This is a genomic window from Pseudomonas sp. 25 R 14, from assembly GCF_900004755.1.
Classification (GTDB): Bacteria; Pseudomonadota; Gammaproteobacteria; order Pseudomonadales; family Pseudomonadaceae; genus Aquipseudomonas; species Aquipseudomonas brenneri.
This window is the reverse complement of record NZ_CVTS01000065.1, coordinates 171,790-287,132: the sequence shown is the minus strand read 5'-3', so window position 1 is coordinate 287,132 and position 115,343 is coordinate 171,790. Positions and strand designations below refer to the sequence as shown.

At 60.4% G+C, this 115,343-nt stretch carries 98 protein-coding genes, 1 other RNA gene and 1 riboswitch (2 of these 100 only partly in view); of the genes, 51 read left to right on the top strand and 48 right to left on the bottom strand.

Annotation, left to right across the window (positions count from 1 at the left end; translation table 11 throughout):
- Window positions 1–24 carry the 5' end (the start) of a 1-acyl-sn-glycerol-3-phosphate acyltransferase gene (locus BFQ03_RS24525; protein ID WP_174553292.1) on the bottom strand. It extends 1,140 nt beyond the left edge of the window, so only the first 24 of its 1,164 coding nucleotides appear in the window; it begins with the start codon at window positions 22–24; its stop codon lies off the left edge, out of view.
- 144 nt (window positions 25–168) lie between these two features.
- Here BFQ03_RS24525 and BFQ03_RS24520 point away from each other — a divergent pair, with 144 nt between their 5' ends.
- The 4 genes from BFQ03_RS24520 to BFQ03_RS24505 all read left to right on the top strand — a co-directional run bounded on the left by BFQ03_RS24520 (window position 169) and on the right by BFQ03_RS24505 (window position 2,338).
- Window positions 169–351 carry a CPXCG motif-containing cysteine-rich protein gene (locus BFQ03_RS24520; protein WP_065944201.1) on the top strand — a complete coding sequence of 61 codons (183 nt, stop codon included), beginning with the start codon at window positions 169–171 and terminating at the stop codon, window positions 349–351.
- Between the two features lie 11 nt (window positions 352–362).
- Window positions 363–623 carry a putative signal transducing protein gene (locus BFQ03_RS24515; protein WP_032860063.1) on the top strand — a complete coding sequence of 87 codons (261 nt, stop codon included), beginning with the start codon at window positions 363–365 and terminating at the stop codon, window positions 621–623.
- A gap of 36 nt (window positions 624–659) precedes the next feature.
- Window positions 660–1,280, top strand: a complete 621-nt coding sequence (locus tag BFQ03_RS24510; RefSeq protein WP_065944200.1) for an SOS response-associated peptidase — start codon at window positions 660–662, stop codon at window positions 1,278–1,280.
- Window positions 1,281–1,519: 239 nt separating this feature from the next.
- On the top strand, window positions 1,520–2,338 hold the full coding sequence (locus BFQ03_RS24505; RefSeq protein ID WP_032860061.1) for a M48 family metallopeptidase: 819 nt from the start codon (window positions 1,520–1,522) through the stop codon (window positions 2,336–2,338).
- Between the two features lie 127 nt (window positions 2,339–2,465).
- Here BFQ03_RS24505 and BFQ03_RS24500 read toward each other — a convergent pair whose 3' ends face one another.
- The 3 genes from BFQ03_RS24500 to BFQ03_RS24490 all read right to left on the bottom strand — a co-directional run bounded on the left by BFQ03_RS24500 (window position 2,466) and on the right by BFQ03_RS24490 (window position 5,306).
- Window positions 2,466–3,050: a TMEM165/GDT1 family protein gene (locus BFQ03_RS24500; RefSeq protein ID WP_032860060.1), complete on the bottom strand. Its 585-nt coding sequence runs from the start codon at window positions 3,048–3,050 to the stop codon at window positions 2,466–2,468.
- 89 nt (window positions 3,051–3,139) lie between these two features.
- Window positions 3,140–3,259: riboswitch (yybP-ykoY riboswitch) on the bottom strand.
- A gap of 51 nt (window positions 3,260–3,310) precedes the next feature.
- Complete coding sequence (locus BFQ03_RS24495; RefSeq protein WP_065944199.1) at window positions 3,311–4,309, bottom strand: class I SAM-dependent methyltransferase; 999 nt, start codon at window positions 4,307–4,309, stop codon at window positions 3,311–3,313.
- A 31-nt stretch (window positions 4,310–4,340) separates the two neighbouring features.
- The gene (locus tag BFQ03_RS24490) at window positions 4,341–5,306 is read right to left on the bottom strand and encodes a 2-hydroxyacid dehydrogenase (RefSeq protein WP_065944198.1); all 966 of its coding nucleotides are present in this window, start codon (window positions 5,304–5,306) and stop codon (window positions 4,341–4,343) included.
- Window positions 5,307–5,390: 84 nt separating this feature from the next.
- On the opposite strand from BFQ03_RS24490, the gene BFQ03_RS24485 reads away from it, so the two are divergent.
- The 8 genes from BFQ03_RS24485 to BFQ03_RS24450 all read left to right on the top strand — a co-directional run bounded on the left by BFQ03_RS24485 (window position 5,391) and on the right by BFQ03_RS24450 (window position 18,336).
- The gene (locus tag BFQ03_RS24485) at window positions 5,391–6,020 is read left to right on the top strand and encodes a LysE family translocator (protein ID WP_032860057.1); all 630 of its coding nucleotides are present in this window, start codon (window positions 5,391–5,393) and stop codon (window positions 6,018–6,020) included.
- 146 nt (window positions 6,021–6,166) lie between these two features.
- Window positions 6,167–7,849 (top strand): fatty acid--CoA ligase, encoded by a 1,683-nt coding sequence (locus BFQ03_RS24480; protein ID WP_032860056.1) that lies wholly within the window; start codon window positions 6,167–6,169, stop codon window positions 7,847–7,849.
- A 335-nt stretch (window positions 7,850–8,184) separates the two neighbouring features.
- A complete protein-coding gene (locus BFQ03_RS24475; RefSeq protein WP_032860055.1) occupies window positions 8,185–10,077 on the top strand; it encodes a DUF1302 domain-containing protein in 1,893 nt (630 codons plus the stop codon).
- A 28-nt stretch (window positions 10,078–10,105) separates the two neighbouring features.
- Window positions 10,106–11,470, top strand: coding sequence for a DUF1329 domain-containing protein (locus BFQ03_RS24470; RefSeq protein ID WP_029297800.1), 1,365 nt, complete (start codon window positions 10,106–10,108; stop codon window positions 11,468–11,470).
- 277 nt (window positions 11,471–11,747) lie between these two features.
- Window positions 11,748–14,486, top strand: coding sequence for a winged helix-turn-helix domain-containing protein (locus BFQ03_RS24465; RefSeq protein WP_032860054.1), 2,739 nt, complete (start codon window positions 11,748–11,750; stop codon window positions 14,484–14,486).
- A 72-nt stretch (window positions 14,487–14,558) separates the two neighbouring features.
- Window positions 14,559–16,748, top strand: coding sequence for an OsmC domain/YcaO domain-containing protein (locus BFQ03_RS24460; protein WP_065944197.1), 2,190 nt, complete (start codon window positions 14,559–14,561; stop codon window positions 16,746–16,748).
- Between the two features lie 12 nt (window positions 16,749–16,760).
- Window positions 16,761–17,405 (top strand): MBL fold metallo-hydrolase, encoded by a 645-nt coding sequence (locus BFQ03_RS24455; RefSeq protein ID WP_032860052.1) that lies wholly within the window; start codon window positions 16,761–16,763, stop codon window positions 17,403–17,405.
- Window positions 17,406–17,571: 166 nt separating this feature from the next.
- Window positions 17,572–18,336 carry a YiaD family glycine zipper/OmpA-like lipoprotein gene (locus BFQ03_RS24450; RefSeq protein ID WP_032860051.1) on the top strand — a complete coding sequence of 255 codons (765 nt, stop codon included), beginning with the start codon at window positions 17,572–17,574 and terminating at the stop codon, window positions 18,334–18,336.
- Window positions 18,337–18,404: 68 nt separating this feature from the next.
- Here BFQ03_RS24450 and BFQ03_RS24445 read toward each other — a convergent pair whose 3' ends face one another.
- The 4 genes from BFQ03_RS24445 to BFQ03_RS24430 form a co-directional block, all read right to left on the bottom strand.
- Window positions 18,405–18,986, bottom strand: coding sequence for a BON domain-containing protein (locus BFQ03_RS24445; protein ID WP_032860050.1), 582 nt, complete (start codon window positions 18,984–18,986; stop codon window positions 18,405–18,407).
- A complete protein-coding gene (locus tag BFQ03_RS24440; RefSeq protein ID WP_003171862.1) occupies window positions 18,983–19,576 on the bottom strand; it encodes a phosphoheptose isomerase in 594 nt (197 codons plus the stop codon). The genes BFQ03_RS24445 and BFQ03_RS24440 overlap by 4 nt, the downstream gene beginning before the upstream one ends.
- 104 nt (window positions 19,577–19,680) lie before the next feature.
- Complete coding sequence (locus BFQ03_RS24435) at window positions 19,681–20,052, bottom strand: YraN family protein (RefSeq protein WP_032860049.1); 372 nt, start codon at window positions 20,050–20,052, stop codon at window positions 19,681–19,683.
- On the bottom strand, window positions 20,052–21,863 hold the full coding sequence (locus tag BFQ03_RS24430; RefSeq protein ID WP_065944196.1) for a penicillin-binding protein activator: 1,812 nt from the start codon (window positions 21,861–21,863) through the stop codon (window positions 20,052–20,054). The genes BFQ03_RS24435 and BFQ03_RS24430 overlap by 1 nt, the downstream gene beginning before the upstream one ends.
- 219 nt (window positions 21,864–22,082) lie before the next feature.
- On the opposite strand from BFQ03_RS24430, the gene rsmI reads away from it, so the two are divergent.
- The 18 genes from rsmI to lpxC all read left to right on the top strand — a co-directional run bounded on the left by rsmI (window position 22,083) and on the right by lpxC (window position 41,553).
- Window positions 22,083–22,955, top strand: a complete 873-nt coding sequence (gene rsmI / locus BFQ03_RS24425) for a 16S rRNA (cytidine(1402)-2'-O)-methyltransferase (RefSeq protein WP_065944195.1) — start codon at window positions 22,083–22,085, stop codon at window positions 22,953–22,955.
- Window positions 22,956–23,049: 94 nt separating this feature from the next.
- Window positions 23,050–23,403, top strand: an RNA gene (gene rnpB, locus BFQ03_RS24420) — RNase P RNA component class A.
- A gap of 354 nt (window positions 23,404–23,757) precedes the next feature.
- Complete coding sequence (gene mraZ, locus BFQ03_RS24415) at window positions 23,758–24,213, top strand: division/cell wall cluster transcriptional repressor MraZ (RefSeq protein WP_003171868.1); 456 nt, start codon at window positions 23,758–23,760, stop codon at window positions 24,211–24,213.
- 2 nt (window positions 24,214–24,215) lie between these two features.
- A complete protein-coding gene (rsmH, locus tag BFQ03_RS24410) occupies window positions 24,216–25,157 on the top strand; it encodes a 16S rRNA (cytosine(1402)-N(4))-methyltransferase RsmH (protein ID WP_090293206.1) in 942 nt (313 codons plus the stop codon).
- Window positions 25,154–25,447 carry a cell division protein FtsL gene (gene ftsL, locus BFQ03_RS24405; RefSeq protein WP_029297818.1) on the top strand — a complete coding sequence of 98 codons (294 nt, stop codon included), beginning with the start codon at window positions 25,154–25,156 and terminating at the stop codon, window positions 25,445–25,447. Before rsmH ends, ftsL begins: the two co-directional genes overlap by 4 nt.
- Entirely contained in the window at window positions 25,447–27,189 is a 1,743-nt protein-coding gene (locus BFQ03_RS24400) for a peptidoglycan D,D-transpeptidase FtsI family protein (protein ID WP_167360833.1), read from the top strand. Before ftsL ends, BFQ03_RS24400 begins: the two co-directional genes overlap by 1 nt.
- Entirely contained in the window at window positions 27,189–28,652 is a 1,464-nt protein-coding gene (locus tag BFQ03_RS24395) for a UDP-N-acetylmuramoyl-L-alanyl-D-glutamate--2,6-diaminopimelate ligase (RefSeq protein ID WP_032860044.1), read from the top strand. Before BFQ03_RS24400 ends, BFQ03_RS24395 begins: the two co-directional genes overlap by 1 nt.
- Window positions 28,645–30,015, top strand: a complete 1,371-nt coding sequence (murF, locus tag BFQ03_RS24390) for a UDP-N-acetylmuramoyl-tripeptide--D-alanyl-D-alanine ligase (RefSeq protein ID WP_065944193.1) — start codon at window positions 28,645–28,647, stop codon at window positions 30,013–30,015. The genes BFQ03_RS24395 and murF overlap by 8 nt, the downstream gene beginning before the upstream one ends.
- Window positions 30,015–31,097, top strand: coding sequence for a phospho-N-acetylmuramoyl-pentapeptide-transferase (gene mraY / locus BFQ03_RS24385; RefSeq protein WP_032860042.1), 1,083 nt, complete (start codon window positions 30,015–30,017; stop codon window positions 31,095–31,097). Before murF ends, mraY begins: the two co-directional genes overlap by 1 nt.
- 6 nt (window positions 31,098–31,103) lie before the next feature.
- Window positions 31,104–32,450, top strand: a complete 1,347-nt coding sequence (gene murD, locus BFQ03_RS24380) for a UDP-N-acetylmuramoyl-L-alanine--D-glutamate ligase (protein WP_032860041.1) — start codon at window positions 31,104–31,106, stop codon at window positions 32,448–32,450.
- Window positions 32,451–32,458: 8 nt separating this feature from the next.
- Window positions 32,459–33,670: a putative lipid II flippase FtsW gene (ftsW, locus tag BFQ03_RS24375; RefSeq protein ID WP_162237642.1), complete on the top strand. Its 1,212-nt coding sequence runs from the start codon at window positions 32,459–32,461 to the stop codon at window positions 33,668–33,670.
- Window positions 33,660–34,730 carry an undecaprenyldiphospho-muramoylpentapeptide beta-N-acetylglucosaminyltransferase gene (murG, locus tag BFQ03_RS24370; protein ID WP_065944192.1) on the top strand — a complete coding sequence of 357 codons (1,071 nt, stop codon included), beginning with the start codon at window positions 33,660–33,662 and terminating at the stop codon, window positions 34,728–34,730. Before ftsW ends, murG begins: the two co-directional genes overlap by 11 nt.
- Window positions 34,723–36,168 carry a UDP-N-acetylmuramate--L-alanine ligase gene (gene murC / locus BFQ03_RS24365; RefSeq protein WP_032860039.1) on the top strand — a complete coding sequence of 482 codons (1,446 nt, stop codon included), beginning with the start codon at window positions 34,723–34,725 and terminating at the stop codon, window positions 36,166–36,168. The genes murG and murC overlap by 8 nt, the downstream gene beginning before the upstream one ends.
- Window positions 36,165–37,124 (top strand): D-alanine--D-alanine ligase, encoded by a 960-nt coding sequence (locus BFQ03_RS24360; RefSeq protein ID WP_032860038.1) that lies wholly within the window; start codon window positions 36,165–36,167, stop codon window positions 37,122–37,124. The genes murC and BFQ03_RS24360 overlap by 4 nt, the downstream gene beginning before the upstream one ends.
- 4 nt (window positions 37,125–37,128) lie before the next feature.
- Window positions 37,129–37,995 carry a cell division protein FtsQ/DivIB gene (locus tag BFQ03_RS24355; RefSeq protein WP_065944191.1) on the top strand — a complete coding sequence of 289 codons (867 nt, stop codon included), beginning with the start codon at window positions 37,129–37,131 and terminating at the stop codon, window positions 37,993–37,995.
- Between the two features lie 15 nt (window positions 37,996–38,010).
- Window positions 38,011–39,270, top strand: a complete 1,260-nt coding sequence (ftsA, locus tag BFQ03_RS24350; RefSeq protein WP_029297837.1) for a cell division protein FtsA — start codon at window positions 38,011–38,013, stop codon at window positions 39,268–39,270.
- Window positions 39,271–39,335: 65 nt separating this feature from the next.
- Window positions 39,336–40,529, top strand: a complete 1,194-nt coding sequence (gene ftsZ / locus BFQ03_RS24345; RefSeq protein WP_029297839.1) for a cell division protein FtsZ — start codon at window positions 39,336–39,338, stop codon at window positions 40,527–40,529.
- A 112-nt stretch (window positions 40,530–40,641) separates the two neighbouring features.
- A complete protein-coding gene (gene lpxC, locus BFQ03_RS24340) occupies window positions 40,642–41,553 on the top strand; it encodes a UDP-3-O-acyl-N-acetylglucosamine deacetylase (protein ID WP_029297841.1) in 912 nt (303 codons plus the stop codon).
- Between the two features lie 63 nt (window positions 41,554–41,616).
- On the opposite strand, the gene BFQ03_RS24335 is transcribed toward lpxC, so the two are convergent.
- From BFQ03_RS24335 to BFQ03_RS24310, 6 genes are all read right to left on the bottom strand, one after another.
- Entirely contained in the window at window positions 41,617–43,113 is a 1,497-nt protein-coding gene (locus tag BFQ03_RS24335; protein WP_032860037.1) for a diguanylate cyclase, read from the bottom strand.
- A 106-nt stretch (window positions 43,114–43,219) separates the two neighbouring features.
- Window positions 43,220–44,542: an OprD family porin gene (locus BFQ03_RS24330; protein WP_032860036.1), complete on the bottom strand. Its 1,323-nt coding sequence runs from the start codon at window positions 44,540–44,542 to the stop codon at window positions 43,220–43,222.
- Window positions 44,543–44,853: 311 nt separating this feature from the next.
- The gene (locus tag BFQ03_RS24325) at window positions 44,854–46,218 is read right to left on the bottom strand and encodes a heavy metal sensor histidine kinase (protein WP_032860035.1); all 1,365 of its coding nucleotides are present in this window, start codon (window positions 46,216–46,218) and stop codon (window positions 44,854–44,856) included.
- On the bottom strand, window positions 46,208–46,885 hold the full coding sequence (locus BFQ03_RS24320) for a heavy metal response regulator transcription factor (RefSeq protein WP_032860034.1): 678 nt from the start codon (window positions 46,883–46,885) through the stop codon (window positions 46,208–46,210). Before BFQ03_RS24320 ends, BFQ03_RS24325 begins: the two co-directional genes overlap by 11 nt.
- Window positions 46,886–46,894: 9 nt before the next feature.
- On the bottom strand, window positions 46,895–49,990 hold the full coding sequence (locus BFQ03_RS24315; RefSeq protein WP_032860033.1) for a multidrug efflux RND transporter permease subunit: 3,096 nt from the start codon (window positions 49,988–49,990) through the stop codon (window positions 46,895–46,897).
- Entirely contained in the window at window positions 49,987–51,153 is a 1,167-nt protein-coding gene (locus BFQ03_RS24310) for an efflux RND transporter periplasmic adaptor subunit (RefSeq protein ID WP_065944190.1), read from the bottom strand. The genes BFQ03_RS24315 and BFQ03_RS24310 overlap by 4 nt, the downstream gene beginning before the upstream one ends.
- 215 nt (window positions 51,154–51,368) lie before the next feature.
- On the opposite strand from BFQ03_RS24310, the gene BFQ03_RS24305 reads away from it, so the two are divergent.
- The 3 genes from BFQ03_RS24305 to BFQ03_RS24295 all read left to right on the top strand — a co-directional run bounded on the left by BFQ03_RS24305 (window position 51,369) and on the right by BFQ03_RS24295 (window position 54,640).
- On the top strand, window positions 51,369–51,611 hold the full coding sequence (locus tag BFQ03_RS24305) for a hypothetical protein (RefSeq protein WP_032860031.1): 243 nt from the start codon (window positions 51,369–51,371) through the stop codon (window positions 51,609–51,611).
- Window positions 51,612–51,757: 146 nt separating this feature from the next.
- Window positions 51,758–52,966 carry a transporter substrate-binding domain-containing protein gene (locus tag BFQ03_RS24300; protein WP_065944189.1) on the top strand — a complete coding sequence of 403 codons (1,209 nt, stop codon included), beginning with the start codon at window positions 51,758–51,760 and terminating at the stop codon, window positions 52,964–52,966.
- Window positions 52,967–53,065: 99 nt separating this feature from the next.
- Window positions 53,066–54,640: a methyl-accepting chemotaxis protein gene (locus tag BFQ03_RS24295; protein WP_065944188.1), complete on the top strand. Its 1,575-nt coding sequence runs from the start codon at window positions 53,066–53,068 to the stop codon at window positions 54,638–54,640.
- A 17-nt stretch (window positions 54,641–54,657) separates the two neighbouring features.
- Here the strand turns inward: BFQ03_RS24295 and BFQ03_RS24290 are convergent, their stop codons facing one another.
- The 5 genes from BFQ03_RS24290 to BFQ03_RS24270 form a co-directional block, all read right to left on the bottom strand.
- Complete coding sequence (locus BFQ03_RS24290; protein ID WP_065944187.1) at window positions 54,658–55,401, bottom strand: YkgJ family cysteine cluster protein; 744 nt, start codon at window positions 55,399–55,401, stop codon at window positions 54,658–54,660.
- A 108-nt stretch (window positions 55,402–55,509) separates the two neighbouring features.
- Window positions 55,510–55,992: a GNAT family N-acetyltransferase gene (locus tag BFQ03_RS24285; RefSeq protein ID WP_032860028.1), complete on the bottom strand. Its 483-nt coding sequence runs from the start codon at window positions 55,990–55,992 to the stop codon at window positions 55,510–55,512.
- Between the two features lie 3 nt (window positions 55,993–55,995).
- Window positions 55,996–56,898, bottom strand: a complete 903-nt coding sequence (locus tag BFQ03_RS24280; RefSeq protein WP_032860027.1) for a chemotaxis protein CheV — start codon at window positions 56,896–56,898, stop codon at window positions 55,996–55,998.
- 183 nt (window positions 56,899–57,081) lie between these two features.
- Window positions 57,082–58,056, bottom strand: coding sequence for a 2-hydroxyacid dehydrogenase (locus BFQ03_RS24275; RefSeq protein ID WP_032860026.1), 975 nt, complete (start codon window positions 58,054–58,056; stop codon window positions 57,082–57,084).
- A 91-nt stretch (window positions 58,057–58,147) separates the two neighbouring features.
- Entirely contained in the window at window positions 58,148–59,116 is a 969-nt protein-coding gene (locus BFQ03_RS24270; protein WP_032860025.1) for a LysR family transcriptional regulator, read from the bottom strand.
- 181 nt (window positions 59,117–59,297) lie between these two features.
- On the opposite strand from BFQ03_RS24270, the gene BFQ03_RS24265 reads away from it, so the two are divergent.
- From BFQ03_RS24265 to BFQ03_RS24250, 4 genes are read left to right on the top strand one after another with little or no spacing between them, the layout of a single operon-like run.
- Window positions 59,298–60,809 carry an efflux transporter outer membrane subunit gene (locus tag BFQ03_RS24265; protein ID WP_065944186.1) on the top strand — a complete coding sequence of 504 codons (1,512 nt, stop codon included), beginning with the start codon at window positions 59,298–59,300 and terminating at the stop codon, window positions 60,807–60,809.
- Window positions 60,810–60,820: 11 nt separating this feature from the next.
- On the top strand, window positions 60,821–63,004 hold the full coding sequence (locus BFQ03_RS24260; RefSeq protein ID WP_032860023.1) for an FUSC family protein: 2,184 nt from the start codon (window positions 60,821–60,823) through the stop codon (window positions 63,002–63,004).
- On the top strand, window positions 62,994–63,194 hold the full coding sequence (locus BFQ03_RS24255) for a DUF1656 domain-containing protein (protein ID WP_032860022.1): 201 nt from the start codon (window positions 62,994–62,996) through the stop codon (window positions 63,192–63,194). The genes BFQ03_RS24260 and BFQ03_RS24255 overlap by 11 nt, the downstream gene beginning before the upstream one ends.
- Window positions 63,195–63,204: 10 nt before the next feature.
- On the top strand, window positions 63,205–64,065 hold the full coding sequence (locus tag BFQ03_RS24250) for an efflux RND transporter periplasmic adaptor subunit (protein WP_065944185.1): 861 nt from the start codon (window positions 63,205–63,207) through the stop codon (window positions 64,063–64,065).
- Window positions 64,066–64,106: 41 nt separating this feature from the next.
- On the opposite strand, the gene BFQ03_RS24245 is transcribed toward BFQ03_RS24250, so the two are convergent.
- From BFQ03_RS24245 to BFQ03_RS24230, 4 genes are read right to left on the bottom strand one after another with little or no spacing between them, the layout of a single operon-like run.
- On the bottom strand, window positions 64,107–64,565 hold the full coding sequence (locus tag BFQ03_RS24245; RefSeq protein WP_229752308.1) for a hypothetical protein: 459 nt from the start codon (window positions 64,563–64,565) through the stop codon (window positions 64,107–64,109).
- Window positions 64,555–65,115 carry a hypothetical protein gene (locus BFQ03_RS24240; protein ID WP_239695281.1) on the bottom strand — a complete coding sequence of 187 codons (561 nt, stop codon included), beginning with the start codon at window positions 65,113–65,115 and terminating at the stop codon, window positions 64,555–64,557. Before BFQ03_RS24240 ends, BFQ03_RS24245 begins: the two co-directional genes overlap by 11 nt.
- A gap of 20 nt (window positions 65,116–65,135) precedes the next feature.
- On the bottom strand, window positions 65,136–65,540 hold the full coding sequence (locus BFQ03_RS24235; RefSeq protein WP_032860018.1) for a hypothetical protein: 405 nt from the start codon (window positions 65,538–65,540) through the stop codon (window positions 65,136–65,138).
- Entirely contained in the window at window positions 65,537–66,727 is a 1,191-nt protein-coding gene (locus tag BFQ03_RS24230) for an MFS transporter (protein WP_065944183.1), read from the bottom strand. Before BFQ03_RS24230 ends, BFQ03_RS24235 begins: the two co-directional genes overlap by 4 nt.
- A gap of 115 nt (window positions 66,728–66,842) precedes the next feature.
- Between BFQ03_RS24230 and BFQ03_RS24225 the strand changes: the two genes are divergently transcribed.
- A complete protein-coding gene (locus BFQ03_RS24225) occupies window positions 66,843–67,751 on the top strand; it encodes a LysR family transcriptional regulator (RefSeq protein WP_050593342.1) in 909 nt (302 codons plus the stop codon).
- A 77-nt stretch (window positions 67,752–67,828) separates the two neighbouring features.
- On the opposite strand, the gene BFQ03_RS24220 is transcribed toward BFQ03_RS24225, so the two are convergent.
- The 15 genes from BFQ03_RS24220 to yaaA all read right to left on the bottom strand — a co-directional run bounded on the left by BFQ03_RS24220 (window position 67,829) and on the right by yaaA (window position 87,525).
- Window positions 67,829–68,641, bottom strand: coding sequence for an SDR family oxidoreductase (locus tag BFQ03_RS24220; RefSeq protein WP_032860016.1), 813 nt, complete (start codon window positions 68,639–68,641; stop codon window positions 67,829–67,831).
- Between the two features lie 20 nt (window positions 68,642–68,661).
- Window positions 68,662–69,126, bottom strand: coding sequence for a hypothetical protein (locus tag BFQ03_RS24215; RefSeq protein WP_032860015.1), 465 nt, complete (start codon window positions 69,124–69,126; stop codon window positions 68,662–68,664).
- 273 nt (window positions 69,127–69,399) lie between these two features.
- Window positions 69,400–70,851 carry a mannose-1-phosphate guanylyltransferase/mannose-6-phosphate isomerase gene (locus BFQ03_RS24210; protein ID WP_032860014.1) on the bottom strand — a complete coding sequence of 484 codons (1,452 nt, stop codon included), beginning with the start codon at window positions 70,849–70,851 and terminating at the stop codon, window positions 69,400–69,402.
- Window positions 70,852–71,071: 220 nt separating this feature from the next.
- Window positions 71,072–71,725, bottom strand: a complete 654-nt coding sequence (locus BFQ03_RS24205) for an alginate O-acetyltransferase AlgF (protein WP_032860013.1) — start codon at window positions 71,723–71,725, stop codon at window positions 71,072–71,074.
- A gap of 16 nt (window positions 71,726–71,741) precedes the next feature.
- On the bottom strand, window positions 71,742–72,932 hold the full coding sequence (locus BFQ03_RS24200) for an alginate O-acetyltransferase (protein ID WP_065944182.1): 1,191 nt from the start codon (window positions 72,930–72,932) through the stop codon (window positions 71,742–71,744).
- 10 nt (window positions 72,933–72,942) lie between these two features.
- Entirely contained in the window at window positions 72,943–74,367 is a 1,425-nt protein-coding gene (locus BFQ03_RS24195; protein WP_032860011.1) for an MBOAT family O-acyltransferase, read from the bottom strand.
- A 218-nt stretch (window positions 74,368–74,585) separates the two neighbouring features.
- Window positions 74,586–75,686 (bottom strand): mannuronate-specific alginate lyase, encoded by a 1,101-nt coding sequence (locus tag BFQ03_RS24190; RefSeq protein WP_139115733.1) that lies wholly within the window; start codon window positions 75,684–75,686, stop codon window positions 74,586–74,588.
- Window positions 75,687–75,694: 8 nt separating this feature from the next.
- On the bottom strand, window positions 75,695–77,143 hold the full coding sequence (locus BFQ03_RS24185) for an alginate O-acetyltransferase (RefSeq protein WP_032860157.1): 1,449 nt from the start codon (window positions 77,141–77,143) through the stop codon (window positions 75,695–75,697).
- An 11-nt stretch (window positions 77,144–77,154) separates the two neighbouring features.
- Window positions 77,155–78,744 (bottom strand): mannuronan 5-epimerase AlgG, encoded by a 1,590-nt coding sequence (gene algG, locus BFQ03_RS24180; protein ID WP_065944180.1) that lies wholly within the window; start codon window positions 78,742–78,744, stop codon window positions 77,155–77,157.
- Window positions 78,744–80,231, bottom strand: coding sequence for an alginate export family protein (locus BFQ03_RS24175; RefSeq protein ID WP_032860008.1), 1,488 nt, complete (start codon window positions 80,229–80,231; stop codon window positions 78,744–78,746). The genes algG and BFQ03_RS24175 overlap by 1 nt, the downstream gene beginning before the upstream one ends.
- Window positions 80,228–81,673, bottom strand: a complete 1,446-nt coding sequence (gene algK, locus BFQ03_RS24170; protein ID WP_239695280.1) for an alginate biosynthesis TPR repeat lipoprotein AlgK — start codon at window positions 81,671–81,673, stop codon at window positions 80,228–80,230. The genes BFQ03_RS24175 and algK overlap by 4 nt, the downstream gene beginning before the upstream one ends.
- A gap of 98 nt (window positions 81,674–81,771) precedes the next feature.
- Complete coding sequence (locus tag BFQ03_RS24165) at window positions 81,772–82,941, bottom strand: alginate biosynthesis protein Alg44 (RefSeq protein WP_032860007.1); 1,170 nt, start codon at window positions 82,939–82,941, stop codon at window positions 81,772–81,774.
- 38 nt (window positions 82,942–82,979) lie between these two features.
- Window positions 82,980–84,461 carry a mannuronan synthase gene (alg8, locus tag BFQ03_RS24160; RefSeq protein WP_162237641.1) on the bottom strand — a complete coding sequence of 494 codons (1,482 nt, stop codon included), beginning with the start codon at window positions 84,459–84,461 and terminating at the stop codon, window positions 82,980–82,982.
- An 82-nt stretch (window positions 84,462–84,543) separates the two neighbouring features.
- Window positions 84,544–85,860: a nucleotide sugar dehydrogenase gene (locus BFQ03_RS24155; protein ID WP_032860005.1), complete on the bottom strand. Its 1,317-nt coding sequence runs from the start codon at window positions 85,858–85,860 to the stop codon at window positions 84,544–84,546.
- A gap of 885 nt (window positions 85,861–86,745) precedes the next feature.
- Window positions 86,746–87,525 carry a peroxide stress protein YaaA gene (yaaA, locus tag BFQ03_RS24150; protein WP_032860004.1) on the bottom strand — a complete coding sequence of 260 codons (780 nt, stop codon included), beginning with the start codon at window positions 87,523–87,525 and terminating at the stop codon, window positions 86,746–86,748.
- A 196-nt stretch (window positions 87,526–87,721) separates the two neighbouring features.
- Here yaaA and BFQ03_RS24145 point away from each other — a divergent pair, with 196 nt between their 5' ends.
- From BFQ03_RS24145 to BFQ03_RS24120, 7 genes are all read left to right on the top strand, one after another.
- On the top strand, window positions 87,722–88,846 hold the full coding sequence (locus tag BFQ03_RS24145; RefSeq protein ID WP_032860003.1) for a polysaccharide deacetylase family protein: 1,125 nt from the start codon (window positions 87,722–87,724) through the stop codon (window positions 88,844–88,846).
- Between the two features lie 323 nt (window positions 88,847–89,169).
- Window positions 89,170–90,564, top strand: coding sequence for a PhoH family protein (locus BFQ03_RS24140; RefSeq protein ID WP_032860002.1), 1,395 nt, complete (start codon window positions 89,170–89,172; stop codon window positions 90,562–90,564).
- 86 nt (window positions 90,565–90,650) lie between these two features.
- Window positions 90,651–91,124 carry a cyclic pyranopterin monophosphate synthase MoaC gene (gene moaC, locus BFQ03_RS24135; protein ID WP_032860001.1) on the top strand — a complete coding sequence of 158 codons (474 nt, stop codon included), beginning with the start codon at window positions 90,651–90,653 and terminating at the stop codon, window positions 91,122–91,124.
- A complete protein-coding gene (moaD, locus tag BFQ03_RS24130; protein WP_032860000.1) occupies window positions 91,121–91,363 on the top strand; it encodes a molybdopterin converting factor subunit 1 in 243 nt (80 codons plus the stop codon). The genes moaC and moaD overlap by 4 nt, the downstream gene beginning before the upstream one ends.
- A 2-nt stretch (window positions 91,364–91,365) precedes the next feature.
- Window positions 91,366–91,818, top strand: coding sequence for a molybdopterin synthase catalytic subunit MoaE (gene moaE, locus BFQ03_RS24125; RefSeq protein WP_032859999.1), 453 nt, complete (start codon window positions 91,366–91,368; stop codon window positions 91,816–91,818).
- 165 nt (window positions 91,819–91,983) lie between these two features.
- A complete protein-coding gene (locus tag BFQ03_RS30015; protein WP_139115732.1) occupies window positions 91,984–94,008 on the top strand; it encodes a hypothetical protein in 2,025 nt (674 codons plus the stop codon).
- Window positions 94,009–94,038: 30 nt separating this feature from the next.
- Window positions 94,039–98,850 (top strand): RHS repeat domain-containing protein, encoded by a 4,812-nt coding sequence (locus BFQ03_RS24120; protein WP_065944179.1) that lies wholly within the window; start codon window positions 94,039–94,041, stop codon window positions 98,848–98,850.
- A gap of 60 nt (window positions 98,851–98,910) precedes the next feature.
- On the opposite strand, the gene BFQ03_RS24115 is transcribed toward BFQ03_RS24120, so the two are convergent.
- The 3 genes from BFQ03_RS24115 to BFQ03_RS24105 form a co-directional block, all read right to left on the bottom strand.
- A complete protein-coding gene (locus tag BFQ03_RS24115; protein WP_032859997.1) occupies window positions 98,911–100,038 on the bottom strand; it encodes an NAD(P)/FAD-dependent oxidoreductase in 1,128 nt (375 codons plus the stop codon).
- Between the two features lie 152 nt (window positions 100,039–100,190).
- Window positions 100,191–101,645 carry an ATP-dependent RNA helicase RhlB gene (gene rhlB, locus BFQ03_RS24110; protein WP_032859996.1) on the bottom strand — a complete coding sequence of 485 codons (1,455 nt, stop codon included), beginning with the start codon at window positions 101,643–101,645 and terminating at the stop codon, window positions 100,191–100,193.
- Between the two features lie 96 nt (window positions 101,646–101,741).
- Complete coding sequence (locus tag BFQ03_RS24105; protein ID WP_065944178.1) at window positions 101,742–102,398, bottom strand: alpha/beta hydrolase; 657 nt, start codon at window positions 102,396–102,398, stop codon at window positions 101,742–101,744.
- Window positions 102,399–102,742: 344 nt separating this feature from the next.
- On the opposite strand from BFQ03_RS24105, the gene BFQ03_RS24100 reads away from it, so the two are divergent.
- The 4 genes from BFQ03_RS24100 (at window position 102,743) to BFQ03_RS24085 (ending at window position 106,912) form a co-directional block, all read left to right on the top strand.
- Window positions 102,743–103,774 (top strand): amino acid ABC transporter substrate-binding protein, encoded by a 1,032-nt coding sequence (locus tag BFQ03_RS24100; protein ID WP_032859994.1) that lies wholly within the window; start codon window positions 102,743–102,745, stop codon window positions 103,772–103,774.
- A 72-nt stretch (window positions 103,775–103,846) separates the two neighbouring features.
- Window positions 103,847–105,028: an amino acid ABC transporter permease gene (locus BFQ03_RS24095; RefSeq protein WP_032859993.1), complete on the top strand. Its 1,182-nt coding sequence runs from the start codon at window positions 103,847–103,849 to the stop codon at window positions 105,026–105,028.
- Window positions 105,029–105,038: 10 nt separating this feature from the next.
- Window positions 105,039–106,136: an amino acid ABC transporter permease gene (locus BFQ03_RS24090; RefSeq protein WP_032859992.1), complete on the top strand. Its 1,098-nt coding sequence runs from the start codon at window positions 105,039–105,041 to the stop codon at window positions 106,134–106,136.
- 11 nt (window positions 106,137–106,147) lie between these two features.
- A complete protein-coding gene (locus BFQ03_RS24085) occupies window positions 106,148–106,912 on the top strand; it encodes an amino acid ABC transporter ATP-binding protein (protein WP_032859991.1) in 765 nt (254 codons plus the stop codon).
- Window positions 106,913–106,963: 51 nt separating this feature from the next.
- On the opposite strand, the gene BFQ03_RS24080 is transcribed toward BFQ03_RS24085, so the two are convergent.
- Both BFQ03_RS24080 and BFQ03_RS24075 read right to left on the bottom strand, forming a co-directional pair.
- Window positions 106,964–107,458: a type II toxin-antitoxin system MqsA family antitoxin gene (locus BFQ03_RS24080; protein ID WP_032859990.1), complete on the bottom strand. Its 495-nt coding sequence runs from the start codon at window positions 107,456–107,458 to the stop codon at window positions 106,964–106,966.
- Window positions 107,455–107,766, bottom strand: coding sequence for a type II toxin-antitoxin system MqsR family toxin (locus BFQ03_RS24075; RefSeq protein ID WP_065944177.1), 312 nt, complete (start codon window positions 107,764–107,766; stop codon window positions 107,455–107,457). The genes BFQ03_RS24080 and BFQ03_RS24075 overlap by 4 nt, the downstream gene beginning before the upstream one ends.
- 159 nt (window positions 107,767–107,925) lie before the next feature.
- Here BFQ03_RS24075 and BFQ03_RS24070 point away from each other — a divergent pair, with 159 nt between their 5' ends.
- On the top strand, window positions 107,926–108,585 hold the full coding sequence (locus BFQ03_RS24070) for a FadR/GntR family transcriptional regulator (protein ID WP_032859988.1): 660 nt from the start codon (window positions 107,926–107,928) through the stop codon (window positions 108,583–108,585).
- Window positions 108,575–109,855: a CynX/NimT family MFS transporter gene (locus BFQ03_RS24065; RefSeq protein WP_032859987.1), complete on the top strand. Its 1,281-nt coding sequence runs from the start codon at window positions 108,575–108,577 to the stop codon at window positions 109,853–109,855. The genes BFQ03_RS24070 and BFQ03_RS24065 overlap by 11 nt, the downstream gene beginning before the upstream one ends.
- On the opposite strand, the gene BFQ03_RS24060 is transcribed toward BFQ03_RS24065, so the two are convergent.
- From BFQ03_RS24060 to BFQ03_RS24040, 5 genes are all read right to left on the bottom strand, one after another.
- Complete coding sequence (locus tag BFQ03_RS24060) at window positions 109,852–110,502, bottom strand: DUF1120 domain-containing protein (protein ID WP_065944176.1); 651 nt, start codon at window positions 110,500–110,502, stop codon at window positions 109,852–109,854. The genes BFQ03_RS24065 and BFQ03_RS24060 overlap by 4 nt on opposite strands.
- A 17-nt stretch (window positions 110,503–110,519) precedes the next feature.
- Window positions 110,520–111,662, bottom strand: coding sequence for a DUF1120 domain-containing protein (locus BFQ03_RS24055; RefSeq protein WP_082445570.1), 1,143 nt, complete (start codon window positions 111,660–111,662; stop codon window positions 110,520–110,522).
- Between the two features lie 11 nt (window positions 111,663–111,673).
- Window positions 111,674–114,106 carry a fimbria/pilus outer membrane usher protein gene (locus BFQ03_RS24050; RefSeq protein ID WP_175403918.1) on the bottom strand — a complete coding sequence of 811 codons (2,433 nt, stop codon included), beginning with the start codon at window positions 114,104–114,106 and terminating at the stop codon, window positions 111,674–111,676.
- A gap of 95 nt (window positions 114,107–114,201) precedes the next feature.
- Window positions 114,202–114,903: a fimbria/pilus chaperone family protein gene (locus BFQ03_RS24045; protein ID WP_032859984.1), complete on the bottom strand. Its 702-nt coding sequence runs from the start codon at window positions 114,901–114,903 to the stop codon at window positions 114,202–114,204.
- 33 nt (window positions 114,904–114,936) lie between these two features.
- Window positions 114,937–115,343 carry the 3' portion of a DUF1120 domain-containing protein gene (locus BFQ03_RS24040; protein WP_065944174.1) on the bottom strand. It continues 217 nt past the right edge of the window, so only the last 407 of its 624 coding nucleotides appear in the window; its start codon lies off the right edge, out of view — the gene reads right to left on this strand; the stop codon is at window positions 114,937–114,939.

Sequence of the window (115,343 nt, the reverse complement as noted above, 5' to 3'; positions counted from 1 at the left end):
TCGGATGGTATCGAATTCGCCCATCATGCTCTCTTGTTAGAAACGGCTAGGGTAAGTAAAGGTTTGGATCGATAAGTGACAGGGCCGGTCTGAACAAATGGCATCAAACGAAAAAGCCCTGCAAATAGACCGGCGATTATACGCACAAGTCACTTGGGAGAGACCGCGATGCTAGAACCTGCGCTGTACGATTGCCCTTATTGTGGTGAAGAGGTTGAGACAAGCGTGGATTTATCCGGCGGTGACCAGAACTATATAGAGGACTGCCAGGTGTGCTGCCGGCCGATCGTTTTCGACCTGCAGGTTCATGGTGATGAGTGGATGCTTGAAGTGCGCAGCGAGAACGAATAAAGGGGGCGACGATGCAACGAATCTACGAGCCGGAGAATCTGATGGAGGGCGAGTTGCTGCAACAAATGCTTGCCAGCGAAGGTATCGACGCCCATCTGGTCGGGCGCCATCTGCTCGGTGGCACGGGTGAGCTGCCGATCTTCGGCCTGCTGGGCCTTGAGGTAGAGAACGACCAGGCCCTTGTCGCCCGAGAGCTGATTAGCGCCTATATCGGCGCGCAACCCCTGCCTGGCGATGAACCCGACAGCTTCCCCGACGTGCTGGTCTGTTAGGCTGTCGACCGGTTTACCCAAGAGTCGTGTTGCCCCATGTGTGGACGTTATGCCCTGTTTCGCTGGAACCCCTCGTTTGCTGCCTTGCCGGGCTTCCCAGCGGATCAACAGGCCCAGTGGAATATTTCCCCCAATGATTCGGTACTGATCCAGCGCCTCAGCGACGGCCAGCGCAGCTTGGCGCGGGCGCGTTGGGGGCTGACGCCGCCGTGGTTGACCGACCTGTCCCGCACACCGGCCCACGCCCGCGCCGAAACCCTGGCTGAGCAACCGATGTTTCGCGAGGCCTTCCGCCTGCGCCGTTGCCTGCTGCCGGCCAATGGCTTTTATGAATGGCGCGGCACCCAGCGCAAGCGACCGTACTGGCTGACGCCGGGGGAGGGCTCGACGTTGTTCTTTGCGGCGATCTGGGAGGCCTACCCGGTGCAGGAGCAGGTGTGGTTGAGTACGGCGGTAGTGACCCAGGCGGCGCAGAGCCAGCGCCGGCCGTTGATTCTCGATGCGGCAGGGCAGGAGGCCTGGCTGGATCCCGAGACGCCGCTGCATGTGTTGCAGGGATTGCTGGCCAGCGAGCCTACGGCGTTGCGCGAGCGGGTGTTGGCTAATATGGTCAATGATCCGAAGCTCAATGGGCCGGAGTGCCTTACTCCGGGGTGAGACTGCCAGTGCTTTGTTGTTTTGGTTGGCCTCATTGCGAGTAAGCCCGCACACATGTTGATGTGTGAATACATTCAAAATGTGGGAGCGAGCCTCCCGCAAAAGAATCAGAAGTGTCATCAATAGAACGGTCGCAGGCGTGGGGCGTATCGGAAATTTAGCGGTTAAGCGTCAGGTGTATCTGGCGCCGATACATGGGAGGGCCTACGATACGCGCCATGTTTTCAGGGAGAATGTGCATGAAAAAATCATTGGTGGTCACGGCATTGAGCGCAGCCTTGCTGCTCGCCGGTTGCCAGTCCGTCAACACCACCAGCGGCGGTGCCGTGGGTGTGGAGCGCAAGCAGTACATGTTCAGCATGCTGTCGAGCCAGGAAGTCGACCAGATGTACGCGCAGTCGTACCAGCAGACCCTGGGTGAAGCCAGTGGCAAGGGGTTGGTGGACAAGACCAGCGCCAACGCCAAGCGCGTACAGGCCATCGCCAAGCGCCTGATCGCCCAGGCACCGACCTTCCGTCCGGATGCGGCGCAGTGGAAGTGGGAAGTGAACCTGATCAAAAGCGACGAGATGAACGCCAACTGCGGGCCTGGTGGCAAGATCTTCGTCTACAGCGGGTTGATCGAAAACCTCAAGTTGACCGACGACGAATTGGCCGCGGTCATGGGGCATGAAATCGCCCACGCCTTGCGCGAGCACGGCCGCGAAGCCATGTCCAAGGCCTACGGTATCGAAATGGCCAAGCAGGGCGCCGGTGCGTTGCTGGGGCTTGGGCAGGACAGCATGGCGCTGGCCGACACCGTGGCCAACTACGGCATGACCTTGCCCAACAGCCGCAGCAATGAGAACGAAGCCGACCTGATTGGCCTGGAACTGTCGGCCCGCGCCGGTTATGACCCGAACGCTGCGATCACGCTGTGGAACAAAATGGCCAAGGCTTCCGAAGGCGCACCGCCTGAGTTCATGAGCACTCACCCGGCCTCCAGCAGTCGGATTGCCTCGTTGCAGGCGGCGATTCCCAAGGTGATGCCGCTTTACCAGCAAGCCAAGAAGTCCTGATAACTCGGACCGTGTGAAGATCCAAATGTGGGAGCTGGCTTGCCTGCGATAGCGGTGTATCAGTTACATATTTATCAACTGAGCCACTGTTATCGCGGGCAAGCCCGCTCCCACACAAGCCCGCAGGTCAGATCCAGCCGCTGCTTTGCATGGCCTTGTACACCGCTACCAGCGCCAGGATGAAGAACGCCGAGGCCGCCAGGCGACGGATCAGGGTCAGAGGCAGTTTCTCAGCCGCGAAATTCCCCGCCAGAACCACCGGCACGTTGGCAATCAGCATGCCTAAGGTGGTGCCGATAATCACCAACCACAACTCCGGATATTGCGCCGCCAGCATCACTGTGGCGATCTGCGTCTTGTCGCCGATTTCAGCGATGAAGAATGCAATCAGGGTGGTCAGGAACGGCCCGAACTTGCGCGAAGTGCTGGCCTCGTCATCGTCGAGCTTGTCCGGCACCAGGGTCCACAGAGCCGTGGCGCAGAAGCTTGCGGCGAGGATCCAGTGCAGCACCGCCTCCGAGAAGAAACTGCCAAACCAGGCACCCACGGCGCCGGCGGCGGCGTGGTTGGCCAGGGTCGCGGCGATGATGCCGGCGATGATCGGCCAGGGTTTGCGAAAGCGGGCGGCGAGAATAAGCGCGAGCAGTTGTGTCTTGTCGCCAATTTCGGCCAAGGCAACGATTGCGGTAGGAACGAGAAGTGAATCCAGCATCAGGTAGGTTTCCAGGGGCGGGTCGACACGGCTATGACACGTACAGCCTTCCCGCCCCGGGTAAGGTGTGCGTGTCATAGGTCTTGTCAAACCCCGGTCCGTCTGTGCGGACTCCTGGGTCGCATACGCCATGGTCTGCTGACCAAGTATGTTGACGTATGCCGGACGAGCATGTTGCTCGTGGGAGACTACTCCCCTAGGACGGAGCGGATTCTGCCTTGGCAAAATCCATTCGGCAAGCCTTCTTTTTCAAACACTCGTCAGCCGCGCTTGGCCCGGTAGATACGAAACCCCTGGCCTTCGGCCTTGATTGCACACACGCCCAGGTGTTCTTCGATCAGTGGCTGGTACTTCAGGAAGCTATTGGCGACTAGCCGAAGTTCGCCGCCATTTTTCAGATGTTGGCGTGCTTTTCGCAGCAGGTTTTCCGTTGCGAAATAATCCGTATGCACCCCGACATGGAACGGCGGGTTGCTCAAGATCGCATCCAGCCCCATGGGCGCGGCGTCGATGCCATCACCGGTCAGCACTTCGCCTTCCAGGCCATTGGCCTCCAGGGTCAGGCGACTGCTGGCGGTGGCGAAGGCGTCCACATCAAGCAGGGTCACGGTGTTGTGCGGGTAGCGCCGCTTGACCGCCGCGCCCAGCACGCCGGCGCCACAGCCGAAGTCCAGCAGATGACCGCTGGGCAGTTTGTCCAGGTGCTCCAGCAACAGCGCGGTACCGCGATCCAGGCGGCCATGGCTGAACACGCCTGGCAGGCTGACGACCTTGAGCGGCCCGTCGGCCAGTGGCACCTCAAATACCTCGGCCAGGCTCGCAAGGTCTGGCGCCACCGGGGCGTTGGCCACGGTGGTCAGCCATAACTGGCAGTGTCGCGCGTTGTCGAGTTTGCGTGGCTTGCCAAAAGCGTTCAGTTGCTTGGCGGCGCTTTCAATGCCGCCGCGCTTTTCGCCGACCAGGTACAGCTCGGCGCCCGGCAGGCGCGCGGCCACGGCCTTGAGGATGTAGTCAGCCAGGTCCTTGGACTTGGGCAGGAACACCACCGCCGTGTCGAATGGACGCTGCGGCACATTCACCCCGAAATGGCTGCGCTCGGCAAACTGCGCATCCAGCGCTGCCTGATCGCCGGCATGCCAGCACCAGCCGTGGGCATTGGGCAGGCGGCCAAGCAGGTCATCGGCGGGCAGGCCAGCCAGCAACACGTTGCCTTGAAAAAGTTCGGCCTGACGAAGCAGTACTTCACTGCGCGGATCCATGGTCTGCTCCCTGAAAAAGGAGCGCAGTTTATCAACTGACGACGCGCTGCGGTGCGCCGCTGAAAAAGCCCCGGGCGTTTTCGGTCAATTGGCCGACGATCCGTTGCCGTGCTTCGCGGCTGCCCCAGGCACTGTGTGGCGTGATGATCAGCCGTGGGATGTCACCGGCCAGCAGCGGGTTGCCGGTAGTCGGCGGTTCGACGCTCAGCACATCGGTGGCCGCGCCACCCAGATGACCGCCGCGCAAGGCGTCTGCCAAGGCTTGTTCATCGATCAGGCCACCGCGTGCGGTGTTGATCACGAACGCGCCTGGCTTGAGCAGAGCCAACTCGCGGGCACCGATGAAGTGGCGCGTGTGCTCGTTGAGCGGGCAATGCAGGGTCAGGGCGTCGATCTGCGGCAGCAGTTCGTCCAATGGCACTCGGTCTGCACGCGCCGGGCGGCCGGGGATTGCGCCCAGCAGCACGCGCATGCCAAAGGCTTCGGCCAGGCGTGCGACGGCGCCGCCCAGTTCGCCATGGCCCAGCAGCCCGAGGGTTTTGCCTTGCAGTTCGACAATCGGGTAATCCAGCAGGCAGAACTGCTTGGCTTGCTGCCACAGGCCGGCGTCGACGTCTTTTTGATAGTCCTTCAGGCGTGTGGCGAGGTTGAGCAACAGCATGATCGTGTGCTGCGCCACCGACGGCGTGCCGTAGCCCTGGCAGTTACTGACGGTAATGCCTTGGGCGCGGGCAGCGGCCAGGTCGACGTTGTTGGTGCCGGTGGCGGCGATCAGGATCAGCTTCAGGTCGGGGCAGGCGGCCAGGGTCTGGGCGTTGAGCAGGATCTTGTTACTGATAGCTACCTGAGCGCCTTGCAGGCGCTCGACCACCTGATCCGCCGAGGTCTGCTCGCACAGCTGCAAGTCGCTGAAAACTTCCTGCAGCTCGCTGAGGTCAAGGTCCCTCTGGTCCAGTGAAGGGTGATCAAGGAAGACGGCGCGGCGATTGTTCGTCATCAACTGTACCTTTTGCGACAGGGTTCGAAGGCGTAATCTGCCGAGCCTACCAGATGAAATAATCAGTTACTTCTTGGAGTGTGCATGTACCTCACCGAGTTTTTGACCGTGGCGTTGATTCACCTGCTGGCCGTGGCCAGTCCCGGGCCGGACTTTGCCGTGGTGGTCCGCGAGAGCGTGACCCATGGCCGGCGCGCAGGCACCTGGACAGCACTGGGCGTTGGTTCGGCGATTTTCCTCCACGTCGGCTACTCGTTGCTCGGTATCGGCTTGATCGTGTCCCAGTCCATCGTGCTGTTCAACGCCCTGAAATGGGCGGCCGCGGCCTACCTGTTGTACATCGGCTTCAAGGCTCTGCGTGCGCAACCGGCCAAGCCTGCCAGTGAAGAAGACCTGCACCGCGAAGTGGGCGAGCGCAGTGCCCGCGGCGCTTTTACCTCGGGCTTTGTGACCAATGGCTTGAACCCCAAGGCCACGCTGTTCTTCCTGTCGCTGTTCACCGTGGTGATCAACCCCCACACGCCGCTGGCGATCCAGGCGGGTTATGGCGTGTACCTGGCCGTGGCCACCGCCCTGTGGTTTTGCATGGTGGCCATGCTGTTCAGCCAACAGCGCGTGCGCGCCGGCTTTGCGCGCATGGGCCATTGGTTTGATCGGAGCATGGGCGCGGTGCTGATTGCCATCGGTGTGAAAGTGGCTCTCACCGAGCGCTAGGCACGCCATTCGTGAATGAATGCTGGCGCAAAGCTAGCATTCATTGTGCGCTGCAAATCATTCCTTCGGCTGATTTGGCAGGCGCGCAAGGTCTCTACAGTGCAAATCCTTTAGCCAAGACCGTGCAGTCATAAAAAGGGATTCGTATGTTGCAGACTCGTGTTATCCCGCCCGCCGAAGGCGCCTACCAATACCCGCTGTTGATCAAGCGCCTGTTGATGTCGGGCGCCCGCTACGAGAAAACCCGGGAAATCGTCTACCGCGACAAGCTGCGCTACACCTACCCAACCCTGATCGAGCGCGTTGCCCGCCTGGCCAATGTGCTGACCGCAGCCGGGGTCAAGGCCGGTGATACCGTGGCCGTGATGGACTGGGATAGCCACCGTTACCTGGAGTGCATGTTCGCCATCCCGATGATTGGCGCGGTGATCCACACCATCAACGTGCGCCTGTCGCCGGAGCAGATCCTCTACACGATGAATCACGCCGAGGACCGCTTTGTGCTGGTCAACAGCGAGTTCGTCGGCCTGTACCAGGCCATTGCCGGGCAGTTGACCACGGTCGACAAGACCCTGCTGTTGACCGATGGCGACGAAAAAACCGCTGACCTGCCGAACCTGGTGGGTGAGTACGAAACCCTGTTGGCCGCCGCCAGTACTCAGTACACCTTCGAGGACTTCGATGAGCATTCGGTAGCCACTACCTTCTACACCACCGGCACCACCGGTAACCCCAAGGGTGTGTATTTCACCCACCGTCAACTGGTGCTGCACACCATCGGCGTGGCGACCATCATGGGCAGCATCGACAGCGTGCGCCTGCTCGGCACCAACGATGTGTACATGCCGATCACGCCGATGTTTCACGTGCACGCCTGGGGCTTGCCGTATGTGGCGACCATGCTCGGCCTGAAGCAGGTCTATCCCGGCCGTTACGACCCGGAATACCTGGTGGAGCTGTGGCGCAAGGAGAAGGTGACGTTCTCCCACTGCGTGCCGACCATCCTGCAGATGCTGCTTAACGCCAAGGCCGCCCAGGGCGTGGACTTTGGCGGCTGGAAGATCGTGATCGGCGGCAGCGCCCTCAACCGTTCGCTGTATGAAGCGGCCAAGGCCCGTGGTATCCAATTGACGGCAGCCTACGGCATGTCCGAGACCGGGCCGCTGGTGTCCTGTGCCCACCTCAATGAAGAACTGCTGGCCGGCAGCGAAGACGAGCGCACCACCTACCGGATCAAGGCCGGTGTGCCCGGGCCGTTGGTGGAAGCTGCGATTGTCGACGCTGACGGCAACTTCCTCCCGGCCGATGGCGAGTCCCAGGGCGAACTGGTGCTACGCGCACCGTGGCTCAGCGAGGGTTATTTCAACGAACCGCAGAAGGGCGCCGAACTCTGGGAAGGCGGTTGGATGCACACCGGCGACGTGGCCACCCTGGATGCCTTCGGCGTGATCGATATTCGCGACCGCATCAAGGATGTGATCAAGACCGGCGGTGAGTGGATCTCGTCCCTGGCCCTCGAAGACCTGGTCAGCCGTCACCCGGCGGTACGCGAAGTAGCGGTGGTCGGGATTGCCGACCCGCAGTGGGGCGAGCGTCCGTTTGCCCTGTTGGTGGTGCGCGAGGGCCACGGGATTGGCGCGCGTGAACTCAAGGAGCACCTCAAGCCGTATGTCGAGCAGGGCCACCTGAGCAAGTGGGCGATTCCAAGTCAGATTGCCATTGTTACGGAAATTCCCAAGACCAGTGTCGGCAAACTCGACAAGAAACGTATCCGTATCGACATCATTGAATGGCAGGCCAATAACAGCACCTTCCTCTCCACGCTTTGACTCCTTTCGCCGTGCCCGCCCGGGCACGGCAATGCTCTATTACAAGCCTTCGCCTTGTCATTTGGCAAATTTCAGCCATCCTCTTTCGCGTCAGCTCTCGCTGACATGGCGAAAGGGCTGTTGCAGACGGGTTGGTGATGCAAATCACACTTTAGAGGGATCAAGCGATACCCCCTGCTGGCTATAGTCCCTCCCAGAGTTTTTCAAGAATGTGGCGCTGCGGTCCTGGGTGGTCCGGCGGTTGTCTGGCATTGGAATCGTTGTATTCCGGCTGTTACAAGCATGTTTGAAAAGGCTCACTGCCATAACAATAAAATGCACATGGAGTAGCGTCGATGACCTCAGTAAATCAGTTCTGGCGCCGGGCGAGATTACCCCTGGCGGTCAGTCTTGCCTCGACCCTCGCCGGGCCCGCATTCGGCGTCAGTTTCAACATCGGTGAGGTCGAAGGCAGCTTCGACTCGTCCCTGTCGGTGGGGGCCAGCTGGAGTACGGCCAAGCCCGATCGCGACCTGATTGGTGTCAACAACGGTGGCAAGGGGTTGTCTCAGACCTCTGACGACGGTCACTTGAACTTCAAGCGTGGGGAAACGTTCTCGAAGATCTTCAAGGGTATCCATGACCTGGAACTGAAGTACGGCGATACCGGTGTGTTTGTACGTGGCAAGTATTGGTATGACTTTGAACTCAAGGATGAAAGCCGCGAGTTCAAGGACATCAGCGACCACAACCGCAAAGAGGGCGCCAAGTCTTCTGGCGGGCAGATCCTCGATGCGTTCATCTACCACAACTACTCCATTGCCGATGCGCCGGGTTCGGTGCGGTTCGGTAAGCAGGTTGTGAGCTGGGGTGAAAGTACGTTCATTGGCGGTGGTATCAACTCCGTCAACCCGATCGACGTGTCTGCGTTCCGTCGTCCGGGCGCCGAAATCAAGGAAGGCCTGATTCCGGTCAACATGTTCTACGTGTCTCAATCCTTGACCGATAACCTGTCGGCAGAAGCCTTCTACCAGTTGGAATGGGACCAGACGGTTACCGACAACTGCGGGACGTTCTTCTCCCAGCCGGATGTGGTGTCCGATGGCTGCAGCGACAACCTGCGCCTGCTGGCCAAGCGTTCGACCATTGCTGCAACGGCCCCAGGTCGTGGTGCATTGGCGGTATTTGATCGCATGGGCATGGACATTAACAATGAGGGCACACTGGTTCGCCGTGGCCCCGACCGGGATGCACGCGACAGCGGCCAATTCGGCGCGGCGATGCACTACAACTTCGAGCCGCTGGATACCGAGTTCGGCGCTTATTTCATGAACTACCACAGCCGGGCGCCGATCTTCAGCGCGACGGCTGCGCCAGCCTCAGCTTATGCAATGGCACCTAACTTTGGTCAGTTGGCGCCAGTGTTCATTGCGGGTAATTCCAAGTACTTCATCGAGTACCCGGAAGACATTCGTCTGTATGGCTTGAGCTTCTCCACGACGTTACCTACCGGCACCGCATGGAGCGGTGAAGTCAGCTATCGCCCGAATGCTCCGGTACAGCTCAATACCACCGATATCTTGTACTCCGCCGTTAAGCCTTTGAAGGGCCTTTACGATAATGCATCGCTGCTCAATGGCGTTCCTGGGCAGGACATGCATGGTTATCGCCGTAAGGAAATCACCCAGTTCCAGACCACACTGACCCATTTCTTCGATCAGGTGATGGGCGCCAGTCGTCTGACCGTGGTGGGTGAAGTCGGTGTGACTCACGTGGGCGGGCTTGAGAGCTCATCGAAGATTCGTTATGGCCGTGACCCGGTTTATGGTCCAGGCGCACTGCCTAATACCGGCTCTGCGAATACCTGTTCGCAAATCTTGAACACGGGCACCATCGGTGGCGCGGGTCCGGGAACAGACGCCAGTAATCTGTCCAAAAACTGCAACAACGACGGCTTCACCACCTCCACATCCTGGGGCTACCGTGGCCGCGCTATCTGGGAATACCCGGATGTGTTCGCCGGTGTAAACCTCAAGCCTAGTGTGGCCTGGTCCCATGACGTGAGCGGTTACTCGCCAGGTCCTGGCGGCAACTTCGAAGAAGGTCGCAAAGCGGTGAGCCTGGGGCTGGACGCGGAATACCAGAACACCTACACCGCGAGCCTGGCCTACACCAACTTCTTTGGTGGCGACTACAACACCTCGGTTGACCGCGATTTCGTGGCCCTGAGTTTCGGCGCGAACTTCTAAGCACACTGCATTTCAGGAAGACCAGAACATGAAAATAACCAAAAGTCTGTTGCACGTGGGTGTGCTGGGACTGTCGATCATGGCCAGCAGCGTCATGGCGGCCGTCTCGGCGGATGAAGCCGCCAAGCTGGGAACCACGCTGACCCCGATGGGCGCGGAAATGGCCGGCAACGCTGCCGGCACCATCCCCGCCTGGAAAGCCCTGCCAACCAACGCGGGCGCCGTGGATGCCAAGGGCTTCCTGGCCAACCCCTATGCCAGCGAGCAGCCGCAGTTCACCATCACCGCGCAGAACGTCGAGCAGTACAAAGACAAGTTGGCGCCGGGGCAGTACGCGATGTTCAAGCGCTACCCTGAAACCTTCAAGATGCCGGTGTACACCACCCATCGCGGCGCCACTGTGCCGGCCGAAGTGTTCGCCTCCATCAAGAAAAACGCCACCAGCACCAACCTGGTAGGTGGCGGTAACGGCCTGGAAAACTTCGAGACCGCGATTCCGTTCCCGATCCCGAAAAGTGGGGTCGAGGTGATCTGGAACCACATCACCCGTTATCGTGGTGGCAGCGTGACGCGCCTGGTGACCCAGGCCACGCCACAGGCCAACGGCTCGTACAGCCTGGTGTACTTCCAGGATCAGTTCGTGTTCCGCGACAAGATGAAGGACTACGATCCGGCCAATCCGGGCAACATCCTGTTCTACTTCAAGCAGCAAGTGACTGCACCGGCGCGCCTGGCCGGTGGTGTGCTGCTGGTACACGAGACCCTGGACCAGGTGAAGGAACCGCGCGCGGCGTGGGTCTACAACGCCGGTCAGCGCCGTGTGCGTCGGGCGCCGCAAGTGTCCTATGACGGGCCGGGTACTGCTGCCGATGGCCTGCGTACCTCCGATAACCTCGACATGTACAACGGCGCGCCGGATCGCTACGACTGGAAGCTGGAAGGCAAGAAGGAAATCTACATCGCGTCCAACAGCTATAAGCTCGACGATCCGAAGCTCAAGTACGCCGACATCATCAAGGCCGGCCACATCAACCAGGACCTGGCACGCTATGAACTGCGCCGCGTCTGGCACGTGGTCGCGACCCTGAAGGAAGGCCAGCGCCATATCTACGCCAAGCGTGACTTCTATATCGACGAAGACACCTGGCAAGCAGCCGTGATCGACCACTACGACGGTCGTGGCCAGCTGTGGCGTGTGGCTGAAGCCCATGGCGAGAACTACTACGACAAGCAAGTGCCGTGGTACGCCCTGGAAACCCTCTACGACCTGCAGTCCGGCCGCTACCTGGCACTGGGCATGAAGAACGAAGAGAAAAAGGCCTATGACTTCGGCTTCACCGCCACCACCAAAGACTTCACGCCAGCGGCCCTGCGCCAGGAAGGCGTGCGCTAACCAGCGGTAAACAAGTCCGCACCTGTGGGGGCGGGCTTGTGTGGGAGCGGGCTTGCTCGCGATAGCGGTGGTTCAGTCAATTCACCAGTGACTGACACACTGCTATCGCGAGCAAGCCCGCTCCCACATTTGTTTTCGGCTACCCGGAAAATGGTTGGTTATTTTTTGTTGTAGTCTTTTTCAGACAAATGTTGCAAAGATCTACAAAGCTGCCGCTTTTAACGCTAGTCTGCCGACATCTGCAATGCCGACCACAGCCTATTACAAGAGCCCGGCGATGACTGATCTGTCCCGAATCCAAGGGCCTGCCAGCACGGTAATCCCCACGCTGGAAGGGCGCTTCTATCGACCCCCGCTACCCGACGGCTATGTGCTGCGCCCGCGCCTGTGTGAGCGTATGAGCGCGGGCCTGGAGGGCCGTTTGCTGTTGGTCAGCGCGCCGGCCGGGTTTGGCAAGAGTTCGCTGGCGGTGGAGTTCTGCCAAAGCCTGCCTGACCACTGGCAAAGCCTGTGGTTGGGCCTCAGTTCGCGGGACAGTGATCCGGGGCGCTTCCTTGAGCGTTTGCTGGAGGGTTTGCAGCAGTACTTCCCGCAGGTCGGCAACCAGGCCCTGGGCTTGTTGAAAATGCGCCAGCGCCATCAGCCATTTGCCTTTGAAGAATGGCTCGATGGCTTGCTCGATGAATTGACTGTCCATCTGTCTACACGCACGCCGTTGTTACTGGTGCTGGATGACTACCATCTGGCCCAGGGTCCGGTGCTGGATCGCTGCCTGCAATTTTTTCTCAATCATCTGCCCGATGGCCTGTTGGTGCTGGTCACCAGCCGCCAGCGTCCCGACTGGCATTTGGCGCGGCTGCGCCTATCGCGGCATTTGCTGGAGTTGCATGAGCAGGACCTGCGCCTGACCAACGATGAATCCTTGGCCTTGCTCGACCGCCATAGCAGCTCGTTGCGCGGTGAAGCGCTGGACAACCTGATCCGCCGTAGCGAAGGCTGGGTGGCCGGCCTGCGTTTTTGGTTGTTGGCGGCCTCCGAAGCCGGCAGCGAGGCCGACCTGCCCCAAGGCCTGCATGGTGGGGAAGGGCTGATCCGTGACTATCTGCTGGAAGAGGTGATCGACTGCCTGCCGCCAGAGGTCCAGGCCTTCCTCTATGACACCGCTTCCCAGGAGCGTTTTTGCAGCGAGCTGTGCGACGCCGTGCGTGAGGCCCATGACAGCGCGGAAATCCTGCGCTACTTGCAAGCCCACCAAGTATTCCTGGTGCCGCTGGACGAGCAGGGCCACTGGTATCGCTATCACCACCTGTTTTCCGATTTGCTGCGCACCCGGCGTTCACCGAACGCGATGCTGCCGGCCGCCAGCCTGCACTTGCGCGCCTGTCGCTGGTTCAATGCCCAGGGTTTGCTTGATGAGGCGGTGGAGCAGGCCCTGCGCGCGGGGCATCTGGATGTGGCGGCGAACCTGGTGCAGAACCTGTCCGAAGAGCAACTGTTGGCCGAGCAGAACGTCGGCATGCTCCTGCGCTGGAAGATGGACCTGCCCGATAGCCTGTTGATCAGCACGCCACGCTTGATCGTGCTTTATAGCTGGGCGTTGGGGCTGGCCTGTCAGTTGGACGCAGCAGAGGAGTTGTCCAGCCACCTCAGTCGCTTCCTGCCGGCACCGTCGGCCACGGCGCAGAAGTCGATGCTGGCCCAGTGGCTGGCCCTCAGCGGCATCATTGCCCGTGGCCGCGGCAATCGCGAGTTGACCCAGCTGTATTGCAGCGAAGCCCTGGAAAGCCTGCCGCACAAGCGTTACGGCCAGCGCTTGATGTGCCTGTCGACCTTGTCGAACCTGGCCATCGTCGATGCCGACCTTTGGCGCGCGCGTGGCTTGAATCGTGAATCCCTGGAGCTGGCGCAACGTGTTGGCAACCCGCTGTTCGAGGCCCTGGCCCATTACGACCGGGCGCGCGTGCTGCAGGCGCGCGGGGAAATCCTGCGTTCCCTGGATGAGGTGCACGAGGGCCTGCAACGCTTGCAGGGCCTGGGGCCTCAACGCCTGTATGCGGTGCGCGCACGCCTGTCATTGTATGAAGGGTTCCTGCTGCTGATGCGTTGCCAGCCGGAAACCGGCCTGTTGCGTTTGCGTACGGGGTTGGCTGAAGCCCGTGCCTGCCGAGATATCAGCGTGTTGATCGGGCACTGTGTCATTGCCAACTTTGAAGGGCGCCGTGGCGACTTTCCCAAGGCTTTTGCCGAGCTGGCCGAAGCCGAGCGGCTGATGCACATCTGGGACGTGCCGCCGATCTACTACCTGGCCATGATTACCCTGATCAAATGCGAGTTGTGGCTGGCCCAGGGGCGTACCGACCTGGCCGATGCCTGGCTGGCCCGCCTGGGGCAAACCTATAACGGCGAGCAGGCAGCGGCCGCCCCGGAGTTTCACCCACATCTGCCGCAACATATCGAACTGCAACAGGCGGCCCTGGAGGCCATTCGTGGTCAGTCCGAAAGCGCCCTGCGTCGGCTCGATGCGCTCGCCCGGCAGGCTGAAGACAAGGGCCAGCAGATGATCGCGGTGATGGCCCTGAACCAACACGTCCTGTTGTTGCTGGATGACGGTCAGGCAGCGTCAGCCCGGCCGGTTTTTGCCCGGGCCCGGCAAATGGCGAGCGGCGGCGCGTTGCAACCCTTCCAGCGCCTGTTGGAGCGTTATCCCGACTGGGTGCGCGAGCAACTGGGCCAGGCGCCGAGTGACTTGCTGCGGCAAAGCCTGTGGGCCCTGCTGCCGGCGGTTGCCCCGCGCGAGCCGGTCGAAACCAGCCACTCCAGCGAAACCTTGAGCGCCCGTGAGTTGGCGGTGCTGCAGTTGATCGCCCAAGGCTGCTCCAACCAGGAAATCAGCAACCAGCTGTTTATCTCGCTGCACACCGTTAAGACCCACGCCAGTCATATCAACAGCAAACTGGGGGTCGAGCGCCGCACCCAGGCGGTCGCGCGGGCGCAAGAGATGGGGTTGTTAGGGTAAGGGGGAGACTTGCGCCGCAAAAGCCGGATAATGGCGGCCAATTCGTTTGCTCCGCTATTCTGGTAATCCCGCATGGAAATCAAGGTCAATTTTCTCGACAACCTCCGGCTTGAAGCCAAGTTCGATGACTTCACCGTGGTGGCCGACCAGCCGATTCGCTACAAGGGCGATGGCTCGGCCCCCGGTCCGTTCGACTACTTCCTGGCTTCGTCGGCGTTGTGTGCGGCTTACTTTGTGAAGTTGTATTGCAGCACGCGCAACATCCCCACGGATAATATCCGTCTGTCACAGAACAACATTGTCGACCCGGAAAACCGCTACAACCAGATCTTCAAGATCCAGGTCGAGTTGCCTGCGGATATTTCCGACAAGGATCGCCAAGGCATCCTGCGCTCCATCGACCGCTGTACGGTCAAGAAGGTCGTACAGGCCGGGCCTGAGTTTGTCATCGAAGAGGTGGAAAACCTCGACGCCGATGCCCAGGCGTTGCTGATGCCGGCTTCTGCTTCGGACGCGGGCACTTATATCGCGGGCAAGGACCTGCCGCTGGAGCAGACCATCGCCAACATGTCGGCGATTCTCGCGGGCCTGGGCATGAAGATTGAGATCGCCTCGTGGCGCAATATCGTGCCCAATGTCTGGTCGCTGCATATCCGCGATGCCCATTCGCCGATGTGCTTTACCAACGGCAAGGGCGCGACCAAGGAAGGCGCACTGGCGTCGGCCCTGGGCGAGTTTATCGAACGCCTGAACTGCAACTTCTTCTACAACGACCAGTTCTGGGGCGAAGACATCGCCAACGCGGCGTTTGTGCATTATCCGGACGAGCGCTGGTTCAAGCCGGGCCGTAAAGATGCGCTGCCGACTGAGATCCTCGACGAGTACTGCCTGAAGATCTACAACCGTGATGGCGAATTGCGTGGTTCGCACCTGATCGACACCAACTCTGGCAATGAAGAGCGCGGCATTGTTTCGCTTCCGTTTGTGCGCCAGTCGGATGGCGAGGTGGTGTATTTCCCCTCAAACCTGATCGAAAACCTGTACCTGAGCAACGGCATGAGTGCCGGTAACACCCTGGCGGAAGCCCAGGTGCAGTGCCTGTCGGAGATCTTCGAGCGCGCGGTGAAACGCGAAATCATCGAAGGCGAATTTGCCCTGCCGGATGTACCGGCCCACGTGCTGGCCAAATACCCAGGCATCCTCGCCGGTATCCAGGCCCTGGAAGAACAGGGGTTTCCGGTGCTGGTCAAGGACGCCTCCCTGGGCGGTGAATTCCCGGTAATGTGCGTGACCCTGATGAACCCGCGCACCGGTGGTGTGTTTGCCTCGTTCGGTGCCCACCCAAGCCTGGAAGTGGCGCTGGAGCGCAGCTTGACCGAGCTGCTCCAAGGCCGCAGTTTCGAAGGCCTGAACGACTTGCCGCAGCCGACCTTTGAAGGCCATGCGGTGACTGAACCGAATAACTTTGTCGAACACTTCATCGACTCCAGTGGCGTGGTGTCGTGGCGCTTCTTCAGTGCCAAGTCCGATTACGAATTCGTGGAATGGGACTTCTCCGGCCAGGGCGAAGACTCCAACGCCGAGGAAGCCGCGACCTTGTTCGGCATTCTCGAAGGCATGGGCAAGCAGGTCTACATGGCGGTCTACGAACATATCGGCGCCAAGGCCTGCCGCATCCTGGTGCCGGACTATTCGGAAATCTATCCGGTTGACGACCTGATCTGGGATAACACCAACAAGGCGTTGTTCTTCCGCGCCGATATCCTCAACCTGCACAGCCTGGATGAGGACGGCCTGCAAGCGCTGGTCGAGCGCCTGGTGGAAAGCGAACTGGATGACTACACCGATATCACCACCCTGATCGGTATCGAGTTCGACGACAACACCGCATGGGGGCAGTTGACCATCCTGGAGTTGAAGCTGCTGATCTATCTCGCCTTGCAGCAGTTTGAAGAGGCGAAAGAGGCGGTGGAGATGTTCCTGCAGTACAACGACAACACCGTCGAACGCGGCCTGTTCTACCAGGCGGTGAATGCGGTGCTGGAGATGCAACTGGACGAGGACCTGGAATTGGAAGACTACGAGGCTAACTTGCGTCGCATGTTTGGCAATGAGCGCATGGATGCCGCCATCGGTTCGGTGGATGGCCGCGTGCGGTTCCATGGCTTGACGCCGACCAGCATGAAGCTCGAAGGCCTGGACCGACACCTGCGGTTGATCGACAGCTATAAAAAGCTGCACGCCGCTCGGGCTAATAGTTAGGACGGACCTCTTATGCACGCTGCAAAGCTCCAACTGATTCGCGAGACATTTCCTGTCGGCCCTTTGCAGTGCAACTGCACGATCATCGGCGACCCGATCAGCAAGAAGGCCATCGTGGTCGATCCGGGTGGCAACCATGAATTGATCCTGGCGCGGCTCGACGCGCTGGGCTTGAAGGTGGTGAGCATCATTCATACCCATGCGCATCTGGATCACTTCCTGGCTTCCGGCCAATTGAAGGAGAAGACCGGTGCCACGCTGCACCTGCACAAGGAAGATCAGTTCCTGTGGGATAACCTGGAGATGCAATGCCAGATGTTCGGCGTGCCCTACACGCCGGTGCCGTCGCCGGATCGCTGGCTGGCCGATGATGAAGAGTTGGCGTGTGGCTGCGGGGTGGCCTTGCACACACCCGGGCATACACCGGGCTCCATGAGTTTCTGGTTTGCCGATGCCAAGCTGCTGATCGCCGGGGATACCTTGTTCCGGCGCGGGGTAGGGCGTACGGATTTGTGGGGCGGCGACCAGGCGACCATCGTTCGCTCGATCCAGCAGCGCCTGTATACCCTGGATGAGGACGCGACCGTGGTGACGGGGCATGGTCCGGATACGCGACTGGGGGATGAAATGCGCGAAAATCCGTTTGTCAGGGCCTGATATGGCGAGGCTCTGCTAGTGTTCAGGTAAGCGCACCGGTCTCCATCTTTTGTTACAGGGCAGAGGCCGGGCATGGAATTTTTGTCGTTTGTCGCGTTCCAAACTCGGCACAGGTCCATTGCCAATGTCCTCTGCATCACAGAATGCAAAAGTAGGAGCTTCCTTCATGTTCACTTCGCGTCGTCTGCTTGTTGTTGCTACAGCGGTAGCCCTGTTGTCGGGCTGTGCTTCCCCTAACCCTTACGATGGCAGCCAGGGGCAGGCGGACAGCGGTTCACAAGGCATGAGCAAAACCGCCAAGTATGGCGGCCTCGGCGCGCTGGCTGGCGCGTTGGCTGGTGCGGCCATTGGCCATGATAATCGTGGCAAGGGCGCGCTGATCGGCGCAGCGGTGGCCGGTATCGGTGCCGCAGGTTATGGCTATTACGCCGACCAGCAGGAAAAGAAATTGCGTGAAAGCATGGCCAATACCGGTGTCGAGGTGCAGCGCCAGGGTGACCAGATCAAGTTGATCATGCCGGGTAACATCACCTTCGCGACCAACTCCGATGCAATTGCCAGCAGCTTCTACTCCCCGCTGAATAACTTGGCCAACTCGCTCAAGCAGTTCAACCAGAACACCATTCAGATTGTCGGCTACACCGACAGCACCGGCAGTCGCCAGCTCAACATGGACCTGTCCCAGCGTCGTGCGCAAAGCGTGGCCAATTACCTGACATCCCAAGGTGTGAGTCCGACCAACCTGACCACCCGCGGTGCCGGCCCGGATAACCCGATTGCCAGCAACGCCGACGTCAACGGCCGCGCACAGAACCGTCGCGTCGAGGTCAACCTCGGCCCGATCCCTGGCCAGCAATATGGTCAGCCTGCACAGCAGCAACAGCAGCAGAACAACCAGTTCCAGGGCAATCCATACCAGCAGTACCAGTAACCGCCAGCCATTAAAAAGGGCGCCGTGCAGTCAATGCGCGGCGCCCTTTTTTGTGGCTGGTGATTACATCAGTCGATGTATTCGAACAGCTTGACGATTTTCTGTACGCCGGACACACCCTGCACCAGGTTGGTTGCGCGAGTGGCTTCCTGTTGAGTCAACAGTCCCATCAGGTAGACGATACCGTTATCAGTCACGACTTTGATCCGAGAGCCGGGAATCGCGCTGTCGGTCAACATCTGCGCCTTGATCTTGGTGGTCAGCACCGCATCGTTGCTGATTGCCAGCAGCGTGATCGGCTGCGTGACCTGCAATTCGTTGTGGACCTTCTTGACCCGTTGCACAGTTGCGGCGGCTTGTTCGGCCTGGGTCTTGAGGTCGGCGCGCGGGGTTTGCCCGGCGAGCAGCACGATGCCGTTGAAGCTGGTCACGACGATACGCGATGCGCCGTTGCCCAGGTCGGGTGCGGCCTTGGCGACGTTGACGCCGACCTTGGTTTCGATCAGCGAGTCATCGATCTTGCTACCAAAGGTGCGCGTGCCCCGGTCGTCCTGGATCGGTGTGTCGCGGGTCGCGGTGATGGCCGAGGTGCAGCCGCTGATACCGAGGCACAGCGTGATGGCCAAAAGGCTGAGGCGGTTAACGGTCATTCTTCACTCCCAAACAGTTGGCTGTCGATCAGATCGCACAGGCAGTGGATCGTCAGCAGATGGACTTCCTGAATACGTGCAGTGACATTGGCCGGGACGCGGATCTCCACGTCTTCGGGCAGCAGCAGCGAGGCCATGCCGCCACCGTCGCGGCCGGTCAATGCTACGACAATCATTTCGCGATCATGTGCGGCCTGGATCGCTTGAATAATGTTCGCCGAGTTGCCGCTGGTGGAAATAGCCAGCAGCACATCGCCCGGTTGGCCGAGGGCACGGATTTGTTTGGAAAAGATTTCGTTGTAGCTGTAGTCGTTGGCGATCGAGGTGATCGTCGACGAATCGGTGGTCAAGGCGATGGCCGGCAGGCTCGGCCGCTCGCGCTCAAAGCGGTTGAGCAGCTCGGAGGAAAAGTGCTGGGCGTCGCCGGCCGAACCACCGTTGCCACACGAAAGCATTTTGCCTTCGTTGAGCAGGGCGTTGACCATGACCTGGCTGGCTTGCTCGATGTGCGGTGCAAGTACGTCCATCGCCTGTTGCTTGGTATCGATACTGGCCTGGAAAAGCTGGCGAATTCGGGATTGCATGTCCATCTGTGTGACCTTAAGTAGCGCGGCTGTATGGCACACGAATGTGCAGCCCGCAAAGCAAAGAGCAAAAGTGTGCGGTGAAGATGTCCGATCCGTCCCGGTGGTGCTCAGCCGTCGAAGGCGTTGCGCAGCCAGTTCAGATCAGTGGTTCCGTGGGGCGTGCTTTCCATGGCAACCACATCGAAACGGCAGGGGGAGTCAGCCCAGCGACGTTCACTGAGCAGGAAAAACTGCGCGGCGAGTATCAGCTTTTGGCGTTTGCGCTCGTCGATACTGGCGAGTGCGCCACCCCATTGTGCGTATTTTCTGTAGCGGACTTCGACAAATACTACTGTATCGCCGTCAAGCATGACCAGATCAAGCTCGCCGCGTTTACACAACCAGTTCTGCGCCAGCAGGCGCAGACCCTGTTGTTGCAGGTGTTCAAGTGCTTGTTGTTCGGCATCCTTGCCGCTTTGTGCGCTGGAGCGTAGGGGCATCAGCGCGGGGTATCGGGCAGGCGTTCGACCTGGCCACTGACAAACTTGGCCCACGGCAGTTGGCGCTCGATCCGTTGGCTTTGGCTCATCCCCAGGTTGCCGGAAAGGCCATCGATGCGGGTATCCGGCAGCGCCTTGAGCTGGCCCAGGCGCGGTGCCAGGCGGTAGGCATCAACACCCATCGCGTACAGGCGGCCCAGGCTGCCATTGGCTTGTGGCCATTGTGCGGTGACCTGGTTGCGCAGTGGGTCGGTGGTGTTGAGCAGCCACGGCGTCTCGCAGAACATGATGGCGTTCATGTCGTTGTACTGGTTCTTGTCGCCGCTGGCGCTGTACACGTGGGAGGTGGCATACACCGGCACATCGCCCGCGTACTGGAAGTTCAGCGTTGGCTTGATCTGCTGGGCCTGCTGTGGCGTCACGGCGAGGAAGATGAACTCGATGTCCTGGCGGCGCGATGGCTGTGCGGCGACGTCAGCGCCGACCGTGCTTTGCAGGCTCTTGGCGCGGCCTTCGCTCTGGCGCAGCTTGAACAGGTCGGCGATCTGCTGGGCCAGGGCGACGGGCTGGTCGACATGCTCGACACCGATCAGGGTGCCGCCATTGGCTTCCCAGTCCTGGCGGAAGGCCTTGAGTACGCGGTCGCCCCATTCGCCTTTCGGCACCATGGCCGCAGCGCGGTGCAGGCCATCGGCGCGGGCACGACGTGATACTTCGCGGGCTTCGTCCTCGGCTGCCAGGCCGAACTGGAACAGTTGTGCAGGTGCTTGATCGCCTTCGCTGTAGTTCAGGGCCAGGGTGGTGATGGGCAACTGCGCACGGGTGCTGAGTTGCTTGACCAGCGGTTTTTCCAGCGGGCCGATCACCAGTTGCACGCCGTCAGCCTGGGCCTTTTTGTAGAACTCATCGAGGGAGCTGACCCGTGAGCTGTCATAGAACTCGATGGTCGGTGGTTTCTGCCCGGCCTGTTGCGCCTGGTAGTGCGCGGCCATGAAGCCTTCGCGCAAAGCCTTGGCCACGTTGGTCAACGGGCCTTGCTGCGGCAACAGCAGGGCGATTTTGTTCAGTGGCTGGCTTGCCAGCTCCTTGAGCTTGGTCAGCGGCAGGGGCAGTTGCACCGCCGCCGGGTGCGCAGGGTTCTGCGCACGCCAGGTGTCGATGGCGGCTTGTTGCTGCTCCAGGGTACCGGCGTTCTTGACGGCCTGGGCCAGGCTGATCCAGCCATCGAGTGTCGGGTTGCCGCTGGCCTGCAATTGTTCACCAGGCACAGCAGCAATCAGGCTCCAGATGGCCTCGTGATTGCTGGCGGCGGCATCTCCCGTCAGCAGCGGGGCGATGTCCACGCGTTCGCGGGCTGCGGCCAGGGTCTGGCCGTCGGCTTCATAGGCGCGGGCGTGTACGGTGCCGGTGCGGACCTGTTGCTCCGGCGGCAACTCCTTGAGGTTTTGCAGGCTCGGATGGCTCAACGCCGTCAGCGCCGCCTTGGGCTGGTTGCGGGTCATGGCCAGCTCTGCAGTCAGGGTGCTGGCAAAGACCTGGGCCGCCGGCTTGAGGCTGTCCAGTGGCACTTGCGCGAGAATCTGCGCCGAGCGGCCGGGATTGTTCTGGTGGAAGGCCATGTCAGCTGCGCTCAGGCGCAGCAGTGCAGCTTTTTCCGGAGTCTTGGCCGAAGTCGCCTGTTCGAGCAGTTGCTCGATCGTGGCATCCGGGGTCCGTGGGAGTTCGCCAAGGCTTGACGAGGGCGAGCTTGCGCAAGCCGCCAACAGGGCAGCCAGGCAAAGGGCAGAGAACAGCCGCAGGCAAGCGATCATGTAAGTGTTCCTGATACCGATCAAATTAGCGTGGAATTGTACCCAAGCACTGGCCGGGGCGCGATGTTACTGGCGTGAAACCGTCTATTTAGATCGTTTAAATGTTGCAGAGCGTCAGTAACCGCCGCAAACAGACCCGATGGACGCTACCCCGTTGGCGCATTTTCTTGACGTCTACGCGCTACAATATGGCTTTTGCCAATCTTCGAGGTGTGCGCTTTGACTGCTCCAGGTCCTTTGAATTCCACTGCTGGCTCGCTTTTTGTGGTGGCGACGCCGATTGGCAACCTGGACGACATCAGCGCGCGGGCGCTGAAGGTGTTGCGCGAAGCCAAGTTGATTGCGGCGGAAGACACTCGGCACTCGCTGCGCCTGATGCAGCACTTTGGTATTACCACGCCCTTGGCGGCTTGCCATGAACATAACGAGCGTGACGAGGGCAGCCGCTTTATTACCCGCCTGTTGGCGGGGGACGACGTGGCGTTGATTTCCGATGCCGGTACTCCACTGATCTCCGACCCTGGCTACCATCTCGTGCGTCAGGCTCGTGCCGCTGGTATCAATGTAGTCCCTGTTCCCGGGGCGTGCGCGTTGATTGCGGCTTTGTCGGCGGCGGGCTTGCCGTCTGACCGCTTTATCTTCGAAGGCTTCCTGCCTGCCAAGGCCGTGGGGCGTCGCGCGCGCCTGGAGTTGTTAAAAGAAGAGCCGCGCACCCTGATCTTCTACGAAGCACCGCACCGCATCCTTGAGTGCCTGCAGGACATGGAGCTGGTCTTTGGTGGCGAGCGCCTGGCCCTGCTGGCGCGGGAGTTGACCAAGACTTTTGAAACCCTCAAGGGCTTGCCGCTGGAAGAGCTGCGCGCCTTTGTCGAAGGTGACAGCAATCAGCAGCGCGGCGAGTGTGTGGTGCTGGTCGCAGGCTGGAGTGCGCCGGAAAGTGAAGATGCCGTGGGCCGCGAAGCCATGCGCGTGCTGGACCTGTTGCTCAAGGAAATGCCGCTCAAGCGTGCGGCGGCCCTGGCGGCGGAAATAACCGGGGTGCGCAAGAACGTGTTGTATCAGGCTGCGCTTGATAAGCAAAAGAGCGAATAGTTCCGGGTTTAACGTGCACGACGTCGGCACATGATGGCAATGCTGTCTTTTAATACTTGTTCTAAGGCCGCCGTGCCGTTAACCTTCGCGGCGGAGAGTCGATTGGACAGTCGCTGCCCTCTATGAAAATTAGGGGGGGGAGGAAAGTCCGGGCTCCATAGGGCGAAGTGCCAGGTAATGCCTGGGGGGCGTGAGCCTACGGAAAGTGCCACAGAAAATAACCGCCTAAGCACTTCGGTGCCGGTAAGGGTGAAAAGGTGCGGTAAGAGCGCACCGCACGACTGGCAACAGTTCGTGGCTAGGTAAACCCCACTTGGAGCAAGACCAAATAGGGTTCCAAGGCGTGGCCCGCGCTGGAACCGGGTAGGTTGCTAAAGATGTCCAGTGATGGCCATCGTAGACGAATGACTGTTCAAGACAGAACCCGGCTTATAGATCGACTCTCCACCTTTTTCCTTCTGCACGAGTCTCGGGCAGAAACCAGGTAGTAACGCAAGAATCCCTCCCTGCCAAATCATTGGCAGATGCGTCTTCGTAATACCGAAAAAATCTTACTCTTAATAAATTACTTTAACTTCAAGCTCTAGCTCTTTGAGCTGCTTGGGATTATCGAGTCAAAAACATCGCTGAACTCTCGTTTCTCCTCCTTTTACGCTCCTAAATCTCCGTTCTGTAAGGCTTTTCCTTTAATCCGCGCCTTGACGGTGTGGTGGGCGCATTCCTATAGTGTGCGCAAGTGGCGGAAAGTGGCACAAAGTGGGTTTTTTGAACGTAAAACGCTAATATTTGGAGAAACGCATCTGTGTTTCGCGGAGCTAACGCTATCAGTCTCGATGCAAAAGGCCGTCTCGCCATGCCGAGCCGGTATCGTGACGAGCTCATTTCGCGAAGTTCAGGCCAGTTAATCATCACGATTGATGCCGTTGATCCATGTTTGTGTGTTTACCCGCTCGATGAGTGGGAGTTGATTGAAACCAAGTTGCGCGCTCTGCCTTCGTTGCGTGAAGAGAACCGTCGCCTGCAACGCTTGCTGATTGGTAATGCCGTCGACCTCGAACTCGATGGCAGTGGTCGTTTCCTGGTTCCGCCGCGTCTGCGCGAATACGCCAAGCTCGACAAGCGCGCGATGCTGGTAGGCCAACTGAACAAGTTCCAATTGTGGGACGAAGATGCCTGGGATGCTGTTTCTGCAGCTGACCTGGCTGCTATTCAACAACCGGGCGCCATGCCTGATGAACTGCGTGATTTGATCCTGTGACTATTGATAGCGGCTTTAACCACATCACCGTGCTGCTTGACGAAGCCGTCGAGGCTCTCGCCGTGCGCCCTGATGGCTGCTATCTGGATGGCACATTCGGGCGCGGCGGGCACAGTCGCTTGATCCTCAGCCAGCTTGGCTCGGAGGGCAAACTCCTCGGGTTCGACAAGGATCCCCAGGCGATTGCCACCGGGCAAGCGCTAGCGGCCGAAGACGGCCGCTTTGTCGTTGTGCAGCGCAGCTTTGCCGAGCTGGGCGCGGAAGTCGCCGAGCGGGGCATGGCGGGCAAGGTGGCCGGGGTCTTGCTGGACCTGGGCGTGTCTTCGCCGCAGTTGGACGACCCTGAGCGCGGCTTCAGTTTCATGAATGATGGTCCGCTCGATATGCGCATGGACCCGAGCCGTGGCATCAGTGCTGCGCAGTTCATCGCCAGTGCGCCCCACGAAGAAATTACCCGCGTGTTCAAGGAATACGGCGAAGAGCGTTTCGCCGGCCGCATGGCGCGTGCCGTGGTCGAGCGCCGGGAAATCCAGCCGTTCGAACGCACTGCCGACCTGGCCGAAGTGCTGAAAGTCGCCAACCCTGCGTGGGAAAAGGGCAAAAACCCGGCGACCCGTGCCTTCCAGGGCCTGCGCATTCACGTCAACAACGAACTGGGTGACCTGGAGGCTGGCCTTGAGGCTGCCCTGGAGTCCCTGGAAGTGGGTGGTCGCCTGGTGGTGATCAGTTTCCACTCCCTGGAAGACCGCATCGTCAAACTGTTCATGCGTCGTCTGGTCAAGGGCGAAACCGACAACCTGCCGCGCAACCTGCCGGTACGTTTCGAAGCCTTTGTGCCGAAAATCAAAATCCATGGCAAAGCGCAGTTCGCTTCCGAAGCCGAACTCAAGGCCAACCCACGTTCCCGTAGCGCCGTCATGCGCGTCGCGGAGAAGCTGCGGTGAGCAAGCTTTTCGCCAAGCCCCTTCCGGGCGGCAGCTTCTTTATGATGCTGCTGTATGTCGGCGTGCTGGTGTCCGCGATTGCGGTGTCCTACAGCGCCCACTGGAACCGTCAGTTGCTCAATAGCCTGTACGGCGAATTGAGCGTGCGCGACAAGGCACAGGCGGAATGGGGTCGGCTGATTCTGGAGCAAAGCACCTGGACGGCCCACAGCCGGATCGAAGTGCTGGCTGCCGAGCAACTGAAGATGCACATTCCTGGCGCAGCAGAAGTACGCATGGTGGCGCCATGATGAAACTCGAAGGCGCACTCTACCCGTGGCGCTTCCGCGTCGTGCTGGGCTTGCTCGCATTGATGGTGGGCGCGATTGTCTGGCGCATCGTCGACTTGCAGGTGGTGGACCGCGACTTCCTGATCGGCCAGGGCGATGCCCGCAGCCTGCGGCATATCCCGATTCCTGCGCACCGCGGCCTGATCACCGACCGTAACGGCGAACCCCTGGCTGTCAGCACCCCGGTAACCACCCTGTGGGCCAACGCCAAGGAACTGCAAGTCGCCAAGGACAAGTGGACCGAGCTGGCCCACGCCCTCGGCCAGGACCCCAAGGCCCTCAAGGAACGTCTTGAGGCCCAGGCCAATAAAGAATTCATCTATCTGGTTCGCGGCCTCACCCCCGAGCAGGGTCAAGGCGTACTCGACCTGAAAATCCCCGGTGTCTATGGCATCGAGGAATTCCGTCGTTTCTACCCGGCCGGTGAAACCACTGCCCACATGGTCGGCTTCACCGACATTGATGATCATGGCCGCGAAGGGGTGGAACTTGCCTACGACGAGTGGCTGGCCGGGGTTCCCGGCAAGCGGCAGGTCATCAAGGATCGGCGCGGCAGACTGATCAAGGATGTCCAAGTCACCAAAAACGCCAAGGCCGGTAAGCCCTTGGCGTTGTCGATTGACCTGCGTTTGCAATACCTGGCCAACCGTGAACTGCGCAACGCGATCATCGAGAACGGCGCCAAGGCCGGCAGTCTGGTGATCATGGATGTGAAGACCGGCGAGATCCTGGCCATGGTCAACCAGCCGACCTATAACCCGAACAACCGTCGCAACCTGCAACCGGCGATGATGCGCAACCGCGCGATGATCGACGTGTTCGAGCCGGGCTCGACCATGAAAGCCATCTCCATGAGTGCGGCCCTGGAAAGCGGGCGCTGGAAGCCGACCGACAAGGTCGAGGTGTATCCAGGCACCCTGCAGTTGGGCAAATACACCATTCGCGACGTATCGCGCAGCGAAGGCCCGGTGCTGGACCTGACCGGCATCCTGATCAATTCCAGTAACGTGGGCATGAGTAAAGTCGCCTTTGATATCGGCGGCGAGACCATCTACCACCTGGCGCAGAAGATCGGCCTGGGCCAGCCCACCGGCCTGGACTTCCCGGGCGAGCGCGTCGGCAACCTGCCCAACTACCGTGAGTGGCGCAAGGCCGAGACTGCGACCCTGTCCTACGGCTATGGCCTGTCGGTGACGGCGATCCAGTTGGCCCATGCTTTTTCCGTGCTGGCCAACAATGGCCGCATGACGCCGTTGAGCCTGATCCACGTGGACGAAGCGCCGAAATCCGAACAGGTCATCCCGGAAAACGTCGCCAAAACCATGCAGACCATGCTGCAACAGGTGATCGAGGCGCCGCGTGGTGTGTTCCGTGCACAGGTCCCGGCCTATCACGTGGCCGGCAAGTCCGGTACCGCGCGTAAGACTTCGGTGGGCACTAAGGGGTACGCGGAAAACTCCTACCGTTCGCTGTTCGCAGGCTTCGGTCCCATGAGCGATCCGCGCTATGCCATCGTCGTGGTCATTGATGAGCCGAGCAAGGCCGGCTACTACGGTGGCCTGGTCTCGGCACCGGTATTCAGCAAAGTCATGTCCGGCACCCTGCGCTTGATGAACATCACGCCGGACAACCTGCCGCCGACCCAACAAGCCAACGCCGGACCACCGGCCGCAGCGGTAAAAGCCAATGGAGGGCGCGGCTGATGTCTCTTAGCCTGAACAAGATTTTCGCCCACGCTGGCCGCGATCTGTTGATTCGCGAACTGAGCCTGGACAGCCGCAATGTACGTGCCGGCGACCTGTTCCTGGCCGTGCCGGGTGGCAAACTCGATGGTCGTGCACACATTGCCGACGCCTTGCAGCGCGGTGCGGCAGCGGTGGCCTATGAAGTTGAAGGCGCCACCGTCCTGCCAATCACCGATGTGCCGCTGATCCCGGTCAAGGGCCTGGCGGCACAGCTGTCGGACATCGCCGGGCGCTTTTATGGCGACCCGAGCCGCCAGCTCAACCTGATTGGCGTTACCGGCACCAATGGCAAGACCAGCGTTACCCAGTTGGTGGCGCAGGCACTGGACCTGCTGGGTCAGCACTGCGGCATCGTCGGTACCCTGGGCACCGGTTTCTACGGCGCGCTGCAAAGCGGCCTGCACACCACGCCGAACCCGATTGCCGTGCAAGCGACCCTGGCCGACCTGAAAAAGGCCGGCGCCAAGGCGGTTGCCATGGAAGTTTCGTCCCATGGCCTGGATCAAGGCCGGGTGACCGCGCTGGCCTTCGACGTGGCGGTGATGACCAACCTGTCCCGCGACCACCTGGACTACCACGGCAACATGGAGGCCTACGCTGCGGCCAAGGCCAAGCTGTTCGGCTGGAATGACCTCAAGTGCCGGGTGGTCAACCTGGACGATGCATTCGGTCGCCAACTGGCCGCTGAAAAAAGTGAATCGCGCCTGATCAGCTACAGCCTGGAAGACTCCAGCGCCTACCTGTATTGCCGCGAAGCCCAGTTCAATGATGAAGGCGTGCTTGCAACGCTGGTCACGCCCCAGGGCGAGCATCACTTGCGCAGCACTTTGCTGGGCCGCTTCAACCTGAGCAATGTCCTTGCTGCCATCGGCGCTTTGCTGGGCCTGGATTACGCCCTGGATGAAATCCTGCGCGTACTGCCCAAACTCGAAGGCCCGGCTGGGCGCATGCAGCGCCTGGGGGGCGGGACGCAACCGCTGGTGGTGGTCGATTACGCCCACACCCCGGATGCCCTGGAAAAAGTACTCGAAGCCCTGCGCCCGCACGCCAAGGGCAAGTTGCTGTGCATGTTCGGCTGCGGCGGTGACCGTGATCGCGGCAAGCGCCCCTTGATGGCCGAGATTGTCGAACGCCTGGCAGATGGTGTGCTGGTGACTGATGACAACCCGCGCAGCGAAGCGCCGAGCCAGATTTTCGATGATATTCGTGCAGGCTTCAAAGACGCCTCCCAGGTGACCTTTGTTGCCGGTCGCGGTGCTGCCATTGCCCAATTGATCGCCAGCGCCAGCGCAGACGACGTGGTGGTCCTGGCCGGTAAAGGGCATGAGGACTATCAGGAAATCAACGGCGAGCGCCATGCCTTCTCCGATCTGGTCGAGGCTGATCACGCCTTGACCGCATGGGAGGTTGCCCATGCTTAAGGCCATGACATTCAGCGAACTGACCCAGGCCCTGGCAGCCCGCGTCCTGTCGAGCGATTGCAGTTTCGACGGCGTCAGCATCGACAGTCGTGCGATCAAACCGGGGCAATTGTTTGTTGCGCTGGCCGGACCGCGTTTCGACGGTCATGACTACCTGAACGAAGTGGCCGCCAAGGGCGCGGTCGGCGCTCTGGTGCAGCGCGAAGTGGCTGATTCGACCTTGCCGCAATTGCTGGTGGCCGATACGCGCCTGGCCCTTGGCCAGCTGGGGGCCCTTAACCGCGCAGCGTTTACCAACCCGGTGGCTGCGATCACCGGTTCCAGTGGCAAAACCACGGTCAAGGAATTGCTCGCCGGCATCCTGCGCACGCGCGGGCCGGTGCTGGCCACCCGTGGCAACCTCAATAACGATTTTGGCGCACCGCTGACCCTGCTCGAACTGGCCCCGGAACACACGGCGGCGGTGATCGAGTTGGGCGCGTCGCGCATTGGCGAAATTGCCTACACCGTGGCCATGACCCGGCCGCACGTCGCCATCATCAATAACGCGGGTACCGCCCATGTTGGCGAGTTTGGTGGCTCCGAGAAAATTGTCGAAGCCAAGGGCGAAATCCTTGAAGGCCTCGACGCTTCGGGCACCGCGGTACTGAACCTGGACGACAAGGCTTTCGAAACCTGGCGTGTACGTGCCGCCGGTCGCAAGGTCCTGACCTTTGCCGTGCATAACGCCGCCGCTGATTTCCACGCCTCGCGCATCACCGTCGATGCCCGTGGCTGCCCGGCCTTCACCCTGCACAGCCCGCAAGGTGACGAGCACGTCCAACTGAATCTGTTGGGTAACCATAACGTGGCCAATGCCCTGGCCGCAGCGGCTGCGGCTTATGCCCTGGGCGTGTCGCTGTTCGGGATTGCCACGGGTCTTGGCGCCGTGCAACCGGTCAAGGGCCGCACTGTTGCGCAGTTGACCAGCAGCGGCATTCGGGTGATCGACGATACCTACAACGCCAACCCGTCCTCGATCTGTGCCGCCGTCGACCTGTTGACAGGTTTTACCGGGCGCAAGGTGTTGGTGCTTGGCGATATTGGTGAGCTGGGCGAGTGGGCCGAGCAAGGCCATCGTGAAGTCGGCGCCTATGCCGCCGGCAAGGTCGACGCACTGTATGCCGTGGGCACGAATATGGCCCACGCCGTAGCTGCGTTTGGCTCCGCTGCCCGGCATTTCGCGACCCAGGCTGAATTGATCCAGGCGCTGGTCGGCGCCGAACAAGAAAAACACACAACCATTTTGATCAAGGGATCGCGCAGCGCGGTGATGGAAAACGTCGTCGCGGCCTTGTGTGGCTCAAGTACGGAGAAACATTAATGCTGCTGCTGCTGGCTGAGTATCTGCAACAGTTCCACAAAGGCTTCGCGGTCTTTCAGTACCTGACCCTGCGCGGGATCCTGGGTGTGCTGACCGCGCTGTCGTTGTCGCTGTTTCTGGGGCCATGGATGATCCGTACTCTGCAAAACCTGCAGATCGGCCAGTCCGTGCGCAATGACGGCCCGCAGTCGCATCTGTCCAAGTCTGGCACGCCGACCATGGGCGGGGCGTTGATCCTGTCGTCCATCGGTGTCAGCACCTTGCTCTGGGCCGACCTGGCCAACCGCTACGTGTGGGTGGTGTTGCTGGTGACCCTGTTCTTCGGTGCCATCGGCTGGGTCGATGACTACCGCAAAGTGATCGAGAAGAACTCCAAGGGCCTGCCAAGCCGCTGGAAGTACTTCTGGCAATCGGTATTCGGCCTGGGCGCGGCGATCTTCCTTTATATGACTGCGCCAAGTGCGGTGGAAACCACCCTGCTGATTCCGATGCTCAAGGATGTGAGTATCCCGTTGGGCGTCGGCTTCGTAGTGCTGACCTACTTTGTGATCGTCGGCTCCAGCAACGCGGTCAACCTGACTGATGGCCTCGATGGCCTGGCGATCATGCCGACGGTCATGGTGGGCGGCGCCCTGGGCATCTTCTGCTACCTGTCGGGTAACGTGAAATTCGCGGAGTACCTGCTGATCCCTTATGTACCGGGCGCAGGTGAGCTGATCGTATTCTGCGGCGCGCTGATCGGCGCCGGCCTGGGATTCCTGTGGTTCAACACCTACCCGGCGCAAGTGTTCATGGGCGACGTCGGCGCACTGGCGCTGGGCGCGGCCCTGGGCACCATTGCCGTGATCGTGCGCCAGGAAATCGTCCTGTTCATCATGGGCGGCGTGTTCGTGATGGAAACCCTGTCGGTAGTGATCCAGGTAGCGTCCTTCAAGTTGACCGGCCGCCGCGTGTTTCGTATGGCACCGATTCATCACCATTTTGAACTCAAGGGCTGGCCTGAGCCGCGTGTGATTGTCCGTTTCTGGATCATCACCGTGATTCTTGTGCTGGTTGGCCTTGCCACCCTGAAACTGAGGTAGAAACGAGTGTCCCTGATCGCTTCTGACCACTTCCGCATCGTTGTCGGCCTCGGCAAGAGCGGCATGTCCCTGGTTCGCTTCCTGGCGAACCGGGGCACGTCGTTTGCCGTGGCCGATACGCGGGAAAATCCACCGGAGCTGGTCACGCTGCGCCGTGACTACCCGCACGTGGAAGTGCGTTGTGGCGAGTTGGATGTCGAGTTTCTGTGCCGTGCCGACGAGCTCTACGTGAGCCCGGGCCTGGCCCTGGCTACACCGGCCCTGCAAGCTGCCGCAGCGCGTGGCGTGAAGTTGTCTGGCGATATCGAGTTGTTTGCCCGCAACGCCAAGGCGCCGATCGTGGCGATCAGCGGCTCCAACGCCAAGAGCACCGTCACTACCCTGGTCGGCGAGATGGCGGCTGCGGCCGGCAAGCGCGTGGCCGTGGGCGGTAACCTCGGTACGCCGGCGCTGGACCTGCTCAGCGACGATATCGAGCTGTACGTCATGGAGCTGTCTAGCTTTCAGCTGGAGACTACCGATCAACTCGGCGCCGAAGTGGCCACCGTGTTGAACGTCAGCGAAGACCATATGGACCGCTACAGCGGCCTGCCGGCTTATCACCTGGCCAAGCACCGGATCTTCCGTGGTGCGCGGCAAGTGGTGGTCAATCGCCAGGATGCCCTGAGTCGTCCGCTGATGGGCGAGGGTCTGCCGTGCTGGACCTTCGGCTTGAGCAAACCCGATTTCAAGGCCTTTGGTATCCGGGAAGAGAGTGGCGAGAAATACCTGGCCTTCGAATTCCAGAACCTGATGCCGGTGCGTGAACTGAAGATCCGTGGCGCCCATAACCAATCCAATGCCCTGGCGGCCTTGGCACTGGGGCACGCGGTCGGCTTGCCGTTCGATGCGATGTTGTCGAGCCTGCGCACCTTTGCCGGCCTCGAACACCGCTGCCAGTGGGTACGCGACCTCGATGGCGTGAGCTACTACAACGACTCCAAGGCCACCAACGTCGGTGCCGCACTGGCCGCCATTGAAGGCCTGGGCGCCGATATCGACGGCAAGCTGGTGCTGATCGCCGGTGGCGATGGCAAGGGTGCCGACTTCAAGGACCTCAAGAGCCCGGTGGCTGCCCATTGCCGTGCGGTGGTGCTGATGGGTCGTGACAGCGACTTGATCGCTGCTGCCCTGGGCGACGCTGTGCCGCAAGTGCGTGCCACCTCGCTGGACGACGCCATCGCCCAATGCCGCGGCCTGGCCCAGCCGGGCGATGCGGTGCTGCTGTCGCCAGCCTGCGCGAGTTTCGACATGTTCAAGAACTACGAAGAGCGCGGCCAGTTGTTCGCCCGCGCCGTGGAGGGCTTGGCATGAGTCTGGACCTGAAAAACATCATCAAGCCGTACCCGTCGCCAATCATTACCGGGCGCGGGATCGACCTCGACTTCCCGATGCTCGCCGGTTGCCTGGCGTTGCTGGGCCTGGGCCTGGTGATGATCACCTCGGCGTCCTCGGAAGTGGCCGCCGTGCAGTCGGGCAACACGCTGTACCACATGATCCGCCACCTGATTTACCTGGTGATCGGTCTTGGTGCCTGCATCGTCACCATGATGATTCCTATCGCCACCTGGCAGCGCCTGGGTTGGCTGATGCTGATCGGCGCCTTCGGCTTGCTGGTGATGGTGATCGTCCCCGGTATCGGCCGTGAAGTGAATGGTTCGATGCGCTGGATCGGCTTCGGTGCCTTCAACGTGCAGCCCTCGGAAATTGCCAAGGTATTCGTGGTGATTTACCTGGCCGGCTACCTCGTGCGCCGGCAGAAAGAAGTGCGCGAAAGCTGGATGGGCTTTTTCAAGCCGTTCATCGTGCTGCTGCCCATGGCCGGCCTGCTGTTGATGGAGCCGGACTTCGGCGCCACCGTGGTGATGATGGGCGCGGCTGCAGCGATGCTGTTCCTCGGTGGCGTGGGCCTGTTCCGCTTTGCCTTGATGGTCGGGCTGGCGGTTGCCGCCGTGACGATCCTGGTCCAGGCGCAACCCTATCGGATGGCGCGACTGATCACCTTTACCGACCCCTGGTCCGACCAGTTCGGTTCCGGCTACCAGTTGACCCAGGCACTGATCGCCTTCGGTCGCGGCGAGTGGTTGGGCGTGGGCCTGGGCAACAGTGTGCAGAAGCAGTTCTACCTGCCGGAAGCGCATACCGACTTCGTGTTCTCGGTCCTCGCCGAAGAGCTGGGCGTGGTTGGCTCCCTGGCCACCGTCGGGCTGTTCGTGTTCGTCTGCGTGCGGGCCATGTACATCGGCCTGTGGGCCGAGAAAGCCAAACAATTCTTTGCTGCCTATGTTGCGTACGGCCTGGCCTTCCTGTGGATCGGCCAGTTCCTGATCAACATCGGCGTGAACGTCGGCCTGCTGCCGACCAAGGGCTTGACCTTGCCGTTCCTCAGCTACGGCGGCAGCTCGTTGGTGATCTGCTGTGCCTGTCTCGGCTTGTTGCTGCGTATCGAATGGGAGAGTCGAACCCATTTGGGCAGCGAAGAGATGGAATTCAGCGAGAGCGACTTTGCCGAGGAGCCGACCCATGGGCGCTAACGTGCTGATCATGGCTGGCGGCACCGGCGGCCACGTGTTCCCGGCGCTGGCCTGTGCCCGTGAGTTCCAGGCCCGTGGCTACACCGTGCATTGGCTGGGCACACCGCGTGGCATTGAAAATGAGTTGGTCCCGGCTGCCGGTTTGTCCCTGCACCTGATCAACGTCAGCGGCCTGCGCGGCAAGAGCAAGTTGTCACTGCTCAAGGCGCCGTTCGTGTTGCTCAAGGCGGTGTGGCAGGCGCGCAAGGTCATCCGTGAATTGAAACCGGTTTGTGTGCTGGGTTTTGGTGGCTATGTCACCGGTCCCGGCGGTGTGGCTGCGCGCTTGTGTGGTGTGCCAGTGATCGTCCACGAACAGAATGCCGTGGCCGGTACGGCCAACCGTCTGTTGGCGCCATTGGCCGCGCGGGTGTGCGAGGCGTTCCCGAATACGTTTGCGGCCATGGACAAGCGACGCACCACCGGCAACCCGGTGCGTACCGAACTGTTCATGGACATTACCCGCCAGGCCCTGGTCGGGCGCAAGGCTCACCTGCTGATCCTGGGCGGAAGCCTGGGCGCCGAGCCGTTGAACAAATTGCTGCCAGAAGCGCTGGCGCAACTGCCTGTGGACCTGCGTCCCGAGATCTTCCACCAGGCTGGCAAGAACCACGATGAAGTGACCGCTGGCCGCTACCGCGAGGCCGGGGTCGAGGCAACGGTAGAGCCCTTTATCAAAGACATGGCCCATGCCTATGGCTGGGCCGACCTGGTGGTCTGTCGCGCAGGTGCGTTGACCGTCAGTGAACTGGCTGCCGCCGGTCTGCCGTCCTTGCTGGTGCCTTTGCCCCACGCGATTGACGATCACCAGACCCGCAACGCCGAATATTTGGCCGCAGAGGGCGCTGCCTTCCTGCTGCCGCAAAGAACGACTGGCGCCGCCGACCTGGCCGCTCGCCTGACTGAGGTTTTGATGCAACCCGAACGACTGAACAGCATGGCGAGCACCGCAAGCCGCCTGGCCAAACCCGACGCCACCCGCAGCGTGGTCGATATCTGCCTGGAGGTGGCCCATGGTTGAGAATCAAAAAGCCATGCCGCAACCGGAAATGCGCCGCATCCGTCGCATCCACTTCGTCGGTATCGGCGGCGTGGGCATGTGCGGGATCGCCGAGGTGTTGCTGAACCTGGGTTACCAGGTTTCCGGCTCCGATCTCAAGACCTCGCCGGTCACCGAGCGCCTGGAATCGTTCGGCGCGCAGATCTTTATCGGCCACCGTGCCGAGAACGCCGCGCAAGCCGATGTACTGGTGGTTTCCAGCGCCGTGAACACCTCCAACCCGGAAGTGGCCACTGCCCTTGAACGCCGTATTCCGGTAGTGCCACGCGCCGAGATGCTGGCCGAGCTGATGCGCTACCGCCACGGCATCGCCGTCGCCGGTACCCACGGCAAGACCACCACCACCAGCCTGATCGCCTCGGTGTTCGCTGCCGGCGGCCTGGACCCGACTTTCGTGATCGGTGGCCGGCTGAATGCAGCAGGTACCAATGCACAACTGGGTACCAGCCGCTATCTGATCGCCGAAGCCGATGAAAGCGATGCCAGCTTCCTGCACCTGCAACCTTTGGTCGCCGTGGTCACCAACATCGACGCCGACCATATGGCGACCTACGACGGTGACTTCAACAAACTGAAGAAAACCTTCGTCGAGTTCCTGCACAACCTGCCGTTCTACGGCTTGGCCGTGCTGTGCCTGGACGATCCGGTGGTGCGTGAAATCCTGCCATTGGTCAAGCGCCCGACCGTGACCTACGGCTTCAGCGAAGATGCTGACGTGCGCGCGATCAATGTTCGCCAGCAAGGCATGCAGACGTTCTTCACCGTGCTGCGCCCGGATCGCGAACCGTTGGACGTGTCGGTGAACATGCCGGGCAACCACAATGTGCTCAATTCCCTGGCAACCATCTGCATTGCCACCGATGAAGGCGTCAGTGATGAAGCCATCGTCGAAGGCCTGTCGGGTTTTGCCGGCGTGGGCCGGCGTTTCCAGGTCTACGGCCAGTTGCCGGTAGAGGGCGGGGAAGTGATGCTGGTGGACGACTACGGTCACCATCCGACCGAAGTTGCGGCCGTGATCAAGGCTGTGCGCGGTGGTTGGCCGGAGCGTCGCCTGGTGATGGTCTACCAGCCGCACCGCTACAGCCGCACCCGCGACCTGTACGACGACTTTGTAAATGTATTGGCCGATGCCAACGTGTTGCTGCTGATGGAAGTCTACCCGGCCGGTGAAGAACCGATTCCCGGCGCCGACAGCCGCAAGCTGTGCAACAGCATCCGCCAGCGCGGCCAGTTGGACCCGATCTACATCGAGCGGGGTGTCGACCTGGCGCCAATCGTCAAGCCGCTGCTGCGCGCCGGCGACATCCTGCTGTGCCAGGGTGCCGGTGATATCGGCGGCCTTGCCCCTAAATTGTTGGCGAGCCCGCTCTTCGCCGTGGCCAAGGGGAAGTCGAAATGATCACTGACTACGGCTCCCTGTTCTCCACCATCGCGCCTGCCGATTTCGGCCGTGTGGCGGTGCTGTTCGGCGGCAAGAGTGCTGAGCGCGAAGTGTCGCTCAAGTCCGGCAATGCCGTGCTTGAAGCCCTGCAAAGTGCAGGCGTGAATGCCTTTGGTATCGACGTGGGCGATGACTTCCTCGCCCGCCTGCAGGCCGAGAAGATCGACCGCGCCTTTATCATCCTGCACGGCCGTGGCGGTGAAGACGGCAGCATGCAAGGCTTGCTGGAGTGCGCCGGCATTCCCTATACCGGCAGCGGCATCCTCGCCTCGGCACTGGCCATGGACAAGTTGCGCACCAAGCAGGTGTGGCACAGCCTGGGGATTCCGACCCCGCGTCACAGTGTGCTGTGCAGCGAAGACGATTGTATTTCTGCAGCCAAGGAACTGGGCCTGCCTTTGATCGTCAAACCTGCCCATGAAGGCTCCAGTATCGGCATGGCCAAAGTGAACTCGGCCGCCGAATTGATCGACGCATGGAAAGCGGCAAGTACCTACGATTCGCAAGTGTTGGTGGAACAGTGGATCCAGGGTCCCGAGTACACCATCGCCACCCTGCGTGGCCAGGTATTGCCGCCCATCGCATTGGGCACGCCCCACACCTTTTACGACTACGACGCCAAGTATGTGGCTTCCGATACCCAGTACCGGATCCCATGCGGCCTCGATGCAACCAAAGAGCAGGAATTGATGGACCTCACGGCGAAAGCCTGTGAGGCGTTGGGTATCGCCGGTTGGGCGCGGGCAGACGTGATGCAGGATGACCAGGGGGATTTCTGGTTCCTTGAAGTCAACACTGCGCCGGGCATGACCGACCACAGCCTGGTCCCCATGGCTGCACGCGCAGCCGGCCTGGATTTCCAGCAGTTGGTGCTGGCAATTCTGGCGGCTAGCTATATAGAGGCACGAGGTTAAGACCATGCAAGGCGCATCGCTTCGTCATCAGCAACCCGCTCCCGGCCGCAAGCCGGTGCCGCGTGGTGCCAGTCGAATGGTGGCTAAAGAGCCGATGTCGGCGCGCCTGCCGAAAGCCAACTTTGGTTTTCTCAAGGCCTTGTTCTGGCCGGTGCTGCTGGTGGCGCTGGGCTTTGGTACCTATGAAGGTGCGCAGCGCCTGTTGCCGTATGCCGACCGCCCGATCACCAAGATCAGCGTGCAAGGCGACTTGAGCTACATCAGCCAGCAAGCGGTGCAGCAGCGGATCGCGCCTTTTGTCGCGGCGAGCTTCTTCACCATCGACCTGGCAGGCATGCGTGCCGAACTGGAACAGATGCCGTGGATTGCCCACGCCGAAGTACGGCGCGTGTGGCCGGATCAAGTGACGATCCGCCTGGAAGAGCAACTGCCCGTGGCCCGTTGGGGCGACGAAGCGCTGTTGAACAACCAGGGCCAGGCGTTCAACCCGCGTGAGCTGGCCAACTACGAGCATTTGCCGCAGTTGTTCGGACCGCAACGGGCACAGCAGCAAGTGATGCTGCAGTACCAGGCGTTGAGCCAGATGCTGCGGCCACTGGGCTTCTCCATTGCGCGCCTGGAATTGCGCGAGCGGGGCAGTTGGTTCCTGACCACCGGGGCAGGCAGTTCCGGCCCGGGCATCGAGTTGTTGCTGGGACGCGACCACTTGGTGGAGAAGATGCGCCGCTTTATCGCCATCTACGACAAAACCCTGAAAGAACAGATTACGAACATTGCGAGCATCGACCTGCGTTACGCCAACGGCCTGGCCGTTAGCTGGCGCGAACCGGCTGCGCCCACGGCAGCGCAACCCGCTGTCGCGAAGAATTAAGAAGAGGCAGGACCCATGGCAAACGTGCAAAGCGGCAAAATGATCGTCGGTCTCGATATCGGCACCTCCAAGGTGGTGGCGCTGGTAGGCGAGGTCGCGGACGACGGCACGCTGGAAATCGTCGGAATCGGCACGCATCCGTCCCGGGGCCTGAAGAAGGGCGTGGTGGTCAATATCGAATCCACCGTGCAGTCGATCCAGCGCGCTATCGAAGAAGCGCAGTTGATGGCTGGCTGCCGGATTCACTCGGCATTCGTCGGTGTGGCAGGCAATCACATCCGCAGCTTGAACTCCCACGGCATCGTGGCGATCCGCGACCGTGAAGTCAGCTCGGCTGACCTGGAGCGCGTATTGGACGCGGCCCAGGCCGTGGCTATCCCGGCTGACCAGCGCGTGTTGCACACCCTGCCGCAGGACTATGTGATCGACAACCAGGAAGGTGTTCGCGAGCCCCTGGGCATGTCGGGCGTACGTCTGGAAGCCAAGGTCCACGTGGTGACCTGCGCCGTGAATGCTGCACAGAACATTGAAAAATGCGTGCGCCGCTGCGGCCTGGAAATCGACGACATCATTCTTGAGCAACTGGCCTCGGCCTACTCGGTATTGACCGACGACGAAAAAGAACTGGGCGTATGCCTGGTGGACATCGGCGGCGGCACCACCGACATCGCGATCTTCACCGAAGGTGCGATCCGTCACACCGCAGTGATCCCGATTGCCGGCGACCAGGTGACCAACGACATCGCCATGGCGCTGCGTACACCGACCCAGTACGCCGAAGAAATCAAGATTCGCTACGCCTGCGCCCTGGCCAAGCTGGCCGGTGCCGGTGAAACCATCAAGGTGCCAAGCGTGGGCGACCGTCCACCGCGCGAACTATCGCGCCAGGCCCTGGCCGAAGTGGTCGAACCGCGCTACGACGAACTGTTCACCCTGATCCAGGCTGAACTGCGCCGCAGTGGCTACGAAGATCTGATCCCGGCCGGCATCGTGCTGACCGGCGGCACCTCGAAGATGGAAGGCGCGGTCGAACTGGCCGAGGAAATCTTCCACATGCCTGTGCGCCTGGGCGTGCCCCATGGCGTCAAGGGCCTGGGCGACGTGGTGCGCAACCCGATTTACTCCACCGGTGTGGGCTTGCTGTTGTACGGCCTGCAAAAGCAGACCGACGGCATTTCCCTGTCGGGCATTGGCAGCCGCGAAAGCTACAGCAGTGACGAGCCGAAAGCGCCGTTGCTGGAGCGCCTGCAAGCCTGGGTGAAGGGCAATTTCTAAAGATTTACCGCAACACCGTTTCAAGTAGTAGGCGAAAAAACTAGAGAAATGAAAGGAGAGGGAAAATGTTCGAACTCGTAGACAACATCCCCGCAAGCCCGGTTATCAAAGTAATCGGTGTCGGCGGTGGCGGCGGCAACGCTGTCAACCATATGGTCAAGAGCAACATTGAAGGCGTTGAATTCATCTGCGCCAACACTGATGCCCAGGCGCTCAAAAGCATCGGCGCGCGGACCATCCTGCAATTGGGCACCGCGGTGACCAAGGGCCTCGGCGCTGGTGCCAATCCGGAAGTCGGCCGTCAAGCCGCCCTGGAAGACCGCGAGCGTATTGCCGAAGTGCTGCAAGGCACCAACATGGTGTTCATCACCACTGGCATGGGCGGCGGTACCGGTACCGGTGCAGCACCGATCATTGCCGAAGTGGCCAAGGAAATGGGGATCCTGACGGTTGCAGTCGTGACCCGTCCGTTCCCGTTCGAAGGCCGCAAGCGCATGCAGATCGCCGACGAGGGTATCCGTCTGCTGTCTGAAAGCGTTGACTCGTTGATCACCATCCCCAACGAGAAACTGCTGACCATTCTCGGTAAAGACGCAAGCCTGCTGTCGGCTTTCGCCAAGGCCGATGACGTACTGGCCGGTGCCGTTCGCGGTATCTCCGACATCATCAAGCGTCCGGGCATGATCAACGTCGACTTTGCCGACGTACGTACCGTGATGAGCGAAATGGGCATGGCGATGATGGGCACTGGCTGCGCCAGCGGTCCGAACCGTGCACGTGAAGCCACCGAAGCGGCCATCCGCAACCCGTTGCTCGAAGACGTGAACCTGCAAGGTGCACGCGGCATCCTGGTGAACATCACCGCAGGTCCCGACCTGTCCCTGGGTGAGTACTCCGACGTGGGTAGCATCATCGAAGCCTTCGCTTCCGAGCACGCGATGGTCAAGGTCGGTACTGTTATCGATCCAGACATGCGCGACGAACTGCATGTGACCGTGGTTGCCACTGGCCTGGGCGCAAAAATCGAGAAGCCTGTGAAGGTCATCGACAATACCGTTCACACCAGCCAGGCGTCTTCGACTGCCGCTCCAGCGCCTGTGCGCCCGGAAATGCCGTCGGTGAACTACCGTGACCTGGATCGCCCGACCGTGATGCGCAACCAGGCTCAGGCCGGTGCTGCTGCGTCCCGTAGCCCGAATCCGCAAGATGATCTGGATTACCTGGACATCCCGGCTTTCCTGCGTCGTCAGGCCGATTAATGGAATGTATCAGGGCTATGAAGGTGATTGGTGTTCAGCAAAGGTCTGGTCTGTTATTATCGCCAGCCTTTGTTGATACCAGTTCGCAATTTGCGCTGAAGCGGTCCAAGCCATGATTAAACAACGCACCCTGAAGAATATTATCCGTGCCACAGGTGTAGGTCTGCACTCCGGGGAGAAGGTATACCTGACCCTCAAGCCCGCACCTGTCGACACCGGCATCGTGTTTGTTCGTGCCGACCTGGACCCTGTGGTGCAGATTCCTGCTCGCGCGGAAAACGTTGGCGAAACCACCATGTCGACCACATTGGTCAACGGTGACGTCAAAGTGGACACGGTGGAGCACTTGCTCTCGGCCATGGCTGGCCTGGGCATCGATAACGCCTACGTCGAGCTCTCCGCGTCTGAAGTCCCGATCATGGATGGTAGCGCTGGACCTTTCGTATTCCTGATTCAATCTGCCGGCCTGGAAGAACAGGACGCAGCCAAGAAGTTCATTCGCATTCTGCGGGAAGTGACAGTAGAAGACGGCGACAAGCGCGCCACCTTCGTCCCGTTCGAAGGCTTTAAAGTGAGCTTTGAGATCGATTTCGATCACCCGGTATTCCGTGACCGCACCCAAAGTGCAAGCGTGGATTTTTCCAGCACTTCGTTCGTAAAAGAAGTCAGCCGCGCCCGTACCTTTGGTTTCATGAGTGACATCGAGTACCTGCGCAAGCACAACCTCGCACTCGGCGGCAGCGTGGAAAACGCCATCGTGGTCGACGCGGATGGTGTACTGAACGAAGACGGCCTTCGCTATGAAGACGAATTCGTGAAGCACAAGATCCTCGATGCAATTGGTGACCTCTACCTGCTGGGCAATAGCCTGATAGGCGAGTTCAAAGGCTTCAAGTCGGGCCATGCACTGAACAACCAGCTCCTGCGCAAGTTGATTGAGCAGAAAGATGCTTGGGAAGTCGTCACCTTCGAAGATGCCAGCACCGCACCGATCTCTTACATGCGTCCCGTTGCGGCGGTGTAAGTAACAACTCTCTTTCTTTAGTTTTTAAAGGCTGCCTTCGGGTGGCCTTTTTTTATAGCGCAATCAACCTGCGGCATCAACGGTACGGTTGCGCCCGCCATCCTTGGCCTCATACAGCGCCCGGTCGGCACTGAGCAGCAGTTCTTCCAATGACGCATTGCTGCGTTTGTGCCAGCTACTAAGGCCGATGCTCACGGTGACTGGCTGTGTATCCCCGGCCACCCGTGGCAAGTGCTCGACGCTGCTGCGGATATGCTCGGCAATCACCTGGGCGCCCTGGCTGTCGGTATTGGGCAGGATCACCGCAAACTCCTCACCGCCATAACGGGCCGCGAGGTCGGCGGGCCTGCGGATATTGCTCTCGATCACCTGAGCCACACTGCGCAGTGCTTCGTCACCACCCTGATGGCCATGGCGGTCGTTGAAGGCCTTGAAGTGGTCGACATCAATCATCAACAGGGTCAAGGGTTCGCCGGAGCGCTGGGCGCGATCCCATTCCAGGTTCAGGCGCTGGTCCAGTGTGCGGCGGTTGGCCAGGCCAGTGAGCGGGTCGGTAGCTGCCAGTTCTGACAGCACCCCTTCGGCACGATAGCGACGGCGCAACTCCATGCACAACATCCAGGTCAGCCACAGCAAACCGATGCACAACACCCCGGTGGCAGCGCTGATCAGCAGGGCGGCACGTTTCCAGGGGGCGAAGATCTCGTCGTTGGACAAGGCCACCACCACAATCAACGGCAGGGCACCGACATTGGAGAAGGTGTACAGGCGTCGTTGACGGTCGACGCTGGAGACGCTGCTAAAGCTGCCGTCGCGCTCGCGCAGGATCCGGGCAACGTTGGGTCGGGCGCTCAGGTCCTTGTTGATAATGTCCGGCTCCAGCAACGGCTGTTGCGCCAGCAGGATGCCCTGGTGATTGAGCAGGTTGATGGTGCTGTTGTTGCCAATGTTCAGGCTATTGAACAGTTGGTCAAAGTACGACAAACGCATGGACGCGACTGCGACGCCCATAAAGCGCCCGTCGGCGGACGACACACGGCGGCTGAAGGCAATGCGCCAGTTATCCTCACACACGCAGTGAGTCTGGAAGGGGCGGCTGATAAACAGCCCGAGCTCCGGGTTTTGACGGTGCACCTGGAAGTAGTCGCGGTCGGCAAAGTTGCCGGGCTTGGGCTTTAGTAGCGAAGAGTCGGCGATGACCTCGCCGGTCCTGTCCAGCAACAGGATATCGCCCTTGTAGCGTGCGGCCGTCGAGCGGTCGAACAACACCAGGTGGCGGATGTTGGCCGACACACCCTCTAGATCGCTACGCTCGGTGGCGGCGATCAGGCCCTTGAGGGACAGGTCATACAGTTCGACGTTCCGCAGCACATCGGCGTCGATCAGTTGGGTGATGGTGCTCGCCGTACGCTTGGCTGCCTGCAGGGTGTTGGCGTGTTCACGAATCAGCAGCACGGTCACGACACTGACGATCATCAGCACGGTGAGGCCGCTGCCCAGGATCAACATAAACTCCGGGCGACGGGTCGGGCGGGGCGGGCGTGCTGGGCTTGAGCTCATCGGGCGTACTTCTGCGTCGAGGATGCCCTTAGCGTAGTAGCAAGCCCGCAAAAGAGTGCAGAACAAGATGTAGGGGCCGACAAGCCGGCTCCTACAGTGCTACGGGTTAGAACACGTTGATTGGATAGTCGACGATCATCCGGTACTCATCCACATCCCGGTCCACCGCCGAGTAGCCATTGCTGCCACGGTTGGTCGCCCATTGCAGGCGCACCGCCAGGTCCTTGGCCTTGCCGCCCTGCACCACGTACTTGAGGTCGATGTCCCGTTCCCAGTGCTTGGCGTTCTTGCCGTCGGCGTTGTACCAGGCCGAGTAGCCACGGCTGTTGGGGTCGACCTTGGTCAGGTCGGTCTTGCCACTGATATAGGACACCGCCGAGGTCAGGCCAGGCAGGCCCAGACCTGCGAAGTCATAGGCGTACTTGAGCTTCCACGAACGCTCGTTGGGGCCGTTGAAGTCCGAGTACTGCTGGGAGTTGTCCAGGTACACGCTGTCGCCCTGGGCGATGTAGTCGAACGGCGTGTTGCCGTTGACCCGCTGGTACGCGGCGGTGACGCTGTGATTGCCCACGCCGACGGTGAAATGCAGGCTGTAGGTGTTGTTGTCGATATCCCCCAGCAGCGCATGCCCGGTGTCCTGGGTATGGTAGAAGTGCAGGCCCGGGTTGAGGCTGACCAGGTCATTGAGCGCGTAGGTGTAGTCCAGGTCGTAGTAGTACTGGTTCCACACGTCCTTGAGCTCGGAGGCGTACAGGTTGCTGGTCAGTCCTGGCAGGCCGCTCCAGGCCATGCCGGCCCAGTTCATGTGTTGGCTGCTTTCACCTTTGGGCAGCGCGCCATAGCTGGTGCCGATACGCCCATGGCCACTCTGGTTGTAGAGCTTGGCAAAGCTGGCCTGTCCACCTTCGAACATCCAGCCGTCCAGGCTGTGGTTGGTCAGGCTGACGCCACGAAAGGTCTCGGGCAGCATGCGAGTCATGCCACCGGCAATCACCGGGTTGTTGAGGAACAGGTCACCGGCTTTCAGCTCGGTATCGAAGGCGCGCATCTTGAGGGTGCCGCCACCGGTGGAAAACGACCCGGGCGCTTTGCCGCTGCCGCTGCCGTACGGCAGGATGCTGGAGCCATCGGTGCCGCCACCGCCGTCGAGTTTCAGGCCGAGCATGGCGTGGGCATCCAGGCCAAAACCCACGGTGCCTTGGGTGTAGCCGGATTCGAAGATACCGAGAAAACCCTGGCCCCATTCTTTGCTGTCATCGATATGAATGTCGCGGCGGTCGCGGTTCATGTAGTAGTTGCGGGTGTTGATGTTGAGCGTTGAGCCTTCGACGAAACCGTCGGCAGGTGGAGCGTCTGCCGCATGGGCGAGCGGGGAGATAGTTGCTGCAATCGCGAGGAATAACGGGGTGAATGTCAGCGCGGTTTTCACCGGGGAGCTCCTTTGGGTCAGTCTGAACGGCCAATGTCGTGGGGTGTTCCTGGCCTTTTTTACGGCAAAAAAAAGCCGCTGAAGTCAGCGGCTTTAAAACAGATTCCCAGTGTAGAGCCCTGGAAATAAGTCGAGGGAAATGGCAGGGCGGGTCGGCTGTCTTTGCCGTCTCGCTCGTCGGTGCGACATATTGGCGCAGGCGAGCGGTACGGTACAGAGTGTAACAAGATAATGACTGTTGCCCAAACCGCAACAGTCCAGACGATGAAGATCAACCTGTGGGAATGGGTTTATGTGGGAGGTTTGAAAATTCAAATCGGCAGGGTGATACCAAAGGTGTTGCCACCGTGCTCGCTGCGCACAAACACATCCCCGCCATGCATCAACGCAATCGCCTTGACGATGGCCAGGCCCAAGCCATGATTGGCCCCGCTGTTACTGCGCGAGGCGTCAACGCGGTAGAAACGTTCGAACAAACGGGGCAAGTGCTCGCTGGCAATCAGCTCGCCAGGGTTGGTCACCCCGATCACCACCTGCTGCTCCCGGGCTTCAATCCGCACCTCGATCACCTGCCCCGGTGACGTGTGCTGCACCGCATTGCTCAACAAGTTGATCAGTGCTCGCCGTAAATGGGCCTTTTCGATTTTCACCAAGGCATCGCCAACCACCGAGACCTGCACCTGGGCGTCCTCCAGGATGAAGTCCAGGTAGTCGAGGGTGGTCGCCACCTCATCGGCCAGGGAACTTTCAATCAGCTTGGTCGCCTTGCTGCCCTGGTCGGCGCTGGCCAGGAACAGCATGTCGTTGATGATCGAACGCAGGCGCTCCAACTCTTCCAGGTTCGATTGCAGCACTTCGAAGTAGTGTTCGGCGGAGCGGCCACGGGTCAGCGCCACCTGGGTCTGGCCGATCAGGTTGGTCAACGGCGAGCGCAGTTCATGGGCCACATCGGCGTTGAACGATTCCAGGCGCGAGTAGGCGGTTTCCACACGTTCCAGGGTGGAGTTGAAGGAATTGACGAACTGCTTGAGTTCCGGCGGCAGCGGCGACAGTTGCAGGCGCCCGGAGAGTTTCGGCGGTGCCAGTTTTTGCGCTTCATCCGACAACTTGATCAGCGGCTTGAGGCCGATACGCGCGACCCAGAAGCCCAGCAGGGAAGCCAGTACCACGCCGACAAACGCCAGGCTGATCAGCGCCATCAGCAAATGATGCTGGGTGGTGCGGAAGTTGGCGGTGTCGATGGCGATCATAAAACGCAGGGGCGGGCGCTGGTCTTTGGCGGGGAACTGACTGACCAGTACTTTGAACGGGTAGGCTTGCCCCGGCAGGTGCAGGTCGCGTTTGCCCGTCGGCCCTGTGGCAAATTCGCGGATGCGCGCATCCGGGTTGCCGTATTCATAGGTTGGGTCGCTGCTGACCACCCAGAAACGAATGCGCTTGTCCTCTTCCCCCAACAACTTGAGCTTGTTGGCCATCTTGCCCCAGTGATCCTGTGTACCGAAGCGGGTGATCGACGACTCCAGCACGCTGTAGCGCGCATCCAGTTCGGCTCCCGGCAACAGGCCCAGGCCGCGGTCCACCTGCTGGTACAGCGCACCGCCAATCAGCAGGAAAATCACCAGCGCCACCAGGCTGAACATGCCGCTCAGGCGCAGGGCAATGGAGTTACTCGACACTGCGGTTCTCCAGCACGTAGCCCATGCCGCGAATAGTGTGCAGCAGCTTGTGTTCGAACGGCCCGTCGAGCTTGGCCCGCAGCCGCTTGATTGCCACCTCGACCACATTGGCGTCGCTGTCGAAGTTGATATCCCAGACCATTTCCGCAATCGCCGTCTTCGACAGGATTTCGCCCTGGCGCCGGGCCAGGACACTGAGCAACGAGAACTCCTTGGCCGTCAGGTCCAGGCGCAGGCCGGCGCGGCTGGCCTTGCGGCTGATCAGGTCGATCCACAGGTCGGCGATGGTCACCTGCACCGGTTCATGCCCACCGCTGCGCCGGGTCAGGGCTTGCAGGCGCGCTACCAGTTCGAGGAAGGAAAACGGCTTGCCCAGGTAATCGTCGGCGCCTTCGCGCAGGCCGCGAATGCGATCTTCCACGCGCTCGCGGGCGGTCAGCATGATCACCGGGGTTTGCTTGCGCGCCCGCAGGGCACGCAGTACGCCAAAACCGTCGAGGCCGGGCAGCATCACATCCAGCACGATCACCGCGTAGTCGCTTTCCAGGGCCAGGTGCAGGCCCTCGACGCCATCGTGGGCGACGTCCACCGTATAGCCTTGCTCCGTCAGCCCGCGATGCAGGTAGTCGGCAGTTTTTTCTTCGTCTTCAATAATCAGGACACGCATGACCCCGCCTCAATGTGTGGTCGCCAGCCCGAGCGCCGGTTTGGGTCTGTGGAAAAGTTTCTCAAGGTACAAGTATATGACCGGTGTGGTGAACAGCGTCAGCGCCTGGCTCACCAGCAACCCACCGACCACCGCGATGCCCAGTGGCTGGCGCAGCTCCGCGCCGGGGCCTGCGCCGAGCATCAGCGGTACGGCGCCCAGCAGGGCGGCGAGGGTGGTCATGATGATCGGCCTAAAACGCGTGACACAGGCTTCGTAAATCGCATCGCCAGGTGCCAGCCCACGTACGCGCTGGGCTTCCAGGGCAAAGTCGATCATCAGGATGCCGTTTTTCTTGACGATGCCGATCAACAGCACCAGGCCGATCAAGGCCATGATCGAAAAGTCCTGGCCCAACAGCCACAGCATGATCAATGCGCCGAGGCCGGCGGAGGGCAGGGTCGAGATGATCGTCAGCGGATGCACGAAGCTTTCGTATAACACGCCAAGGATGATGTAGACCGCCACCAGCGCCGCGAGGATCAGCCATGGCTGGCTGGCCAACGAGCTCTGGAATGCCTGGGCCGCGCCCTGGAAGTTGCCGATGATGGTGCTCGGCATGCCGATCTCGTTCTTCGCCTGGTCGAGCATGATCACCGCGTCGCCCAGGGCCACCCCCGGCGCCAGGTTGAACGACAGGTTGGCCGCCGGGAACATACCGTCATGGCTGATGGACAACGGTCCGACGGTTGGCGGATCAACCTTGGCCAGCGCCGAAAGCGGCACCATCTCGCCACTGAGCGGCGAGCGCAGATAGAAATAATTCAGGCTCTCGGCCTTGCCCCGTTGTTGGCTGTCCAGCTCCAGCACCACCTGGTACTGGTTGGTCTCGGTCTGGAACTCATTGACCTGACGCTGGCCGAACGCGTCGTACAGCGCCTGGTCGACATCGGTGGCCGTCAGCCCAAACCGCGCGGCCGCCTGGCGGTCGATGCTGATGTGGGTGATGCTGCCGCCCAGTTGCAGGTCGTTGGACAGATCGCGAAAGGCCGGGTTGGCGCGCAGTTTTTCGGTCAGGCGCTGGGTCCAGGTATTCAGGGTTGCGCCATCGTTGCTCTTGAGCACGTATTGGTACTGGCTGCGGCTGGGCCCGGAGCTGAGGTTGATGTCCTGGCCGGCGCGCAGGTACAGCACGATCCCCGGTACCTGGGCCAGTTTGGCGCGAATCCGGTCGATGAACTGGCTGGCGGACACGTCGCGATCGCCGCGATCCTTCAAGGCAATCCAGAAGCGGCCGTTGGCAATGGTCTGGTTGCTGCCGGTCACGCCCACCGAGTGTGAGAAATTTTCCACCGCCGGGTCGGCCTTGATGATCTCGGCCAGGGCCTGGTGCTTGGCCACCATATCGGGGTAGGACACATCGGCGGCCGCCTCGCTGGTGCCGAGGATAAAGCCGGTGTCTTGTACCGGGAAAAACCCCTTGGGAATAAACACGTAGCCGGCCACGGCCAGGCCCAGGGTCACGGTGAAGATAGCGAGCATCGTGCGCGGATGGGCCAGTGCCCGTCGCAGGTTCCGGGCATAGCTGGCCAGCAGGCGCTCGCCAAAGCCCGGCTTGTCGTGGGGAGGGTGGGTGGGCGCGCGCATGAACTGCCCGGCCAGCATCGGCGCCAGGGTCAGGGACACCACCACCGAAATCAGGATGGTCGAGGTCGCGGTCAGGGCAAACTCCTTGAACAGGCGCCCGACCACGCCACCCATGAACAGCAGTGGGATAAACGCGGCCACCAGCGAGAAGCTGATGGACACCACGGTAAAACCGATTTCGCCGGCCCCCTTGATCGCTGCCTCGCGCTTGTCCAGGCCCGCCTCAAGGTGACGATGGATGTTCTCCACCACCACAATCGCATCGTCCACCACAAAGCCCACGGCGATGACGATGGCCACCAGCGTCAGGTTATTCAGGCTGAACCCCATCACGTACATCAAGGCGAAAGTGGCCACCAGCGATACCCCCAGCACGCTGGAGACAATCAGGGTTGCCGACCACTGGCGCAGGAACAGCGCCATCACCGCCACCACCAGCAACACGGCGATCAACAGGGTGATTTCCACTTCATGCAGCGAGGCGCGAATGGTCTTGGTGCGATCCGACAACGAGCTGACATCCACCGACGCCGGCAGCATCGCCTGCAGGCGCGGCAGCTCGGCCTGGATGCGGTCCACGGTGTCGACGATGTTGGCCCCCGGCTGGCGGAAAATCACCAGGTTGACCCCTGGCGTGTCGCCAGACCAGGCCTGCACGTAGGCGTTCTCCGAGCCATTGATCACCCGCGCCACATCGCGCAGTTGCACGGGCGCGCCGTCTTTGTAGGAAACAATCAGCTCGCCATATTCCTCGGGATGAAACAGTTGGTCGTTGGTCGACAGCGTCGACACGCTGTCGCGCCCATACAGCGCGCCCTTGGCCAGGTTCAGGCTCGATTGCTGGAGCACCAGGCGGATGTCGGCCAGGGTCAGGCCAATGGCGGCGAGCTTGTCCGGCGAGGCTTGCACGCGAATGGCCGGGCGCTGCTGGCCGGTGATGCTGATCTGGCCCACCCCGTCGATCTGGCTGATCTGCCGGGCCAGGAGGGTTTCCACATAGTCGCTCAGTTCGGTGCCAGGCATGTTGTTGGAACTGATGCTGAGGATCAGCACCGGGCTGTCCGCCGGGTTGACCTTGCGCCAGGTCGGCAGGTTGGGCATGTCGCTGGGCAACTTGCCGGCCGCGGTATTGATCGCCGCCTGCACTTCCTGGGCGGCGGTATCGATGCTCTTGTCGAGGGTAAATTGCAGGGTCAGCAGCGTGGAGCCCAGGGCGCTGCTGGAGGTCATCTGGGTCATGCCGGGGATGGCACTGAATTGCACTTCCAGGGGCGTGGCCACCGAGGACGCCATGGTGTCGGGGCTGGCGCCGGGCAGTTGGGCGGTGACCTGGATGGTCGGGAACTCCGCCTCTGGCAGCGGCGCGACCGGCAGGCGCGGGAAGGCAATCAAGCCCAGCAGCACCAGGGCAAAGGTCAGCAGCAGGGTGGCGACCGGATGGTCGACGCACCAGGCCGATACCGAACCATGGCCTTTCATGGCCGGGCCTGCGCTTGGGCCGTCTGGATCACTTGCGGCGGCTCCTTGAGCACCTCCACCTGGGCGCCGGCCTTGAGGCGTGACTGGCCGTCGCTGACCAGCACATCGCCGGACTGCACCCCGGTGACAATCGTCAGGTCACTGTTCTGGTAGGTCACGTGTACGGGGACCACGTCCACCTTGTCGCCATTGAGGCGGTACACGAAGTGCGAGTCCATGCCGCGCTGGACCACGGTCGGCGGCACCACCAGGGCCGCCTTGTCGAGGGCGGTCTGGATCTTCACCGTGACCAGTTGCCCTGGCCATAGTGTTTGCGTGGCATTGCTGAATTCGGCCTTGGCGCGGATGGTGCCGGTGGTAGCGCTGATCTGGTTATCGATCAGGCTCAGGCGGCCTTCGCCAAGCAGGACCGCCGCCGGGCTATCGGTGTCGGCGCCGAGGAACGCATCGACACTGGCCGGGTGCTGCGCGGCGATCAGGCCTTGCAGGGTCGGCAACATCTGTTGTGGCAGGGAGAACTCCACCGCGATCGGGTCGATCTGCGTCACCGAGAACAGGCCTTGGGTATCGCTGGTGCGCAGGAAGTTGCCTTCATCCACATTGCGAATCCCCACCCGGCCGCTGACGGGGGAGCGAATCTGCGTGTAGGAAAGTTGTACCTGGGCCGCATCAATCGCCGCCTGGTTGCCCTGTGCCGTGGCCTTGAGCTGGTTGACCAGGGCTTGTTGCTGGTCATACGTCTGCTTCGACACACCGTCGTCGATGCTCAGCTCCTTGTAACGCTTGAGATTGACCTGCGCCACCTGCAACTGCGCCTGGCTTTCGCCCAACTGGGCCTTGGCCTGGTCGAGGCTGGCGCGGATCGCCCGGTCATCGATGCTCGCCAGCAGGTCGCCGGCCTTGACCAGTTGCCCTTCCTTGACCTGCAATTGGGTGAGAATGCCATCGACCTGGGGGCGAATCACCACACTGTGCAGCGACAGCACCGAGCCGATCCCGCTGACAAAACGCGGGATATCCTGTTGCGCGACACTGACCACCCGCACCGGAATCGCACTGGAGGCGGACAGCTTGGTCTTGGTTGGCCGGATCGAGAGCCAGGCCACAGTCGCCAGGGCCACGCAGACGAGCACAATCAAGGTGGTTTTTCGTTGAATGTGCATGGGCGAGCGGCGTCCGGACAGAGAGTTGGAAGGCTGGATGCTCTTTATAGCCTGCAAACCCGGTCAGCAAAGTGACCGTTAACTGACAGCGCTGTCAGCAAAGGTCGACCATTCGTACGAGCAGTGGTTAAAGAACTAGGGCGCGCAGGTATACTGCGCGCCAGTGTGGCCTGCAAGGCGGGCCCGCGTCATTTTTTGCACGTTCCGGAGCTTCCATGACTTCCCCGACACAATCGCCTGTTGAAAGCGCCGAATTGGCTGATCCCGCCAACCCAGACAGCCTCGACAGTGAAGCCAAGCCGGTAATTCCTGCTTTTAAGTTCCCTTTCAAACCGGGTGAACTGGCCGGGGCGAAAGACGGTAATCAGCCGTGGTACAAAAACGGCGCCAAGAACGGCCACACCAAGACCCCTGGTATGGCGCCGCCAGGCACACGCCGCTCGATGGGTAAACGCTAACGGCAGTTGTGCCTACAATCATTGCTGACTTTTCGCCTTGTCGGTCCATGACTCTTTCTTGAAAGCTTGCTCGATACCCCTTCGCCCCACCTGGCTGGCAGAAGCCCCGGTTGAAGGCGTTGGTCTTTCAAGAAAGGGATGTCTTCATGGCTTTGGCAAAGATCTTCGTGTTATCCGCTGGGCTGTTGTCAGGCGGCTTTTTTGTTGGGGCAGCAGCCGGTGCTGCGCCACGCAGCGAGATCCGCTTCGCGATCTCCCCGCTGTTTCCTCCCTATGAAAGCCGTAATGCACAAGGGCAGTTGGTCGGCCTGAACATCGACTTGGGCAATGCCTTGTGTGCCCAGCTCGACGCCCGCTGCATCTGGGTCGACCAGGTATTCACCCGCAGTATCGAGGCCCTCGAAAACCGGCGTTTCGATGCGATCATGGGTATGGCTTCAACGCCCCAGCGCCGCAACTTGATCGACTTTACCGACGATTTGTACCCCCTGACCACGCACTTGGTAGCACGTAGGTATTCCGGGCTGATGCCCACGGTGCGCGCCCTCAAGGGCAAGCGTGTGGGCGTGCTGACCGGGAGCAATCGTGAAGCCTTCGCCCAGGCACAATGGGCACCGGCCGGTGTGATCATCAAGAGCTTCTGGCTCAACGACCAGTTGATCCGCAGCCTGGTGGCCGGTGATATCGACGCGACGCTGCAGGGCACCGCAGAAATCCGCCAGGAACTGCTCGACACTGAGCAGGGGCAATCTTTCGACTTCGTCGGCCCGCCAGTCACCGGGCAGCAGATGGGCACCGCCGTGGCCATCGGCGTGCGCAAATCCGATCCAGAGTTACGCAGTGACCTTAACCGGGCGCTGGAGCAGCTCAGGCAGAGCGGCGAGCATCGGCGCATTCTCCAGAACTATCAGGAGCAAGAGCCCGACGCCGCCACCGTGCAAGACACCAATGGGCCGCAGTTCTACCCCACTGATGTGGAGCTGCCCTTTTCCGAGGCTGTGCGGGTGGGCAGCACGCTGTATATCTCGACTATTTTGGGTGTGGATGCGAACCGCAATCTGGTCAGAGGGGGCACGGGCGCGCAGATGACACAGGTGATGAAGACCCTGCACGACCTGCTGGAGCGCCATCAGTCGTCGCTGGACCGAGTGGCCAAATGCACCTTGATGCTGGTCGAGCTGGATGACCTGGCCCTGGTCAACCAGGTGTACCTGGGTTACTTCGCCAGTAGCCGCTTGCCCGCCCGCAGCGTACTGGCCGTACGCAGGCTGCCGCGCGGCGCACGGGTGGCGATCGAGTGTGTGGCCCAGACCGAGGACCATCACGGGGCGGTGGTGATCACACCGGGCAACTAAATGCGTGGAACATGAGCTGGATCAGTATTTGCTCAAGCGGTGCGCTTAGAGTCGGTGCCCCTTGCCGACTCCCTCAATAACCCCCCGAGCGCGCTTTCCATGAAGATCAATCTCCCGGTCACGGGGCGAAGTGTGGACATTGCCCAAGACGCCAATATCCTCTCGACCACTGACCTCGGCAGTTCGATTACCTACGCCAACCAGGACTTCATCGACGTCAGTGGCTACAGCCGCGAGGAATTGTTGAGCGCGCCACATAATCTGCTGCGCCATCCGGACATGCCGTCGGCGGCCTTTGCCCATATGTGGCAGGCCCTCAAGAGCGGTCGCTCGTGGATGGGCATGGTGAAGAATCGCTGCAAGAACGGTGATCATTATTGGGTCAGTGCCTATGCCTCGCCGGTCACGCGCGACGGCGTGGCGGTGGAATATCAGTCGGTACGCACCAAGCCTGATGCGCGGCGAGTGATGGCGGCGGAGCGCGCTTATGCGCGCCTGCGTGCAGGGACTCGGCGCTGGCGGCCAATACTGGAGATGCCCTTGAAGTTGTCGCTGGTCACCGGCGCAACGTGCGTCCTGACCTGGGGCGTGGGGGCTGGGTTGGCGAGTTATTCATGGGCGTTGCAAGTGCTGGGCCTGGCGGCAGTGGGCGCGGCGGGGGTATTGGGCATCAATCTGTTGTTGCGTCCCCTGAAGCAATTGAGTGAGCGGGCGCGGCAGATTGCCGACAACCCCGTCAGCCAGGCGATCTACACCGGGCGCGCGGATGAGCTGGGGCAAATCGAATTTGCCATGCAGATGCTTGAGGCCCAGGTAGGCGCGGTGGTCGGCCGGATTGGCGATGCGTCGCAGCGTTTATCCGGGCACGCCGCCGCATTGGTCGAACAACTGGATAGCAGTCACACCAGCACCCTTGGCCAGCAGAGCCAGACCGATCAGGTGGCAACCGCCATCCAGCAGATGGCGGCCAGTGTGGCGCAAGTCGCCCACCATGCCCAGCAGGCCTCGAAGGCCGCAGACCAGGCCGGTAGCGAGACCCGCGAAGGTCATCAGCGGGTGGACGAAAGCCGCGATGCGGTGCTGCGCCTGTCTCAGGAGCTGGCCAGGGCCACCACCGTGATCCATCAGTTGGAAAACCACAGCGGTGATATTTCCAGTGTGCTGGAAGTGATCCGGGCGATTGCCGAGCAGACCAACCTGCTGGCGCTCAACGCGGCCATCGAAGCCGCGCGGGCGGGCGAACAGGGCCGTGGCTTTGCGGTGGTGGCCGACGAAGTGCGCGGCCTGGCCCAACGTACCCAGCAATCGACCAATGAAATCCAGCGCATGATCAGCACCCTACAGGGTGGCGCCCGGGATGCGGTGATGGCCATGGAGCAAAGCAGCCAACATGTCGACGTCAGTGTCGAGCATGCCCAGCGTGCCGCATCGGCCCTGGACGGCATCAGTCAGCGGGTCAACCAGATCACCGCGATGAGTGTGCAGATCGCGACGGCGGTGGAAGAGCAGAGCGCGGTGAGCGAGGACATCAATCGCAATATCGTCAGCATCCGCAATGCTGGCGAGGCCACTGTCAGTGCCGGCCAGCAAAGCCAGCTCAGTTCGGGCGACGTGGCGGCACTGGCGCAAGACCTGCGGCGGCTGGCAGAAGAGTTCTGGGGCAAGCGCCGCTAGCGTTTGCCCGTGTCAGGTCAGGCTGCGCGCAGGGAGATAAACGCATAGTTGGCTGGTACTTCTGTGGCTATCTGCGCCCCGGCGTCCAGCAACTGTTCGGCAATGTCCATTCCGGAGACATGAAATGCCCATTCATGGGCCTCGGCGGGTTGCTCCACCGCCAACTCAATGGCCTGGGCAAAGGCGCCCATGTCCGGCAGGTACGCGGTAAAGCCATCGCCCTTGAGCGCGGTGGTGCGAATCCCCAACAGGGCGCACACCGCTTCCTTGGTCTGCACATCGTCACGGTCGGCCTGGCGGGAACGGCGGATCAACTCTGCCAGTTCCAGGTCCATCAGTTCGCCGCCGACGATCAGCGCCGGGCCCTGTTCCCAGGCGTGCGGTGGGCAATCCTTGGCGGCCGGGTTCAGCGGGATATGCGGGTTGATCTCCATCGGGTAGATGCGACAGACCAGCGGGCGACGCTCATAGATCCCGCAGCGGTTGTCTGCGTCAAGATTCCGACAGGGCCCGGCGTTGTAGGCGGCAAAGGTGATTGCTACAAACGCTTGGGTTGTGCCGCTGGGCACCACCACCGAACGCCGTTCGGCATGCTCGCGTTGCTGCAGTGGCAGGCCCAGGCCGTTGCCCAGGAAGCCTTCCACCAGAACGATGACATTGCCACCGTCTGCCGCCCACATGCGGGCTTCGTCGAGGGTCAGGGGTACATGGTGATCGGTGCAGCATTTGCCGCAACCTACGCAGGAAAACTGAGTATTCATGGAGGATCTGCTACCAGGCCAGGTCAGAGGGCTCTCTAGAACGGTGACGGGTTTTTACCTCTATCCGCCGTTCAGAGACTCTGGAAGCAAGTTATGCGCCAGTGCCTGTCAGTCTTGCGGCACCACGTCGCGCAGGACAAAGACCATGCCCGCACTCTCATACAACTGACGTGCGCGCAGATTGCTCTCGCGTACCTTGAGGTCCACATAGGGTTCGCCACGCTGCTTGAACACCTGGAAGCTATGCAGCAACAAGGCGCGCCCCAGGCCCTGGCCCTGGGCGCAGGGGTGTATGCAGAGGTGCTTGATAAAGGCACTGGTCCAGCACTGTGCGACGCCGAGAATGCCATCACCGTTACTGGCCACCAGGCACAGCGTGGGGTCGAATTCTGCGTCGGTGACGAACTGCTGCTGCCAGGTGTCCAGGTTGGCGACGCGGCCACCGCCCTGTTCCTGGGTCATGCGCAATACCGCATGAATCGCCGGGGCCAGCTCTTCGCGGTAATGATCCAGGCGGGTGTCGGCCGGCCACTGTGGTGCGGGCAGGCTGCCAGTGAGGTCGCGGCGTAGCAGTTGGTAATACTCTGTCACCGTCTACAGGCCTTTCTGCGCCACGGTCTGGGCCGCGACAACCAGGCATTTGGTCAGTTCGGGCGACGAGAACTTGGTCAATACCGCGTCGGCACCGGCCAGGCGCGCTTTTTCGCTGTTCATCGCGCTGTCCAGAGAGGTGTGCAACAGCACGTAAAGGTCCTGGAAGTCCGGGGTTTCGCGCAGGGTGCGGGTGAGGGCATAACCGTCCATTTCCGACATCTCGATGTCAGACACCACCACATTGATCTGCCCGGCAGTGCCTTGCAGCTCCAGCAGCACGTCGATGGCTTCCTTGGCGCTGCGTGCGGTGTGGCAGGTCAGGCCGAGGTTGCGCAGGGTGTGTACCGATTGCTGCAGGGCGACCTGGCTGTCGTCCACCACCAGGATGCGTGCATGGCCGAGCACTTCGGCCTCTTCCATGGTCAGGTCGGTGGGGGCCACTTCGATCTGGGCGGGGGCGATGGCATGGATGACTTTTTCGATGTCCAGGACCTGTACCAGCACCCCATCAACCTGGGTCACGCCGGTGATAAACGAGCGCGTGCCGCCGGAGCCAAAGGGCGGCGGGCGGATATCGGTGGTCAGGCAATGCACGATCCGGCTCACGGCCTGCACATGCAGGCCCTGCTTGGAACGGCTGACATCGGTGACGATCAGGCAGCCGCCGTCGGGGTCTTGCAGGGGCATTTCGCCCAGCGCGCGGCTGAGGTCGATCACCGACAAGGCCGCGCCACGCAGGGTGGCGATGCCTTTGACGTGGGGGTGGGACTCCGGCAGCTTGGTCAGCGGCGGGCAGGGAATGATTTCGCTGACTTTCAGCAGGTTGATGGCCATCAGCTTGCCGCTGCGCAAGGTAAAGAGCAGAAGCGAGAGTGAATCTGCGCGGGCTTTGGTGGTGGACATAAAAACCTTCTGTGGATCAGGGATAACAATCTTCTATGGGAGGTTATCGACGCAGGCACAAAAAACTGTAGGAGCGAGCGTGCTCGCGAAAAACCCGAGGACGCCGCGTTTATTCAGGATAGACGCGTTATCGTTAATGTTTTTCGCGAGCACGCTCGCTCCTACAGTGGGTTGTGTTGTGTCTTAGCCTTTCCACACCTGCGGGTTCACCAGATCCTGCGGGCGCTGGCCCAACAATGCGCTGCGCAGGTTGTCCAGGGCGCGGTTGGCCATGGCTTCGCGGGTTTCATGGGTGGCCGAACCGATATGCGGCAAGGTCACCGCATTGCTCAGTTGGAACAGCGGCGACTCGGCCAGCGGCTCCTTCTCATACACATCCAGCCCAGCGCCGCGAATGGTGTGGTTTTGCAGGGCCTCGACCAGCGCGGGCTCGTCCACTACCGGACCCCGGGAGATGTTCACCAGGATTGCACTGGACTTCATCAGCCCCAGTTCGCGAGTGCTGATCAAATGACGGGTTTTCTCGCTGAGCGGCACCACCAGGCACACGAAATCCGCCTCGGCCAGCAACTGGTCCAGGCTACGAAACTGCGCGCCCAGTTCCTGTTCCAGCGCGCTCTTGCGGCTGTTGCCGCTGTAGAGAATCGGCATATTGAAGCCCAGGCGCCCACGGCGGGCGATGGCGGCGCCGATATTGCCCATGCCGACGATGCCCAGGGTCTTGCCGTGTACATCACAGCCAAACAACGGCGCGCCGACACTGGCTTTCCACTGCCCGGCCTTGGTCCAGGCGTCCAGCTCGGCCACGCGACGGGCGCTGCTCATCAGCAGGGCGAAGGCCAGGTCGGCGGTGCTTTCGGTCAGCACATCGGGGGTATTGGTGAGCATGATCCCGCGTTCGTTGAAGTAGTCCACATCGTAGTTGTCGTAGCCCACCGAGACGCTGGACACCACCTCCAGCTTGCCCGCACCTTCGAGTTGCGCACGGCCCAGCTTGCGGCCCACGCCGATCAGGCCGTGGGCGTGGGGCAGGGCTTCATTGAATTGCGCGTTGATATCACCGAGCTTGGGGTTGGGCGCGATGACGTCAAAGTCCTGTTGCAGGCGTTCGATCATCTCGGGGGTGACACGGCTGAAGGCGAGGACAGTCTTTTTCATCGCAAGTGGGGCTCATCGACAGGGAGGAATGCCAAGCAAGCTAACATTCCTGCACACACTTGTCAGGACACCTGGGAGGCCGTGTTCCAAATCAGGTCGTAAGGCGCACGCTACCCAAACTCCCACTCAACTCATACGCCACCAACTCCGCCTGGTGCGCCGCCAGGATCTCCGGCAGCGAGCCACGCAGGTATTCGACCCAGGTCTTGATCTTCGCATCCAGGTACTGGCGCGACGGGTAGATGGCGTACAGGTTCAGTTCCTGGGAGCGGTAAGTCGGCATCATCCGCACCAGGGTGCCATTGCGCAGGCCTTCGATGGCCGCGTACACCGGCAGCAGGCCGACACCCATGCCGCTGATGATCGCGGTCTTCATCGCGTCGGCGGAATTCACCAGGAATGGCGAGCTGTTGATGCTCACGCTTTCCTGGCCATCCGGGCCGTTGAACACCCATTTGTCCAACTGGATCACCGGGCTGACCAGGCGCAGGCAGGCATGGTTGAGCAGATCACTGGGGCGCTGCGCGCAGCCGTTAGCTTTGACGTAGGCTGGCGAGGCACAGACGATGCTGTAGGTGATCCCCAGGCGCTGGGAGACAAACCCTGAGTCCGGCAGCTCGCTGGCGAGCACGATGGACACGTCGTAGCCCTCGTCCAGCAGGTCTGGCACGCGGTTGGCCAGGGTCAGGTCGAAGGTCACATCGGGGTGGGTGCGGCGATAGCGGGCAATCGCGTCGATCACGAAATGCTGGCCGATGCCGGTCATGGTGTGCACTTTGAGCTGCCCGGCAGGCCGTGCATGGGCGTCGCTGGCCTCGGCCTCGGCTTCCTCGACATAGGCCAGGATTTGCTCACAGCGTAATAAATAGCGTTTGCCCGCCTCGGTCAGGGCGATGCGGCGGGTGGTGCGGTTGAGCAAACGGGTTTGCAGGTGGGCCTCCAGATTGGAGACCGCGCGCGAGACGTTGGCCGTGGTGGTGTCCAGTTGCACGGCGGCGGCGGTGAAGCTGCCGGCTTCGGCGACACAACTGAAGGCGCGCATGTTTTGCAAAGTGTCCATGGGGTGCTCTCAAGGGAGATGGCAAATTGTGACACGAAGTTACGGGGGCGAGTGAGCCCGACCAATGGATTATCGCCTTAACGGTAACAAAGATTCACAGGAATCCCACCTTATCGCCATTCCTTGCGCCCCCTAGAATTGCCGCACCGTCCCCGCAACACCACCTCAGGAATTCGCAGCAGTGCCGCGTCGCATCAGCAGAGAGCTGAAGACTCTCAGTGTTTGGGCTTTATCGTTAGCAATCAGCGGCTGCATCGGAACCGGAGGAGTTGCCCCCCAAGGCAAGAGCCTCGCCGCCAATACCCTGGCCACCGACGACGCGATCCAGAGCGCCGCCCGGGATGCCCACTGGCCGACCACCCGGTGGTGGCAGGTTTATGGCGATCCGCAACTCAATGCCTGGATCGACCTCGCCGTACAAGGCAGCCCGAGCATGGCCGAAGCCGCCGCGCGGGTGCGTGAAGCGCGGGCCATGGCCGGGCTGGCCGAGTCCGCCGAGGCCGTGCAGATCAACGGGGATGCCACGCTCAAGCGCCACAACTGGCCGAGCGATCAGTTCTACGGCCCCGGCAAACTGGACAACTCCACCACCTGGGACAACAACGCCGCCTTGGGCCTGAGTTACGCCCTCGACCTGTGGGGCCGCGAACGCAACGCCACTGAACGCGCGGTGGACCTGGCTCATATGAGTGTCGCCCAAGCGCGCCAGGCCCAGCTGGAATTGCAGAACAACGTGGTGCGCGCGTATATCCAACTGTCGCTGCATTACGCCCAGCGCGATATCGTCGCCGCCACCCTGGCCCAGCAACAGCAGATCCTCGACCTGGCGCAAAAGCGCCTGGATGGCGGTATCGGCACACATTTTGAAGTCAGCCAGGCCCAGTCCCCATTGCCCGAAACCCACCGGCAACTGGACGCCCTCGACGAAGAAATCGCCCTGACCCGCAACCAACTGGCGGCTTTGGCCGGCAAGGGCCCGGGGGAGGGTGCGAAACTGCGGCGGCCGACCCTGGCCCTCGGTGAACCGCTGAAACTGCCGTCGGCACTCCCCGCGCAATTGCTTGGCCAGCGTCCCGATGTGGTCGCCAGCCGCTGGCAAGTGGCGGCCCAGGCCCGGGGGATCGACGTGGCTCACGCCGGCTTCTACCCCAATGTTGACCTGGTGGGCAGCCTCGGCTACGTCGCCACCGGCGGCGGCATGCTGGAGTTCCTTACCGGCAAGAAGCTCAACTACAGCGTCGGCCCGGCGATCACCTTGCCGATCTTCGACGGCGGCCGCCTGCGCGCGCAATTGGGCGAGGCCAGCGCCGGCTACGACATTGCCGTGGCTCGCTACAACCAGACCCTGGTCAATGCGCTCAAGGGCATCAGCGACCAACTGATCCGCCGCGAATCCATGGCCAAGCAGCAAATATTCGCCGCCGAATCGGTGGCCTCGGCGCAGAAAACCTATGACATCGCGATGATCGCCTACCAGCGCGGCCTGACCGATTACCTCAATGTTCTCAACGCCCAGACGTTGCTGTTTCGTCAGCAACAGGTCGAGCAACAGGTCCAGGCTGCGCGCCTGAGCGCCCATGCCGAGCTGGTTACCGCCCTGGGCGGTGGCCTTGGCGCGGGCAGCGATGCCCCGGCCCCGGACACGACCCTCCCGAGCAAGACCCCGGCGGCACTGGCCGTGTTCGATCACTGATCAGGTTTCCCATGACTCCCTTGCCTGCACCGCTGCGTTGGCTGCATTCCCTGGAATGGCGCCGTGGCTTTTTCGACTGGGCACGCAGTGATGGCGTGACCTGGGTGTATATCTTCAAAGTACTGATCGCCGCGTTTCTCACCCTGTGGCTGGCGATGCGCCTGGAGCTGCCACAACCGCGCACCGCGATGATTACCGTGTTTATCGTGATGCAGCCGCAAAGCGGCCAGGTGTTCGCCAAGAGTTTCTATCGTTTCCTCGGCACCCTCGCAGGCTCTGCGGTGATGGTGTTGTTGATCGCCTTGTTTGCGCAAAACACTGAGCTGTTCCTTGGCTCGCTGGCGATCTGGGTTGGCCTGTGCACGGCGGGTGCGACGCGCAACCGTAACTTTCGCGCCTACGGATTTGTGCTGGCCGGTTACACGGCGGCAATGGTGGGTTTGCCTGCGCTGGCCCACCCGGACGGCGCATTTATGGCGGCGGTATGGCGGGTGCTGGAAATCTCCCTGGGGATTCTCTGCGCGACCCTGGTCAGTGCCGCAATCCTTCCGCAAACCAGCAGCGCGGCCATGCGCAACGCCTTGTACCAGCGCTTCGGCACCTTCGCCCTGTTCGTCACCGATGGCCTGCGTGGCCGCAGCCAGCGCGAGGGTTTTGAAAGCAGCAATGTGCGCTTTATCGCCGAAGCCGTGGGCCTGGAAGGGCTGCGCAGCGTCACCGTGTTCGAGGACCCGCACATGCGCCGGCGCAACGGCCGCCTGAGTCGTTTGAACAGCGAGTTCATGGGCATCACCACGCGCTTCAATGCCCTGCACCAGTTGCTCGAACGCCTGCGCAGCGATGCTGCCGACCATGTGGTAGCGGCCATCAAACCCGGTTTGCAGGACCTTGCCGAACTGCTCGATGGCTTCAGCGGACGTGCCTTGACCAGCCCCGATGCGGCACGCCTGGTGAGCCAACTCACGGCTTATAAAGAGGGCCTGCCCGCCAAGGTGCGCAGCCTGCGGGCGCTGTTTCAGAAGAGCGGGCCGAGCGAGGCCGAACAACTGGATTTCCATACCGCCTACGAGTTGCTGTACCGCTTTGTCGATGACTTGCACAACTATGCGCAGACCCACGCCTCCCTGGCCGAACACAGCCACGAGCGCGAGCACTGGGACGAAGCCTACACGCCAAAAACCAACTGGCTGGCCTGCGCCGCCTCGGGGATTCGCGCGTCATTCATTCTGATCGTCCTCGGCAGTTACTGGGTGGCCACCGCCTGGCCCAGCGGCGCCACCATGACCCTGATCGCGGCGGCCACCGTGGGTCTGTCGGCCGCTACGCCGAACCCCAAGCGCATGGCCTTTCAGATGGCCTGCGGCACCTTGATCGGCGCGGTGGTGGGGTTTGTCGAAATGTTCTTCGTGTTCCCCTGGATCGATGGTTTTCCCTTGCTCTGCGTGATGCTCGCCCCAGTGATCGTGCTGGGTGCGTTCCTGTCGTCGCGGCCGCAATACGCCGGGGTCGGCCTGGGCCTGTTGATTTTTTTCAGCACCGGTTCCGTGCCGGATAACCTGACGATCTACAACCCCTACACCTTTATCAACGATTACATCGCGATGATCCTCGGCATGTTGGTGTGTGCGGCGGCGGGCGCGATCATCCTGCCGCCCAACAGCCCCTGGCTGTGGCGCCGCTTGGAGCGCGACCTGCGCGAGCAAGTGGTGTACGCGATCAGCGGCAAGCTCAAGGGCCTGGCGTCAAGTTTCGAAAGCCGCACCCGCGACCTGCTGCACCAGGCCTATGGCCTGGCCGCCGGGCAACCGCAGGTGCAGCGCAACCTGTTGCGCTGGATGTTCGTGGTGCTGGAGGTCGGCCACGCGATCATTGAGTTGCGCAAGGAACAGGCGATCCTGCCGGTGCATCCGGCGTATGCCGAATCCCAGCCCTGGCGCCAGGCCATCCGGGTGATGGGGCGCTCGCTGGTACGGCTGTTCCTGCAACCCGGCCAGAGCAATCTTGAGCGCGCCTTGATCGCGGTGGATCACGCGATCAGCCGCGTGCAAGCCACTGACGAACCCTTCGCCCCGCACTTCGACACCTCGGCCCTGCGCCGGGTGAAAAGCTACCTGCACTTTATCCGCACGTCCCTGCTGGACCCGCAATCGCCCCTGGCTGCCCTGAAGCCTTCCGGAGTCGCCCATGCCTCGTGAAATCGCGTTCCACGGCATCTACATGCCAACCATGACCCTGATGTTTTTCATTGCCGCGGGGCTGGCTTGGGCCCTGGACCGTTTCCTGGCGGGTTATGACCTGTACCGTTTTTTCTGGCACCCGGCGTTGCTGCGCCTGAGCCTATTTGTTTGCCTGTTCGGCGCCATGGCGCTGACCGTCTACCGTTGAGAATGCCCTGATGAAAAAGTTTTTCAGCCTGCTTGCGACATTGCTGGTCTTGGCCCTGGCGATCTGGATTGGCCGTACGCTGTGGGTGCATTACATGCAGACCCCGTGGACCCGTGATGGTCGGGTGCGCGCCGACATCATCAACGTCGCTGCCGACGTCACTGGCGAGGTGGTTGACGTGCCGGTGCGTGACAACCAGTTGGTGAAAAAGGGCGACCTGCTGATGCAGATCGACCCCGAGCACTACCGCATTGCGGTGAAACAGGCGCAATCACTGGTGGCGTCACGCAAGGCCACCTGGGAGATGCGCAAGGACAATGCGCACCGCCGCGCTGACCTTGACGCCCTGGTGATCTCCAAGGAAAACCGCGACGACGCCAGCAACATCGCCGACTCGGCCCTGGCCGACTACCAGCATGCCCTGGCGCAACTGGAAGCGGCGGAGCTGAATTTGAAACGCACGCACGTGGTGGCGGCCGTCGATGGTTATGTCACCAACCTCAACGTACATCGCGGCGATTACGCGCGCATCGGCGAGGCGAAGATGGCAGTCGTCGATATGAACTCGTTCTGGGTCTATGGCTTCTTCGAAGAAACCAAGCTGCCCCATGTAAAAGTGGGGGATAAAGCCGACATGCAACTGATGAGCGGCGAAACCCTCAAGGGCCATGTGGAAAGCATCTCGCGCGGCATCTACGACCGTGACAACCCTGAAAGCCGCGAACTGATCGCCGACGTGAACCCGACCTTCAACTGGGTGCGCCTGGCCCAGCGTGTGCCGGTGCGCATTCATATCGATGAAGTGCCGGAAGGCGTGCTGCTGGCGGCTGGTATCACGTGCACGGTGATCGTGAACCAGACACAACACTAAAAGTGTGGGATCTGGTTTGCTCACAGATTTTTTGCGGTTGACTAAGAGATTGACGCGTTAGCCCTGATTTTACGCCGACGCTTGACCCTCAGCATGTTGGTGTAGCGGCGGTGGTTTCTTGTATTGAGGATGACCAGGCAGAGCAGAGATTGCAGCAGAGGAAATAGCGCAAACAGAGTGACCGGGTGGTTGCCCAAGTAGTCCGCCGAAAGCAGAACATTCAGAGCCGCGACACATGCAAGTAGTGGAGGGCCCAAACGAAACCCTAGCGCCACCAAGGCTAATCCGATACACATTGCCAATACCAGTATCAGGCTTGCCATCACAGCATAGTCGCTAGAGAGATAGTTTATTCGGGCGTAATAAGAGAGGCTATGTGACAGGTTGCCCGAGATGCTCACTAAGTTCATTGATATTGCAGTACCCACCGTGAAAGCAAAGCGTTGGGTGTAACCACGCAATGTTCGCGGCTTGCATACCGTATTGGCGTTATTGGTCATGGCTACTGAACTCCTCATAAAGCGCGATGACGATGTGGTTAATATTTCCAGAGATGCTGCTACCTGTGACGGCTATCGCGGCCCCTATCTGATCTGCTATCTGAGTGAGAATGTCTCGGCGTAATTGGGCATTGCTGTAGCGTTTAGGAAGAGTTCCGACCAACTGCTTCAACCGGATTATTTCGCGAGGATGGCGAGGGTTTTTCAGTCGCAGCACCGTCACCCGATAATCACTGCTGATATGCACTACGCCAGCCCCGACGATGGCAGGATCGGCGTCAATGGTTCGATAGAGCCTGGGCAGGTCCAGTAGGCTGGTTAGTCGTTGACGAGTTGTTATGTGGGCATTGGGCACGCCGCTGCTGAGAAAGTCCTTGAGCATCCTTTCACCTTTCCTTGGACAAGAGGTGAAAGAGCCTGAAGATTGGTTACCGTTAATGATGTCAGCTAGTTCGCGGATTGCTGTAGGAGCCGGCTTGCCGGCGAAGAACCTGAGAGCAACGCGGGGTACCTGGTGCTCCGTGTCAGCGTTGACGTTTTTCGCTGGCAAGCCAGCTCCTACAGGAGGCGTTATTGGCCCTGGATATAGGTCTCGTGCAGATGGCGCCACAGCAGCGCGCCACTGGCTTGTTTCTCGAATACTACGGTGGCACGGCGGTCTGTTTGTGTACCGCTGTCATCGATCTGGCGTTCGCGGTAGGTCACCGTGGCCCCGCGTGCATGCCGGTCAATGCCTGCCATTTCACTCAAGGTGATTTTCAATCCGGGCCGCATGCCGCCCAGGCGAGTGAACAGGGCATTGACCCCGGCGGCATTGACCCGTGCGCCGGTGGCGGGGGCGATCATGCTGAATTCGGGGGAGAAGCGCGCAAGCAGGTTCTGCAGGGTGCCTTCGGGTGCCACGCCGGCAAACCATTGCTCGATTTCTATGTGGGTCTGGATCACTTCTTCAAAAAAATCACTGTAGTCAATCATCGTTGCGGCTCGCTGGCTGGGTGAAGCAGCGTGCGGACTCTGGAAGCATCCAGGTGCAGCACTGCGAAGAGTGGCAGCAGTGTCAGGGCTGCCGCTATCGTGAAGGTTATGCTGAAGGAATCCAAGGCCGACAACAGTGCGCTGAGCGCTGCGGCACCCAGGCAGAAGCTGACTTGCCGATTGATATTCCACAGCGCGCTGGCATGGCCCATGCGATCGACGGGAACATCGAGAAACGCCAGGGTCTGTGCGGTGCTGCTGCACAGGCTGCCGCCCAGGCCCATTGAGGCGTAGGCAAGAATGATCAGCACAGGTTCGGCGGTGTTCAGCAGCACAATACCGCTGCATTGCAGCACCATGCCCGCCAGCAGCAATGGCTTGGGCCCACAGCGGTTGAACAGTTTTTTGCTGAGGAAAATGGCCAGGGCCGACGCCACTGCCCATGGCAGCATCAGGCCCCCGGTGCGTGTCGCGTCGTATCCAAGGCCGCGCAGATAGAGGATGGCAATCAGGCTGGTGCCGATAAAGACCCCGGGAATAAACAGATAGACCAGCATCGCCACCCGTAACAGCGGGCTGCTCAGGGGGGTGAAAATCCCCCCCAGCTCAAGCACAGGGTGAACATTTGTTGGTTGGTCGGGTTTTATCCACAGCAGCGCCAGCAGTAAGGTCAACAGCGCCAGCGGCAGGTTGGCGTAGAAGATCCAGCGCCACGACACACTGTCGACGATCACCCCGCCCAGCGCTGGGGACAATGCTGGTACCAGTAACGCGACGGACATCACCCTGGCGGTGAGTTGGCTGCGTTCTGCTGGGGGAAAGTGCCGGTAGGCCATTGCCTGGCCCACCGGGATCAGTAAGCCACCCCCCAACCCTTGCAGGCCGCGCCAACCGATCAGCGCTTCAATCGAACTCGCCTGCCCGACCATCACCGAGGCTGCGGCGAACAGCAGCAGGCTGACGGCAATCAGGTTTCTTTCCCCCAGCATGGCGGCCAGCCACACACTCATGGGAATGATCGCAGTCAGGCCGAGCATGTAGGCATTGCTGACCCACGCCAATTGCGTGACCGAAGCCTGCAGTTCGCGGGCGATATCCGGGTAGGCAATGGTGGCGACAAACATGTTCACCAGGTCGAGGGTAAAACCCAGTAAAAAGATCCAGGCGACTTTCGAGCGGTAGGTCATCAGGGCGTTCCTGCATTCAATCAATCCTGGCAGGGTAGAGTGCTGCGGATGCTTGGGGAACGCTGGTTTGGCTGTTAGTTTGTCAAAAATATTTTGACAAATGGAGGCGTGGCCCATGGTCAGCCTGGATCGTTTCGAGACGTTCAAGACGGTGGTGGAGGCCGGCTCGTTGACTGCCGCGGCCGATAGACTGGGGCAGACCCGCGCCGTAGTCAGCTTCAATCTCAAGCGCCTGGAGGCTGAACTCGGTGTCACCCTGCTGACGCGCAACACCCGGCAATTGGCGTTGACCGATGCCGGCGAGCGGTTTTACCTGCGTTGTACACGCATGCTCGAAGAAGCGCAGTTGGCGGTGGAAGAAGCCCGCTCTGAACACGCCCAGCTCAAGGGCACGCTGCGCATCACCACCACCGTGGAATATGCGTTGGCGGTGGTTGCCCCAGCAGTGGAAGCCTTTCGACGTCTGCACCCGGATCTGAATGTCCACTTATCCACATCCTCCACCCATGCCGATCTGATCTCCGAGCGCTTTGATGTGGCGATTCGGTTGGGGCGGCTGCTGGATTCCAATCATCGTGCGGTGCAGTTATCCACTTACCAGATATTCGCGGTTGCGGCGCCTGGTTTTGGTACCGCCCATACGCTGGATGAACTTGAACAACTGCCCAAGCTGGGGCACGGCCGATTGACCGAGTTGAGTGTGATCGACCCGGCAGGTGGCGAGCATCAATATCGCTCTGGTCCCTGTGCGCTTATGGTTGACAGTGCCGCCGTGCTCCAGGCATTTGCCGTGCGTGGCCATGGCGTGGCAATCCTGCCGCAGTGGCTGGTACAGGAGGATCTGGACACGGGGCGATTGGTACGCCTGTTGCCGGATTATCGCTTCGTACCCCAGGGGGTGTATGCACTGTACCCGGACACGCGGCATTTGCCGCTCAAGGTGCGGGCGTTTATTGATTTCATGAAGGAGGGGGCGGTTGCTGGTTGGGACGCCATCGCGAGCAAGCCCGCTCCCACAGGTTGACCGCATTTCAAGGATGTATTCGGTAAGTGTGGGAGCGGGCTTGCTCGCGATACAGGCGCCTCGGTCCCTGAATAAACCTACAAAACCCCAGCCAAGCCAAACCGCTTCTTCAACACCTTCTCCAGCAACCCCTTGGGCAACAGCGCCGCCATCAACGGCAACGCCCGGCTGCCATTGCCCGAGCGCAGCAGGCGCGGTGGTTCTGGTTGTTGCACGGCCTTGAGCACATCTGCCGCGAATGCGCTGGCCGGTGTGGGTTTGTCCTGAGAGGCCTGGGAGCGCGCACGGATGCTTTCGCGCAACGGCCACCATGGCGATTGTTCGTTGATCAGCAATTCGGCCTGGGTGCCGGCGTTCTTGGCAAAACGGGTGTTGATCGCCCCCGGCTGCACTTCCATGACCCGCACGCCAAACGGCGCCAGCTCCATGCGCAGGGCATCGCTCAGGGCATGGACGGCGGCTTTGGAGGCGCAGTAGGCGCCGGCAAACGGGGTGACCAGCACTCCGGAAACACTGCCGATATTCACCACCAACCCCTTGCGCGTGCGCAAGGCTGGAAACAGCGCCTGGGTCACGCCGACGATGGAGAACACATTGGTCTCGAATTGGCGCTGCATCGCCTCGGTACCGCCATCGAGCAGCGGGCCCATGGCGCCGTAGCCGGCGTTGTTGATCAGTACATCCACCTCGCCCACTTGCCCGGCCAGTTGCGCCAGCGCCGCCCCATCGTTGACATCCAGTTGCACGGCCTTGAAGCCGGCTGCCGCCAGGGTCGCGACGTCTTCGGGACGGCGGGCGCTGGCCCACACGTCATAGCCGGCAGCCTTGAAGGCATCGGCCAGGGCGCGGCCGATGCCGCTGGAGCAACCGGTGATAAGCACGTTGGGCATGGATCAATCCTTTGTGGGTATTAGTCGGAGAAACTGCCTTGCAGGCGTTCGGCACGAAACTCCAGGGTTTGTGGGCGATAGCCGGGACGCAGTGGCGGCATCGGCAGGCAATCTTCCCAGGTCGCGCCGGCCTGCAACTCGCCGGGGCCGCGATAGCGCGGGGCAGCATAGACGTTGTCGGCCAGGTTGACCGTATCGCCCGGCGCGTAGGCGGCGACGCGCCAGCGCAATTCGGTCAGGGGCACATCGTTGCCATTGTTGAGTTTGAGCTGCAAGGGGCGATCGACAGGGCATTGCTCGGGGGCGTAGCTGATGCGTAGTTCCAGGCGCGCCAGTTGCGCGGCTTCGCGGTTGTCCAGCCAGACCACCCACATCGCTACGAAGCCCAGGCCCACGGCAGCTGCGAGGGATACTGGCAAGGCCTTGGCGGGATAGCGCAGCAGCAGGATCAGCCAGGTGATGATCAGTAGAACGCCGAAGAACATGGAGACCACCTCGAATAAGGAACGAACATCCTAACTGAAGCGTAGGTGGGATTGGCTACCTTAAGAGGTGTGTTGGCTGGGCTGACGCCTTCGCGAGCAAGCCCGCTCCCACAGGTTGACCGCATTTCAAGGATGGACTCGGTAAGTGTGGGAGCGGGCTTGCTCGCGAAAGGGCCCTCAGCATCACCCAAAGCCCCAAAGAAAAAGCCCCCGCCCAACCCCCTGCGGATAGGGGACGCAGTGAGCTGGACGGGGGCTTTTTGTACGGCGTGGTTACTGCGCGATGGTTTTCACCGACACGCCACGCTCAATCGGGGTCGACCGACCGTAGATATCCTCAAACCGCTCGATATCATCCTCGCCCAGATAACTGCCCGACTGCACTTCAATAATCTCCAACGGGATCTTGCCCGGGTTGCGCAGGCGATGCACCGAGGCAATCGGGATGTAGGTGGACTGGTTCTCGCAGAGCAGGAACACGTTATCGTCGCAGGTCACCTCGGCGGTACCACTGACCACGATCCAGTGTTCGGCGCGGTGGTGGTGCATCTGCAGTGACAGGCACGCGCCCGGCTTGACCGAGATGTGCTTGACCTGGAACCGCCCGCCCATGTCCACCGAGTCGTAGGAGCCCCACGGGCGATAGACCTCGCAGTGGTTCTGGGTCTCGCTGCGCCCCTGTTCGTTGAGGGTGTTGACCATCTGTTTGACGCCCTGGACCTTGTCCTTGTGGGCAATCATCATCGCGTCCTTGGTTTCCACCACCACGATGTTTTCCAGACCGATCACCGACACCAGTTTGCCGTTGCCGTGGATCATGCAGTTCTTGCTGTCCTGGATCACCACGTCGCCTTTGGTCACGTTGCCGTTGGCGTCCTTGTCATTGACCGCCCACAGCGAGGCCCAGCAGCCCACGTCGCTCCAGCCGGCGCTGAGCGGGACCACGCAGGCGCGCTGGGTTTTTTCCATCACCGCGTAGTCGATGGAATTATCCGGGCAGCAGGCGAAGGTGGCTTCGTCGAAGGTCACGGTATCGGCGGTATGTTCGCTGCGCTCCAGGGTCAGCACGCAGGTGTCGTAGATGTCCGGGTCGTGCTTTTTCAGCTCTTCGAGGAAGCGGCTGGCGCGGAACAGGAACATGCCGCTGTTCCAGAAGTAACCACCGCTTTTGACGAACTCCACGGCGCGTTTTTCATCGGGTTTTTCCACAAACTGCTGCACGCGGCTGACGCCTTCGGGCAGCAGTGAGTCGTTGGTGGACTTGATATAGCCGTAGCCGGTTTCCGGGCGAGTGGCGGGCACGCCGAACAGCACCATCTCGCCACGCTCGGCGGCCACGGTGGCCAGGGCCAGGGCGCGTTGCAGGGCTTTCTGGTCGTCCAGTACGTGGTCGGCGGGCAGGACCAGCATCAGTTCGTCACGGCCTTCATTGACCAGCATCATCGCGGTCAGGGCCACGGCCGGCGCGGTGTTGCGGCCAAACGGTTCCATCAGGATGCGCTGGCTCTCCAGCTTGCGTGCGCTCAACTGCTCGTTGACGATGAAACGGTGCTCCTTGTTGCAGACCACGATCGGGCTGTCCATGCCTTCGAACACCAGGCGCTCCAGGGTTTGCTGGAACAGCGTGTGCTCGCCGGTCAGGGCCAGGAACTGTTTAGGGAACTGTTTACGCGAAAGCGGCCAAAGACGTGAGCCGCTACCACCGGAAAGGATTACTGGGATCATGGGTTTCTCCTTGAATCTGTATGGGTTAGAGCAACGAAATTCAGTCGTTTCACTCTTGTTTTTGTCTCGGTCCGAACTGACGCCTTGATCCCCTGTAGGAGCGAGCTTGCTCGCGAAGCACTTCCAGACACCGCGTTCATTCAGATTGCTCGCGTTATCGTTGGCGATTTTCGCGAGCAAGCTCGCTCCTACAGTGGGTAGCCGTCAGTTCAGGAAATAATTAGCGGGTCGACACGGGGCGCTTGACCCACACTGGCGACAGGCTGCTGCCAGAACCGGTGACATACAGCACCGCCGCCTCACCACGCTCCAGCGCCACCGGCTTCACGTCGCCGACTTTCTTGTCGCCGTCGTACAGCGCCAGGCTGACCTTCACCGGGTTGATTTCGCGCTCGCCACGGCCCTTGGCGGCCACGGCCTTGACCACGTCGGTCTTGCCGTCGGCGGTCTTCAGGGTCAGGGCCTTGTCGCTGAGGTTCTGCACGCGCACCAGGGATTTCTGCTTGTTCTTGAACGGTGGTTCTTCGATCAGTTGCGGCTGGCCGCTGCCACTGTTGACCAGGGTGTAGTAGTGATCGGCGGCCAGCTTGACCGTGACGTTCTGGCTACCGACCTTGGCGCTGTAGTCGCCGCCCGGCAGGAAGCTGAAGTCACTGCTGGCCAGCGGGGCGACGTCGCTCAAGGCGGTGTTGCCGACCGTGGCGCTGACTTCCTGGTTGCTGGCGTTGAACAGGCGCACGAAGCTCGAACCTTTCGGCGCTACCGGGCCGTAGAGGGCGGCATCGCCGGCGAAGGCGGACATCGATACGAAGCTCATACCGGCGGCCAGGGCCAGGGTCTTGGCGAGACGACGCGGAGTAGTAGTGAAAGTCATGTGAGTTACCTCTCTTTCAGTTTTGCGCCCGGTCGGGCGTCTCGGATTTCTGGGTTTTAACGGGAGTGTTGAGTGCCATGTTCTGTTGGCGGGTACCGGCTTGTTTGAGTTGCGCAACCCACTGGGGGTCGGCGTCGCCGATTTCGTTGTTCACAGGCAGATAGCGTTCCGGAAACTCCCAGATCAGCACTTGTGGCGGGCTGTTCTTGAAGTCGTCGCTTTTCAGGTAGCTGAGCATCGGCAGGATCGGGCCGTGACCGTCTTCGGCGTAGCTCACCACTTCACTGCCCAGGGCTTGCTTGAGGGCGCCGACGAAGTTCCAGTTGGGGTTGGCGCTGTAGCTGGTGCCTACCAACGCCACCGGCATTTCGCTGTCGGCGAACAGGGCGTCATCGCCTGCTGCCTGGGTTTGCACCGCGTGAGTCACGCGTTTTTGCAGGGGCTCTTTGGGCGGCATCAGGTTTTCGAACAGCGGGTCCAGGGGCAGGAACAAGCGCAAGTCACCGCTGTGCGGGGTGATGCTCTCGGCGTCGGTGACAAAACGCTGGGGCTCGCCACTGAGCAGGGTCTTGGCGTTGATCACCCTGGCCAGTTGCTTGGCCGCAACTTCGGCGCCATCCGGGGTCCAGTGTGTGTCGGTGCGCAGGAACACTTGCTGGCCATGGAGCTTGGCCTGTTGCAACGGGCCCAGCAGGTCGGGGGCGATGATCTTGTCGGCGGCAACCCGGGCGTGGAAATCCTGGTAGAGCCCGGCATGAATAGTCGCGGGTTGCACTTCTCCCAGGTGCTCGGGGTACAGGCGCACCTTGGCCGGGACAATCGCCATCACCAACTGCACGCCCTTGGCCTTGAGGGTCTGGCGCACGCCTTCGACCAGGGCGTAGTTGTCTTGCAGGTTCTGCGCCTGGTTGACGGCGGGGTTGAACTCCTCGTCGCTATACAGCCAGTGATCGCGGCCCAGCACCACGCCGGGACGGCCTTCGTTGAACAGCTTGTAGTCCAGCGCCGCCCAGAGGTTGGTACCCAGGCGCTTGATCGGGAACTCGTCGTCGTAATGGGTCTCGACGGCCTTGGCCCAGCGACCGTTGAGCACGGTGGCATCGGCGTGGGTGCTGAAACCGAAGAAACTGCGCATCGACCAAAGTCCCAGCACCAGCAGCATGCTCAGGAACAGGGCGATATAGAGCACGCGTAATGAACGGGTCATGTCGGCTCCCTCAGAATTGGAAGTAAAGGAACGGCGAGAAACTCTGCGCCGACAGTTTGAGAATCGATGCCGCGAACAGCAGCAACACACAGGCCCGCATGGCGTAGCCCGGCACTGCCTGGGCGACGCGGGGCGCCGCCGGATGATCGCGATAGAAGTCGCGCAGGCCAAAGAACGCCAGGGTGGCGTAGGCCACCACCAGGGTTGCCACTTGCAGGCCGGTGAGGCTGGCGCGGTTGAGTTCCGACAGCGACCACTCGTTGAAACTGAACATCGCGCCGTACATGCGCCCGGCCACCTGCAGGTTTTCCGCGCGGAAAATGACCCAGCCGGTCACCACCAGCAGGAAGGTGAAGGCCCACCGCAGCGGGTTGAACGTGCGTGGCGAGGTGTCGAGGCCGATGGCTTTTTCAATCGCCAGCCACATGCCGTGCCAGGCGCCCCAGACGATGTAGGTGATGTTCGCGCCATGCCACAGGCCACCGAGCAGCATGGTCAGGAACAGGTTGCGGTAGGTGGTCAGCGTGCCTTTGCGGTTGCCGCCCAGGGTGATGTACAGGTAGTCGCGCAGCCAGGTGGACAGGCTGATATGCCAGCGCCGCCAGAACTCAGTGATCGACTGGCTGATGTACGGCTGCTTGAAGTTTTCCATGAAACGGAAACCCATCATCAAGCCCAGGCCGATGGCCATGTCGCTGTAGCCGGAGAAGTCGAAGTACAGCTGGGCGGTATACGCCAGCGCGCCGAGCCAGGCATCGCCGGTGGTGGGGTTTTGCAGGGCGAAGCAATGGTCGGCCACCACCGCCAGGGTGTCGGCGATAAACACCTTCTTGATAAAGCCCTGCATGAATCGCGTGCAGCCCTCGGAGAATTTATCCAGGGTGTGGGTGCGGTTGTTGAACTGGTCGGCCAGGTCGCGAAAGCGCAGCACGGGGCCGGCGATCAGGTGCGGGAAGATCGCCACGAACGCCGCAAAATCGATGAGGTTGCGGGTCGCCGGAGTGTCGCCACGGTACACGTCGATGATGTAGCTGATGGACTCGAAGATGTAGAACGAGATCCCGATCGGCAACAGTACGTGGGTCAGGATAAACGGTTCCAGGCCCGCCGATTTCATCATCAGGTTGATGCTGTCGACGCCGAAGTTGGCGTACTTGAAGTAGCCAAGGATGCACAGGTCGACCGCCACCCCGAGCAGCAGCCAGCGCTGCGCCGGCTTGGTGCGCACGCCTGCCGCACCGACCTTGAGGCCGATCCAGTAGTTCCACAGGGTCACGGCGGCGAACAGCGCCAGGAAGTCCACTCGCCACCAGGCGTAGAACACGTAGCTGGCAATCAGCAGCAGCAGATTGCGATAGCGTTGCCCGCTCAAATAGTACAAGCCGAGGAAGATCGGCAAGAACAGAAACAGGAACACATTGGACGAGAAAACCATCCCGATCTCTCCATGTTTAACCAACAGTCAAGGGCCAACGGCCCCCCCAAACCCCCCCACGAAAAACCGGGGAGGGCTGTACTACTTTTTCACTGTCGAAACCGGCCCCAAATGTGGGAGCTGGCTTGCCTGCGATAACGGTGTGTCAGGTGACATCAATGCTGAATGTCAGACCGCTATCGCGGGCAAGCCCGCTCCCACATTGGGCGCCCGTTCCATCAACGGCCTTTATCGTGCGCCGGGTCGTAGACCTTGGTCAGGTCGCCGCCCAGGCGGAAGGTCTTGAACGGTTGCATGTCGTGCTTGCGTTCGATCACATCCGGGGCGCAGGTGTAGAGGGTGCAGAACGGTTCGAGCCAGGCGAATTTCGAGTCCTGCTCCAGATCCTTCATGTCCTGCTCCTTGCCGTTTTTCTGTTCGAATATGTCCGGATCTTTGGCGCCTGCGAGCACCTTGTCCCCCAGGCGCTTGAGCGCGCCGTTGTTTTCACCGCGCACATCCACGCCGTTGACCAGGGCAAAACTGGCGATCATCGCCAGTGGCGGCAACGCATAGTTGTGATAGGCCAAGGCCCGTTGCTGACGCTTCAGTTCGTTGGGCAGATAGCCCTGGGCATCGACCTGATTGACGCCGACCTTGTATTCCTTGATCGCCCAATCAAACAGATCGCGACGGTTGGTGGCGACGGACGTGGCCATCACCGACCAGGCGGCCCAGTACGAGTGGTTGTTGGTTTTTTCCAGGGGCAGGTTGTCCCAGTCGCTGACCACTTGCTCGGCCAGTCTGTTGAACCAGGCTTCGATCAACTGTGATTCCTGCGGGTGTTTGGCCAGCGGTTGCGACTCGGAAAACTTCAGGCGCACATACGCCGAGGCCATGCTGCCCAACGCCCATTTGCGCATGGACTTGCCGGTGTGGTTGAAGTCCTTGGACATCAACGCATCGGCCTTGGCCCAGCTCACCAGCCAGTTCAGGGTGCATTGCAATTGCTCCGGGCGACCGTCGCGCATGAACTGCATCACCCGCTTGCTGGTGTCTTTCTCCAGTTTGGTGATATCGGCGGTGCTGTCGCGAAAGGCTTTTTCCGACTGTACGTTCAGGGTCGAACGGGCCTTATCGGAGCCCTCGTATTTGCTGCGAAACTGCAGGGCCCCGGTGTAGGGCGTGGGCATCGCGTCGCAGTCATTCTTGAAGTCGCCGGTCTTGAACGCTTCAATCGGCGCGAAGTAACCCTGGGGCGGCCGCAGCGGCGCGGCGGCGTTGACTTGACCTGCAAACATCGCCAGGCCCAGCAGCGTTGGAATCAGTAACTTTTGCATAGGTAACCTCATTGCCCAAGTTGGGCGGTCTGCTGACCGTCGCTTGGGAACACGTTGCGTGTGCAAATTTTCGCTTCGACTTTTTGCGCGGCAGCACCCGCTTCGGGGCCCTGGACTTCCACGGCCAGCAGGTTCTGCGAGGCCCAGTCTTCATCGGTGCGCAGTTCAAAGGCGAAACGCCCGTCTGTCTCGGATGTTTCGGGCTTGTCGATCTTGATGTCCTCGTGGCGCCCGTTCATGTACCAGAGGGTGGCTTGCAGGGTTTTCACCGAGGGATCGGCGAAGCGAATATCAACCTGATGGCGGCTGTTGCGCAGGTCCATGTTCTTGCTGTTGACCATCAACTCGTTCTTGCCCGGCTTGAGCGTGGTGCTGGCGCTCATTTGCGCCGGCTTGCCTTCGCAGCCGTTGTCGAGCAGGGCCATCATCTGGCGATAAGTGGTTTCCTGGTCCAGGCGATACAGCGGCGAGAACTCCCAGATCAGGATCTTCGGCGGGCTTTTCTGGAACTCTTCGCTGCCCAGGTACTGGATCATCGAACCTTCCAGGCCACCGCCGGGGAAGGCGACGTTGAGGATGTCGGCACCGATTTCCTGTTCCAGGAAACCGGCGAAGTTGTAGTTCTTGCCGCTGTGGCTGGTGCCCACCAGCGTGATCTGCGGGTTGCCAGAGTCGCCGAACAGGTCGCCGTCCGCCGCTTCGCCCTTGGGCTCGGTGCTGAATTGGTCCATGTACTGGATCGCGTAGCTGGTGCCGCATAACTGCCCGGCCATGTTGTGCAGGGTGCCGGTCTTGCCCATGCGTCCGGATTTTTTGGTCTCGAATTCGCGCTGGGGGATCCCGGCGAATTCGGGCATGGCGCGCACCTTGGCACCGACGATTTTTGCGGTGCGCTGGGCGCCATACGGGGTCCAGTGCTGGTCGCCACGGAAGTAGAAATCATGGGCCGGCAGTTCGTCCGGTAACTGTTCATTGGTCAGCGGCGACAGGTCCGGCACCACGTAGCCCATCTTGGCAAAACGCCCGAGCATGGACTTGTAGTTGCCCAGCGCCTTATCGAAATCAAAGCGCGCTTTTTCCGCCGGGTTGAGCTTGTTGCGGTTCACCAGGCCACGGGTCGGCTGGTAGACCACCACCAATTCCACGCCCTTGCTCTTGAACGCATCGTGCAACTGTTGCATGCGCTTGTAGCCGGCCGGGGTGGTGTCGAATTCGGTACGCAGGTCTTCCTGGGTCCGGAACAGCCAGTCGCCCTGGGCCTGTACCAGGGTGGTGAAGTTTTGCTGGTAGCGAGTGGTGTAGTTCTTTGCGTCGTGCGCCGCGGGGCACAGGTTGCAGCACGGCTCGGCAGTGAAGCTTGGGGCCGGTGCTTGATCGGCGCGCACGCTATGGCTGGCGGCCAGGATGCCAAGGGTCAAACCCGAGAGGCTGAGCAGTTTGATCATGTGTGGGTGCATAAAGGTCATCCTCAGTCCTGCAATGGGGTCTGGCGTTCGACAGGGTCGATCAGCACGGCTTTGCGCTGGCGCACCAGCAGGTCGAGAATTTCATCCTGGCGCTCGCCAAGAATCCCCGAGAAGCTGATGCCGCTGGATTTGGTGGGTGCGAGCATCGATACGCGAAACAGCTCGATGCTCAGCGGCGAGTCGATGGACAGCGGCCCGCTGCCGTTGGCCGCCAGCTCACCGCCGACGACGATCAGCGAGACCTGGGCGTCGAACGGGTCGAGGGCGATGTCGCGGTCGGTGTCGGTCAAGTCCTTGATGTGCCCGTAGACGCCGGTCAGGCCGTTGGCCATGGCGACGTTTTCGTAGAGGCGGATATTCACGCTGTTGCGCACGCGGATCCCATGGCGGCGGTTGCTGATCACGCGGTTGCCCCACAACAGGTTGTCGCCGCTCTCATAGAGGGTGATGCCGTCGGTGTGGTTGCGGTAAATCTCGTTATCGGCGATCAGGTTGTTCACGCTGTTACGGTCGATCACCAGGCCCGAGAGCTTGTTGTCGTAGCTGCGGTTGTTGAAGATGAAGCTGTCGTTGACCTCACGGGAAATAATGATGCCGTGCTTTTTCTTGGTGCCGTACACGGTGTTGTCGGCAATGATCAGGCCGTGGGAACGGTCGTGGGGGTCGATGCCGTAGACGATATTGTCTTTGTAGGTGCTGCCCTTGATCACAAACCCGGTGGTCTCGTAGCAGTAGAAGCCGTACCACATGTCCGAGAACTCGGAATCGACAATCCAGCCGGTGGGTTCCGGGCGCTTGAGCACCTTGGCCATGTTCGGCGTGTACTGGGAAATACTCACGCCGTAGGACTTGCTGTTGGCGTAGCCGAAGCTGGCCATCTTGCTGTTGACGATATAGGTCTGGGTACCGCCCCAGGCCAGCAGGAACGGGCGGAATTCCTTGGGCGAGCGGAAGGTCGCCGGGCCATTGGTCTTCTCACGCCAGCCGGTGATCTTGGTATCGCGCACAAACAGCTGGCCATCGTTGACCAGGAACGAGCCGGCCTCCTGGGACAGGCGCAACTCCTGGGTCTGTTTATCGATTTCGAGGATGCCCTTTTCGCCGACCACAATCGGTAGCTTGGCCAGGAATACCCCGGGCGAGGTTTCGCTCAGGTATTGCTTGGGCACCTTCTTGAGCAGGTCCTTGAGGTTTATGTAGCCGTCGTCGATAAAGATCGCCTGGGGGATGCCGTGCTGGCGCACCACCCATTCGGCCATCTTGTTGTCGCCGCCGATGAAGTCCTTGAGGGCGTTCTCCTGCATCATCCGGCGGATGCTGACCTTGCCGGCCTTGCTGCGTACGATCTTCTGCGCCACGGCCTCGGCGGTGTAGCCCGACAGGTCTGGCAGCGCCGGCTTGGGCATCTCCAGCGGCGCGGTGGGCGGGCTGGTAATGGTGTAGGTCTTGGCTTGTTGCAGTTCCTTGGCGATGGTGGGCGCCTTGACCTGCGGCTCGACATTGGCAAAGGCCGGGGCGCACGCCAGCAGCATTGCCGCAGCGAGCAGGGCCGAGCCTTTGAGGGCGTGAGGAATCATTGCGCAGGCTCCCATCAGAAGCGCCAGACTACGTCGACAAAGGCGCGGTGCATGTACGAGTCGACTTGCTTGCCATAGGCATCGCCCGGTTTGAACACCCCACCACGAAAGCGCACCAGGGCCGACGGTTCGTCGATCGACTGGCTGAGGGCTGCGGGCAGCAGGCCTTTCTTGAAGTATTTGGTGACCACCAGGTCCATCTCCTGGCCAAGGTCCTTGTTGCCGTCTACCAGCGGCAGGGAGGCGCTGGACAACACGGCGCCGGTGACGTCGTCGTAGTTGTTCTGCACCGCATCGATGCCATTGCTGCCCACTGGCTTGTTGCCGTCCACGCGCCAGAACTTGTGGTAGACCAGGCTGGCGTCGTAGTCGTCGCGCAATTGCCAGGAACCAAACAGGCTCATGGACTGCATATTGTTCATCTCGCCGCGAAACGCCTCGCCAAAACGATGCACCCGCGATTGCGTGCCGGTGAAGTTCGAACGGTTGCTTTGCAGGCCGTTCTGCTCGTAGTCGGCGCTGGCGCGGGCATAGGCCGCGCCCACTTGCCACTGCGGGTCGAGGCGCAGGCGCACGCCGAGGTCAGTGGCCCAGCCGTCTACATCCTGGTTGCGCTTGGCGTTGGCTGGGCGTGTGCCGTCGGCGTTCAGCGCGTTGACGCTGCTGCGGTCGCCCTGCATGCCGGTGACGCTGGCCCAGTAGTTGACGGTATTGGTGTTGCGCCAGTTATAGGCGTCGCTGTTGGCCTCAATACCGAGCCAGGTCAGGTCGCCGTTCTGGCGCTTGTCCAGTGGGTCGGCGGCCACGCCCGGTTGTGGGTAGTCGAGCTTGCCGTCGTCGTGGGTGTGATGCCCGCGCAGGCCGACCCAATGGCCGGGAGTCCACTGGTAGGCTGCATCGGCATACAAGTGCTGGCGGTCCTTGTCTTCGGGAGACAGTTCCTTGAGGTCGGTGCGGTACTCGCTGAAGCGTTCGGCAACGCCGACATTGGCTTTGAGCAGGGTGGTGTCGAAGGTCCAGTTCAGCGCTTCGATATTGGTGTCGCGCCACTGCCCATCGTTATTGCGCAGGCGTTGGCGGCCGAGCTTGAGGATCTCGCCAGGGTAGGGCGTGAAACCGCTGTAGCCGACCCAGAACTCGCGCAGGGCCAGGTAGTTCTTCTTGGTCTTGCGATCGTTGTTGCTCGACTGCTCGGTGGTGTCGCCATCGGACTGTTGCAGGGTATCGGTCTCGATGATGTCGCTGGACGCCACTGCCTGGCCCATGGCGTAGGCGCTCCAGGCACCGCTTTCGCCATAGATCCACGGGCGTACATCCAGGCCGATACCGTTGACGTCGCCGCCACGCTGGGTGCCCAGGTCGCGGTCATCTTCGGACTGACCGGTGATTTTTACTTCCAGGCCGAAGTTCTTGTCTTCGGTCAGCGCGGCCAGGGTCGGGCACGACCACAGCAGAGCGAAGGTCAGGCCAATACCGGCCTTGACGAATGGATTGAGTTTCATAGGGATTCCTCGCCGTCTTCTTCTTGCAGGGCGTGCAGTTGCAGCGTGCTTTGGCTCAGGGCGCCACGGGCGGCCAGCTCTTGTTGCAGCAGGCGCTGGCCCTCGGCGCGCTGGGCGGGCGGCAGTTGTTGTTCAAGTTGCGCGGCCAGCTCATTGGCCTGCGGGGTGTCCTGGATCTTGGCCAGTTGGCTGAAGACATAGGCGTTCAGCGGATCGGGCTGGGTGCCCTTGCCTTGGGAAAACAGCTGGGCGATGGCGAAGTCGGCGCTGTTCTGGCCGTTGCGCGCTGCGGTCAGCAAGTGATCCAGGGCCTTTTGCGGGTAGACCTGGCCGAGGTAGCCACGGCGGTAGATTTGGCCGAGGTAGTAATCGGCAGCCACTTCCTGGCCCTGGGCTTTCTGGAAGTGCGCTTGCGCGGCCTTGGCATCGGCCGGCACCCACTTGCCTTCGTAGTACAGCTTGCCCAGCAACAATTCGGCGCGGGGTTGGTCGGCGGCACGGCCGTTGTCCAGATACTTCATCATCTGCTCGACGTCGCCCAGTTCCGGGAAGTCGTAGAGCAACTGCGCGAGGCTGACCCAAGATGCAGGGTAGCCTGGGGCGATGTTCTCCAGCAGGGCCTGGGCGGTTTTTTCGTCAGTCTTGCCCAGTGAGGCATCGCCCAGCACACGGGCCACACTGTCGACCCGCTGGGCGGTGACGGTGCCACGGCTGTAGTTTGCTTGCATCTGCTTGAGCAGTTCGGCCTGTTGCTCAGCCTGGCCGCGTTTCTGGTAGACGGTGGCCAGTTCGACGTAGCAGATATCGGTACTGTTCAGCGCGGCCTTGCAGATTTTCTCGACGTCATCCAGGTGCTGGTCGTAAGTGCCCTGGGTGCGATACAGCAGCACCTGCGCCAGGCCCGCTTCAGGGTAGCCGGCAGTGCGCCAGGTATCGATCTGCTGCTGCGCGTTGACGCTGGGGAAATCGTGAGGGTATTGCAGGTACAGCATCGCCAGTGGGATCAGGGTGTTGCCTTCGCCATTGGCAAAGGCTTTTTTCAGCAGGCTTTCGGCTTCGCGGTGCTCGGCCTCGGTGGCACTGGGCTTGGCCACCAGCAGGCGACCCAGGCGAGCCTGGGCGCGTGGCGATACATCCGCTGCCGCGCGATAGGTGGCCTCGGCCTGCTTGATCTGCGCCGGGTCGCGGCTGCCGACCTGGATATCCGCGAGGCCGACTTGGGCCTCGCTGTAACCCAGGTCTGCCAGTTGCTGGTAATTCTGCGCGGCGGTGGCGGTGTCGCCACGCTTGAGTGCTTCATTGGCCAGGCGCTGGTCGGGCAGGCCGGCGCAACCGGCCAGGCTGACCGCCAATGCCAGCAGCGCCACAGGGCGGATGTGGGCGCGCGCTTTTGTGGGAGCTGGCTTGCCTGCGAAGGCATCGCCGCGGTTTGTCTGATGCACCGCGTCGCCTGCATCGCGGGCAAGCCCGGCTCCTACAGGACTAGGCTCCCACAGGGATTGTGTTGTTCTTGAAATAGGGTTCACAGGCATGTCCTCGCTTACAAACCAGCAGCCATGGCTTTATCGATCAGCCAGTTCAGGGACGGGCCACGGTCGCTGGTCACTTCCACCGGGCGGCCGGCATAGAGGCTGTCCAACGGGGTATCGGGCTTGATCTGCACGCGGATGTCGGAAGACAGGTCGGCGCTGTTGAGGCTGGTGCTGCTGACGATGGTGCCGCTGCGCACTTGTTCCTCATCGGCCACCTGGAAGTTCACGCGGGTGCCTGGGCGCACATCAGCGAACTGACGATAGGAAAAGCGCGCCTCGACATTCGCCTGGCTGCCGCGCGGCACCAGTTGGAAGATCACATCACCTTTGCTGGCGTACTGGCCGTCCGCGACCAACTGCTGGGCGACGATGCAGTCGCAGGGCGAGGTCAGGGTGCCGGTCATTTGCTTGCCGAACAGCTCTTCGACCTTGGCCGGTTGCAGTTGGTCTTCGTCCAGATGGCCCTTGAGCACATCGAGCATGCTGGTGCTGAAGGTCGCCAGTGGCGCGCCTTTGGCGGCAACGCCGTTGTCCTTGATCAGGCTTTGTACGGTGCCGTCGCGGGGCATGGTTACGTTCATCCCCGGCACGTTGACCAGGCCGGCCTGGGCATGGCTGACGAAGTACATGCCGTACACCGACTTGAACACGAACCCGAAGGCTGCCAGGCCCACCAGGAAAATCGCCAGGCTGAAGGTCACGGCGCGCAGGCGGCCGAAGGCGCTCATGCCACTGCCACTGTCCTTGACCTTGCGCGCCTTGGTGAAGTTGTCGCGCTGCAGGGTTGCCAGCACGTCGCCCATGGTCACGATATCGCCCGACAAGTGCGAGGTGATCAGGTGGCGCAGGGTCGAGATGTCCTGGGCGTCGAGGTTCTGGAACTGGCAGCCGGTGCGGCCACTCTGGCGGTCGTGGGAACGCACCATCAATTCCACGTCCATCGCCAGGCCCAGGTTGTCGATCACAAATTGCAGGCGCGCCTTGTGCACATCACCGACTTTCAATGGTTGCTGGGCGGCATTGAAGGCCAGGCCGCCGGCGGACAGGTCGATGACACGCACTTCCATGGGCGTGCGGTCGGCGCCGAAAAAACGCAGCTTGGCCGGTATTTTTACCCGGGCGTGTTGGCGCTGGGCTTCGGATTCGTGGACAACGTTGGCGTTTACTTGACTGTTCATGGCGTACTAATTCCTAGGTTAATTCAGGCTTGGCAGGGTCAGACCATCATCAGCAACACGGCGACGAAAATGCTGCCGGCGGAGAAGGTCATGGTCCGAGACGACCAGGTGTTGAACCAACGTTGAAAGCTGGCCAAATCGCGGGTCAGTTTGGTGTCCTGGCGGGTCCAGGACTGTTGATCGAGGCGGAAGAACACGTAGATCTTCACCAGCGCGCCCATGATCTGGTTGTAATAGAGAATCGCCGGGTAGGCGGGGCCGATCTTGTGGCCGGAGCACGACAGCAGCAGGGTCAGGATCAGGCGGGTGATGCCGATCCACAACAGGTAGGCGAGGATGAACGCACCGCCGTACTTGAAGGTGGCGATGATTGCCACGGTCAGGCCCAGCAGGGAGGTCCACATCGACACGCGCTGGTCGAACAGCACCACGCTGGTAAACAGGCCCAGGCGTTGCATGCCCAGGCCCAGGGCGCGGGAGTTCTGACGCAGGTTGTTGCCGTACCAGCGGAACATCAACTTGCGGCTGGCCTTGATAAAGCTCTTTTCCGGCGGGTGTTCCACGGTGTTGATCGCCGCATCCGGCACGTAGAAGGTGTCATAGCCCAGGCGCATCAGGCTGAACCAACTGGACTTGTCATCGCCGGTCAGGAACTTGAAGCGGCCCAGGCGCCAGTGTTGCAGCGAGTCGCTTTCCACATCGGCAATAAAACCGGGGTCGGTGACTACGCTGGCACGGAACACCGACATGCGCCCGGTCATGGTCAGCACGCGCTTGGACAGGGCCATGGAGCACATGTTGATGTGACGCTGGGCGAAGCGCAGCTTGTGCCACTCGCTCATGATGTAGCCGCCGCGCACTTCGCAGAATTCGTTGGTGGTCAGGCCGCCGACATTGCCGAACAGCTGGAACCACGGCACGGTTTTGCGCACCACGCCCTCGGCCAGCACCGTGTCGCCGTCGATCACTGCAACCACGGCGCGCTCGTCCGGCAGATGGCGGGAGATCGCGCGGAAACCGAAGGCCAGGCCATCGCGCTTGCCGGTGCCGGCGATCCGCACGAAATCCAGTTTGACGTGGGCCGGCGGGTTCATCTTTTCCCAGAGGCTCTTGACCAGCAACTCATCGGACATTTCCACCAGCGAGCAGACCACGGTGGTAGGGAAACCGCACTCGATGGCCTCGCGAATCACCGAGCTGTAGACCTGTGCGGTGGTCAGCGCGTCGATGCGGAAACTGGTGACCATCAGGAACACATGGGAGGGGTCCGCCGCCTTGCCCAGCTTGCGCACTTTGCGCCGCAGGTGCGGGTAGACCACATAGAGGAACAGCATGCCGCGAAAGAAATGCGTAGCACCCATCGAGTAGCGCCAGATACCGACGGCGCCAATCAGGAAAATAAAATTCTTCGACTCGGAGTCGAACGTACTGGCTGGCAACAGCAGGGCGAGACCCATCAGCAGGCTCAGGAAGCACAGCCAGCCGGCGGATTGCAGTAGTACGTGTTTTAACTTGGACATAAGCGTCATCCGAAGGTGAAGAAGGCTTCGCGCTGCAAACGCTGGGGATGGGAACGCTGCAGCGCGAAACTTGCTGTTGCTGTTACCAACAAATGCCTTCGGTACGGCCCGTCACGCTGGTGGCCTTGGACATGAAGCCCACCAGGTCGACCACTTGCTTGCCGTGCGGGGCGTTCTGCGCCAGGGCACGGAATTTCTCGTCACGGTTGCCGAGGATGATCACGTCGCTGTTGTTGATCACATCGTCGAAGTCCGAGTTGAGCAGGGACGACACATGGGGGATCTTGCCTTCGATGTAGTCCTTGTTCGCACCGTGGACACGGGCGTACTCGACGTTGCTGTCGTAGATGCTCAGGTCGAAGCCCTTGCCGATGAGCATTTCCGCCAGCTCTACCAGCGGGCTTTCGCGCAGGTCATCAGTGCCGGCCTTGAAGCTCAGGCCCAGCAGGGCGACCTTGCGCTTGTCGTGGCCGGAGACGATGTCGAAGGCGTTCTGCACCTGGGACTCGTTGCTGCGCATCAGCGAGTTGAGCAGCGGCGCTTCCACGTCCAGGGCGCCGGCGCGGTAGGTCAGGGCACGCACGTCTTTTGGCAGGCACGAGCCGCCGAAGGCAAAACCCGGGCGCATGTAGTACTGGGACAGGTTCAGGGTCTTGTCCTGGCAGACCACTTCCATCACTTCGCGACCATCGACGCCCACGGCCTTGGCGATGTTGCCGATCTCGTTGGCGAAGGTCACTTTGGTCGCGTGCCAGACGTTGCAGGTGTACTTGATCATCTCGGCGACGGCGATGTCCTTGCGGATGATCGGTGCATCGAGTTCTTCGTACAGCGATTGCAGGACATCGCCGGAGGCTTTGTCGAACTCACCGATGACGGTCATCGGCGGCAGGTCGTAGTCGGCAATGGCGGTGGATTCACGCAGGAATTCCGGGTTGACCGCTACACCGAAGTCGACACCGGCTTTTTTGCCGGAGCAGTCTTCGAGGATCGGGATCACCACGTTGGCCACGGTGCCGGGTAACACGGTGCTGCGCACCACGATGGTGTGACGGGTGGTCTTGTCACGCAGGACAAAACCGATCTCGCGGCACACCGCTTCGATGTAGTTGAGTTCCAGGTCGCCGTTTTTCTTGCTCGGTGTACCGACGCAAATCATCGACAGATCGGTATCGCGGATGGCTTCGGCGAAGTCGGTGGTACCGCGCAAGCGACCGCTGGCAATGCCCTGGCTCAACAGTTCGCCCAGGCCTGGTTCAACGATGGGCGACTTGCCCGCGTTGATCAGGTCAATCTTATCCTTGGAGATGTCTACGCCGACCACTTCATGGCCCCGTGCAGACAGGCAGCCGGCACAGACTGCGCCCACGTAACCCAAACCAAATATACTGATGCGCATCGCATATACCTCTGTGTTTAACGAGCCATTAGATGGCTGGAGTTAATGTTTTAAAGCGTCACTCATGCATAAGGTTATGCCGTGAATAGACACAGCATTCCCGTGTACAGGTATGTTAAAAGTCGAGTGACTAACTAATGCACTCAAGTTGTGCGCAACTTGGCCTTGTTGTTGGGGCTTGCCCTGAAATGCAGCCAGCCTTCAGCGAGAAAGGTCTGGCGCCAGTGCCGCAAAGCCGTGATATGGGGATTAAGCCCTTTTCTATCAGTGCCTTGGGTTGTCTCACTGACCCATTTGGGTAGGCTCAGCCTTGGCCTTATAGGTGATGGTCATGCAACCTGATCGCCTGCCCTCAACTAAATAGTTGGTTGTTAGAACCGAAAGTAAACGTGTATGTGACAACTTTGCTACTTTCGGTGGTCGTTGTGTAAGTCATATCGCACAAGAGCAGAGATAATCGTTACCGGTGGTATGAGCGGCACTTGGGGGCATAGTTCCTGGCCGCTCATCCTGTTTTTCGAAATTTCTTGAAATATTGGCAAAGATGGCACTGGTACTATATTGATAGCACTTGCGGATTTGGCTAGTGGTTATAGGGAGTTGGCGCGGGGATATAGTTTTATGCCACTACTGTTTAAAAAAAGTGGTGCCACTACGAAAAAAACTGACGAATGTCGAGTGAAAGAAACGTTAGAGAATCTGAAGAAATATTTTTGACGCCAAAATAATGACGATTCTGCTGAAGGAATGTAGGACAAATGTGGGAGCGGGCTTGCTCGCGAAAGCGGTGCTTCAGTCAATCTATCCGGTGACTGATCCACCACTTTCGCGAGCAAGCCCGCTCCCACATTTTTATCCGCATTGTTCTTTAGATCGGGCAGCGCTTTATTCCGGTGCGTGATCGCGCAAAAACACCAGGTTATCCGGCTTGGACTGCTCGGCATTGAAGCGATAACCCTGCACATCGAACTGCTTGAGCTGGGCTGGGTCGTTGATGCGCTCTTCGATCACGAAGCGGCTCATCATGCCGCGGGCTTTCTTGGCGTAGAAGCTGATGATCTTGTACTGGCCGTTTTTCAGGTCCTTGAACTCGGTATTGATGATCCGCGCGTTCAGGGCCGGGCGCTTGACCGCAGAGAAGTACTCGTTGGACGCCAGGTTCAGCAACACGTCATCGCCTTGCTCGGCCAGTGCTTCATTAAGCCACTCGCTGATCTGTGTGCCCCAGAACGCGTACAGGTCCTTGCCACGGGCGTTGGCCAACTTGGTGCCCATCTCCAGGCGGTACGGCATCATCAGGTCCAGCGGGCGCAGCAGGCCATACAGGCCGGAGAGCATGCGCAGGTGTTCCTGGGCGTAGGTGAAGTCGGCTTCCTTGAAGGTCTGGGCATTCAGGCCGGTGTACACATCTCCCTTGAACGCCAGTAGCGCCTGCTTGGCGTTGGCCGGGGTAAAGGCCGGCGTCCAACTGCCGAAACGTGCGGCGTTGAGACCGCCGATCTTGTCGGATACGTGCATCAACTCGCTGATTTGCGCCGGGCTCAGCTCGCGCAACTGCTCGATCAACTCCTGGGAGTGGTCAAGGTATTGCGGCTGGGTAAAGCGCGGGGTCGCAGGCCTGGTCTCGAAATCGAGGGTTTTGGCGGGGGAAATCACCATCAGCATGAAGTCGTCTCCTGTAATCGTCGGGGGATTCTAGGGGGTAGGGCGGTTTGACTCCACCTATCAAGCCAATAGCCACGCAATTTCTGTAGGAGCGAGCTTGCTCGCGAAAAACGCCAGGGCACAGCGTGCATGCAGGATGCCAGTGTTATCGTTGACGTTCTTCGCGAGCAAGCTCGCTCCTACAGAGGGACCCGTTGTGCGAATTGCGCTTTTCTTATGCGCCTGGCTGGTGTGCCTGGGCGCCCAGGCGGCCAGTGTGGATGTCGCCAGCCTCGACCGCGGCACCTGGCCGGAAAAACTCAGCAGCCCGGCGCTGTTCGATGTGGCGTCACGCGCCGAAATCCTGATGTTCGCCAACACTCTGCTGGTCAGTGAGGCCCTGGACGAACCTGCGCTCAAGCAGCGCCTGGGCCTGAAGATCATCAACCGGGGGGCTGTCGATGACCTGCGTCGCCACCTGTGGCAACGGCTGCTGGAGAACTACACGTTCGCCCAGCAAAGCTGCGAGCAGGACGCCTCGTTCTGCTACCTGGTGGAAAACATGGACGACCTGCGCGAGCAGGCCGGCAAGTTTGAAGTCAGCGACCAATCCTTCTATATAGGCTGGGCCGGCCCCAGTCGCATGTTTCACCAGCGCTACCTGGACGAGTTGCTGCGCAAGGCCGCGTTGTTCCCGCAGATCAGCAGCGAAGTCGCGCGTTTTGGTGATTTCGAGCGCAATGGCGATGAGCTTAACGACCGGCTGTTCCTGCTGACCTTTGACGGCGGCCCGGCGCCGGTCAACGGTAATACCGACTGGCTGGCCGATTACCTGCGCAAGCAGAAAATGACGGCCACCTTCTTTGCCCTGGGCAACAGCCTGCAAACACGTCTGGAGAAAACTTCGGCCGCCGATGTGCAGGCGTTGTATCAAGGCCAGTGCGTGGGTATCCAGGGCTGGCAATATCGTTCCCACAGCCATTGGGTCGATTGGCAGGACTCCATCACCCGCAGCGCCGCGCTGACCCAGAACCTGCTGCCGGAAAACTACGTGCCGCTGTTCCGCCCGCCCTATGGCCAGCGCCGGGCCGACAGCCAGGGCTTCTTCCAGGCCCAGGGCCTGCAAGTGGCGCTGTGGGATATCGACTCCCAGGATGAGCCTGGGTCGCTCAAGGCCGAGGAGTCGGCTCATCGCGTTTTGACGCTGATGTTGTTGTGGCGCAAAGGTGTGATTGTGTTCCATGACACCCAGGACAAGGCACGGGTCGCATTGCCTCTGTTGTTACAGGCCACGGCGCAAAGTGGGTTGGGTTGGCAGGCGTGTCGGGAGGCGTTTCGCTGAAAAACGCAAATGCCCGGCCCTGTTGGGGATGAGGGGTTTCTGGGGCGATTTGCCGCGACATTTCGATGCAGGCGGACTTCCGACTTTAACGGTGCATCGGGCACTCGGCTAGTGCTATTCGTCATCCTGAAAAATAAACTTCAAAAAAGCGTCAAAGTGCTTTTTTCTGTCATGGGTTTTGCGGTATTACGAAGTCAGATCGCCGAAACCTGCACCACAGGTGGCGTCTTCCCAGACTCCCTTTGCGGTGTATCCGGCGGTCGAATCGAGGCGCAGCACTGTTGTGGTATTGCGTCGACTGGCTCCCACAAAGGTGACCGAGTATGGATGATCATGGACGTACCCCTTCTTCCGACCAGCCAATCCTTTATGTGCTTGATACCAACGTATTGATCCACGATCCAAACGCGCTGCTTAATTTCGAAGAACATCACGTCGCCATCCCCATGATCGTGCTTGAGGAGCTCGACAAGCTCAAAAGCGGGCACCATAGCGTGGCCGCCGAATGCCGCCAGGCCATCCGCCTGATCGACAAGACCCTGGGTGAAGCTTCGCCTGAGGATGTTGAAGTCGGCGTACCGATCCAGCGTGGCAAGGGCGACCCCAAGGGCTTGCTGTCGATCCTGATGAGCAAGCGCAGCGAGCCCAACAGCCTGCTGCCGGAAAACCTCAACGACAACAAGATCATCAACCAATTGATCGACCTGCACGCGCGCGACAAGGACCTGCGCCTGGTGCTGGTGACCAAAGACATCAATATGCGCCTCAAGGCACGAGCGTGTGGGATCGCGGCCGAGGACTACAGTACCGACCAACTGGTCGATGACGTGTCGATGCTGTCCCGTGGTTATCACACCATGACCGGCTCGTTCTGGGACCGCGTCAGCAAGGTCGAGACCCGCCAGGACCATGGCCGCACCTGGCACCAGGTACAGCTGATCGACAACCTGCCGGCGGTGCATATCAACGAATTCATCATCGACGAACAGGGTTTTGTGGGCTGGATCAAAGAGATCCAGGTCGACAAGCTGCTGATCCTCGACCTGCATCAGGAACCCCTGTTGCACCAGGAGGCCTGGGGCCTGAAACCGCGTGACGTGTACCAGAGCCTGGCGCTGTACGCGCTGCTCGATCCGGACATCCACCTGGTCAACCTGACCGGTGCTGCCGGTTCCGGGAAAACCATCCTCGCCCTGGCCGCCGCCATCGAACAGACCATGGTCACCAAGCGCTATCGCCGCATCATCGCTACCCGCAGCGTGCAGGGCCTCGACCAGGAAATCGGCTTTTTGCCCGGCACCGAGGCAGAAAAAATGGAGCCGTGGCTGGGGGCGATCACCGATAACCTCGAAGCCTTGCACATGGATGATGAAAACACCCATGGCAGCGTCGACTACATCCTCAGCAAAGTGCCGTTGCAGTTCAAATCCCTCAACTACATCCGGGGTCGCAGCTTCCAGCAGAGCCTGATTTTGATCGATGAGTGCCAGAACCTTACACCGCACCAGATGAAAACCATCATCACCCGTGCCGGCGCCGGTTCCAAAGTGGTGTGCCTGGGCAACCTGGCACAGATCGACACCCCTTACCTGTCCGCGACCAGCTCCGGGCTGACCTACCTGACAGAACGCTTCAAGGACTTCCCGAACGGCGTGCACATCGCCTTGCAGGGCGTCCCTCGCTCGATTCTGGCCGAATACGCCGAATCCCACCTGTAGCCGTCAGTGTGGGAGCGGGCAAGCCCGCTCCCACATTTTGATCTGCGTTGGGTTTACAATCGGGGCTTCTGATCAGGAGTATCCCCGTGCTGACTCATCTCGATTCCCAGGGCCGTGCCCATATGGTCGACGTCACCGACAAAACCGTGACGTTCCGTGAAGCCGTGGCCGAAGCGCGGGTGCGCATGCTGCCCCAGACCCTGCAAATGATCGTCGACGGCGCCCACCCCAAGGGCGACGTATTTGCCGTGGCCCGCATCGCCGGGATCCAGGCCGCGAAAAAAACCAGTGATCTGATCCCCCTGTGCCATCCGCTGATGCTGACCGGGGTCAAGGTTGAACTCGCCGCCGAAGGGGAAAATACCGTGCACATCGTCGCCCGCTGCAAGCTCTCCGGCCAGACCGGCGTGGAGATGGAAGCGTTGACCGCCGCCAGCGTCGCCGCATTGACCATCTACGACATGTGCAAGGCGGTCGACCGGGGCATGACCATCGAAAACATTCGCCTGCTGGAAAAACTCGGCGGCAAGAGTGGGCATTTCAAGGCGGATCAAGCATGAGTATCAACGTACTGTTTTTTGCCCGCTACAGCGAAGCGGTAGGCCTGGACTCGCTGGAAATGGAAGGCAACTTTGCCACGGTCGATGCCGTACGCCAGGCGTTGGCAGGTGATCCAGGTTTTGAGGTGCTCAACGAGGCCAGCTTGATGTGTGCGCGCAACCAGGAACTCTGCACCCTCGACGAGCCACTGCAGGCGGGCGATGAAGTCGCGTTTTTCCCACCCGTGACCGGAGGCTGAACATGGCCATTCGTGTACAGATCGAGGCTTTTGACCCCGGTGCTGAAGTCAACGCGATGCACGCGGCCAATGTCGGCGTGGGCGCGGTCGTCAGCTTTGTCGGTTATGTACGCGACTTCAACGACGGTCTCGACGTGGCGGGCATGTTCCTCGAACACTACCCCGGCATGACCGAAAAAGCCCTGGCCAAGATCGCCATCGAAGCCGAGCAGCGCTGGCCGCTGCTCAAGCTGGAAGTGCTGCACCGCATCGGCGCCCTGGAGCCCGGCGAGCCAATTGTGTTCGTCGCAGCCGCCAGTGCCCATCGCCAGGCCGCGTTTGATGCTTGTGCGTTTGTGATGGACTACCTGAAGACTCGGGCGCCGTTCTGGAAGAAGGAAAATACCAGTGAAGGGGCGCGGTGGGTTGAGGGGCGGGACAGTGATCATGTGGCGGCGGGGCGTTGGAAAGCCTGATTGTTGATTAGTCGATGGTGCCTGTATAAACAAGCTGCCACGTCTGTGGTTTACGGTTATGACGATTGTTGAAGTTATTTCGAATTGAGCTACTTGACTGTCAATTCTGACAGTTATCTTCTTTGAATTTTTAGGATCTACTTTTTCCAAGGATCTGGCATAAAAGTGCGTGCTTTTTGGCTGGTTTCTATTATTTCTTCGGATAGAAATTCATGGGAGAGCGAGATGATCAGGCAATCGGCTAATATGAAACTTGCACATTTTAATGTCAGGTTTGCTGACGGTACTGATTATACGGATGCGCTTTATGCCAATGGGCATCATCAGCTTGAAATCGTTGTTGAGGTTATAAAGGAGGTCGTCGGCCGGTTTAACACTTGGGGTAACGTTCCGTTGACTGATAGTGAGCGTGCGAGTGTAGAAATTGTACCGGTACCAACGGCATCTGATGAGAGTAAAGCGGTCGGATGGATATGTGATACGGAGAAAAATAAATACGATCCAGGGCTTTGGAATCGTACAGGGGAAGATTTAAGTGAGCGAGTACCAAGAAGTGTTGTTGCCGATCCGCGCATAGAAATTGTCAAGCGATACATACGTGTTGAAGAGAATGCATCTCTCGAACCTATGCAGTTCATGGCGACAATTATCTTGGATGGGGAAAACGTCACCAATAGCTATTCCGAATGGCCGACGGATTTTCAATCATCGGTCTTTGTTGCGCCTGTCCTGCCGCCTGAGTTGCTATCTACCGAGCTTACAGAAACGGTCGACTATAATGCTTTTAATGTGGTTAATAAACTCGATGTGGATGTGTACTACTGGAGTGGTGTAAATGGTTTGCGTTTTGTTGATAATTATGGATTGATTGAACCGTTGTTTGTGCCGAATGAGGGGTTGATGTTTCAAACTTCTTATGGTTTTTCGGGGATATTTAAAGGAGGGGTTTTCAAAAATCCAGCCGCACTATATTGGTATTTAGATACGGTCCACCAGCAGCTTCCTGATATAGAACCGGGCTCAAATCCGGTCATTCGGCGAATAAATGCTAGCATCATGTGTGCAGCTAAGCTTACAACGACGATACCTGAGCTTCCGCATCTTGATTCAAAAAGTAACTGGCGGCTTCGGGACAATTTCGGAACACTCCATATATTCAAGATAGTGCCGTATGAGAGTGGCAATCGGTTGTCGATAGTGCCCGTACCACTGAAAAGGAAGGTTCATTTTTTCCGCATCACACTTCCCAATGGGCAAGATTCAACTAACGCTCTTTATGCCAATAGCCGACATCAGTGTAAAGTAAGCATTGAGGTCGTTGTGGAGCGTGAGACGGTAGATGGTGGATGGGAGGCTGTACCCTTAACCCCCGAAGAAAAAGCCAGTGTGACGGTGACGGCTTATTCGGCGGATGTGAACCAGCCGCTTCCGCTAGGGTGGGCGTGTGATACGAATAAAAATATATATGAAATCGGTCTTTGGGAACGTAGTGCAGAACCTGCAGGAGAGCAAGGCCCGCAAAGGCATGCAGACTCACCAGCTTCAATAGAGGTCATTGATCGTTATATGCGGCTGTTGGCAGGCTCTTCTGTTGAGTCTCGACGGTTTATGGCTAAGATAGTTGTAGGCGGCAAGGTCTATACAACTAACTTCAAGGATGGAAGTTCGGATTTCAATAGTTGGTTGCATATCTCCCCTCAGCGGCCTTATCGAGTGAAAGTTGCTGATCTTCGGCAGACCAGGGATGACCCATTTTGGGATGGGGTTTGGAAGATTGATATTGATGTTTATTATTGGTTGCCTCCTTCGGGTTTGAGGTTTGTCTCCCAGTCAGGACTGGATGCGCCTCTGCAAGTTAGTCATGAGGGGGATTATTTTCATACATCCTTTTGCCAAAGGTCGGGTAGGGTTTATAGAAAGGTGGGGGTGGTTGTCTCTAAGAATATACCCGGATTGAGGCTTCGTTATAATGATATTCATCGGGACGCCCCCGGTCATTGGGATAATCCCTATATTGAGTTTAATCGTGTGAATACAATCATGCGTGCGGTATGGTTTTCTACAGAAAGACCCATCAGTCAGGGAAATGCCGGAACACCTTGGCGCTTAATAGATAACTATGGTTGTGAGCACTCATTTGTGATACGTGAAGACTGGAATACAATTTTGCTGGCGGATTATGAGAATTGACTTGGGTTTTATTAGTGTAGGGAGCATGTCATGAATGTTTACTCCAATGCTTTTAATTTCAGTTCATACTTAAGTGGGTCGGTCGATCCGCGTACTGGTCAATACGGTTGTCAAATCAACTTGGCGCAGTTGTCCCCTCAAGGAGCTCTTGAGGTCAATCGCAGTATTGCTTTGTCATTCTCAATGCTCGGTCCCGAGAGCTCGCTTTATGGAAAAGGCTGGCGATTGAGCAACACAGAGTTTGATCTTGCTACCTCAAAACTTACTTTACTCAGTGGTGAGCAATTTCAGACGCAAGGCATGCCCTCGGTCAAAGGGACGATGATTATCAAGGATCGAAAGCTCCAAGATCTGGTGGTGAAGCGCCCGGATGAAAGTACGCTCCATGTGATTTATAAAGATGGCACGATCGAAGTTTTGCAGCGCACCAACAGTACCCTCCCTTATCGGATCACTTCTATAAAATTCGAAAACGGTGAGACCTTAAGCTTTCGTTATTCCGAGAGTGGGGCTCTGGAACGTATCCTCAATCACAAGCAGGAAGAATTACTGGTACTGACTTACGGGAGTGGGCGCTTACAAATGGCTGATGCCCGGGCTGATGGCGGCCGTTATGCGCGTATGTTGTTTACGCAGTCTAACGGCCGCCTCACTGCGGTCACCGCTCCGTATGACCGTAATGGCGCGCCCGGGACAGCTGCCTATAATATTGTGTACAGGGATCCGTTTCGTAACGGCCTGGTTGCGATCGATCGGATGCAGCTGCCTATGGGAGGGGAGGAGAAAATCAACTACACAGAAAATGGTCATCAATATGCAAATAACCAGTTCATCCCCCGAGTGTCCAGTTGGACGCTGACTCCGGGTAGTAATCAGCCTCGTATCACCCGGACTTATGGGTACAGCCCAGGTCTTAACTTTACAGGGTTCCCTTATGCCGGCGGTTTTCGTGAAGGCGAAGACAATTTGTATCTGGTTGGCAGTGCCTATGACTATTGGACAGAAGAAAAATACCTAGACTCGGAAAACAATGATGCGGTGCTAAGTACTACCCGTACCACCTACAACAAGTTTCACTTACTGATCGAAGAGCGAGTCCTGCGCGAGGGGACGTTGACCACGACGAGCATTGCCTATAACACTAAACCTGGGCTCTTTCCGGCGCAGCCGGCCAATCTCCACCTTCCGAAAACCATCACCAAACAATATGTACTGGCCGCTAACCCAACAAGGACGGTGATTGAGAGTATCGAGACCGACGACTACGGCAACGAACTAAGCCGCACCGACGCTTCCGGAGTTCGCACCGAATACAGCTATTACCCGATCACTGGCGAGAGCGGCAAATGCCCGGCCGATCCTCATAACCTGTTCCAGCGTTACGTGAAGCAAGAGCGCCTCATCCCGGTTGGAGGTACGCCTGCTGCCCGGCTCACCGAGTACACCCACACTCGCATGCCACTAACCGGCGACAGTTATTTTGTCGTGCAGCAGTCGAGCAACCAGGCCGGTGTGTTCAGCATGCAACAAACTTACTACGACACACCTGTCGCGCTGGCCGGCCGGCTGAAGAGCACCACCAGCACCATTGGCGGGCAGTCGTTGGTCAGCGATTTCAGTTACACCATTACCGGCGATACACTTTCCGAAACCCGCCGCCTCAAGGGGCGTGAAGGGCAATGGCTGGAGTCGGCGCGCACGCTCTCACTGGTCAACCGTCGTATATTGTCGATGACGCGAGACGGTGGCAGCACCTTGGCCCTGGCGTTCGATGTCAGTGGCCGGTTGACGTCGGAAACGGCATCCCCCGGCAAGCCGCAGCAAGCGGCGCGGCGTTATGCCTACCATTTTGCGACGCCGACCAAACGTGCTCACCTGATCACTACCGATGCCCAAGGCAACCGCTCAATCACTTACTACGATGGCCTGGGGCGTCAGGTCGCCGAAGCTCAACTGTTGACCGGGGACCAGGAGCGTGCTGCAGGGACCTGGCTGTATGACGCGCTTGGGCAAATCAAGGAAGTGGTTAATTTCGATTACCTGACCGACGGGCAACGCTTGCTCAAAAGCACCTACTCCTACAGTCGTTGGGGCAATGCCAGTCGTGTGACCCGTGCCGATGGCTCTGTGGTGATTGATGAATACGATCCGCAGCTCAATATCAAGCTGGAGGGCATTGAAGGCGGCGAGCGTCTGCGGACGTCTTTCAATGGGCATAATCAGCCGGTAAAGGTGGAGCGTCTCGACACGGCCAATAACAGCGTTGAAGTGGAGTCGCGTACCTACGATGGCTTGGGGCGTTGCCTGTCAGTACGGGATGTCAGCAAAAACCTCACCGAATTTACTTATGACCCGTACGACCGCCAACTGACGGCCACGCAAAAACCGGTAGATGGGACCCCACAACGGTCACGTAAAACAGACTACGTCCCAGGCACCAGTGGAGAAATGGTCAGTGCACTCACTATCGATGGCAAGCGGTTGGGCGCCCGTACTTACGATAGCCTGGGCCGAATGACCAGCCAGGTACGCGGGACAGGGCAAGCCACGACCTGGGAGTACGAAGCGGGTTGGATGGAACCTATCGCCATGAACTCCCCTGGTGGTGGCCGTCAGACCCTGACTTATGACAAAGAGCTGGATGTACCGACTAAGATCGAAATGACAGGGCTACCGATCAGTCACTACCGACATGACCCGGTTACTGCTGCACTGGCTCGCTCGGAGACCAATAGCCTGGTCCATGAGGTGTTTCACAATGCGAGCGGGTATCTGGAGAAAGACGTTCAAACCGCCAATGGCACGGCGTTGACTGCAACGTATGGTTACTCCTCCGGTGGGCGCCTGCAAAATCAAGCCGCTGCCGATGGCCAGCAAAGCCAGTTTGTATACGACACCCGTGGGCGCTTTTCAAAAATGACCGCCGGCGCCATGGCCATTGAACAGAGTTACGACACGTTTAGCCGGCCGCAGACCCTGACCACCAGCTACGACAGTCTGAAGGTCGTCACCAGGGTGTCTTATGACACACTGGGGCGTGAAGCCGAGCGCCGCTTTGAGCAGAATGGTGCGTTGTTGCAGACGATGACCAGTACCTATCACGGCAACAGCATGCTGGCGACACGCGTTCTTCGGGATGCGAGTTCACGTGTAGTGATCGGTGAGACATTCACCTATGACGCCTACTTGCGGTTGAAGACGTACCGTTGCGAAGGTCTTGAACATCCTAAGGATCACCAGGGGCGTGGCATCGTCGGGCAGGATTTCAGCTTTGACAGCCTCAACAACATCACCCGGGTGGTGACCACCTTTGCCGATGGCACGCAAGACACCTGCGTGCGCTATTTCACGGGCACCGACCCAACCCAACTGACCCGGGTGACTCATACCCGGCCGGTGCAGGATTTCACCCTGGCCTATGATGCGGCGGGCAACGTGAAGACGGCGCCTTCAGGCCAGGTCTATACGTACAATGGTTTTGATCAACTGACCGCAGTACAGGCCGGCCCCCTCAAGTACAGCTACCAGTACGATGCCGAGTCTCGCCAGGTAAGCGCCTCCAGAGGCAACGAGGCGCCTGTGATGCTGGCGTACTCTGGTGATCGCCTGGATGTTCTGGTTGAGGGGAGCAAAAAGATCCGCTACTTCGACGGTAGGGATCAGGTGATGGCGCGCAGTGGTGGCGTGGATGGGCCGCAACTGCATGTCAATGATGCCGCAGGCAGTGTGCGCGGCGTATCGGCCCCGGGGCGGGCTCATGTACGGCGCCATTACACGCCTTATGGCGACGCGCAGATACCTCTGGATGACGGTAAGGTCCGTACCATGGCTGACCTGCAACTACCGGCGTTCAATGGTCAGCGACTGGATGTTGCGAGCAATCTCTACTTCCTGGGCAATGGCCAGCGTGCCTACGATCCTGACTTGATGATGTTTCTGCAAGCTGACCCACTAAGCCCATTTGATGAGGGGGGAATCAACGGTTATGCCTACTGTGCGGGCAACCCGATCAACCTGATCGACCCCAGTGGGTTGTGGCCGAATTGGTTGAAGTGGGCGTTGACCGGGGCGGCATTGGCGCTGTCGATAGTGACTCTAGGGTTCGCCGTTCCGGGGGTTATAGCCGCAGCGGCGGCGTATACGGCGGCGGCAACTGCGGCCGCGGTAGCTACGGCTGCTGCCGCTGCTACTGCGAAAGCAGCGCTTACTACGGCAATGATAGTTCTTGCCTCCAAGCTCGCGCTGGCTACCGCTTCGGGGTTGGGTGTTGTTGGGGGGACACTGGGTACTGCGGCGCTGAGCATCGCTGAGGTCGACAGGAAGATGGGCTGGGACCGCTCGCGCCACATCAATAACCTGGGATGGGCTTCATTCGGATTTTCTATTGCTTCATGGTCTGTCAGTCTGGCAGGGGCTTACACGTCGGCAAGCCTGGCCTTTAACGCAGCAGCCAAAGCCGGGGCGGCCAAGGATTTTATCAAGTACCCCGGTTTTTTTGATACCCCGGTAGGGAGTGGCATTCTGGCAGCAGGTAAGCGCATGGTGGGTTTGAGCTATAAGTTCACCGATAAACAGGGAATCACCACGTTCAGCAAGATTTACGGTGTCACCCGTTTTGCATTGCGAACCACCAACTTTGGCCGGGCAATAGAAGCCAGAAGTAAAACGGCACCCGCAACTCCGGCTCCTGAGGCGGATCCATCAAGTTTCTCGACTCAGCCCCAGCCACAAGCGACGGGCAGCCGTTTGACCGATATGCCGAGCAGCAGTGCCAGCTATTACCAGGCATTCAGAGACGAGGCGACACGTATTCGCCAACCGATCCTGGGGGAATTGTTTTAAGGGTAACCGATGAGGCAGGAGCGGGAGCATGGCGCCAATGGGTTTGCGTCATGCTCCCGCTCAACTAAAACGCCTGGGTGACAGCATCGCCTCGCTCAAACCTGCTTGTTGCAAGCACTCGGGCAACCCCAACCCACGTACCAGCGCCGCACTAGCCTGGCCCATCGCCGGTGAGGTCTGAATCCCATAGCCACCCTGAGCCGCCACCCAGAACAACCCCTCCACCTGCGGATCAAAACCGCAGACCAGATCACCATCGCTGACAAAACTGCGCAACCCGGCCCAGGTCCGGGCCGGACGGCGGATGGTCAGGGTCGTGGCCTCTTCAATGTGATAGATGCCCGTGGCGATATCCAGCTCTTCGGGCTGTACGTCGTGAGGTTCCACTGGGTCGGCATTGGCCGGTGAGCCGAGGAACATGCCTGCGTCAGGCTTCATGTAGAACGAGCCGTCGAGGGCGGCCAGCTCTGGCCAGTCATGAATATCCAGCCCGGCAGGCGGGGCGAACACAAAGGCGCTGCGACGCTTGGGTTGCAGGCCGATTTTCTGCGCACCGGCCAGTTCGCCAATATGATCGGCCCAGGCACCGGCCGCATTGATAATGACCGGCGCACAAAAGCGTTGCTGCGAGGTGCGCACTTGCCACAGGCCTTGATCGTCACGGTTGAGCTTTTGCACTTCGCTGCTAGTGTGGATCACGCCACCGTTGCGCCGAATACCACGCAAATAGCCCTGGTAGAGCGCGTCGGTGTCGATATCACAAACCGTCGGGTCATAGATCGCGCCGTAGACTTTCTCCCGGCGCAGGATGGGCAGCATCGCCAGGGTTTCTTCGAGACTAAGCAGGCGGGTTGGCGGGACCAGGGCCTTGGCGCTCAGGTACTGGCGCTGCAGCTCGTCGGGGTCGCCGATAAAATCCACGAGGACTTCGCCACGGGGCGTGAGCAATGGATGCTCGGTAAAACCTGTGGGCGGATGATCGAAGAATTCGCGGCTGCCCAGGGTCAGGGCGCGCACTTGCGGGGTGCCGTAGGCGGCGATGTACAGGGCGGCCGAGCGTCCGGTGGAGTGATAGCCCGGCATGGACTCACGCTCCAGCACGATGACGCGGGCGTGTCGGGACAGCCAGTAACCGGCGGAGGCACCGGCAATGCCGCCGCCGATGATGATGTAGTCGGCTTGGGTCATGGGTTCCTCCTGGAATAGGTACTTGAAGATAGCGCAAGACTAATGTGGGAGCGGGCTTGCTCGCGATAGCGGTGTATCAGTCGCCGAATCTATTGACTGATCTATCGCTATCGCGAGCAAGCCCGCTCCCACATTTTTTACCGCATTCCAGCTTAAGGGCGCTTGCGTTCTACGGCGCGCAACAAGTGCGTCGGCGGTGTCTCACAGCTGATCTTGCGCCCCAGCAGCGCCTCGATCGACGGCAACTGGTACGAATCATCTTCACCGGCAAAGCTGATCGACACCCCGGCAGCACCTGCACGCCCGGTACGGCCGATGCGGTGTACGTAGTCGTCCGGCACTTCCGGCAGGGTGAAGTTGATCACGTGGCTGATGCCGTCGATATGAATCCCGCGACCCGCCACGTCAGTGGCCACCAGCACGCGGATCTTGCCCTCGCGAAAGCCTTCCAGGGTCTTGATGCGCTTGTGCTGCGGCACATCGCCCGACAGTTGCGCGGCGTTGACGCCATCGCGCACCAGGCGTTCTTCGATGCGGCGCACTTCGTCCTTGCGGTTGGCAAACACCATGACCCGTTCCCAACCGTTGTCGTTGACCAGGTTGTAAAGCAGTTTGTATTTGTCGGCACCGGCCACGGCATAGATATGCTGTTCGACGTTTTCGCTGGCGACGTTTTCCGCTTCGATTTCGACGATGGACGGGTCAGTGGTCCACTGCTTGGCGAGGTTCATCACGTCTTCGGTGAAGGTCGCGGAGAACAGCAAAGTCTGACGCTCGTTTTTCGGCGGGGTCTGGCGAATGATCTGGCGCACTTGTGGGATGAAACCCATGTCGAGCATCCGGTCGGCTTCATCCAGCACCATCACTTCAACCATGTCCAGATGCACGTCGCCGCGCTGGTTGAAGTCCAGCAAACGGCCCGGCGTAGCCACGAGGATGTCGCAGTGCCGCGCTTCCAGGTGCTTGAGCTGCTTGTCGAAGTCCATGCCGCCCACAAACGTCATGACGTTGAGGCCGGTGTATTTGGTCAGGTCGGCGGCGTCCTTGGCGATTTGTACCACCAGCTCCCGGGTCGGTGCGATGATCAGCGCCCGTGGCTCGCCCATGTAGCGTTCTTTGGGCGGCGGGGTCTGCAGCAGTTGGGTAATGATGGAAACCAGGAAGGCAGCGGTCTTGCCGGTACCGGTCTGGGCGCGGCCAATGGCGTCTTTGCCGGCCAGGGTAAAGCCCAGCACTTGTGCCTGGATCGGTGTGCAATACGGGAAACCCAGGTCCTGGATGGCGTGCATCAGTTCCGGGGCCAGCTTGAAGTCATGAAAGCGGGTCTTGCCCTCTTGCGGCTCGACCACGAAGTCTTCCAGTTTCCACGGCTTGACCACGGGTTTTGGCGCACGTTCGCGGCGCGGTTTTTCCACGTGTGCGGGTTCAGCGGGCTGCACGGCGGTAGCGGCTGGCGGCTGTTTTGGTGAGGCAACGGGCGCGGTTCGGCCAGGCTGTTTACCGTCATTGCGGCTGCCGGGAGCTTGGACAGGGGCGCTGGGAACAGGGGCGAGTGGTTCAGCCTCGCTTTTACCGAACATCTTCTTGAGTGCTTTGAGCACGGTCATCTCATCAATTGGTTAAGGAATGTACGCCGGCCAGTGTAATGCAAGAATCGGGCGCGGCGTAGTGTGTTGGTCATGCGGCTACACAATGCCTGGTTTTCAACCCAGGCGGCCGGCCAGCCAAGTGCCGATATCGCGGATTTCCTCGGGTAACACTTCGTGACCCATTGGGTATTCCTGCCATGTCACGGTGACACCACGCAGTTTCAAATGCTCGTAGGCACTGCGGCCCATGGCGTTCTGCACCACTTCATCGTACTGGCCATGCAGGCACAGGGTCGGGATTCGCTGCTGGCTCGCCGACAGTTCGAGCTCGTCGCTGAAGGTTGGCGCATAAGTGGAGAGGGCAAGCACGCCACCGAGGGCACCCTGCCATTTCACAAACGCGGCGTGTAGGACCACGGCGCCACCCTGGGAAAAGCCGGCGAGGAAAATTCGCGATGCGTCTATTCCGCTGGCTTTTTGCTGCCCGATCAAATCAATGACCATTTCGGCCGACTCATCCAACTGTTCTCGGCTGATGGCCCGTGCTGGGCTCATGGCCAATATGTCGTACCAGCTGGGCATCTCGTAGCCACCATTAATGGTCACCGCACGGCTCGGTGCCTGGGGCAAAACAAAGCGGGTGGACAGCAAGGTTTCTTGCAGCGCCTCGGCCACCGGCAAGAAGTCGTAGCGATCGGCACCCAGGCCATGCAACCAGATTACGCAGGCGTCTGCGGGCTTGGCGGGCTGAAGAATCAAGGGTTCGGTCATGTTTGCTCCATATATGTGCGTGCGCGCCGATGGGGGGCGTTGGGGTGGTGCGAAAAAGGTGATTCAGTTAACAAGATGTCGCATGGTTGACTGTTTTGCGATGGTTCATGGGCTGAAACGGCTCAGCTGCCACTCTGGTACGGCGCTTGCTATGCGTAGGTCGATGTCAGAACTTTCCGAGGACGGTAACACTATCAGTGACTGCCGCCTGTGGGATACCGCTGGAATGACAGCACCAGCCTCTTGCCGCTTGACCCTAAAAAAAGCCAACACGGGTCGATATCGCCTCATAAGGGTGCGCAGAGGTTGGCGCTTCGACACAACAAGAGCAACTGGAGGTTTGAATGAAGGTATTGAAGTCCACCCTGGCCATCGCGACTGCGGCGACCGTATTGGGTATCAGTGGCCTGGCCCAGGCCGGCGCCACTTTGGATGCGGTGCAGAAGAAAGGCTTTGTGCAATGTGGTGTCAGCGACGGCCTGCCGGGTTTCTCGGTGCCGGATGCCAGCGGCAAGATCCTCGGGATCGACGCTGACTACTGCCGCGCCGTGGCCGCCGCTGTTTTCGGCGATGCGACCAAGGTCAAGTTCAGCCAGTTGAACGCCAAGGAGCGTTTCACCGCGCTGCAGTCTGGCGAAGTCGACATCCTGTCGCGCAACACCACCATGACCAGTTCTCGTGATGCGGGCATGGGCCTGAAATTCCCCGGGTTTATCACGTACTACGACGGCATTGGCTTTTTGGTCAACAACAAGCTGGGCGTGAAAAGTGCCAAGGAACTGGACGGTGCAACCATCTGCATCCAGGCCGGTACTACCACCGAGCTGAACGTTTCCGACTACTTCCGTGGCAACAACCTCAAGTACACCCCGATCACCTTCGATACCTCCGATGAAAGCGCCAAGTCGCTGGAGTCCGGGCGTTGCGACGTACTGACCTCCGACAAGTCCCAACTGTTCGCCCAGCGCAGCAAGCTGGCCGCGCCGAAGGAGTACGTGGTGCTGCCGGAAACCATTTCCAAGGAGCCCCTGGGCCCGGTCGTGCGTAATGGCGATGACGAGTGGCTGGCCATCGTGCGCTGGGTGGGCTACGCCATGCTCAACGCTGAAGAAGCCGGTATCACTTCGAAAAACGTCGAGGCTGAAGCCAAGGCCACCAAGAACCCGGATGTCGCCCGCCTGCTGGGCGCTGATGGCGAATACGGCAAAGACCTGAAAGTGAAGAAAGACTGGGTCGTACAGATCGTCAAGCAGGTCGGTAACTACGGCGAAGTGTTCGAGCGCAACCTGGGCAAGAGCACCCCGCTGGAAATCGACCGTGGCCTGAATGCGCTGTGGAATAACGGCGGCATTCAATACGCACCCCCAGTGCGCTGATCGCTGATGGTTCTATCACCCGGTGGGCCAACCGCCGGGTGATGTTCTGTTCCATTTTTTGCGGGGCACTTCATGCAAACTCAAATCGGCGCACCCAAGCAGAAGCTCAGCTTCAGCGATCCCAAAGTGCGCGCGTGGCTATTCCAGATCATCACCATCGTGGCGGTGGTCTCGCTGGGCTGGTACTTGTTTCATAACACCCAGACCAACATGCAACACCGGGGTATTACCTCCGGTTTCGACTTTCTTGAGCGCAGTGCCGGCTTCGGCATCGCGCAACACCTGATCGACTACACCGAATCGGACAGCTATGCCCGGGTGTTTGTGATCGGCTTGCTCAATACCTTGCTGGTGTCCGTGATCGGTGTCGTCCTGGCGACCCTGCTCGGCTTCATCATCGGCGTGGCGCGCCTGTCACCCAACTGGATGATCAACAAGCTGGCGACGGTGTATGTGGAAGTGTTCCGCAACATTCCGCCGCTGCTACAGATCCTGTTCTGGTATTTCGCGGTGTTCCTGACCATGCCGTTGCCGCGCAACAGCCATAACGTTGGCGATACCTTCTTCATGAGCTCACGGGGCCTGAATATGCCGGCCGCACTGGCGTCTGAAGGTTTCTGGCCGTTTGTCGCCAGTGTCGTCGTCGCTATCGTGGCGGTCGTGTTGATGACGCGTTGGGCCAACAAGCGCTTTGAGGCCACCGGTGTACCGTTTCATAAGTTCTGGGCGGGCCTGGCGCTGCTCATCGTGATTCCGGCGTTGTGTACCTTGGTCTTCGGCGCACCGTTGCACTGGGAAATGCCCAGGCTTGCGGGCTTCAACTTTGTCGGCGGCTGGGTATTGATCCCGGAACTGCTGGCGCTGACCCTGGCGCTGACCGTCTACACGGCTGCGTTTATTGCCGAGATCGTGCGCTCGGGTATCCAGTCTGTGAGCCACGGCCAGACTGAAGCTGCGCACTCCCTTGGCATGCGCCCAGGCCCCACGCTGCGCAAGGTCATCATCCCGCAAGCCCTGCGGGTGATCATCCCGCCGCTGACCAGCCAATACCTTAACCTGGCGAAAAACTCGTCGTTGGCCGCCGGTATTGGTTATCCGGAAATGGTTTCGCTGTTTGCCGGCACGGTGCTCAACCAGACCGGCCAGGCCATCGAGGTCATTGCCATCACCATGAGTGTGTACCTGGCGATCAGTATCAGCATTTCCCTGCTGATGAACTGGTACAACAAGCGCATTGCGCTGATCGAGCGGTGAGGAAACACCCATGAGTACGCATACTTTCAAACCTGATATGCCGCCGCCGGGCAAGGTCTTCGGCCCGATGGCATGGGTGCGCGCCAACCTGTTCTCCAGCTGGCTCAACACCCTGCTGACCTTGCTCGCGTTCTACCTGGTGTACCTGGTTGTACCGCCGATTCTGCAGTGGGCGATCCTCGACGCGAACTGGGTGGGGACTACCCGCGCCGACTGCACCAAGGAGGGTGCCTGCTGGGTATTTATCCAACAGCGTTTCGGGCAGTTCATGTACGGCTACTATCCCAGCGACTTGCGCTGGCGCGTGGACCTGACCGTGTGGCTGGCCATTGTCGGCGCGGCGCCGTTGTTCATCTCGCGCTTGCAGCGCAAGGCGGTCTACGGCCTGGGCTTTCTGGTGGTGTACCCGATCGTGGCTTTCTTCCTGTTGCATGGCGGCGTCTTCGGCCTGACCAACGTGGCGACCAGCCAATGGGGCGGGCTGATGCTGACCCTGGTGATCGCCACTGTCGGCATCGCCGGCGCCTTGCCGCTGGGCATCATGCTGGCGTTGGGGCGGCGCTCGAATATGCCGGCGATTCGTGTGATCTGTGTGACCTTCATCGAGTTCTGGCGCGGCGTACCGTTGATCACCGTGCTGTTCATGGCCTCGGTGATGCTGCCGCTGTTCCTGCCTGAAGGCATGAGCTTCGACAAGCTGTTGCGCGCGTTGATCGGGGTGATCCTGTTCCAGTCGGCCTACGTGGCAGAAGTGGTGCGCGGTGGCTTGCAGGCGATTCCCAAGGGGCAGTACGAAGCGGCCGCAGCGATGGGCCTGGGCTACTGGCGCAGCATGGGCCTGGTGATTCTGCCGCAAGCCTTGAAGCTGGTGATACCGGGCATCGTCAACACCTTTATCGCGCTGTTCAAGGATACGAGCCTGGTGATCATCATCGGCCTGTTCGACCTGCTCAACAGCGTCAAGCAAGCCGCTGCCGATCCCAAATGGCTGGGCATGGCCACTGAAGGCTATGTATTTGCGGCCCTGGTGTTCTGGATTTTCTGTTTTGGTATGTCGCGCTACTCCATTCATTTGGAACGCAAGCTCGACACTGGCCACAAGCGTTAGGAGTTCTTTTGATGAGCGAAGCAATCAAACAGCCGGTGAGCCCTGAAGGCATTATCCAGATGCAGGGCGTGAACAAGTGGTACGGCCAGTTCCACGTGTTGAAAGACATCAACCTCAACGTCAAGCAGGGCGAGCGTATCGTGCTGTGCGGCCCGTCGGGCTCGGGCAAGTCCACTACCATCCGCTGCCTCAATCGCCTGGAAGAACACCAGCAGGGCCGCATCGTGGTCGATGGCGTGGAACTGACCAACGACCTCAAGCAGATCGAAACCGTGCGCCGTGAAGTGGGCATGGTGTTCCAGCACTTCAACCTGTTCCCGCACCTGACCATCCTGCAGAACTGCACGCTGGCGCCGATGTGGGTGCGCAAGATGCCCAAGCGCAAGGCCGAAGAAATCGCCATGCACTACCTGGAGCGCGTGCGCATCCCGGAGCAGGCCCACAAGTTTCCGGGGCAGTTGTCCGGTGGTCAGCAACAGCGCGTGGCGATTGCCCGGGCGTTGTGCATGAAACCCAAGATCATGCTGTTCGACGAGCCGACCTCGGCCCTCGACCCGGAGATGGTCAAGGAGGTGCTGGACACCATGATCGGCCTGGCCGAAGACGGCATGACCATGCTCTGCGTGACCCACGAGATGGGGTTTGCACGGACCGTGGCCAACCGGGTGATCTTCATGGACAAGGGCGAGATCGTGGAACAGGCGGCGCCGAATGACTTCTTCGACAACCCGCAGAATGAGCGGACGAAGTTGTTCTTGAGCCAGATTTTGCATTGATCGATGTTTGAAAGCATAAACCCGGCCTGGCGCCGGGTTTATTTTTTTGGGCTAGGACGTTTTGAGTGCTTCAGCGTCGTTGTTCACCGTGTAGGTGAATGCACCGCGCATATCAGCGCCGTCCGCCAGGGTTTTTGCGTCTGCCAGCAAGTGTGGGTGACGATCCAGTAAGCGCATCAACAGCACCAAGGGTTTGGGCGCCAGAAGCTCGCCGCGCTCGTACCGGGAGAACGCGTTGTGACCGCCCCCGGACAGCAATTGCACCGCTTCCTTTTGTGTAAGGTGCAGTTTGCGGCGGGTGCGTTTCATCTCGGCGCCGATCATTTGCCGGGCGGCGAGGGTCAGTTCATCTTTTGCCTCTGCGTAGCGATCTGCGCTGTCGTTGTCAGGATCCCAGAAACCGTCGCCGCAGACCTCGCATTCCCAGCCTGAAAGGTTGTCGACCCGTCGCTCCATGCCTTTGACGCTGATGGTTTCGCTGCGGCCCTCGAAATAACTCAATGCATCGGGGGCGCCGCAGATGTAGCACAGCTCAGTTTTTTTCATGGGTTTTTCTCCTTGAAGGAGACTACTGGAGGTCTTCCGTCTGTGCGGTAAGTGACCTTGATGTAAATCTCCCTATCTTTTGAGTAAGTGTGATACACGTCCTGCCAGACTCTATGGTCTCCATAAGTGGTCATCGACTTGTACAACCTCCAGTTTTGTAACTCATAGATGACGCCCTGCATTTCCTCGATGCTGAAGCCGAGCTCCTCACCGCACTCTTGTGCTGCCCGGGTAAACGCTTTCTTCCCAAGCCGCCTGACATCAGCCTTTATCACCGCCAAATCGTAATGAGGTGTGTACTTTTCCATAAGACACCTGACTCCAATAATTACCCTTTAAGGGTAATTTTACTAATCGAAAATTCCGCTCCTTTACTCGCCTGAAAACCCTAGTGCGTTGCTTCTGTAGGCAACTCCGAATAGGCTGTACGAAAATTCATCCTATGATTGGACGAAAGCGCAAATCCGATGACAGACATCGCTCCGCTGATCAAGCGTTCCCTGGTCGACCAGGCCCTGGACCAACTGCGCCAGCGCATCACCCAAGGCAAGTGGGCGATTGGCGAACGCCTGCCCACCGAGCCCGAGCTGTCTGCCGAGCTGGGCATCAGCCGCAACACCGTGCGCGAGGCCATGCGGGTGCTGGCATTCTCGGGGTTGATCGAGATCCGTCAGGGCGATGGCAGTTACCTGCGCTCGATGACCGACCCGTTGGGGGTGATGAACGCCATGTCCCATTGCACCCTGTTCCAGGCGCAGGAGACGCGGCAGATTCTTGAAGTCGAGGCCATCGGCCTGGCCGCGTTGCGCCGAACCCCAGAAGATTTACGACGGTTGCGCGAAGCGTTAGACGCCAGTGGCGAGCACTACCATGGTGATCTGGAGCACTACATCCGCTGCGACCTGGTGTTCCACAAGCGCTTGGTGGATGCCGCTCACAACCCGGCCTTGAGCGAGTTGTACCAATACTTTTCCAGCATCGTCGGCGCCCAGTTGCGCCAGACCCTGAACATCAAGCCACGCCGCCAGGCGGTGTTCGACCTGCATGTCGAGCTGCTTGAGGCCGTGGAGCAACAGGACCCGGAGCGCGCCAAGGCATTGTCCCGGCAGTTGATCAATGAACCTTGACCCTGAGAGCGCCATGTCACGCCCAGAAAACACCCTTGAAGAATTGCTGATCGACGCCGAGGCCGACGACGAGATGGTCCAGCACAGCCCGCCGTTGGTGCATCGCCCGTGGCTGTTGCTGCTGGGCCTGATCCTGGTGGCGCTGAACCTGCGCCCGGCGCTGTCGAGCATGGCGCCGTTGCTCAGCGAGGTGTCCAGCAGCCTGGGTTTGTCGGCGGCCCAGGCTGGCCTGCTGACCACCTTGCCGGTGCTGTGCCTGGGCCTGTTTGCGCCCCTGGCGCCGATCCTCGCCCGGCGCTTTGGTGCCGAGCGAGTGGTGCTGGGCATCTTGCTGACCCTGGCGGCCGGGATCATTTTGCGCAGTTCGTTCGGTGAGGTCGGGCTGTTCGCCGGCAGCCTGCTGGCCGGGGCCAGTATCGGCATTATCGGGGTGTTGCTGCCCGGTATCGTCAAGCGTGATTTCGCCAGGCAAGCCGGCACCATGACCGGTGTCTACACCATGGCCCTGTGCCTGGGGGCGGCGCTGGCGGCAGGGGCCACGGTGCCGTTGAGTCACTTCTTCGGCGACAGCTGGAACATCGGCCTGGGCTTCTGGGTTCTGCCAGCGCTGGTGGCGGCGCTGTTCTGGTTGCCGCAAGTGGGCCAGAAACACGGGGCCCACCAGGTGGCCTACCGGGTCAAAGGCTTGCTGCGCGATCCGCTGGCCTGGCAGGTGACCTTGTACATGGGCCTGCAATCGTCCCTGGCCTATATCGTTTTCGGTTGGTTGCCATCGATCCTCATCGGTCGAGGCTTGACCGCTACCCAGGCCGGGCTGGTGTTGTCTGGCTCGGTCATTGTGCAGTTGGCCAGCTCCCTGGCGGCGCCGTGGTTGGCCACGCGTGGCAAGGACCAGCGTCTGGCCATTGTGGTGGTGATGCTGTTGACCCTCGGTGGTTTGTTCGGTTGCTTGTATGCCCCACTGGACGGTTTGTGGGGCTGGGCGATTTTGCTCGGCCTTGGGCAGGGCGGCACCTTCAGCCTGGCGCTGACCTTGATCGTCCTGCGCTCGCGAGACGCCCACGTCGCCGCCAACCTGTCGAGCATGGCCCAAGGCTTCGGCTATACCTTAGCGTCCCTTGGTCCGCTCGCGGTGGGCCTGGTGCATGACTGGACCGGCGGCTGGACGGCCATCGGCTGGATTTTTGCGGTGATCGGCCTGGGTGCAATCGTCGCGGGGTTAGGCGCCGGGCGTGCGCTGTATGTGCAGGTCAGCAGCGAGAAGCTCTAGAGGTACACCACCTCCAGGGTCGCCGAGCCGTCGAGCAGGGTGTCGGTGCTCAGGTCCAGGTTCTGCCTGGCATTGATCACCGCCGCGACGTTGACCGTGCTGATCAACTCCTGGATCGCCGAAGGCCCGGCAACGCTGCCTTGGGTGTCGGTGAAACCCAGGTAACTGTTGGCGCCGATATCGATGGGGTTGAGGTTGGATGTGCGCCAGGCCACCCCGCCCGTGGTGGACTCGGTGCCGTAGGCAGTAGTGGTGCTGTCCACCTGGGTGTGGCGCGGGTCAAAACTCATGGAGTAAAGGCCGAGTCGATTACCGCTGTGGTCCAGCCCCAGGCCGTAGTAAATCTCACTGTTGACCGTGGCCGTGCCATCACGGTTGTCGCGCATGCGCAGGGCAAAACGACTCGGGGCATTGCAGGCAATGCTGACTTGCAGGTATTTGATCGGCAGTCGTGTGCCCCGGTCGACGTTCAGGTCCTGTTGGGAGATCTTGCCGTAGTCAATCAGGCCGCCACTGGACAGCCGCGGCGTACAGGCGATGGGCGTGATCCGGCCCTTGACGGTCAGGTCCACGGTCGACGCCGCCAGTGCATGTTGGGCCGAGGGCAGTAGCAACAGGGACGAAAAAACCAGGCAGTACTTTTTCATGGGGTGGATTCCAGAGGCTAGAGGTAGATGATTTCCAGGGTGCCCGAGCCGTTGATGCGTACCACCGTGCGTAGATCCAGGGACTGGGTGGGGGCCAGGTAGGCCTTGATACGGACGGTACCGGCCAGGTTTTGCAACGCGATCGGGCCAAGGGTATTGCCGGCGCTGTTGGTAAATCCCATGAGGCTGTTGGCGGCGATAGGAATCTGTCGTGCACTGGAGCTGCTCCAGGCCTGGCCGCTGCTGGTGGAGTCCGTACGGTAGAGCGTGCCGTAGGCATCGGCGGTGAAATCCGCGGGGTCGATGTTCAGGTAGTAGCGGCCGATCTTGTTCCGGCTGTTGTCCAGGTCCAGGCCATAGGCGGTTTCATCGGTGCCGCCGGTCGCTGTACCGAAGCGGTTGTCGTGCATCAGCAGGGCGAAGGGCGTGGGCGCATCGCAACTGACAGAAAATTGCAGGGTACGGGTGGGCAGTGGGTTTTCGTTGGTGCTGCTCAGGTCCTTGGCCAACAAGGTGCCGTAATCGACCAGGCCACCATTGGACAGCTGCGGCATGCACGCGGCGGGTGCAAAGTGGGCGCGCAGGGTCAGTTCCCGGTAGCGACCGCTCTGGCGGCTATAGATTGTCCCTGGTACTTCCCAGGTGGTGGTGTCCTTGACCCGTGTGGCAGCGATATCGGCAAAGGCACTGAAGGTCAATTGCACGGAAAAGTGCTGGCCGCTGAGTACCGTATCGCCCTTGACCGGCGCGATGCCGTGGTTCGTGCGCCAGTTCAGCAGAGTGCCGCGAGCCACCGGCGGTTGGCCGAGTGCTGGGACCAAGCCAAGCTCCACAGCGTTGCCGTCCAGTACTGCGTCGCTGGCCTGGATCGCGTAACTGCCATGCTCGGTGAACTGCAGGCGCTGGGTATTGGCTGCCAGGGCTCTATAAAACAGACTCATATCGGCAGGTTGTGGACAGCTGAAGTTCAGGCTCATGCGCCGCTCACCCAGGGGGCGTTCAGACGCGCTGTCACGTTGGGCAATACGGCTCATCAGACCGAAGTCCAGCAGTGCTTCGCTGATGTTCAACTGGCATTCGTCCTCGGCGACGGCGTTGCTGGTGAATATCACCAGCATCAGCGTCACGGCCAGACGTGGCAGGGCAGAAATTATATCCATGGTGATTGTCCTCATGACTGATCACATCGGGCAGGTGCGGTTTCGAAATACACCCGCGGGTCGCTTTTTTCCGGCAACTCGAACCACAAGGCACAACGCGCCATTCCAGGTGCACTGACCCACAGTTGCGGTTGCTCAAGCACATTGGGCAGGAACACCTGGCCGCCGTCTTGAACCAGGGTCACGAACTCACCGCTAGCGGTGGTGACGGACGCCCCGCGTGGCAGTGGCGTGCCCTGTTCGTTGCGCACGTAGAGCAATGCCCTGCGTGTCAGGGTCACGCCGAAGTCGACCCGATCCACGGCGCCGCGCCCGGCAGCGATCATCGCCAGGCCGTTGTTGATATCAGCGTTACGCGGCAGCGAGCGGGTCTGCACTTCCACCGGGCTGCGGCCATAAGCGCTCAACTGTGGCACCACGGCCTGGCCTTGCCAGTCGGTCCATACCGGACCGCTGGGGGTGCTCAGCTTGATGCCCTGCATATCGCCGACCGCGACCAGGGCGAAGGTGTCACGCACCGGATAGGGCGACAGCGTTACGCCACCGCCATGCACCACCACACCGCCACGGGCACTGCCTTGATAACTTGAACGTTCGGCATCGGAGCGGCTGTAGCTGAAGTCGAGCTGGCTGTAGCGGGGCAGGGCCGAGAGGCCGAGGGTGGTTTCTACCTGCTGGTCGCGGCTGTCGTGTTCGGCGCTGACGCGGTAACTCAGTTGATCGTCGATCTGCTCGTTCAAACCGAGGCCGGTGCGGTGCTCGCCGCCCGAGTTGCGCACCCAACTGCGTACCCGACGGTTCTCGCCCAGGGGCAGGCTGATATTCAGGTACGCCGCATTGTCTTGCTGCTGACGGCCCCCCATTTGCCATTCCGCACTGGCCGACAGCGACACCCCACGCACACTGCTGCCCCAGGACACCAGGCCGCGGCTGCTGCTGTCGCCATCAAAGCTGCTGGAGCGCGAAACCCCGGCGCTGAAGGCGCCCAACCAGGGATGGGACCAACCCAGGGTGGCGCTTTGCTGATCGCGATAACGTGAGCGACGCTGCTGCGTAGTCTCGGGTTCGTAGGTGGCTTCTTCCAGCTCCCGATAGCCCGGTGTGCGCCAGGAATTGGCCACGCTGAACGACCATTGATCATTCAGGCGCTGGGACCAGGACAGGTCGGTCTGCAGCCCGCGGGCTTTGTCCCGTGCCTGCGCATCGGCGACCTGGCTGGACAGTTGCACTTGACTGTCCAGCCACGGCAGCCAGCCCAGGCTCAGCCCCGCCGCGCGGTATTCGCTGGACGCCAGCACGCCGCTGCCCAGGGACAGTTGCGGGTGCACGGCGCCGGTCCAGCCCGCACTGGCTACCCACGGATCCTCGCCCTGGGTATCACCGATGTTGCGCACGCGTCCCGCGGCCACTGAATAACCTGGCGCTGGCAACCCGAGGCCGAGCATGGCGGCTGGGACGGTGAACTGCCGCTCGTCACCGCTGCTTTCCCTGACGGTGACGTCGACGTCCGAGCGTGAATTCAAGCGTCGTACATCTGTCAGGGAAAACGGCCCGGCGGGGACCACTGTTGAGTGAATCAACGCGCCGTTCTGCCGCACTTCGACTTGCGCCGGGCTGTTGGCGATACCGTTGATGGTCGCGCCTTGGCCTTGTTCTTGAAGGGCCTGTTCGGTGAGTACCTGGACCCCCGTGATTTGCGCGCCGGACAACACCGGGTTGTAGAGATTGATCTGCCCGGCTTGCAGCACCGCCTGATGGCTGGCAAAGGTGCGTTGCGCATAAGCCTCCAGATGGGTGCTGCGCGACAGGCTGTCCTGCCAGGTCTGTACCTGGCGGCTGCGCACGATCCAGTCACCGGCATTGAAGCCGACCTCGGTATTGGCCGAGCCAAACCGGCTGTCGCCATCGCCAAAGCGATTGTAAAACCCGGTGAGATCGTAGTTGAGCAGGCCGGCAACGCCGCCGGTTTCATAACCCGAGATGTCCTGTTGCAATGGCCGCAAGGCCTCGGTCGGTACGACCAGAGAGACCGTGAGACTGGCCGGGTCGGGCTCCACCACGCTTTGTGGATATTGTGCGAGAAAGGCATGACAGGGGCCGTCGTCGCTGGGGACCAACAGGTTGGCAGCGTCCAACAGGGCACGGTCAAAACACAGCGTACCCTGTTGATCAAAGCCCACTTCCAGCCGCCCCCGGCGCTGGCCGTTGACCTGCAGGCTGACGGCATGCCGGCCGGCGGTAAAGCGCGGTGCGTCCAGCAACAGGCTGGCCAGTTGTGGATCAATACCACGCTGGTGCAGGGTCGTGGCATCAAAGCCTGGTCGTTCTGCGGCCCAGCCTCTGCCGGGCAACAGGGCGCATGCCAACAGCAGCGCGGGCAAGGCGATACGCGCAGGAATCTCGGGCACGGCTTTGCCGTCACGGTAGCTCAATACTGTTTTCACGAAGGGCACTCAAATGATGGGCGTTGGTGCGCCCTGGTGACGGTCTTCGAGCCGTCACTTCGTTATGCAGGCGCCGGGCGCCTGATGTTTAGTGGTCAGGTAATCGGAGCTTCATAGGCGGCGACTGCAAAGCCATACACCGTGGCCGGCTGCAGTCGGACTTTGCTGGCCGGGCCGCCGGTGGCTGGCACACTCAGGGTTTCTCCCGGCAACACGTAGGTGCGCGGCAGCATCGCCTTGCCGTCACCCGGGAGCAGGCGCAGTTCCTGGGCCAGGCGTACGACATACGGGCTGTCATTGCGCACCTGCAAGGTGTTGTCATTTAGCGACCAGGCAAGCCCGGTCCACGGTGTGCGATTGGGGGCCAGGCCCCTGGGATGAATGATCACCGGCAGGTTCTGGCGCACCGTCACGCCAACCCGCGCATGCCCGGCTTCAGTGGCTGGACGGCCCTGAGGCATGCCTTCGAAGATCGCCCGCTTGAGGCGCTGGGTGAGCAAGGGTTGCTGATTTTGCAGGATGAAACGTACCAGTTGTGATTTGGACGCCTCGACCCGCGATAGCGGTGGAGTGACCACTAACAACGGTTCGGTGTCTTCGGGAATGTCTTCCAGGGTGACGTGTAGCAAGGCGAGTTGACTGTCGGTGTTGGTGACCGACACGGCGGTTTCGCCATCGGCTTCGTAAATGATCACCACGGAGGTATCCGGAACCATTCCGTCGGCCTGTGCACACGTGCCAAACAGTAGCGTCAGGGCCGCGATACTGGCCACAGTTTTCAACAATGCTGTCGTCATGACGGGGTTTTCCATAGGGGAAATATGAAGAGCTCAGAGGTAGCGCAAATCCAGCACGATGGAGCCATCGAGGGGCACCTCCTGATTCAGGGTCAGGTATTGGGCAAAGTTGATGGCGGTGTCGATTTGCAGTTGGGCGCTTAACTGGCCGATGAAGTCGGGCTGCCGATCACCGGGGGGAGCAAAGCCGACGTAGGATCTGGGGGGGGCATTGGGGGCCGGTGCCCAGGTTTCACCGTTGTCGCTGGAGGCCAGGGCTTGCATGGAGAGCGCGTCGCCCAGCGGGTTGCGATAAGACAGCGCCACTGACCCCAGGCGCTCGGCAGGCACGTGGATGTTTCTGCCCAGGCTGTAAACGCTTGGGCCCAGTGAGGACTCGGCTCGGTTGTCGACCCCTACCAGGGCAAACAGCATGGGCCTGGAGCACTGCACACTCAGTT

Excerpts from the sequence above, each read along its gene's own strand:
- BFQ03_RS24490 (WP_065944198.1), bottom strand. The coding sequence starts at position 5,306 with ATGACGAACAATCGCCGCGCCGTCTTCCTTGATCACCCTTCACTGGAC.
- BFQ03_RS24085 (WP_032859991.1), top strand. The coding sequence starts at position 106,148 with ATGAGCGAAGCAATCAAACAGCCGGTGAGCCCTGAAGGCATTATCCAG.
- BFQ03_RS24090 (WP_032859992.1), top strand. The coding sequence starts at position 105,039 with ATGAGTACGCATACTTTCAAACCTGATATGCCGCCGCCGGGCAAGGTC.
- BFQ03_RS24080 (WP_032859990.1), bottom strand. The coding sequence starts at position 107,458 with ATGAAAAAAACTGAGCTGTGCTACATCTGCGGCGCCCCCGATGCATTG.
- BFQ03_RS24270 (WP_032860025.1), bottom strand. The coding sequence starts at position 59,116 with ATGGACACTTTGCAAAACATGCGCGCCTTCAGTTGTGTCGCCGAAGCC.
- BFQ03_RS24175 (WP_032860008.1), bottom strand. The coding sequence starts at position 80,231 with ATGAAACTCAATCCATTCGTCAAGGCCGGTATTGGCCTGACCTTCGCT.
- BFQ03_RS24435 (WP_032860049.1), bottom strand. The coding sequence starts at position 20,052 with ATGCCCCTACGCTCCAGCGCACAAAGCGGCAAGGATGCCGAACAACAA.
- BFQ03_RS24335 (WP_032860037.1), bottom strand. The coding sequence starts at position 43,113 with ATGAGCTCAAGCCCAGCACGCCCGCCCCGCCCGACCCGTCGCCCGGAG.
- BFQ03_RS24210 (WP_032860014.1), bottom strand. The coding sequence starts at position 70,851 with ATGATCCCAGTAATCCTTTCCGGTGGTAGCGGCTCACGTCTTTGGCCG.
- BFQ03_RS24455 (WP_032860052.1), top strand. The coding sequence starts at position 16,761 with ATGCACGCTGCAAAGCTCCAACTGATTCGCGAGACATTTCCTGTCGGC.
- BFQ03_RS24305 (WP_032860031.1), top strand. The coding sequence starts at position 51,369 with ATGACTTCCCCGACACAATCGCCTGTTGAAAGCGCCGAATTGGCTGAT.
- BFQ03_RS24510 (WP_065944200.1), top strand. The coding sequence starts at position 660 with ATGTGTGGACGTTATGCCCTGTTTCGCTGGAACCCCTCGTTTGCTGCC.
- BFQ03_RS24140 (WP_032860002.1), top strand. The coding sequence starts at position 89,170 with ATGGATGATCATGGACGTACCCCTTCTTCCGACCAGCCAATCCTTTAT.
- BFQ03_RS24465 (WP_032860054.1), top strand. The coding sequence starts at position 11,748 with ATGACTGATCTGTCCCGAATCCAAGGGCCTGCCAGCACGGTAATCCCC.
- BFQ03_RS24195 (WP_032860011.1), bottom strand. The coding sequence starts at position 74,367 with ATGGTTTTCTCGTCCAATGTGTTCCTGTTTCTGTTCTTGCCGATCTTC.
- BFQ03_RS24165 (WP_032860007.1), bottom strand. The coding sequence starts at position 82,941 with ATGAACAGTCAAGTAAACGCCAACGTTGTCCACGAATCCGAAGCCCAG.
- BFQ03_RS24310 (WP_065944190.1), bottom strand. The coding sequence starts at position 51,153 with ATGCACATTCAACGAAAAACCACCTTGATTGTGCTCGTCTGCGTGGCC.
- BFQ03_RS24120 (WP_065944179.1), top strand. The coding sequence starts at position 94,039 with ATGAATGTTTACTCCAATGCTTTTAATTTCAGTTCATACTTAAGTGGG.
- BFQ03_RS24095 (WP_032859993.1), top strand. The coding sequence starts at position 103,847 with ATGCAAACTCAAATCGGCGCACCCAAGCAGAAGCTCAGCTTCAGCGAT.
- BFQ03_RS24200 (WP_065944182.1), bottom strand. The coding sequence starts at position 72,932 with ATGACCCGTTCATTACGCGTGCTCTATATCGCCCTGTTCCTGAGCATG.
- BFQ03_RS24065 (WP_032859987.1), top strand. The coding sequence starts at position 108,575 with ATGAACCTTGACCCTGAGAGCGCCATGTCACGCCCAGAAAACACCCTT.
- BFQ03_RS24220 (WP_032860016.1), bottom strand. The coding sequence starts at position 68,641 with ATGCCCAACGTGCTTATCACCGGTTGCTCCAGCGGCATCGGCCGCGCC.
- BFQ03_RS24480 (WP_032860056.1), top strand. The coding sequence starts at position 6,167 with ATGTTGCAGACTCGTGTTATCCCGCCCGCCGAAGGCGCCTACCAATAC.
- BFQ03_RS24495 (WP_065944199.1), bottom strand. The coding sequence starts at position 4,309 with ATGGATCCGCGCAGTGAAGTACTGCTTCGTCAGGCCGAACTTTTTCAA.
- BFQ03_RS24500 (WP_032860060.1), bottom strand. The coding sequence starts at position 3,050 with ATGCTGGATTCACTTCTCGTTCCTACCGCAATCGTTGCCTTGGCCGAA.
- BFQ03_RS24215 (WP_032860015.1), bottom strand. The coding sequence starts at position 69,126 with ATGTTCTTCGGCGTTCTACTGATCATCACCTGGCTGATCCTGCTGCTG.
- BFQ03_RS24515 (WP_032860063.1), top strand. The coding sequence starts at position 363 with ATGCAACGAATCTACGAGCCGGAGAATCTGATGGAGGGCGAGTTGCTG.
- BFQ03_RS24185 (WP_032860157.1), bottom strand. The coding sequence starts at position 77,143 with ATGCACCCACACATGATCAAACTGCTCAGCCTCTCGGGTTTGACCCTT.
- BFQ03_RS24460 (WP_065944197.1), top strand. The coding sequence starts at position 14,559 with ATGGAAATCAAGGTCAATTTTCTCGACAACCTCCGGCTTGAAGCCAAG.
- BFQ03_RS24430 (WP_065944196.1), bottom strand. The coding sequence starts at position 21,863 with ATGATCGCTTGCCTGCGGCTGTTCTCTGCCCTTTGCCTGGCTGCCCTG.
- rhlB (WP_032859996.1), bottom strand. The coding sequence starts at position 101,645 with ATGACCGTGCTCAAAGCACTCAAGAAGATGTTCGGTAAAAGCGAGGCT.
- BFQ03_RS24445 (WP_032860050.1), bottom strand. The coding sequence starts at position 18,986 with ATGACCGTTAACCGCCTCAGCCTTTTGGCCATCACGCTGTGCCTCGGT.
- BFQ03_RS24360 (WP_032860038.1), top strand. The coding sequence starts at position 36,165 with ATGATCACTGACTACGGCTCCCTGTTCTCCACCATCGCGCCTGCCGAT.
- BFQ03_RS24450 (WP_032860051.1), top strand. The coding sequence starts at position 17,572 with ATGTTCACTTCGCGTCGTCTGCTTGTTGTTGCTACAGCGGTAGCCCTG.
- BFQ03_RS24355 (WP_065944191.1), top strand. The coding sequence starts at position 37,129 with ATGCAAGGCGCATCGCTTCGTCATCAGCAACCCGCTCCCGGCCGCAAG.
- alg8 (WP_162237641.1), bottom strand. The coding sequence starts at position 84,461 with ATGTCCAAGTTAAAACACGTACTACTGCAATCCGCCGGCTGGCTGTGC.
- moaE (WP_032859999.1), top strand. The coding sequence starts at position 91,366 with ATGGCCATTCGTGTACAGATCGAGGCTTTTGACCCCGGTGCTGAAGTC.
- BFQ03_RS24235 (WP_032860018.1), bottom strand. The coding sequence starts at position 65,540 with ATGATTGACTACAGTGATTTTTTTGAAGAAGTGATCCAGACCCACATA.
- BFQ03_RS24255 (WP_032860022.1), top strand. The coding sequence starts at position 62,994 with ATGCCTCGTGAAATCGCGTTCCACGGCATCTACATGCCAACCATGACC.
- BFQ03_RS24505 (WP_032860061.1), top strand. The coding sequence starts at position 1,520 with ATGAAAAAATCATTGGTGGTCACGGCATTGAGCGCAGCCTTGCTGCTC.
- murC (WP_032860039.1), top strand. The coding sequence starts at position 34,723 with ATGGTTGAGAATCAAAAAGCCATGCCGCAACCGGAAATGCGCCGCATC.
- BFQ03_RS24395 (WP_032860044.1), top strand. The coding sequence starts at position 27,189 with ATGTCTCTTAGCCTGAACAAGATTTTCGCCCACGCTGGCCGCGATCTG.
- BFQ03_RS24520 (WP_065944201.1), top strand. The coding sequence starts at position 169 with ATGCTAGAACCTGCGCTGTACGATTGCCCTTATTGTGGTGAAGAGGTT.
- BFQ03_RS24440 (WP_003171862.1), bottom strand. The coding sequence starts at position 19,576 with ATGGACATGCAATCCCGAATTCGCCAGCTTTTCCAGGCCAGTATCGAT.
- ftsA (WP_029297837.1), top strand. The coding sequence starts at position 38,011 with ATGGCAAACGTGCAAAGCGGCAAAATGATCGTCGGTCTCGATATCGGC.
- BFQ03_RS24045 (WP_032859984.1), bottom strand. The coding sequence starts at position 114,903 with ATGACGACAGCATTGTTGAAAACTGTGGCCAGTATCGCGGCCCTGACG.
- BFQ03_RS24070 (WP_032859988.1), top strand. The coding sequence starts at position 107,926 with ATGACAGACATCGCTCCGCTGATCAAGCGTTCCCTGGTCGACCAGGCC.
- BFQ03_RS24055 (WP_082445570.1), bottom strand. The coding sequence starts at position 111,662 with ATGGATATAATTTCTGCCCTGCCACGTCTGGCCGTGACGCTGATGCTG.
- BFQ03_RS24075 (WP_065944177.1), bottom strand. The coding sequence starts at position 107,766 with ATGGAAAAGTACACACCTCATTACGATTTGGCGGTGATAAAGGCTGAT.
- BFQ03_RS24250 (WP_065944185.1), top strand. The coding sequence starts at position 63,205 with ATGAAAAAGTTTTTCAGCCTGCTTGCGACATTGCTGGTCTTGGCCCTG.
- BFQ03_RS24470 (WP_029297800.1), top strand. The coding sequence starts at position 10,106 with ATGAAAATAACCAAAAGTCTGTTGCACGTGGGTGTGCTGGGACTGTCG.
- BFQ03_RS24205 (WP_032860013.1), bottom strand. The coding sequence starts at position 71,725 with ATGACTTTCACTACTACTCCGCGTCGTCTCGCCAAGACCCTGGCCCTG.
- BFQ03_RS24115 (WP_032859997.1), bottom strand. The coding sequence starts at position 100,038 with ATGACCCAAGCCGACTACATCATCATCGGCGGCGGCATTGCCGGTGCC.
- BFQ03_RS24300 (WP_065944189.1), top strand. The coding sequence starts at position 51,758 with ATGGCTTTGGCAAAGATCTTCGTGTTATCCGCTGGGCTGTTGTCAGGC.
- BFQ03_RS24060 (WP_065944176.1), bottom strand. The coding sequence starts at position 110,502 with ATGAAAAAGTACTGCCTGGTTTTTTCGTCCCTGTTGCTACTGCCCTCG.
- BFQ03_RS24105 (WP_065944178.1), bottom strand. The coding sequence starts at position 102,398 with ATGACCGAACCCTTGATTCTTCAGCCCGCCAAGCCCGCAGACGCCTGC.
- BFQ03_RS24290 (WP_065944187.1), bottom strand. The coding sequence starts at position 55,401 with ATGAATACTCAGTTTTCCTGCGTAGGTTGCGGCAAATGCTGCACCGAT.
- ftsZ (WP_029297839.1), top strand. The coding sequence starts at position 39,336 with ATGTTCGAACTCGTAGACAACATCCCCGCAAGCCCGGTTATCAAAGTA.
- BFQ03_RS24225 (WP_050593342.1), top strand. The coding sequence starts at position 66,843 with ATGGTCAGCCTGGATCGTTTCGAGACGTTCAAGACGGTGGTGGAGGCC.
- BFQ03_RS24230 (WP_065944183.1), bottom strand. The coding sequence starts at position 66,727 with ATGACCTACCGCTCGAAAGTCGCCTGGATCTTTTTACTGGGTTTTACC.
- lpxC (WP_029297841.1), top strand. The coding sequence starts at position 40,642 with ATGATTAAACAACGCACCCTGAAGAATATTATCCGTGCCACAGGTGTA.
- algG (WP_065944180.1), bottom strand. The coding sequence starts at position 78,744 with ATGGGAGCCTGCGCAATGATTCCTCACGCCCTCAAAGGCTCGGCCCTG.
- BFQ03_RS24245 (WP_229752308.1), bottom strand. The coding sequence starts at position 64,565 with ATGACCAATAACGCCAATACGGTATGCAAGCCGCGAACATTGCGTGGT.
- BFQ03_RS24315 (WP_032860033.1), bottom strand. The coding sequence starts at position 49,990 with ATGAAAGGCCATGGTTCGGTATCGGCCTGGTGCGTCGACCATCCGGTC.
- BFQ03_RS24400 (WP_167360833.1), top strand. The coding sequence starts at position 25,447 with ATGAAACTCGAAGGCGCACTCTACCCGTGGCGCTTCCGCGTCGTGCTG.
- BFQ03_RS24190 (WP_139115733.1), bottom strand. The coding sequence starts at position 75,686 with ATGCAAAAGTTACTGATTCCAACGCTGCTGGGCCTGGCGATGTTTGCA.
- murG (WP_065944192.1), top strand. The coding sequence starts at position 33,660 with ATGGGCGCTAACGTGCTGATCATGGCTGGCGGCACCGGCGGCCACGTG.
- BFQ03_RS24485 (WP_032860057.1), top strand. The coding sequence starts at position 5,391 with ATGTACCTCACCGAGTTTTTGACCGTGGCGTTGATTCACCTGCTGGCC.
- yaaA (WP_032860004.1), bottom strand. The coding sequence starts at position 87,525 with ATGCTGATGGTGATTTCCCCCGCCAAAACCCTCGATTTCGAGACCAGG.
- moaD (WP_032860000.1), top strand. The coding sequence starts at position 91,121 with ATGAGTATCAACGTACTGTTTTTTGCCCGCTACAGCGAAGCGGTAGGC.
- BFQ03_RS24260 (WP_032860023.1), top strand. The coding sequence starts at position 60,821 with ATGACTCCCTTGCCTGCACCGCTGCGTTGGCTGCATTCCCTGGAATGG.
- BFQ03_RS24100 (WP_032859994.1), top strand. The coding sequence starts at position 102,743 with ATGAAGGTATTGAAGTCCACCCTGGCCATCGCGACTGCGGCGACCGTA.
- mraY (WP_032860042.1), top strand. The coding sequence starts at position 30,015 with ATGCTGCTGCTGCTGGCTGAGTATCTGCAACAGTTCCACAAAGGCTTC.
- murF (WP_065944193.1), top strand. The coding sequence starts at position 28,645 with ATGCTTAAGGCCATGACATTCAGCGAACTGACCCAGGCCCTGGCAGCC.
- BFQ03_RS24275 (WP_032860026.1), bottom strand. The coding sequence starts at position 58,056 with ATGAAAAAGACTGTCCTCGCCTTCAGCCGTGTCACCCCCGAGATGATC.
- BFQ03_RS24280 (WP_032860027.1), bottom strand. The coding sequence starts at position 56,898 with ATGTCCACCACCAAAGCCCGCGCAGATTCACTCTCGCTTCTGCTCTTT.
- BFQ03_RS24295 (WP_065944188.1), top strand. The coding sequence starts at position 53,066 with ATGAAGATCAATCTCCCGGTCACGGGGCGAAGTGTGGACATTGCCCAA.
- BFQ03_RS24155 (WP_032860005.1), bottom strand. The coding sequence starts at position 85,860 with ATGCGCATCAGTATATTTGGTTTGGGTTACGTGGGCGCAGTCTGTGCC.
- BFQ03_RS24475 (WP_032860055.1), top strand. The coding sequence starts at position 8,185 with ATGACCTCAGTAAATCAGTTCTGGCGCCGGGCGAGATTACCCCTGGCG.
- BFQ03_RS24320 (WP_032860034.1), bottom strand. The coding sequence starts at position 46,885 with ATGCGTGTCCTGATTATTGAAGACGAAGAAAAAACTGCCGACTACCTG.